This window comes from Actinoallomurus rhizosphaericola (assembly GCF_024055675.1).
Classification (GTDB): domain Bacteria; phylum Actinomycetota; class Actinomycetes; order Streptosporangiales; family Streptosporangiaceae; genus Actinoallomurus; species Actinoallomurus soli.
On sequence record NZ_JAMXMW010000031.1, the window covers coordinates 1 to 81707 of the forward strand.

Annotated in this window: 79 protein-coding genes, 2 tRNA genes and 1 riboswitch; of the genes, 30 read left to right on the forward strand and 51 right to left on the reverse strand. The window is 72.1% G+C overall.

Annotated elements, in window-relative coordinates; all coding sequences use genetic code 11:
• Positions 1-48 precede the first annotated feature (48 nt).
• Positions 49-1467, reverse strand: coding sequence for a trigger factor (tig, locus tag NE234_RS41330; protein ID WP_252786624.1), 1419 nt, complete (start codon positions 1465-1467; stop codon positions 49-51).
• A gap of 299 nt (positions 1468-1766) precedes the next feature.
• Here tig and NE234_RS41335 point away from each other — a divergent pair, with 299 nt between their 5' ends.
• Positions 1767-2138, forward strand: coding sequence for a hypothetical protein (locus NE234_RS41335; RefSeq protein ID WP_252786625.1), 372 nt, complete (start codon positions 1767-1769; stop codon positions 2136-2138).
• A 133-nt stretch (positions 2139-2271) separates the two neighbouring features.
• Positions 2272-2694: a pyridoxamine 5'-phosphate oxidase family protein gene (locus NE234_RS41340; RefSeq protein ID WP_252786626.1), complete on the forward strand. Its 423-nt coding sequence runs from the start codon at positions 2272-2274 to the stop codon at positions 2692-2694.
• A 14-nt stretch (positions 2695-2708) separates the two neighbouring features.
• Here NE234_RS41340 and NE234_RS41345 read toward each other — a convergent pair whose 3' ends face one another.
• A complete protein-coding gene (locus NE234_RS41345) occupies positions 2709-2939 on the reverse strand; it encodes a hypothetical protein (RefSeq protein WP_252786627.1) in 231 nt (76 codons plus the stop codon).
• Between the two features lie 155 nt (positions 2940-3094).
• Between NE234_RS41345 and NE234_RS41350 the strand changes: the two genes are divergently transcribed.
• Positions 3095-3538, forward strand: coding sequence for a YbhB/YbcL family Raf kinase inhibitor-like protein (locus NE234_RS41350; protein WP_252786628.1), 444 nt, complete (start codon positions 3095-3097; stop codon positions 3536-3538).
• A gap of 125 nt (positions 3539-3663) precedes the next feature.
• A complete protein-coding gene (locus NE234_RS41355) occupies positions 3664-4032 on the forward strand; it encodes a DUF3140 domain-containing protein (RefSeq protein ID WP_252786629.1) in 369 nt (122 codons plus the stop codon).
• Between the two features lie 78 nt (positions 4033-4110).
• Here the strand turns inward: NE234_RS41355 and NE234_RS41360 are convergent.
• Positions 4111-4184, reverse strand: a tRNA-Pro gene (locus NE234_RS41360).
• Positions 4185-5025: 841 nt separating this feature from the next.
• On the opposite strand from NE234_RS41360, the gene NE234_RS41365 reads away from it, so the two are divergent.
• Together NE234_RS41365 and NE234_RS41370 are read left to right on the forward strand one after the other, a co-directional pair.
• Positions 5026-5715 carry a hypothetical protein gene (locus NE234_RS41365; protein ID WP_252786630.1) on the forward strand — a complete coding sequence of 230 codons (690 nt, stop codon included), beginning with the start codon at positions 5026-5028 and terminating at the stop codon, positions 5713-5715.
• Positions 5716-5812: 97 nt separating this feature from the next.
• Positions 5813-5886: transfer RNA gene (locus tag NE234_RS41370), tRNA-Gly, on the forward strand.
• Positions 5887-6128: 242 nt separating this feature from the next.
• On the opposite strand, the gene NE234_RS41375 is transcribed toward NE234_RS41370, so the two are convergent.
• The 4 genes from NE234_RS41375 to NE234_RS41390 form a co-directional block, all read right to left on the reverse strand.
• Complete coding sequence (locus NE234_RS41375) at positions 6129-6410, reverse strand: hypothetical protein (RefSeq protein WP_252786631.1); 282 nt, start codon at positions 6408-6410, stop codon at positions 6129-6131.
• Positions 6411-6583: 173 nt separating this feature from the next.
• Positions 6584-7117 carry a DUF3995 domain-containing protein gene (locus NE234_RS41380; protein WP_252786632.1) on the reverse strand — a complete coding sequence of 178 codons (534 nt, stop codon included), beginning with the start codon at positions 7115-7117 and terminating at the stop codon, positions 6584-6586.
• A gap of 218 nt (positions 7118-7335) precedes the next feature.
• Complete coding sequence (locus NE234_RS41385; RefSeq protein ID WP_252786633.1) at positions 7336-8244, reverse strand: alpha/beta fold hydrolase; 909 nt, start codon at positions 8242-8244, stop codon at positions 7336-7338.
• Between the two features lie 75 nt (positions 8245-8319).
• Positions 8320-9189 carry an alpha/beta fold hydrolase gene (locus tag NE234_RS41390; RefSeq protein ID WP_252786634.1) on the reverse strand — a complete coding sequence of 290 codons (870 nt, stop codon included), beginning with the start codon at positions 9187-9189 and terminating at the stop codon, positions 8320-8322.
• Between the two features lie 320 nt (positions 9190-9509).
• Between NE234_RS41390 and NE234_RS41400 the strand changes: the two genes are divergently transcribed.
• Complete coding sequence (locus NE234_RS41400) at positions 9510-9893, forward strand: VOC family protein (RefSeq protein ID WP_252786635.1); 384 nt, start codon at positions 9510-9512, stop codon at positions 9891-9893.
• A 66-nt stretch (positions 9894-9959) separates the two neighbouring features.
• Positions 9960-10457: a hypothetical protein gene (locus NE234_RS41405; protein WP_252786636.1), complete on the forward strand. Its 498-nt coding sequence runs from the start codon at positions 9960-9962 to the stop codon at positions 10455-10457.
• A gap of 96 nt (positions 10458-10553) precedes the next feature.
• On the opposite strand, the gene NE234_RS41410 is transcribed toward NE234_RS41405, so the two are convergent.
• A complete protein-coding gene (locus NE234_RS41410) occupies positions 10554-11159 on the reverse strand; it encodes a hypothetical protein (RefSeq protein ID WP_252786637.1) in 606 nt (201 codons plus the stop codon).
• Between the two features lie 210 nt (positions 11160-11369).
• Between NE234_RS41410 and NE234_RS41415 the strand changes: the two genes are divergently transcribed.
• Together NE234_RS41415 and NE234_RS41420 are read left to right on the forward strand one after the other, a co-directional pair.
• The gene (locus NE234_RS41415) at positions 11370-12392 is read left to right on the forward strand and encodes an MDR family NADP-dependent oxidoreductase (protein ID WP_252786638.1); all 1023 of its coding nucleotides are present in this window, start codon (positions 11370-11372) and stop codon (positions 12390-12392) included.
• A gap of 13 nt (positions 12393-12405) precedes the next feature.
• Complete coding sequence (locus tag NE234_RS41420; RefSeq protein WP_252786639.1) at positions 12406-12846, forward strand: MerR family transcriptional regulator; 441 nt, start codon at positions 12406-12408, stop codon at positions 12844-12846.
• Between the two features lie 229 nt (positions 12847-13075).
• Here NE234_RS41420 and NE234_RS41425 read toward each other — a convergent pair whose 3' ends face one another.
• Positions 13076-13555 carry a GNAT family N-acetyltransferase gene (locus tag NE234_RS41425; protein WP_252786640.1) on the reverse strand — a complete coding sequence of 160 codons (480 nt, stop codon included), beginning with the start codon at positions 13553-13555 and terminating at the stop codon, positions 13076-13078.
• Between the two features lie 113 nt (positions 13556-13668).
• The gene (locus tag NE234_RS41430) at positions 13669-14787 is read right to left on the reverse strand and encodes a PP2C family protein-serine/threonine phosphatase (RefSeq protein WP_252786641.1); all 1119 of its coding nucleotides are present in this window, start codon (positions 14785-14787) and stop codon (positions 13669-13671) included.
• A gap of 206 nt (positions 14788-14993) precedes the next feature.
• On the opposite strand from NE234_RS41430, the gene NE234_RS41435 reads away from it, so the two are divergent.
• Positions 14994-15167 carry a hypothetical protein gene (locus NE234_RS41435; RefSeq protein ID WP_252786642.1) on the forward strand — a complete coding sequence of 58 codons (174 nt, stop codon included), beginning with the start codon at positions 14994-14996 and terminating at the stop codon, positions 15165-15167.
• Between the two features lie 274 nt (positions 15168-15441).
• Here NE234_RS41435 and NE234_RS41440 read toward each other — a convergent pair whose 3' ends face one another.
• The 3 genes from NE234_RS41440 to NE234_RS41450 all read right to left on the reverse strand — a co-directional run bounded on the left by NE234_RS41440 (position 15442) and on the right by NE234_RS41450 (position 18340).
• Positions 15442-15912, reverse strand: a complete 471-nt coding sequence (locus NE234_RS41440) for a ribose-5-phosphate isomerase (protein WP_252786643.1) — start codon at positions 15910-15912, stop codon at positions 15442-15444.
• Positions 15913-15994: 82 nt separating this feature from the next.
• Positions 15995-16891: a hypothetical protein gene (locus NE234_RS41445; RefSeq protein ID WP_252786644.1), complete on the reverse strand. Its 897-nt coding sequence runs from the start codon at positions 16889-16891 to the stop codon at positions 15995-15997.
• A 39-nt stretch (positions 16892-16930) separates the two neighbouring features.
• Positions 16931-18340: an aldehyde dehydrogenase family protein gene (locus NE234_RS41450; protein ID WP_252786645.1), complete on the reverse strand. Its 1410-nt coding sequence runs from the start codon at positions 18338-18340 to the stop codon at positions 16931-16933.
• Between the two features lie 196 nt (positions 18341-18536).
• Between NE234_RS41450 and NE234_RS41455 the strand changes: the two genes are divergently transcribed.
• Both NE234_RS41455 and NE234_RS41460 read left to right on the forward strand, forming a co-directional pair.
• Positions 18537-19640: a Nickel transporter NicT gene (locus NE234_RS41455; protein ID WP_252786646.1), complete on the forward strand. Its 1104-nt coding sequence runs from the start codon at positions 18537-18539 to the stop codon at positions 19638-19640.
• Positions 19641-19747: 107 nt separating this feature from the next.
• Positions 19748-20551, forward strand: a complete 804-nt coding sequence (locus tag NE234_RS41460; RefSeq protein WP_252786697.1) for a heavy metal-binding domain-containing protein — start codon at positions 19748-19750, stop codon at positions 20549-20551.
• 62 nt (positions 20552-20613) lie between these two features.
• On the opposite strand, the gene NE234_RS41465 is transcribed toward NE234_RS41460, so the two are convergent.
• Complete coding sequence (locus NE234_RS41465) at positions 20614-21228, reverse strand: DsbA family protein (RefSeq protein ID WP_308206998.1); 615 nt, start codon at positions 21226-21228, stop codon at positions 20614-20616.
• Between the two features lie 301 nt (positions 21229-21529).
• Between NE234_RS41465 and pepN the strand changes: the two genes are divergently transcribed.
• On the forward strand, positions 21530-24061 hold the full coding sequence (gene pepN, locus NE234_RS41470) for an aminopeptidase N (protein WP_252786647.1): 2532 nt from the start codon (positions 21530-21532) through the stop codon (positions 24059-24061).
• Positions 24062-24178: 117 nt separating this feature from the next.
• Here the strand turns inward: pepN and NE234_RS41475 are convergent, their stop codons facing one another.
• Positions 24179-24763, reverse strand: a complete 585-nt coding sequence (locus NE234_RS41475; RefSeq protein ID WP_252786648.1) for a GTP-binding protein — start codon at positions 24761-24763, stop codon at positions 24179-24181.
• 10 nt (positions 24764-24773) lie between these two features.
• Positions 24774-24908 (reverse strand): hypothetical protein, encoded by a 135-nt coding sequence (locus tag NE234_RS44895; protein ID WP_256514124.1) that lies wholly within the window; start codon positions 24906-24908, stop codon positions 24774-24776.
• A 289-nt stretch (positions 24909-25197) separates the two neighbouring features.
• On the opposite strand from NE234_RS44895, the gene NE234_RS41480 reads away from it, so the two are divergent.
• On the forward strand, positions 25198-26217 hold the full coding sequence (locus NE234_RS41480) for a hypothetical protein (protein WP_252786649.1): 1020 nt from the start codon (positions 25198-25200) through the stop codon (positions 26215-26217).
• 186 nt (positions 26218-26403) lie between these two features.
• Here the strand turns inward: NE234_RS41480 and malQ are convergent, their stop codons facing one another.
• Together malQ and NE234_RS41490 are read right to left on the reverse strand one after the other, a co-directional pair.
• A complete protein-coding gene (gene malQ, locus NE234_RS41485; protein ID WP_252786650.1) occupies positions 26404-28596 on the reverse strand; it encodes a 4-alpha-glucanotransferase in 2193 nt (730 codons plus the stop codon).
• Between the two features lie 22 nt (positions 28597-28618).
• Positions 28619-30028: an amidase gene (locus NE234_RS41490; protein WP_252786651.1), complete on the reverse strand. Its 1410-nt coding sequence runs from the start codon at positions 30026-30028 to the stop codon at positions 28619-28621.
• 206 nt (positions 30029-30234) lie between these two features.
• Between NE234_RS41490 and NE234_RS41495 the strand changes: the two genes are divergently transcribed.
• Positions 30235-31095 (forward strand): nuclease-related domain-containing protein, encoded by an 861-nt coding sequence (locus NE234_RS41495; protein ID WP_252786652.1) that lies wholly within the window; start codon positions 30235-30237, stop codon positions 31093-31095.
• A 127-nt stretch (positions 31096-31222) separates the two neighbouring features.
• On the forward strand, positions 31223-33067 hold the full coding sequence (gene ilvD, locus NE234_RS41500; RefSeq protein WP_252786653.1) for a dihydroxy-acid dehydratase: 1845 nt from the start codon (positions 31223-31225) through the stop codon (positions 33065-33067).
• Positions 33068-33149: 82 nt separating this feature from the next.
• On the opposite strand, the gene NE234_RS41505 is transcribed toward ilvD, so the two are convergent.
• Entirely contained in the window at positions 33150-33956 is an 807-nt protein-coding gene (locus NE234_RS41505; RefSeq protein WP_252786654.1) for a class I SAM-dependent methyltransferase, read from the reverse strand.
• Complete coding sequence (locus NE234_RS41510; RefSeq protein WP_252786655.1) at positions 33953-36058, reverse strand: prolyl oligopeptidase family serine peptidase; 2106 nt, start codon at positions 36056-36058, stop codon at positions 33953-33955. Before NE234_RS41510 ends, NE234_RS41505 begins: the two co-directional genes overlap by 4 nt.
• A gap of 115 nt (positions 36059-36173) precedes the next feature.
• Between NE234_RS41510 and NE234_RS41515 the strand changes: the two genes are divergently transcribed.
• The 3 genes from NE234_RS41515 (at position 36174) to NE234_RS41525 (ending at position 37868) form a co-directional block, all read left to right on the forward strand.
• On the forward strand, positions 36174-36863 hold the full coding sequence (locus tag NE234_RS41515) for a hypothetical protein (protein ID WP_252786656.1): 690 nt from the start codon (positions 36174-36176) through the stop codon (positions 36861-36863).
• 233 nt (positions 36864-37096) lie between these two features.
• A complete protein-coding gene (locus NE234_RS41520; RefSeq protein WP_252786657.1) occupies positions 37097-37606 on the forward strand; it encodes an HNH endonuclease in 510 nt (169 codons plus the stop codon).
• A 58-nt stretch (positions 37607-37664) separates the two neighbouring features.
• Positions 37665-37868: an FmdB family zinc ribbon protein gene (locus NE234_RS41525; RefSeq protein ID WP_252786658.1), complete on the forward strand. Its 204-nt coding sequence runs from the start codon at positions 37665-37667 to the stop codon at positions 37866-37868.
• A 76-nt stretch (positions 37869-37944) separates the two neighbouring features.
• Here NE234_RS41525 and NE234_RS45705 read toward each other — a convergent pair whose 3' ends face one another.
• The 3 genes from NE234_RS45705 to NE234_RS41540 all read right to left on the reverse strand — a co-directional run bounded on the left by NE234_RS45705 (position 37945) and on the right by NE234_RS41540 (position 40674).
• A complete protein-coding gene (locus NE234_RS45705; protein ID WP_252786659.1) occupies positions 37945-38277 on the reverse strand; it encodes an FtsX-like permease family protein in 333 nt (110 codons plus the stop codon).
• 360 nt (positions 38278-38637) lie between these two features.
• Positions 38638-39213 (reverse strand): GNAT family N-acetyltransferase, encoded by a 576-nt coding sequence (locus tag NE234_RS41535; protein WP_252786660.1) that lies wholly within the window; start codon positions 39211-39213, stop codon positions 38638-38640.
• 3 nt (positions 39214-39216) lie between these two features.
• Positions 39217-40674, reverse strand: a complete 1458-nt coding sequence (locus NE234_RS41540) for a tetratricopeptide repeat protein (protein WP_252786661.1) — start codon at positions 40672-40674, stop codon at positions 39217-39219.
• 513 nt (positions 40675-41187) lie between these two features.
• Here NE234_RS41540 and NE234_RS41545 point away from each other — a divergent pair.
• The 3 genes from NE234_RS41545 to NE234_RS41555 all read left to right on the forward strand — a co-directional run bounded on the left by NE234_RS41545 (position 41188) and on the right by NE234_RS41555 (position 43146).
• On the forward strand, positions 41188-41478 hold the full coding sequence (locus NE234_RS41545; protein WP_252786662.1) for a hypothetical protein: 291 nt from the start codon (positions 41188-41190) through the stop codon (positions 41476-41478).
• A gap of 231 nt (positions 41479-41709) precedes the next feature.
• A complete protein-coding gene (locus NE234_RS41550; RefSeq protein ID WP_252786663.1) occupies positions 41710-42750 on the forward strand; it encodes a mechanosensitive ion channel family protein in 1041 nt (346 codons plus the stop codon).
• A gap of 12 nt (positions 42751-42762) precedes the next feature.
• Positions 42763-43146: a globin gene (locus NE234_RS41555; RefSeq protein ID WP_252786664.1), complete on the forward strand. Its 384-nt coding sequence runs from the start codon at positions 42763-42765 to the stop codon at positions 43144-43146.
• A gap of 1 nt (position 43147) precedes the next feature.
• Here NE234_RS41555 and NE234_RS41560 read toward each other — a convergent pair whose 3' ends face one another.
• From NE234_RS41560 to NE234_RS41575, 4 genes are all read right to left on the reverse strand, one after another.
• The gene (locus tag NE234_RS41560) at positions 43148-44344 is read right to left on the reverse strand and encodes an MFS transporter (RefSeq protein WP_252786665.1); all 1197 of its coding nucleotides are present in this window, start codon (positions 44342-44344) and stop codon (positions 43148-43150) included.
• Between the two features lie 131 nt (positions 44345-44475).
• Positions 44476-45885 carry a S28 family serine protease gene (locus tag NE234_RS41565; RefSeq protein WP_252786666.1) on the reverse strand — a complete coding sequence of 470 codons (1410 nt, stop codon included), beginning with the start codon at positions 45883-45885 and terminating at the stop codon, positions 44476-44478.
• A 123-nt stretch (positions 45886-46008) separates the two neighbouring features.
• On the reverse strand, positions 46009-46659 hold the full coding sequence (locus NE234_RS41570; protein ID WP_252786667.1) for a response regulator: 651 nt from the start codon (positions 46657-46659) through the stop codon (positions 46009-46011).
• Positions 46656-47876: a sensor histidine kinase gene (locus NE234_RS41575; protein ID WP_252786668.1), complete on the reverse strand. Its 1221-nt coding sequence runs from the start codon at positions 47874-47876 to the stop codon at positions 46656-46658. Before NE234_RS41575 ends, NE234_RS41570 begins: the two co-directional genes overlap by 4 nt.
• A 190-nt stretch (positions 47877-48066) precedes the next feature.
• Between NE234_RS41575 and NE234_RS41580 the strand changes: the two genes are divergently transcribed.
• A complete protein-coding gene (locus tag NE234_RS41580) occupies positions 48067-48987 on the forward strand; it encodes an ABC transporter ATP-binding protein (protein ID WP_252786669.1) in 921 nt (306 codons plus the stop codon).
• Complete coding sequence (locus tag NE234_RS41585) at positions 48984-49796, forward strand: hypothetical protein (protein WP_252786670.1); 813 nt, start codon at positions 48984-48986, stop codon at positions 49794-49796. The genes NE234_RS41580 and NE234_RS41585 overlap by 4 nt, the downstream gene beginning before the upstream one ends.
• Positions 49797-49914: 118 nt before the next feature.
• Here NE234_RS41585 and NE234_RS41590 read toward each other — a convergent pair whose 3' ends face one another.
• From NE234_RS41590 to NE234_RS41695, 22 genes are all read right to left on the reverse strand, one after another.
• A complete protein-coding gene (locus tag NE234_RS41590; protein WP_252786671.1) occupies positions 49915-50358 on the reverse strand; it encodes an acyl-CoA thioesterase in 444 nt (147 codons plus the stop codon).
• A gap of 224 nt (positions 50359-50582) precedes the next feature.
• Complete coding sequence (ettA, locus tag NE234_RS41595) at positions 50583-52280, reverse strand: energy-dependent translational throttle protein EttA (protein ID WP_252786672.1); 1698 nt, start codon at positions 52278-52280, stop codon at positions 50583-50585.
• Between the two features lie 10 nt (positions 52281-52290).
• Positions 52291-53607 (reverse strand): sensor domain-containing diguanylate cyclase, encoded by a 1317-nt coding sequence (locus NE234_RS41600; RefSeq protein ID WP_252786673.1) that lies wholly within the window; start codon positions 53605-53607, stop codon positions 52291-52293.
• A gap of 917 nt (positions 53608-54524) precedes the next feature.
• On the reverse strand, positions 54525-55052 hold the full coding sequence (locus tag NE234_RS41605) for a single-stranded DNA-binding protein (protein ID WP_252786674.1): 528 nt from the start codon (positions 55050-55052) through the stop codon (positions 54525-54527).
• Positions 55053-55315: 263 nt separating this feature from the next.
• Positions 55316-57055 (reverse strand): P-loop NTPase family protein, encoded by a 1740-nt coding sequence (locus NE234_RS41610; RefSeq protein WP_252786675.1) that lies wholly within the window; start codon positions 57053-57055, stop codon positions 55316-55318.
• A gap of 19 nt (positions 57056-57074) precedes the next feature.
• Positions 57075-58796 (reverse strand): GTPase family protein, encoded by a 1722-nt coding sequence (locus tag NE234_RS41615; protein ID WP_252786676.1) that lies wholly within the window; start codon positions 58794-58796, stop codon positions 57075-57077.
• Positions 58793-60031 (reverse strand): uroporphyrinogen-III C-methyltransferase, encoded by a 1239-nt coding sequence (cobA, locus tag NE234_RS41620; RefSeq protein ID WP_252786677.1) that lies wholly within the window; start codon positions 60029-60031, stop codon positions 58793-58795. Before cobA ends, NE234_RS41615 begins: the two co-directional genes overlap by 4 nt.
• Before the next feature lie 60 nt (positions 60032-60091).
• Positions 60092-61354 (reverse strand): nicotinate-nucleotide--dimethylbenzimidazole phosphoribosyltransferase, encoded by a 1263-nt coding sequence (gene cobT / locus NE234_RS41625; RefSeq protein WP_406567140.1) that lies wholly within the window; start codon positions 61352-61354, stop codon positions 60092-60094.
• Positions 61355-61371: 17 nt separating this feature from the next.
• A complete protein-coding gene (locus tag NE234_RS41630) occupies positions 61372-62568 on the reverse strand; it encodes an aminotransferase class I/II-fold pyridoxal phosphate-dependent enzyme (protein WP_252786678.1) in 1197 nt (398 codons plus the stop codon).
• Complete coding sequence (locus tag NE234_RS41635; RefSeq protein ID WP_252786679.1) at positions 62558-63454, reverse strand: sirohydrochlorin chelatase; 897 nt, start codon at positions 63452-63454, stop codon at positions 62558-62560. Before NE234_RS41635 ends, NE234_RS41630 begins: the two co-directional genes overlap by 11 nt.
• Positions 63451-64065 (reverse strand): precorrin-8X methylmutase, encoded by a 615-nt coding sequence (locus NE234_RS41640; protein ID WP_252786680.1) that lies wholly within the window; start codon positions 64063-64065, stop codon positions 63451-63453. The genes NE234_RS41635 and NE234_RS41640 overlap by 4 nt, the downstream gene beginning before the upstream one ends.
• Positions 64062-65132 carry a HoxN/HupN/NixA family nickel/cobalt transporter gene (locus tag NE234_RS41645; protein ID WP_252786681.1) on the reverse strand — a complete coding sequence of 357 codons (1071 nt, stop codon included), beginning with the start codon at positions 65130-65132 and terminating at the stop codon, positions 64062-64064. The genes NE234_RS41640 and NE234_RS41645 overlap by 4 nt, the downstream gene beginning before the upstream one ends.
• Positions 65129-65401: an indolepyruvate ferredoxin oxidoreductase subunit alpha gene (locus NE234_RS41650; protein ID WP_252786682.1), complete on the reverse strand. Its 273-nt coding sequence runs from the start codon at positions 65399-65401 to the stop codon at positions 65129-65131. The genes NE234_RS41645 and NE234_RS41650 overlap by 4 nt, the downstream gene beginning before the upstream one ends.
• Positions 65398-67206, reverse strand: a complete 1809-nt coding sequence (cobJ, locus tag NE234_RS41655; protein WP_252786683.1) for a precorrin-3B C(17)-methyltransferase — start codon at positions 67204-67206, stop codon at positions 65398-65400. Before cobJ ends, NE234_RS41650 begins: the two co-directional genes overlap by 4 nt.
• Positions 67203-68381, reverse strand: a complete 1179-nt coding sequence (gene cbiE / locus NE234_RS45710) for a precorrin-6y C5,15-methyltransferase (decarboxylating) subunit CbiE (RefSeq protein ID WP_252786684.1) — start codon at positions 68379-68381, stop codon at positions 67203-67205. The genes cobJ and cbiE overlap by 4 nt, the downstream gene beginning before the upstream one ends.
• On the reverse strand, positions 68378-69535 hold the full coding sequence (locus tag NE234_RS41665) for a cobalt-precorrin-5B (C(1))-methyltransferase (protein WP_252786685.1): 1158 nt from the start codon (positions 69533-69535) through the stop codon (positions 68378-68380). The genes cbiE and NE234_RS41665 overlap by 4 nt, the downstream gene beginning before the upstream one ends.
• Positions 69536-69542: 7 nt before the next feature.
• Entirely contained in the window at positions 69543-70337 is a 795-nt protein-coding gene (cobM, locus tag NE234_RS41670; protein WP_252786686.1) for a precorrin-4 C(11)-methyltransferase, read from the reverse strand.
• A 64-nt stretch (positions 70338-70401) separates the two neighbouring features.
• Complete coding sequence (cobI, locus tag NE234_RS41675; RefSeq protein ID WP_252786687.1) at positions 70402-71151, reverse strand: precorrin-2 C(20)-methyltransferase; 750 nt, start codon at positions 71149-71151, stop codon at positions 70402-70404.
• Complete coding sequence (locus NE234_RS41680) at positions 71148-71684, reverse strand: GNAT family N-acetyltransferase (protein ID WP_252786688.1); 537 nt, start codon at positions 71682-71684, stop codon at positions 71148-71150. Before NE234_RS41680 ends, cobI begins: the two co-directional genes overlap by 4 nt.
• Positions 71681-73072: a cobyrinate a,c-diamide synthase gene (locus tag NE234_RS41685; RefSeq protein WP_252786699.1), complete on the reverse strand. Its 1392-nt coding sequence runs from the start codon at positions 73070-73072 to the stop codon at positions 71681-71683. Before NE234_RS41685 ends, NE234_RS41680 begins: the two co-directional genes overlap by 4 nt.
• A gap of 34 nt (positions 73073-73106) precedes the next feature.
• Positions 73107-73709: a cob(I)yrinic acid a,c-diamide adenosyltransferase gene (gene cobO, locus NE234_RS41690; RefSeq protein ID WP_252786689.1), complete on the reverse strand. Its 603-nt coding sequence runs from the start codon at positions 73707-73709 to the stop codon at positions 73107-73109.
• 84 nt (positions 73710-73793) lie between these two features.
• A complete protein-coding gene (locus NE234_RS41695; RefSeq protein ID WP_308206999.1) occupies positions 73794-75917 on the reverse strand; it encodes a putative cobaltochelatase in 2124 nt (707 codons plus the stop codon).
• Positions 75918-75955: 38 nt separating this feature from the next.
• A riboswitch (cobalamin riboswitch) is annotated at positions 75956-76126 on the reverse strand.
• Between the two features lie 213 nt (positions 76127-76339).
• Between NE234_RS41695 and NE234_RS41700 the strand changes: the two genes are divergently transcribed.
• Positions 76340-77368, forward strand: a complete 1029-nt coding sequence (locus tag NE234_RS41700) for an LLM class F420-dependent oxidoreductase (RefSeq protein ID WP_252786690.1) — start codon at positions 76340-76342, stop codon at positions 77366-77368.
• 79 nt (positions 77369-77447) lie between these two features.
• Here the strand turns inward: NE234_RS41700 and NE234_RS41705 are convergent, their stop codons facing one another.
• Positions 77448-77723, reverse strand: a complete 276-nt coding sequence (locus tag NE234_RS41705) for a DUF6504 family protein (protein ID WP_252786691.1) — start codon at positions 77721-77723, stop codon at positions 77448-77450.
• 335 nt (positions 77724-78058) lie between these two features.
• Positions 78059-78328, reverse strand: coding sequence for a hypothetical protein (locus NE234_RS41710; protein WP_252786692.1), 270 nt, complete (start codon positions 78326-78328; stop codon positions 78059-78061).
• A gap of 320 nt (positions 78329-78648) precedes the next feature.
• Here NE234_RS41710 and NE234_RS41715 point away from each other — a divergent pair, with 320 nt between their 5' ends.
• From NE234_RS41715 to NE234_RS41730, 4 genes are all read left to right on the forward strand, one after another.
• On the forward strand, positions 78649-79539 hold the full coding sequence (locus NE234_RS41715; protein ID WP_252786693.1) for a helix-turn-helix domain-containing protein: 891 nt from the start codon (positions 78649-78651) through the stop codon (positions 79537-79539).
• On the forward strand, positions 79536-79667 hold the full coding sequence (locus NE234_RS41720) for a DUF397 domain-containing protein (RefSeq protein ID WP_252786694.1): 132 nt from the start codon (positions 79536-79538) through the stop codon (positions 79665-79667). The genes NE234_RS41715 and NE234_RS41720 overlap by 4 nt, the downstream gene beginning before the upstream one ends.
• Positions 79668-79801: 134 nt before the next feature.
• Positions 79802-80836 carry an alpha/beta hydrolase gene (locus NE234_RS41725; RefSeq protein WP_252786695.1) on the forward strand — a complete coding sequence of 345 codons (1035 nt, stop codon included), beginning with the start codon at positions 79802-79804 and terminating at the stop codon, positions 80834-80836.
• Positions 80837-81045: 209 nt separating this feature from the next.
• Complete coding sequence (locus tag NE234_RS41730; RefSeq protein WP_252786696.1) at positions 81046-81618, forward strand: DUF6624 domain-containing protein; 573 nt, start codon at positions 81046-81048, stop codon at positions 81616-81618.
• The last annotated feature ends 89 nt before the right edge of the window (positions 81619-81707 follow it).

Sequence of the window (81707 nt, forward strand, 5' to 3'; positions counted from 1 at the left end):
GGCGGGGCCGGCACCAGTGGGGCCGCCCCGTCCGGAAATTCGGCCTGATCAGGCGTCCGTCTTCTCGTTCTCCGCCTCGGAGGTCTCGGCGGTCTCCGGCGCCTCGGCGGCCTCGGCGGCCGGGGCCTCGGCCTCGTCCTCACCGGCGAGCCGCCGCTGCAGCGCGGCCAGGTCGACCTCGTTGCCGTCCTCGTCCTTGGCCTTGACGTGCTCGACGACGAGGTTCAGGGCCTTGCTGCGCAGGACCTCGGACACGACGGCCGGGATCTGGTTGTTCTCGGTCAGGTGCCGCGCCAGGACGTCGGGCTGCACGCCCATCTGCAGGGCGTTGGAGACGACGTACTCGGTCAGCTCCTCGTTCTCGACGGTCAGCTCCTCCTGGAGGGCGAGCTGGTCGAGGATGAAGCCGCCCTTGACCGCCTCACGGGCGTCCTTCTGCAGCTCCTCGTCGTACTCCTCGGCGCTCTGCTCCTGCTGCTCGAGGTACTTCTCCCGGTCCAGGCCGTACATCTGCAGCTGCTGGTCGAGCTGCTCGTTGCGGCGCTGGACCTCGGCCTCGATCACGCTGTCCGGGAGCGGGATGTCGAGCTTGTCCATGAGCGCCTCGAGGGCCTTGTCGCGAGCCTGGCCGAGCTGCTGGGCGCGCTTCTGCTGCTCCAGCCGCTTGCGGACGTCCTCGCGCAGCTCCTCGATCGTGTCGAACTCGCTCGCGAGCTGGGCGAACTCGTCGTCGAGCTCGGGCAGCTCCTTGATCTTCACGCTCTGCACGGTGACCGTGACCTCGGCCTCCTCGCCGGCGTGCTCGCCGCCGACCAGGGTGGAGGTGAAGGTCTTGGACTCCTCGGCGTTCATGCCGGCGAGCTGCTCGTCGAGCCCGTCGATCGAGGAGTTGCTGCCGACCTCGTAGGAGTAGCCGGTGGTGCGGGCGTCCTCGACGTCCTCGCCGTCGATCTTGGCGGAGAGGTCGATGGAGACGAAGTCGCCCTCCTGCGCCGGCCGGTCCGCGTTGGTCAGCGTCGCGAAACGCTCGCGGAGGTTGGAGATCGTCTGCTCGATCTCCTCGTCGGTCACCTCGACGGAGTCGACGGTGATCTCCAGGCCGTCGTAGTCCGGCACCTCGAACTTCGGCCGGATGTCGACCTCGGCGGTGAACGCGAACTGCTCGTTGTCCTGCAGCTCGGTGATCTCTACGTCGGGCTGGCCGAGGGCGAAGACCTCGCTCTCCTGCACGGCGCGACCGTACAGGTCGGGCAGCGCGTCGTTGACCGCCTCCTGCAGGACCGCGCCCCGTCCGACGTACTGGTCGATCAGGCGGGCCGGCACCTTGCCCGGGCGGAAGCCCTTGATGCGGACCTGCTGCGAGATCTCCTTGTACGCCTTGTCGAGGTTGGGCTTCAGCTCGTCGAAAGGCACCTCGACGGTGAGCTTGACCCGGGTCGGGCTCAGCTCCTCAACATCGGTCTTCACTGGGGCGGTCTCCTTGATCCGGCCGCGGCACGGATTTCACGTTGGATGTCGTGGGCGGCGGCGTTGTCAGCCGGTCGCGGGCACGCCGAATGCGGGCACCGCGCGCCTTCGCGCGCCAAGTCTATGGTGTTCCGCCATGTCCGCGGACAGGCGGGGCGGCAATGTGCGCCCAAGTATTGCGAAAGGGCGCTCATTCCCGAGAGCCGCCCGGCCGTCGTCGGGTTCCTCAGCACGAGGATCTCCAAGGTGGGCCCCACGAAGCACCCACGGATCAGTAAAGGTCATGCCATGATGCTGCGATGTTCCTGAGCCGTGTCCTCAGCGTATGCCTGCTCGGCGCGCTGGCCCTGTCCACGACCGGTTGCGGTGGCGTGGACAAGAAGGCGTGCGGCCGGCTGGAGAGCACCCTGAACGGGATCCGGCGCCAGGCGATGACCCAGGTGGACGACCCCCTCCGCGTGGCGCAGACGTACTCCTCCGGCGCCACGACCCTTCGTGACCAGGCCAAAGGCACCGACGGCAGCCTGCGCAGGTCCGCCGAGAAGGCGGCGGGCGCCCTCGACCAGCTGGGCCGGCAGGTGAAGGCGGCCGCGGACGGGACCGGGTCGAGCGTCGACTCGTCCGCGCTGATCGCCGCCACCAACGAGCTGAAGCACACCTGCGGCTCCTGAATCCCCTGGGCGCCTGCCGTACGAGGGTCGGGCGGGCACAAGGGACCTTGGTCCCCCGATCCGGGGATCTTCGCCTCACCGCGTTCTCTCACGGCGTCGTTACCGTGTTACGCATGCACGCCGTGGACCCTGGGTGAGGAATCCCGTGTACGACTCCGGTGGCCTGGAGATCCTGACGGAAGAGGAATGCCGTCGGTTGATCGACGCGGCCCCGCTCGGCCGGATCGTCTTCACGGATCGCGCGCTCCCGGCGATCCAGCCGGTCAACTTCCTCGTGGCCAACGGCGAAGTGATCATCCGTACGTCGTCCGGGTCGAAGCTCGCGGCGGCGGCCCGTAACGCCGTGGTGGCGTTCGAGGTCGACGAGTTCGACCCGGCGATCCGTACCGGCTGGTCCGTGGTGATCGTCGGACACTCCCGCATCGTCTCGGAGGACGGCGAGCTGTCCGAGCTCCGCGAGCTGCCCCTGCGCACGTGGGCGCCGACCGCCCAGGACCACTTCATCGCCATCACACCGGAGCTGATCTCCGGTCGCCGGCTGCCCACGTCGTCCTGACGCCGCTCTTCGGCTCAGGCGCGTACCTTCTCGACGCCGACCGCGCGGGCGCACGCCGCACAGCAGAAGATCCGATCGCCGGCCTCCGCGCCGTGCCCGAGGACCCGGCAGCCGCAGTGCTCGCACACCGGAGCGATCGCGTGCGCGGCGCACTCGACGGAGTCGAAGACGCGCGACGCCCCGTCGGCGGTGATGACGGTGAACGCCTTGTCGTACTCATTGCCGCAGACATCACAGTGAGCCATGAGATTCCCCCCGAGTCTCGTCACACCGCTATGTCCTATGCGGTTCCCCGTCGGCCGGTGGTCGAAGCGGACGCGGAGGGAGTTCGCGCCGGTGGACGGCCTCGCCCGCGAGGTGCGCGACCGCTCCGAGCGGGCAGGACCCCCGCATGCAGGAGATGACGCTACGAAGTTCCGCGTTCGATGACCACGCGGAGATCCCGAAGGAGTACTCCCACGAGGCCGGCGACGTCTCCCCGCCGCTGCGGTGGTCCGGAGTACCGGACCGGGCGGTCGAGCTCGTCCTCAGGTGCGAGGACCCGGACGCTCCGGTCGGCACGTTCGTCCACTGGCTGCTGGCCGGGGTCCCGCCGGAGAGCGAGGGCGTGGCGGCGGGCGACCCGCCGACCGGATCCGTGCCGGGACGCAACGACTACGGCCGCCCCGGCTACGGCGGCCCGCATCCGCCTCCCGGCGACCGGCCGCACCGGTACGTCTTCCGGCTGCTGGCCCTGTCCGAGCCGTCGGGAATGACGACCGGCTTCTCCGCCGGCGACCTGGACGAGGCGGTGGAGGACCGGGTCCTGGCGGCCGGCACCCTCGTCGGCGTCTACGGCCGGTGATCCCTCGGTCGGCGTCTCCGGGAGAAGGGCCCCGGTCGGCGTCCATGGCAGATGAGGCGCATGTTCTCCGCCGGGCGGGTAGGGCGGAACGCGAGGTAGACGTCTACGACGGAGGAGGAGGAAGCGTGACTGACCGTACCGCTCCCGAGGTCGGGACGCTGTGGGAGGAGTTCCACCGTGTCGTCAACATGACGTCGGAGGAGCTGCGAACGTGGTTGCTGACCGTCACCTCGGGCGAGGAGGCATTCCCCGACGATCCCGACCGGTTGTGGTTCGGGCTCGGCACCGAGGTGGTGAAGATCCTCGGGAAGCGCAAGGTGGATCTGACGGACGACGATCTGCGGAACATGCGGCGAACGGTCGACGAGGTGACCCGGCGGCTGGAGTCGCCACCGGAGCGGGGCGCGGCGGATGACGCGTGGCGCCGGGCGTTGATGACCCTCGGGCACGACCCGCTCCGGCCGGACCCGCACGGGAGCGAGGATCTGCCGTGAGACAGCACCGGCCACGGTGACCCGATGAACGAAGAACCCCCGGGGCGACCGCCCGGGGGGTTCTTCGTTCGGAACGTGTCGGGCTGGGGAGATTCGAACTCCCGACCCCTGCGACCCAAACGCAGTGCGCTACCAAGCTGCGCTACAGCCCGTGAGTCACCGAGTGTACCGAAAAGCCGCCCTTCCGGGCGGCCACGCCGTTCTCACGTACGGTGACAGTCCCGTCGAGGACGGGCCGGGATCGGCGCGCCCGCCGGTCGGTCACCCCCGCCCCGGAGAACGCGCGGGGAATATCGGGCCAATTAGGAATTCGCACTCCAAATTGGGAAGGTATCGACACCCCCTCACCCCTCGCATCGAGTATGCGACTGGGGCGCTTCGCCCGATTTGTCACCAGGCGCTATTCACGGTCGGTAATCACGCCGACGCTAAAAGTGATCTTATTAATGGTGCGATCAATTAATGCGTCCACGGTGGCCGCAAAGCACGTCTGATCAGCTACTGTATTGCACACGTCACACGATCGGGAGGCCGGGAGCCCCGCGCGGGCCGTGGGTTCCGGCACTCTGATCGTCACTGCCGGTAATACGGAAGAGCGCACCAAGAGGCGTTACGAGATCGTTTTTAAGCGGCCGCTCCGCGCCGGGATCGAGCGCCGAGCCGACGGCGGCCGAAGAGTACGGCCGGCGCCGGATGGTGCCGTACAACAGAAAAGGGCATCAGGGCCGCCCCCATCTCCGACCGGGGACTGTTGGCGCAGCCGGCGGTAGACGCGGGCGGCCCCCTCCTCCATCGAACCTGCCGGTTTCGGGAAACAGACAAGGCTCGCGGGAGCTCATGAAATGGCTATTTCGCGCGTTATACCGCCGTTGAGCCGGTCTCACGGCGATCACGGGTTGCCATCGCGTCCTACCGTACGCCACCGGCGGTCCGCCGGTCGGCGGTTTCGCGCTTCCGACCGAGGCGGACCCCACGCGGCCATGGGAGGTCGCCATGGATGACATGACACCACGGTCCTCGACCGTCGTTGACGGGACACCAGCGGTGGCCGCCGCCACGGTCGGCCTCCCGCCGTCGCCGGTCGTGGCCGACGGCGGGACGCGACCGGGAACGGCCGTCATGGACGAGCGGACACCGTACGCCCGCAAGGGCGGTGCGGCCTCATCCACACGCCACCGACACGCCCGCCCTCGTCCCCGGCGGAACCGCAGCGTCCTGTACGTCGCCGGTGGGCTGTTCGGGGCGAGCGGGACCGGATGGTGCCTGTCGGAGGTCCGCCACGACGGCCTTCACATCACGGGCCTGCGCCTGCCACCGTCCGTCGCGCTGTGGGGCCTGGTCGGACTCGCCGGCTGGGGAATGGTCCTCCTGCTGGGCGAGCTGACGCTGTTCGTCCTCGCGATCGTCAACGTCGCGGACCCTGAGGTGCACGACCGCTGCCGCAACCTGATGATCCTCTGGGGCTACGTCCTGACGCTCGGCACGCCCCGGCTGTTCCGGCGGCTGCCCGCGCAGTTCGCCCAGCTGTTCGCCGACGAGGGAGGGGCCTCCCGGCCCACCCGCGACCGGTCCGACGGCGACCGCCAGGCCCGCGGCCGGCCGAGCCGTGACCGGCCCACCGGCCGCCGACCGCGCCGCGCACGACCGCCGCAGAACGGAGGGCCGGGACCGAGCCGTGCATAGGATCACCGTTCGCGCGTGCACAACCGGGGCTCGGGAACCGGTACGCTACGCGAGGGACGTTGTGAGATCGGCGGTCGTCCGTTGGTCTCCGGCGCACGCGGGCGTAGCTCAATGGTAGAGCCCCAGTCTTCCAAACTGGCTACGCGGGTTCGATTCCCGTCGCCCGCTCCAACCACGAAGGCCCAGGTCACCCGGCATCCGGCGACCTGGGCCTTCGATCTTAATCCGGCCTTCTCCCGCCTCCGTGCCAGATCCGTGCCCGATCCGTGCCCGATCGGATTCGCGTGCGGCGTGGGCACCGATCCCTCCGGTCGCGCCGGCCGGGCGGCCGATCGCCGGCGCGACCGACCTGCCGAAGACAAGGACCGGTTGGGTCGCCACGCGACCCGACCGGCCTCAAGGGTCGCGGCTGACTACCACTGAACGCCGAGCGCCCATTCAGTGCTTCCGGTGATGGGTACGCAGACGTAATCCCAAGCGCCGTAGCGCACGTCCTCGACACCCGCGTTCTCGCAATCCGTCTCCGACGGGAAGTCGCCCTGCCAGATGTATGCGCCCGGGCCGAAGGCGGTCGCGCCCGTCGATGACTTGCCTGCGTGAGTAGGAGCGGCCTCCGCAGCCGTCGCCGTGGCCATCACGCCGGCGGCGATCGCGCAAACGGCGATGAGCGCTGGAAGTCGTTGACGAGCTCGCATCTTTCTTCTTTCTCTTCGGCCCCGGGTAGGGGATGCACCTGACGAGATGCGACGGTCGAGTGGATCGTTCGCAGCACGTGCGCCCGGCGAACGAAGCCGCGATCAGATTAATCACGAGAGGAAGAATCGGTGAATTCCACTTAGGTGGACCTCTTGTAGATGGAGCGGCGATGTCATCGCTCGGTGGCCTCGCGTCCGTGCGAGGCGAGGGTGACGCGACGGTAGGCCCTGGCGGCGAGAACGAACGCCAGACCGCCGACGGTGAAGAGCACGTCGGTGGCGCCGCTCGCGAACAGGCACCAGAACGAGGGATGCGAGGTCCCCAAGGTCTGTGCCGTCGTCAGCCCGGTGAATCCCTTCGGCAGTATCCCGGTGACCCGGACCAGATCGTCTCCGACACCCGATACCCCGCGTGCCGCGAGGAGCACGGCCCCCGTCCATGCCGCGGAGAGGAGCATCCATCGAGGAATCCGCCGACCCCACGGCTGCGCCAGGGCCAACGGCAGCAGTGCTCCAACGATGACCATGAGAACGACGATCAACGAGAACACCTGGACCGCGGCCCGCTCGGCCCCATGCTGATCCGAAGCGGAGGGAAAACCGAGGCCGGTGACGTACCAGACGGCGTGCCAGGCCAGGAAGGCCATCACCCAGGCGAAGGCGAAATAGGCGGTCCTTCGATTAGCGCGCAGGGCATCGTCGCGCATGCGGCGATCCGCCGATACTCGATCGGCGCGCTGCGGTCGGGCATACGAGGTGAGCGAGCCTCCGAAGGGTCTCATATCGTCGATCATCTTGGAGCCGCCGTGTTGGCACGTCCCCCTCCCGGGGGATGACGCTCCCGTGGAAGGCGGAGACGGCCGCGTGAACGTCGCCATCTTCAAGGCGGGCCGCACGCGCCGCCGACCAGGCGCCCGCCGCCGGGTCAGCCCGCGCCGGCCGTCTGGACGAATTCGCGCAGGCGCTGCAGGAGTGTCGCCGGCTGCTCCTCAGCGATCCAGTGGCCCGAATCCTCGATCGGTCGGACACTGACGCTTTCAGCGACCTCCGAGAGCATCTCCTCGGCCACTGGCAGAAAGAAGCTCGCGGTCCCTCCGAGTCCGAGCACGGGCATCTTCAGCTTACCCTTTTCTGCCAGAATGCGCCGATTGTCATCTGCGTCCTTCTCGAAAGCCCGAAAGAGCTCAAGGCCCGCTCGCATGGCTCCGGGAGCCGTGTAGTCGGCGACATATCGCTCCGCGTCCGCTATGGAGATGGCATCAGGGTTCGCGCTCAGCTTGACATAGAAACTACGGAGGTATGGAAACTCGCTGCCGGCGATGAGGGTCTCAGCGATGTTGCCCGGTGCGCCGTGGAAGTGGAAGTGCCAAAGCTTGGCCTCACTGAACCTGGTCGTCGCCAGCACGCTCTCATATGCTTCGGTGCCCGGGATAGGAGCCTCCATGAGCACGAGACGCTCAACGTCATCTGGATAAAGGGAAGCGTACGCGTAGGCGACCAGCATCCCGAGGTCGTGACCGACAAGAGTGATCGGGCGCTGCACGCCGAGATGATCGAGCAGCGCTCTGACGTCGCCTGCCATCGTTTGCTTGTCATAGCCGCCCTCGGGCTTCGATGACCCGCCGGCACCTCGATAATCGGGAGCCACGACGAACCAGCCATCGGAACGGAGAGGCTCCATGACGAGACGCCATTCCCACCAGGTCTGGGGCCAGCCGTGCAACAACACGATCGTTCGACCATCGCCGCCACCGCTCGGCGGTGTTCCTGCGGTCACGTAGTGGATGCGCACGTCCGCGCGATCGAACATATTGTGGTGGAGCCCCTGCATCATGCACCTCCTGACGCGAACCGGCAGCTCAGATGAGCTTGATCTGCCGATCGGATCACACGCTCGGTTTTACCCCCACTAGGCCTCACGCACATGCTCCAAGATATGCGCGGCCCAGACGTCAGGCGCTTCCAGCGGACTGAAGTGCCCGACGTTCTCCATGAAATGCAGTGTGTAGTCACTGTAGAAGTCGGACAGGTTGTCGCTCCATTCCTGCGGAAAGAGCGGATCCTTGTCGGGCCAGAGGATGGTGATCGGCTTTGAGAACCTGTCAGCGGGATCCGGCTTCTTCTCGTTGGCGTAATAGGTGATGGGGTTCCCCTCCGGGAAGCGGAACCACATGACGCCGGCCACGAAAGCACCCGGGGCGGAATGGTTCTCGGTCAGATGGTCCAGCAGTTCGTCCACGACTTCGGAGCCTGGAGCCGACCAGTTCTGGAGGTTCTCCTTCAGCGCGGCGCGTACGGCATCCGGCTTGCCGTCGATGAGATCCTCGACCAACGTCGTCTTGTAGAAGATCGCGTGGAGGAATGCGTTGACCGCCTCCTCCTCCAGGATCCGTCGGCCGACCCCCATCGTCGGTGGCGCGATCACCAGGGATCTGGCGAGGTCCGGCCGCTTCACCGCGATCGTCTGGACGGTGAAGCTGCCGATGTCGTACCCGCACAAGACCGCGTTGCTGATGCCGAGTTCGTCGATCAGGGCGATGACGCCGTCCACCTGTCCGGACAGGGCGTAGGCGTTGCCCACGTCCTTCAGGTGCTTATCCGACTTGCCGTAGCCCCTCAGGTCGGGGACGATCACGTCGGCGGAGGGTGTCAGCAGGGGCAGCAGCTTGGAGTACTCCCTGTTGTCGCCCGGATTACCGTGTACGAGTACTACCGGCCGGCCTTCTCCCGATCGCAGGTAGTGCAGGCGGAAACCATTGGTCGGCTTTGAGAACGGCATGGTCTGACCTCCGAATTCCTGCAGCCGTTTCCCGTCGGCGGACGTTGTCCGCCGGCCGGCAAGCGGTCAACAGGCCTGCGCGAAGGTTCGGGCGCGCTGGTCGAACAAGCCATCGCCGCCGTCGAGTCCTGGCGGCTCCTCCGCGAACTCCCCTGCTCGACGACCTGGATCGCGGACATCGTCCACGTCGGACCTACCCGCGATCTGGCGGGCTCAGACTGAGGATGGAAGTGACGAAGGCCCAGGTCGGCCGGTATGCAGCGCCCTGGGCGTCGCGGGCGCGCGCCACTGTCGCCGCCCGCGCCCGTTACGCTTCGGCCATGGCGGCCATGGACGATGAGTTGCTTCCGATGCCCGTAGCGGCGCTGACCGTCGACTGCGCGGACCCGCCCGGCCTCGCCCGCTGGTGGCAGCGCCTGCTCGGGGGCGAGGTCGAGATCGACGACGAGGGGATCGCTTGCCTGCGCACCGTGGAGGGCCATGTGATCGATTTCGCGTACGTCCCGGAGAAGAAGTCAGGCGAGAAGAACCGTTTGCACCTCGACCTGCGCAGCGCGGACCTGGACGCGGCGACGGAGCAGGTGCTCGCGCTCGGCGCCACCCGCGCGGACGACATCTACGACGGAGACCGGTGGCGCACACTACGCGACCCCGAGGGCAACGAGTTCTGCATCCTGCGTCCGATCGACGACCCGGCACGGTGACCGCCTGCGCCCTGTCGTTAGGAATGATCCGGGAGAGAAGACCTGGTCGACGAGGACGTGGCCCGGATGGCCGACGAGTTGGCAGAAGACATCTCCGTGCTCACCCCGCAGGGGAGTGTGGAGTCGTGGTCCCTCACGGCGGTCGGTGACGACACTGGGGAGTGGCGTGTCGAAGCGAGCGACGGCCGCGGAGGAATCTGGGCTGGTGTCGGGGAGCATCTCTTCGAGGCCGTCTGCGATCTCCGTGCGGCCCCTGAGGCAGCGGGTTTCCGGTTTCTGATCGCCGGAGCGCGGGTCGACTCCTGGCCGACGTCGATGAGTATCCAGATGCACGGTGGGTGCCTGGTCGCCGCCAGGCACGGGCCGGCCGGGATGGTGCTCAAGAACCTGTTCTGCCTGTTGTCCAGGCGTTCTGCTCACCGGTACGTCTTCTCGGCTGCTCCCGCTTCCAAAGTCGGGACCGTGGCGCAGCAGGAGGCCTACCAGGAGGGGTGGACACGCCGCGCCGTAGGGCATGCGCGCGAGGGCCGTGATGCGGCTGGACGAGGCTTCGAGGAGGCGTGAACGCGCGGACAGACCGTGCTCGCCCTCCGGCCGCGGGCGGCCCCTGCACGAGAGGATGGCACCGGATGGTCGGACAGCCGACTCACTCGTTCCGCCTCAGTCACGCCGCAGCCTGCCGTTGACCCAGACCGGCGGCGACCGGTCACACGAACGCCCGTCTTCCTCACCGGCACCAAGGCGGGTCGGCTCCCCATCGCCGGGGCCGGCCTTCGGCAGGGAGTCGAAGTAGCCCTCGTAGAAGGGCTCGGGGTACTCGCGGCCGATCGACTCGGCCAGCCATTCGTTGAAGGTGACGTCCTGTGGGAAGAGAGCATGCTCCAGACAGCACAGGTTGGGGTCCCATCCCCACATCGCGCCTGCGGGGTCACGGCAGTCGAGCAGTGATGCGATGCAGCATCCCCAGTCCAGCAACTGGACCATACCCCGCCGCTGCCCGCTCGGCTCGCTCCTGAACGCTGCGGCCGATTCACCGATGTCCGCGAAGACGTCGCTTCGGCGGAAGTCGTAGCCTCGAACGCCGATGATGCCGCCCCTCGGTCCGAAGCATCCGTTCCCCACCTCGAGATAGAGCCTTCGCAGCAGCGGCGGGAGCGGGTACCCGATGACATTCTCGGTTTCGGTGACCGCCTCGGGTGACGCCACGGGCAACACGTCAGGCCCGGCGCTCGCACGTATGGCTTCGACGATCTCATCCTCGGTCATGACCCCGCCGGTCTTCGCTCCGTCCTTCACACCTGGAAGTGGCGCGAACCGCCGCCGCGGTACCAGGCGTCGAGATGTGCGCATCCCAGGATGGCAGGCGGCGGGTGACCGCTCGTCCGATGCCCTGAGGCGGGCTTGCCTCTGACGCGTGGGTCAGGGGTTAGCTTCGCGGCGCCCTGTCACCGCGGTCATTCGTTCGAGGAGCGTCCGATGTCTGAGCTGCCCCCTGTCTCCCGTGAAGTGCGTCTCGTGACCACCCCCTCCGGCTTGCCGCGTCCAGGGGACTTCGCCGTCGCCGAGACGCCGCTGCGGGCTCCCGGCGGCGGGGAGGTCGTGGTCCATAACCGGTTCTTCACCGTGTTCTCCGCACTTAGGACGCTGCTCGGAGGCGGCGTGGAAGGCGCTCCTTTCCCTCCGGTCCGTCCCGGGGACGCCCTGTTCGGGCCGGCGATCGGTGAGGTGGTCTCGGCACCGGACGCCGGTGGGCTCCACGTCGGTGACCTGGTCTCCCACTGGTGGGGATGGCGTGACTACGCGGTCGTGGACGCCGCCGACTGCTCACCCCTGGTCGGCACACTGCCTGATCCGGTGATGCACCTCTCTCAGGGGCCGACCGCGTACGGGGCCCTGACGCGCGGCGCCCGGCTGCAGCCGGGTGACACGGTGTTCGTCTCCGGCGGAGCCGGGTCCGTCGGCTCACTGGCCGGGCCGATCGCCCGGCTGCTCGGCGCCGGGCGGGTCATCGGGAGCACCGGGTCACCGGAGAAGGCGACGCGGATGGTCGCCGACCTCGGGTACGACGCGGCCGTCGTCCGTGGGGCCGGGCCCCTGCTCGAGCAGCTGGCCGCGGCCGCGCCCGACGGCATCGACGTCCTCTTCGACAACGTCGGCGGCGAAGATCTGCGCGCCGCGGTCGCCACCGCGCGGACCGGCGCGCGGTTCGTCCTGGTCGGCGCGCTGTCCGGGCAGCTGGCGGCGGACGGCACCGGGACCACGGCACCGGTCGAGCTCGACTCCTACCGGCTGGTCCTCAAGCAGATCACGATGCTCGGGTACAGCGCGGTGAACGATCCGGACGTCCGGGCGGAGTGGATCGAGCGGTTCGCCGGCTGGGCGCGCTCCGGTGCCATCGGTTTTCCGTACGTCCGCGTCGACGGCCTCGAGAACGCTCCGCGCGCGTTGCACGAGATGATGACCGGGCGGTACCTGGGCACGGTCGTGGTGGCTCTCTGACACCGGAGGAAGCATGCGGATCGGCGACGCGGCGGCAGCGGCCGGAACGACCCCCCGTGCGCTGCGCTTCTACGAGCAGCACGGCCTACTGCCGCCGCCTCGGCGGACCGCCGCAGGGCAGCGCGAGTACACCGACCGTGAGGTCGCCCGCGTCCGCATGATCCGTACGCTGCTGTCGCTGGGGTTGACCGTCGCCGACCTGCGCGAGTGCCGGGACCGCCTGGATCTGCTGGAGGGGAGCGCCCTTCCCCCGTACGGGGGGCCGGGGGCGTGCGCGCGGGCCGGCGGGGTGGCGGAGCGCCGGCTCGCCGCCCTCGACGACGAGATCGCCCGTCTGACGCGGCTCCGTGACCGCCTCGCGGCCCGGATGGACGCACCGGGATCCCGGGGCCCAGATGTGACGCGCGAGGAGCCGGCGCGGGCGAGGGATCGTACGGTGCCGACGCGGTCCTGAGTGCCGGACGGCGCCGGACTCCGGCCCCTGGACACGGACGCGTTCCTGTCCGCCGGCGGTCCCGGGACGGGCCCGTGAGGGATCAGGGGCGCGGTCGGCCGCCCCCGCGGAACCCGCCCATCAGGGGTCGAATACGCGGTCGCTCCCTCTCGTGGAACCCGCCCGTCAGAAGGCGGACGCGCGGTCGGTCGCCCTCGCGGGAACCGCCCGTGAAAGGACGGGTGCGCGGTCAGTCGCTCTCGCCGACGCGGAGGGTGGCGTGCGCGGACCCGGTGCCGGGGTCCTCCCACAGCATGGCGCCGAGGGAGCGGAGCATGCAGACGGCGGGCGTGTTGGAGACCTGTGTCTCGGCGACGATCGCGTGGGCTCCGTGGGCGCGGGCCTCATCGATCAGCAGGCAGAACGCGTGGGTGCTGTAGCCCTTCCCGCGGGCCGAGCGGGCGAGCCAGACGTACGCCTCGACCGCACGGGGCGCCTCGGCAGGGGTGATCCGCGCGCCCCCGACGAGCCGGTCGTCCGCGAGCACCGCGTAGGCGGCACCGCCCTCCGGCCGGTGGAGGTCTTCGAAGGCCGCGCGGCGCTCGGTGGTCCACCCGTGCGCCTCGGGTTCGCCGGGAATGACCTCGTGCGGGTCGGTGTCCTCGACCGCGAGCTCGAGCAACCTCGGCAACAGGTGCTCGTCGACCGGTTGCAGTGTGACAGTGCTCATAGTCGCAGACTGCCAGGTCGGCGCCATGGTGGCGTGGAGGCACGGCCCGTGAGGCGTGACTTGCGCCGGTGACCCGTCCGGAGGTCCCGCGCCGGTGGCCGGGAGACCCCGGGTCACTTCCGCCAGATGAGGACCAGCGCGCAGTCGTCGTCACGGGCGGCGGCCATCTCGGTGACGAGCTCCGTGGCGCCCTCGCGGAATCCGCTGGGGACGAGGCGCTCGACGGCCCCGAGCAGCCGGTCGATGCCGGCGTCGAGATCGCGGCCCGGCGCCTCCACCAGGCCGTCGGTGTAGAGGAGCAGCGCGTCGCCCGGGCGGAGCAGGCCCCGCTCGGGCTCGGCGCTCATCTCGGGGACGACGCCGAGCACGATGCCCTTGGCCGAGCTGACCCGCCAGGTGCCGCTGCCGGCGTCGAACTGCACGGCGGGCGGGTGGCCGGCCGACTCGACGACGTACTCACCGGTCCGCAGGTCGATGGTCAGGTGCACCGCCGTGACGAAGCCCTCGTCCCACCGCTGACGGTGCAGGTAGGCGTTGCAGGCCGAGAGGAACCGCTCGGGCTCGACGGATCCGAGCAGGCCGCCGAACGCGCCGGACAGCATGAGCGCGCGCGTGCCGGCGTCGACGCCTTTGCCGGAGACGTCCACGAGGGCGACCTCGAGCGTGTCGTCGCGGCAGACCGAGACGAAGAAGTCGCCGCCGAAGGACGAGCCGCCGGCCTGGAGGAGGACGACCTTGGAGTCCCAGCCGCTCGGCAGTGCCGGCATCTCACCCTGGCGGCGCAGCCGGTCGCGCAGTTCGAGGAGCATGAGCTCGCCGCGCAGCCCCTTCACGCCGATCTGCTCCCGGCTGCGGGCCAGCACCGTCGCGAGGACCGCCGTGACGATGATGGTGCCGACGACGCCGGGGCCGACGCGCGAGAATCCCATGGCGATCGCGTCGTACAGCAGCGCGGCGGCGACGAAGCCGAGGAGCACCCGGAGGCTGCGGACGCGCAGCAGGAGTCCTCCGGCCAGGACGGTCAGGACGACGGCGCTGGGCGAGAACCAGGTCTGCGACGCCGGCGCGGAGATCCCGATCGCGACGGTCACGGTGACGAGGGCCGCGAGGGCGTTGCGGTCCTGCGTGAGCTGGCCGCGCTGGAGCCATTGGTACAGCCGCACCAGGACGGGGATCCGGCGCAGGAACGCGCGGACCCTCGGCGGCAGGAGCTGGACCAGGCGGCTAAGCATGATGCGGGCACTGTATCGAGCATCGCATGATCCGTGTTGAGGCACCGTGGACGTGACGTGGGTCTCGGCCGTCCGAAACGCCGTCGGGCCGTAGGACCGGTGTCCTGCCCGGCTGCTGGAGACACGGGCGTGCCGCCGCGCGCGTGTTTTCGGGCGGCCCATTGAGGGGAGGTTTAACGGATCATCGGGTCTTTCGGAGGTGACGGATGGGACAGGCCATGCGTGTCACGGTCGACGCGGCGATGCGAGCCCGTGACGTCTCGCGCGATCGTTCGGAGGACGAGGCGCCGAGGCTCGCGGCCGCTCCGTCCCAGCCCGTCAAGCCCCGCCGGGGAGAGAAACGCCGGCTGGCGAAGCGCCGGGCCGCCGCGCGGCTCTGATCGTCGGTCCGGCTCCGGCGGCCGCACGCCCCGCCGGCCCGGACCCGTCGCTCGTACGCTCCGCCCCTGCGGCGCCGCCTGGACACCCCGTCCTCGCGGCGCCGCCCGTACACGGCCCTTACGGCACCGCCCGCGTCGCTCCGCCTTCACGGCGCGGCCCGGACACCGGCGCTCACGGCACCGCCCGCGTAGCTCCGCGCGTACGCCGGTCCGTACGGCGCCGGGCGGCCGGGTGCGCCGGGTCCGGTGGCCCTGGTCGCTGCCGTCGTGTGGATCAGTCCGGCAGGCGGGGCAGCTCGCCGGTCTTCTCATAGGCCGTCAGCATGGCGATGCGCCGTACGTGGCGCTCCTCGCCGGAGAACGGCGTGTCGAGGAAGATCTCCACGAACCGGGTGGCCTCGTCGGTGGTGTGCATGCGCGCGCCGACGCTGATGACGTTCGCGTCGTTGTGCTCGCGGCCGAGACGTGCGGTCTCCTCGTTCCAGGCCAGGGCGGCGCGTACGCCGGGGACCTTGTTCGCGGCGATGGCCTCGCCGTTGCCGGAGCCGCCGATGACGACGCCGAGCGATCCGGGCTCCGCCGCGGTGCGGGCGGCCGCGTCCATGACGAACGGCGGATAGTCGTCCTGGGGGTCGTACTCCTTCGGCCCGCAGTCGACCGGCTCGTGCCCCTGCTCGGTGAGCCATCCGATCAAATGCTGCTTGAGTTCGTAGCCCGCGTGGTCGGAACCGAGATAGACGCGCATGGGCCAAAGTCTGTCAGGTCGGTACGGCCCGCCCTGCGCCTGGGGCCTCGGCAGGGGCGGGCGTACGAGCGGACGGGGGCCGTCAGGAGGGGTCGGAGCCGGGTTCGCGCCGCCAGGGCTCCGGGTCGAGCGTCCGGTCCTCCGACCGGCCGCGCTCCGGCGGCCGGTGCGGCGCCTCCGCCGGATCCGGTTCGGGGTCCGGCGCGTACGAGGGTGGCGGAGCGGCCTGGGCGGCGGGTCCCGGTGGCAGCGGGCGCGCCGTGGGAGGCGGGGTGGCCGGGGCCTCACCGAACCCCGGGTGGGGCGGCGGAGCGCCCCAGCCCGGCTGCGGCGGGCCGTACGGAGCGGCCGGCGCGGGCGGGCCGGGCGGAGCGTACGGCGCGGCGGGTGCGGGGACGCCGGGCGGCGGGAAGGCGGGGTGCGCGCGTCGGCGGCCGAGGCCGATGAGGACGCCCAGACCGACGAGCCAGCCGAAGAAGAGACCGAAACCCGCGCCGGCGCCCAGGCTCGACCAGGTGAACCGCCAGCTCATGCCGGGCAGTGGCTCCAGCGCGTTCAGCACCACGCCGCGGACCAGGCCCGCCAGGGCGCCGGCGACGACGGTCGCCCACCAGCCACAGACGAGCGCGCCGAACGCCCCGCCCCGGGCCTCCCCGCCGCCGGCGCCCACGGGAAGGGGCGGCCGCCCCGGCCCGCCGGCGCGCGGGACGAGGGAGCGGACCGCCGGAACGATCAGCAGCGCGGTGAACACCAGGAGCGCCAGCGTGCCCACGTCGGCCGGCAACAGGATGGCGGCGCGCAGCGGGCTGACGCGCCAGCTCGGGAACGTCAGGTACTGCGTGAGGGGCCCGATCTTGTCGTTCGTGTAACCGTCGTGCCGCGTGATGGCGTCGACGGACCACTGGTTGCCCGCCAGGAGGGCGACCACGAGGATCGCGCCGACACCGCCGATGACCGCCCCGATCACCCGAGATCGCATGGCGGGACCCTAACCCGTCGTGGAACGCGCCGGAAGCCCTCAGAATTGCAGGGATTTGACCTCCAGGAACTCCTCCAGCCCGTAGCGGCCGAGCTCGCGCCCGAGGCCGGACCGCTTGTACCCGCCGAACGGCGCCGAGGGGTTGAACCGGCCGCCGTTGATCTCGACCTGACCGGCCTTGATCCGGCGTGCGACCGCGACGGCGTGGTCCCGGTCCGCCGACCATACGGCCGCCGCGAGGCCGTACGGGGTGTCGTTGGCGATGCGCACGGCCTCGTCCTCGGAGTCGTAGGCGAGGATCGACAGGACGGGCCCGAAGATCTCCTCGCGGGCGATCGTCATCGACGGTGTGACGTCCGCGAAGACGGTCGGCGGTACGTGGTAGCCGGGGCGCAGCGAGCTCTCCGTGCCGCCGGTCACCAGCCGCGCGCCCTCTTCCACGCCCTTCTCGATGTACTCGCGGACGCGGTCGAGCTGGGCGCGCGAGGCGAGCGGGCCCAGCCGGGTGCCCTCTTCGAACGGGTCGCCGGGGGTGTGGCGTTCCGCCGCCTTGGCCGCGAGCGCCACCGCCTCGTCGTACAGGGGCCGTGGCACCAGCATGCGGGTCAGGGCGTTGCACGTCTGCCCGGAGTTGACGAACGCCTTGGCCACCCCCACCTTGACGGCCAGGGACAGGTCCGCGTCCGGGAGGATGAGGTTCGGCGACTTGCCGCCGAGTTCGAGCGCGACGCGCTTGACGGACGCGGCGGCCAGTTCGGCGACGCGCCGTCCGGCCCGGGTGGAGCCGGTGAAGGACACCATGTCGACGTCCTCGTGGGTCGCGATCGCCTCACCGACGACCGGGCCGGTCCCCGAGACGAGGTTGAACACCCCCGGCGGCAGGCCGGCCTCGTCGATGATGTCGGCGAGCGCGTACGCGGCGAGCGGCGCGACCTCGCTGGGCTTGAGGACGACGGTGCAGCCGGCCGCGAGGGCGGGGGCGACCTTGGCGACGACCTGGTGCAGCGGGTAGTTCCACGGCGTGATCGCTCCGACGACGCCGACCGGCTCCCGGACGATCACCGAGTTGCCGCAGCGCTCCCCCGCGAAGTCGTAGCCCTCCAGAAGGTCGACGACGCCGGTCAGGACCGCGATCGGCGTGTCGACGTGCACCTTCTGCGCCAGCGCGTACGGGGCGCCCAGGTCGGTCGCGATGATCCTGGCGAGGTCGTCCCGGCGGGTCTCGATGCCCTCCAGGATGGCGCGGAGGTGCGCGGCGCGCTCCTCCGGCGTGGTCGCCTCCCAGTCCCCCTGCGCCCGGCGCGCCTGGGCCACCGCCCGGTCGACGTCCGCCGCGGTGCCCTCCGGTATCCGGTCGATGACCTGCTCGTTCGCCGGGTTGATGACGTCGATCGTCGCCGTGGCCGATGAGTCCGCCCACGCTCCGCCCACATAGATCACATCGCGCATGTCATCCATCCTTCCCCCGGTCGCCGAGCACCGACCAACCGTCCAGGTGAGGGATATGGGTCCCTCTCCGGCGGCGCTCCCGGGACCGCGGATGGCTCGATCGGCACACGATCGGCTGTTGCAAGTGTTTTGCAATAGGGATTGAATGGCGGAAGGGGAGCGCCTTCCAGCGCTCACGGCGGCACGAGGAGGATGGATGACGACGGTGCGGTCCGCGGCACGTACCCGGCTCGGCCGGGCGGAGTGGGGGCGCCTCGCCGGGATGGCCGGCTTCGTGGCGCTGTTGCACGTCGTCGGCTGGGGGATCCTGCTGCTCCTCGTCCTGCCCGGCCACTACCACCTGGGCAACGGGAAGCTGTTCGGCGTCGGGATCGCGCTGACGGCGTACGCGCTCGGCATGCGGCACGCGTTCGACGCGGACCACCTCGCGGCGATCGACAACACCACCCGGAAGCTGATGTCCGACGGCCAGCGCCCGGTGTCGGTGGGGTTCTGGTTCTCGCTGGGGCACTCGTCGGTGGTCTTCGTCGCCTGCCTGCTGCTCGGCTTCGGCGTCAAGGCGCTGTCCAACGGCGTCGCCGACGAGAACTCCGGGCTGCACCAGATCACCGGCACGATCGGCCCCACCGTGTCCGGAACCTTCCTCGCCATCATCGCGATCATCAACCTGGTGATCCTGCTGGGCATCGTGAAGGTGTTCCGCGAGATGCGCGCGGGCGTCTACGACGAGGCCGCGCTGGAGGCCCAGCTCGACAACCGCGGGTTCATGAACCGCTTCCTGGGCCGCTTCACGAAGGCGATCACCAAGCCGTGGCAGATGTACCCGCTGGGCTTCCTGTTCGGGCTGGGCTTCGACACCGCCACGGAGGTCGGCCTGCTGGCCCTCGCCGGCTCGGCCGCCGCCGCGAGCTCCCTCCCCTGGTACGCCGTGCTGTGCCTGCCGGTCATCTTCGCGGCCGGCATGTCGCTGTGGGACAGCATCGACGGCACGTTCATGAACTTCGCGTACGGCTGGGCGTTCTCGAACCCGGTCCGCAAGATCTTCTACAACATCGTCCTGACCGGGATCTCGGTGGCGTTCGCCTTCGTGATCGGCGGTACGGAGCTGCTGCAGGTCGCCCAGGACCGGTTCGGGCTGCACGGGGGCTTCTGGGACTGGATCGCCGGCCTGGACCTGAACACGGCCGGTTTCGTGGTCACCGGTCTGCTCGTGGTGGTCTGGGTCGGGGCGCTGGCGGTCTGGAAGCTCGGCCGGATCGAGCAGCGCTGGTCGGCCGCCCTCCAGGACTCCGACGCCTGAGCCGGCCTGACAGATCCTCGGCGGCGCCGTCAAGGTAAATGACTCTTTGCCCTCGAAGTCGGCTATGTACTGCCGGAGATTCCCGCCTCTACGCTCGGCGCGTGAGTATGCCGGAGTCACAACAGCCACAGCGGCTTCCCGACAGCGCCAGGTCCCGTCTCGCGGCCGCCTCACAGGGGCGGCCGTGCTTCACCTCCGACCTGTCGGTGAACGAGTTCGTGCTCACCACCCAGGCCGGATTCGAGCCGCTCGGCCTGGTGATGGGGACCTGCATCTACCACATCGGCACTCAGCCGACCCGGTGGAAGGTGAGCCAGGAGCTCTCCGTCCTGACCCAGGCCATGTACAACGCGCGCGAGCTGGCCATGGCCCGCATGGAGTCGGAGGCCGACGCGCTCGGCGCCGACGGAGTGATCGGCGTCGAGATCCGGGCGCGGGGGTACGCGCTGTCCGCCGACGTCATGGAGTTCGTGGCGGTGGGCACGGCCGTCCGGGGGAATCCGGGCCTGCGCACGCCCGCGGGCCGGCCCTTCACGTCCCATCTGTCCGGCCAGGACTTCTGGACGCTCATCCAGCACGGCTGGGCACCGCGCGCGATGGTGCTGGGCACGTGCGTCTACCACGTCGCCCACATGTCGTTCCGTCAGGTGCTCCAGGCGGCCGGCCAGAACACCGAGCTCGACACCTACACGCAGGCCGTCTACGACGCCCGTGAGATCGCCATGGCCCGGCTGCAGTACGAGTGCCAGCAGGTGGGCGCGGACGGCGTCGTCGGCGTCTCGGTGTCGGAGGACGACTGGATCTGGGGCGAGCACGCGGTGGAGTTCTTCTGCATGGGCACCGCCGTCAGCCGCCTCCAGCCCGACGCCCGCCCGGTGAACCCGACGATGACCATGCCGCTCACCGACTGAGCCCACCGGCGCCTGATCGTCCACTCCGGCCGGCCGGAGTGGACGATCAGACGCGGGTGCCGTCAGTCGAAGATCGGGTCGCGCGTGCGGCTGCGCTTGAGCTCGAAGAAGCCGTCCGTGCCCGCGACGAGGCGCACGCCGTCCCACAGCTTCGCCGCGGCCTCGCCGCGCGGGATCGGCGACACGACCGGGCCGAAGAACGACGCGCCCTCCACCGAGATCACCGGCGTGCCGACCTCGTAGCCGACCCGGTCCATGCCGTCGGCGTGCGAGGCGCGCAGCGCCTCGTCGTACTCGTCGGTGTCGGCGGCGGCCGCCAGCGCCCGGTCGAGGCCGGCCGCCTCGAGGGCGTCCTCGATGACCTGGCCGACGTCCTTCCGCTGCTCGTTGTGGAAGCGGGTGCCCAGCTCGGTGTAGAGGGAGCCCAGCACCTCGGCGCCGTACTTCTTCTCCGCCGCGATGCACACGCGGACCGGCCCCCACGCCGTCTTCATGAACTCGACGTACTGCTCCGGCAGGTCACGCCCCTCGTTGAGCACGGACAGGCTCATGACGTGCCACCGGACGTCGATCGGCCGCAGCCGCTCGACCTCGAGGATCCACCGCGAGGTCATCCAGGCCCACGGGCACCTCGGGTCGAACCAGAAGTCCACCGGTGTGCGCTCGGTGTCGGTCACCGCAACCTCCACACTCTTTCGGCGCGTCCTCCCGGACCGCCGTCGAACTCGCCGGCGGACCTCACACCGAGGTCGCCGGCCCGTCTCACGGGGGCCGGGCGTCGCTGCGACGCCGGACCCCCGTAACCGGCAACCGACGCGTTCCGGCCTGCATTCCGCCGGGAGATCCCCCAGATCCGGGGGCGTGATCACGAACTCGCGGTTAGATGGGCAGTGGGGCGGCCCTGCCGTTCGTGCCGCCACACCCTGAGCCGTACCGTTGATACCACCACGACGTCGTGAAACGAGGCGAGGAGTTCACTTGGCTGGCAATCTGACGCGCGATGAGGCGCGGGAGCGCGCCCGGCTGCTGACCGTCGAGTCGTACGAGGTCGATCTCGACCTCACGGCGGGAGCGGAGACGTTCGTCTCGGACACCACCATCAGGTTCGGCTGCGCCGAGCCCGGCGCGTCCAGTTTCGTCGACCTCCACGACGCGACGGTCCGCGAGATCACCCTCAACGGCAAGGCGCTCGACCCCGGATCGTACGACCCGGAGAAGGGCCGCATCCCGCTGCCCGGCCTCGCCGCCGAGAACGAGCTGCGGGTGATCTCCGACAACGCCTACTCCCGCACCGGCGAGGGACTCCACCGCTTCGTCGACCCGGTCGACCAGGAGGCGTACCTCTACACGCAGTTCGAGACCTGCGACGCGCACCGCATGTACGCCTGCTTCGACCAGCCGGATCTGAAGGCGCGGTTCGAGCTGAGCGTGACCGCCCCGGAGCACTGGCAGGTCATCACCAACAACGCGCCCGACCGCGCCGAGGGCGGCCGCTGGCACTTCCCCGCGACGCCCGGGATCTCCACCTACATCACCGCCCTGGTGGCCGGCCCGTACCACGTGGAGCGCGACGAGTACGTCGCCGACGGCCAGCGCATCCCGCTCGGCGCCTACTGCCGGGCCAGCCTCGCCGAGCACTTCGACGCCGACGCGATCTTCGAGGTCACCAAGCAGGGCTTCGACTTCTTCCGCCGCGCCTTCGCCCGGCCGTACCCCTTCGACAAGTACGACCAGCTGTTCGTGCCGGAGTTCAACGCGGGTGCCATGGAGAACGCCGGCTGCGTCACGTTCCTGGAGGACTACGTCTTCCGGTCGCGGGTCACCGACGCCGCCTACGAGCGCCGCGCCGAGACGATCCTGCACGAGATGGCGCACATGTGGTTCGGCGACCTGGTCACCATGCGCTGGTGGGACGACCTGTGGCTGAACGAGTCGTTCGCGACGTACATGAGCGTGCTCTGCCAGTCGGAGGCCACCCGGTGGACGGGCGCCTGGACGACCTTCGCGAACCTCTGGAAGACCTGGGCGTACCGCCAGGACCAGCTCCCGTCGACCCACCCGATCTCCGCCGACATCCCCGACATCCGGGCGGTCGAGGTCAACTTCGACGGCATCACGTACGCCAAGGGCGCCAGCGTCCTGAAGCAGCTCGTCGCCTACGTCGGGCGTGACAACTTCTTCAGCGGCGTCCGCGCCTACTTCGACCGGCACGCGTGGGGCAACACCTCGCTGTCCGACCTGCTCGACGCCCTCGAGGAGACCTCGGGCCGCGACCTGACCTCCTGGTCGAAGGAGTGGCTGGAGACGGCCGGCGTCAACACGCTGCGCCCGTCGTACGAGGTCGACGACGAGGGCCGCTTCACCTCGTTCGCGGTGCTGCAGGAGGCGCCGGAGAACCACCCGACGCTGCGCTCGCACCGCGTGGCGATCGGCCTGTACGACCGCACCGACAAGGGCATCGTGCGGCGCAGGCGCGTCGAGCTCGACGTCGTCGGCGCCCGTACGGAGGTCGCCGAGCTGGTCGGCGAGAGCCGCCCGGACCTGGTCCTGGTCAACGACGACGACCTGACCTACGCCAAGGTCCGCCTCGACGAGCACTCGCTGCGCACCCTCGTCGACGGCATCGGGGAGATCACCGAGGGCCTGCCGCGGGCGCTGTGCTGGTCGGCGGCCTGGGACATGTGCCGTGACGCCGAGCTGGCCGCGCGCGACTACGTCCGGCTGGTGCTGTCCGGCATCCGCGGCGTCACCGACGTGTCGGTGGCCCAGACGCTGCTGCGGCAGGCGCGGCTGGCCACCTCGCAGTACGCCGACCCCGCGTGGCGGGAGACCGGCTACCGCCTGCTCGCCGACGAGCTGCACACGCTGCTGTCCGAGGCCGAGCCCGGCTCGGACTGGCAGCTCGCCTACACCCAGGCGTTCGTGTCGGTGGCCACCTCCGACGAGCACGTCGCGTACGTCCGCGGCCTCCTCGACGGGTCCACCACGCTGGACGGCCTGGTCGTCGACACGGACCTGCGCTGGTCGCTGCTGCGCCGTCTCGTCGTCCGCGGCGCGGCCGGCGAGGAGGAGGTCGAGGCGGAGCTGCGCCGCGACGCGACCGCCGCGGGCGAGCGGCACGCCGTCGCCGGCCGCGCCGCGATCCCGACCGCCGAGGCCAAGGCCGCGGCGTGGGAGCGCATCATCGGCGGCGAGCTGCCGAACGCGCTGTACCGCGCCACGCTCGGCGGCTTCGTCGACACCGACGACATCTCGCTGCTGGAGCCGTACGTCGAGAAGTACTTCGCCGAGGTCGGCCGCGTCTGGTCCTCGTGGTCCAGCGACATGGCCAGCACGTTCGCCGAGACCGCCTACCCGTTCCTGGTGATCTCGCCGGCCACGATCGACCGCACCACGGCGTACCTCGAGGCGGAGAACCCGCCGTCGGCCCTGCGCCGCCTCCTCATCGAGGGGCGCGACGGCGTCGCCCGTGCCCTGCGGGCGCGGGAGAAGGACCGCCAGAGCGCGTAGGGAGTGCGTGGAGAAGGCCCGGCCGGTTCCCGGCCGGGCCTTTTCCACGCGATCAGACGTGATGGGCGGCGCGCCCCGTCAGGCGTGGTGGGCCGCGCGCCCGTCAGGCGGCCCCCGTCAGGCGTTGTAGGCGGCGGCCGACCGCTGGCGCTGCCGCTGCCGGGTGCCGAGGACGTGCTCGACCAGGGTGATGAGCACCTGCTTGACCGACTCCCGCTCCCGGGCGTCGCAGGTGATCACCGGCACGTGCGGGTCGAGGTCGAGCGCGCCCCGGACCGCGTCGATGTCGGGCTGGGCAGCGCCCTCGAAGCGGTTGAGCCCGACGATGAACGGCATGCCGCGGCGCTCGAAGAAGTCGATCGAGGAGAAGCAGTCCGCCAGCCGCCGGGTGTCGGCGAGGACGACCGCGCCGATCGCGCCGACGGCCAGTTCGTCCCACATGAACCAGAACCGCTTCTGCCCCGGCGTACCGAAGACGTAGAGGACGAGCCCGTCGCCGAGCGTGATACGGCCGAAGTCCATCGCCACGGTCGTGGTGGTCTTCTGCTCGACGCCGGAGGTGTCGTCGACGCCGACGCTCTGGGAGGTGAGCATCTCCTCGGTGCGCAGCGTCTGGATCTCACTGACCGTGTTGACCAGGGTGGTCTTGCCCGCCCCGAATCCACCGGCGACCAGCACCTTGACCGCGAGCTGGGTTCCCATCTGCATTTTCTCAGTACCCGCTTTCACTGGAACGGGCGCCGTGGTGGAGGCGCGAGGAGACGGCGTCCGCGTCCGGGGCCATGGCTGCGGCGAGCCAGGGCAGCCAGTCGGAAGTGCCGGTCGGTACGGCCCGCTGCGGCGTCACTAGCAAATCTCCTCTTCCTGCCTTTGTCCTGATATGTCGCCCGACGTACGCGGGCGGATCACCCGGCCCGTACAGGAGCGTCACCCGGCTCGTCACCCTGACCGCCGTCGCGGCCGGCCGGGCCACATGATCGCTGCGGCGGCACGGAAACCGGACGATCGCCGTGTCAGCCGACATGATCTCACTGAGAGCGAACCAAGATCCACCGATTGGAATACGGATTTGTAACTGCACCGGTCGGTTCGCCGCGGGCAGCGGCGATGTCCCCATGGCATGGCAAAGTGAACGGGTGGAGACGGCACGGGAAGTACTCACGACACTCGCCAGGCGCTACGCCTTCGGGGACCTCGCCGCATTGTGCGAGGCCGGGGCCGCGGGGCTACGACCGGACATCGCCGCCGAGGTCCGGCTGCTGTGCTCGTTCGGCCAGCGGCTGATCGACCTGGACGCCGAGGACTTCGGCGTACCGGAGGTCACCGGCGACCCGGTCGTCGACGCCCACAAGGTGCCCGACCACCTGCTCTCCCGCGCCCGGGCCAGCAGGATGCCCCAGTCGGCCAAGGAGCGCACGCGCGGCGCCCTGCGGACGCTGCGCCCGGCGTACGGCCTGCTGCTCGAGGTGATCGAGGCGCGGTGGCGGCGGCGGGAGATGGCGGCCCTGGTCGCCGCCCTGCACATCGCCTCGGAGTACCTCCCGCTGCTGGCCTGGGAGCCGGTCCTCGGCCACGCGGGCGACCCGGCGCTACTGCCGGCGGCGGTCGGCGGCGACGGCAGCAGGTTCGGCATCATGCCGCAGCCGGGCCGGCCCCGCGAGTGCGACCTGACGCGCCCCGAACAGTCCGCCGCCGAGCGCGCGCTGCGGGTGGCCGGTGAGCCCGGCCCCGGATGGCGGGCCTACCTCGACCGCCAGCACAGCACGCTCGCGTCCGCCCTCGGCCGCTGCGCGGGGTCCTGCCGCACCCCCTGCGACGTGATCGGGCGCCTGTCCCCCGACGTGCTGGAGGCCCTGACCGCCCGGTGCCGGCTGGCCCAGGAGTTCGCCGACGGCGCGCTCGTGCGGCTGCGCCACGCGGCGCCCGTCGGGCACGGCTTCGGGGTGCCCAGCCCCGAGGAGGTCGAGGAGGCGTGGGCGCGCACCCGCAGGTCGGTCGGCAACCAGCCGCTCGGCCGCGCGGTCACCGAGCCCAGCACCGTCTACTGCCTGCCCGGCCTGCCCGAACTGTTCTCCGCGGCAGCCGGGCGGCCGATCCTGCCGGACACCCTGCTGCACGACGTCGCGGCCCGCATCGTCGCGATCCTGGAGCGTTGACCGAGACCCGGCCGAGCGGCGCGGGTGACCCGTCAGCCCAGGACGGCATCGAGTGCCGCGCCGGCCGGAGACGGCCGGGCCGCCCGAGCGGGGCCGGCGGCCCGCGTCCCGCGTCGGCCCGGGACCGGACCACGCCGGCGACCCGTTTCAGCCCAGGACCGGGCCGAGCGGCGCCGGCGGCCCGTTTCAGCCCAGGACCGGGCCGAGGGCGGCCGGCAGGCGCGGGTGGCGGGGGAGGTCGTCGAGCAGCACCGGGTGGCCGGCGGCGTCGGCGAGGGGGATCCGCCAGTTCGGATACTCGTCCGTCGTCCCCGGCTGGTTCTGCGTGCGGCGCTCGCCGACCGCGTCCGCCAGCGAGACGCCGACCAGCCGCGCCGGCGTGCGCGCGAGGAACGCGTGCAGCGCCGCCGTCATGTCCGCGGTGTCGAGGCCGAGCGAGGTCAGCAGCTCCTTCCACTCGCCCAGGAAGCGGGCGAGCTCGCCGTACTCGTCGGCCGCCGGACGGGTGAGCAGGCCGAGGCGCTCCCGCAGGGCGATGTGGTCGCCGTTCAGGAACCCGTCGATGGGCGGCATGTCGTGGGTGCCCACGGTGGCCAGGCACAGCTCGCGCCACCGCTCCGGCGGCAGCGGGGCGCCCTTCTCGTCGCGCTCGAACCACGCCATCGACGTGCCGAACACCCCGCGCTCGGCGAACACGTCCCTCATGTACGCCGCGACGGTGCCGAGGTCCTCGCCGACGACGACCGCCCCGGACTCGTGCGCCTCGTACAGCAGCACGCCCAGCAGGTCGCCGTAGGGGTACGAGACGTACGTCCCCTCGGCCGGGGAGGCGCCCCGCGGCACCCACCACAGCCGGAAGACCTGCATCGCGTGGTCGAGCCGGAGCCCGCCCGCGTGCCGCAGGACGTGGCGCAGCATCTCGCGGTACGGCGCGTAGCCCGTCGCCGCGAGCCGCTGCGGGTGCCAGGGCGGCTGCCCCCAGTCCTGGCCGCGCTGGTTGAACTCGTCCGGCGGCGCCCCCACGCTCATCCCCGAGGCGAACAGGTCCTGGTACGCCCACGCGTCCGCCCCGCCGGGGTCGACCCCGACGGCCAGGTCGTGCACGATCCCCAGGGGCATGCCGGCCGCGCGCGCGGCGTCCTGGACGGCGGTGAGCTGCTCGTCGAGCCACCACTGCAGCCTGCGGTGGAACTCCACGCGGTCCGCGCGCCGTTCGCGTTCGGCCGCGACCGCCGCGGACCGGGGGTCGTGCAGCTCGGCCGGCCAGGACGGCCAGTACGACCCGTGCTCCTCCGCCAGCGCGGACCAGGTCGCGAACGCGGTCAGCGCCTCGCCCTCGCGTTCGCGGAACGCGGCGTACGCCACCGCGCGGTCCGGCGTGAGCGGCACGGCGGCCAGGAGTTCCAGCGCCGCCCGCTTGGCCGTCCAGGCCGCGTCCCGGTCGATCTCGTCGGTCCCCTCCGACCGGGCCCGCTGCGGCCCGGCGAGCTCGTCGATCCGGCGCCGCGCCTCCGGGTCCGCCGCGGCGTACTCGGGGATCTCCTCCGGCCGCAGGTAGAGCGGGCTGGTGTAGCGGCGGCTCATCGGCAGGTACGGCGACGGCCGGACCGGCGGCGCCGGCTCCCCCGCGTGCAGCGGGTTGACGAGGACGAAGCCCGCGCCCAGCTCGCCGCCGCTCCAGGCGGCCAGCTCCCGCAGGTCGGCGAGGTCGCCCATGCCCCAGGACCGGCTCGACCGGACGGAGTAGAGCTGGGCCATCAGGCCCCACTCGCGCCCGCCCGGGTCCGGAGCCCGCGACGGAGCGACGAGCAGCGGCGCGACCTCCTCACGCTCGCCGCGCCGGGCCCGTACGCGATGCCAGCCGAGCGGTGTCCCGGACGGCAGCCGGTACGCCGTGCGGAATCCCAGGGCCTCCGCCGCCGAGGCGGGCGGCCGCCCCGCCACGGCGGCGGGGGCCGGCTCCCCAGGGACGGAGGCCGCCTCGCCCGGGGCGGTGGCCGCTTCGCCGGGAGGCGAGGCCGGCTCCCCTGGGCCGAGAGGCAGCTCCTCGCCGGTCGCGAGTTCGATCCGGATCTCGGCGTCGTCCGCCGCGAGGAGGGCCTCCCCGGCGAAGACGACGGCGGTGGGCGGGAGCAGCCGGGAACGGCGCTCCCGGTCGATCCGCTCCCGCTCCCGGCGTACGGCCTCCGGCGAGGACACGTCCGCGCCCAGCGCGGTGAGCACCGCCCTGATCGTCGTTTCCGGCACGTCGGCCGGCCGGCCCCGCCAGTCCGTGTAGGAGGTCTCGACGCCGTACGCGGCGGCCAGCGCGTTCAGGTCCTCGGTGCCCTCTGCCACGATGTCCTCTCCCACGCCGCCCCCGTCCTCGCCGGTTCTCACGATGGGTACGATGCCCCGTCGTTCAGTCCCAAATCGGGGGATGGCGATGCGCCCACGGACGGGCCTCCTCCAGCTGCGCCGACAGGGCGATCAGCGTGGCCTCGTCGCCCATCCGGCCGGCGAGCATGACGCCGATCGGCAGGCCGCCGTCGGTCCAGTGCAGGGGGACGTTGACCGCGGGCTGGCCGGTGACGTTGTAGACCGAGGTGAACGGCGTGAACAGCGTCTGCCGCACGAAGTTCTCCTCGGGCCCGACCTCGTCGAAGTGGCCGACGGGGACGGGCGGCAGCGCGAGGGTCGGCTGCAGGATGACGTCGTAGCGGTCGAGGGCCGGCAGCCCGGCCCGTACGGCCAGCTGCAGGGCCGCCTGGGCGCGGAGCAGCTGCGTCGCGCGGATCGCGTTGCCGCGCTCGCGGAGCCACCGGGTGAGCGGGCGCAGCAGCTCCTCCTTCTCGGGCGAAACCGGGGTCATCGTGGCCATGGACGCCCAGAGGACTTCGAAGTGGGGCATCAGCTCCTGCTTCCACGGCGGGTCGATGTCCTCCACCTCATGGCCCAGCTCCGCGAGCAGCTCGCTCGCCTCCTCGTACGCGGCCAGGCAGTCGGGGTGCACCCGGGCGTCGGGGACCGGCGGGACGGCGCTGCGCCCGATCCGCAGGCGGCCCGGCGCCCGGTCGGCGGCCTCGAGGAAGGTGCCCTCCGGGGGCGCGGCGTGGTACATGTCGCCTGGAGCGTTCCCGGCCATGACGTCCAGGAGCAGGGCGGCGTCCCGTACGTTCCGGGCGATCGGGCCGCTGGTCGCCAGGCCGACGAGGTCGGGGACGATCGGGCCCGGGCTGATGCGGCCGCGCGTCGGCTTGATCCCGAAGAGGCCGCACACGCTGGCCGGGATCCGGATGGACCCGCCCCCGTCGCTGCCGTGCGCGGCGGGCGCGAGGCCGGCGGCGACCGCCGCGGCGGCGCCCCCGCTGGACCCTCCGGCGGAGCGCTCGAGGTCCCACGGCGTACGCGCGGGAGGCGCCACGTCGTTTTCGGTGTAACAGGGCAGTCCGAATTCTGGCGTATTGGTCTTCCCTAGGAGAATCGTCCCTGCTCGGCGCAGAAAAGCGACGACGTTGTCGTCGGTGAATGCGGTGAAGTCGGCAAAGGCCGCCGAACCGAGCGTCGTGCGTACGTCCTTGACCATGTTGAGGTCCTTGACCGGGATCGGCACGCCGAGCAGCGGAGCCTCCTCGCCGGCCATGACCGCCCGCTCCGCCGCCTTGGCCTGGTCACGCGCGAGGTCGTCGGTCACGGTGACGTAGGCGCCGACGCGGTCGGAGAGACGGTCGATGCGGTCGAGGTAGTGCTCGGCGATGTCGACGGGCGAGAGCTCCCCGCCGCGGATCGCGGCGGCCTGCTCCCGAACGCTGAGGTGATGAATATGCGTCACAAGTGAAAACGGTACGCCCACCGAAAGTTGCAGCAGAGCAGTAGGGGATGGGATTTATCTACCCGGGTAACATGCCACTGAACCGCGCGTGCGCGGAGACAAAAGTATCAACCGGACACGACTATGCACTCGGCTCAAGCTCTGGTTACGCTTCGCAGCAAGGAAGATCATGTGTGCTGCAGTCCATCGAGCACGGAGTGTCGACAATGGCCAGTGTGGAGCGAGGCGAGTCCACTCAGACGTCCACACGCGAGCACCCCGACGACGAACGTCCGATCGAGCTGCCCGGCGAGGAAGGCTCGGCCGAACGTCCTGACGAGGGACGCCCGCCCAGGCGGCGGAGGGAGCAGGCGGCGATCGGAGGCCGGATCAGCGATCCACAGATCCAACGCTGGATGATCCGGGCGGGCGCGGCCGCCGTGCTGGGCCTGCTGTTCGCGATCATCTTCGAGATCCGGATCGGCCTGGCCGTGGCGGTGCTCACCGTGATCGTCGACGTGGTCCGGCGGTCCCGTCAGCATTCCAGCGTCGAGGCGTGGCGCAAGCCGTCGGTCGCGGAGCGCCGGACCGAACGGCAGTTGCGGGGCATGGAGAAGGCCGGCTACCGCACCCTGCACGCCCGCGCGGTCCCCCGCGACGAGGAGGGCGTCAGCGACGGGCAGATCGACCATCTCGTCATCGGGCCGACCGGCGTGTACGCCGTCGACTCGGAGAAGTGGGACAAGCGGCTGCCCGTGCGCGCGCTGTCGCACCGCAAGCTGTTCCTCGGACCGTTCAACAAGAAGGAGCGCCTCGACGAGGCCCGCTGGGAGGCCGACCAGGCGAGCAAGCTGATCAGCGCGGAGCTCGGCTACGAGGTGCCGGTGCAGCCGTCGCTGGCCATCTACGGCCCGGCGATCTCCTGGAAGGTCCTGATGGTGCGCAACGTCGACGTCTACTCCGGCGGGCGGGCCCGCAACTATCTGCGCCGCAGGCCCAAGATCCTCACCGCGGTGGACATCGAGCGGATCTACAACGCCGCCGAGCGCGTCCTGCCCCCGAAGTACCCCGACGCCGACCCGGACTGATCTCCCGTCCCCTGTGCCAGGGGACCCGATCGGGCGACCCGGATGTCTCGGAAACTGAGACCACCGTCTCATCCGGGCCGCCGACCCCATACGATCGAACCCTGAGCACAAACGATGGGAGAGGCAGATGCCCCCGCTGAGGTCACGAACGGTCACGCACGGCAGGAACATGGCGGGCGCCCGGGCCCTCCTCCGGGCCACCGGCGTAGCGCGCGAGGACTTCGGCAAACCCATCATCGCGGTCGCCAACAGCTTCACCGAGTTCGTCCCCGGCCACGTCCATCTGCGCGAGGTCGGCCAGGTCGTCGCCGCCGCGGTGAAGGAGGCGGGCGGCGTCCCGCGCGAGTTCAACACGATCGCGGTCGACGACGGCATCGCGATGGGCCACGGCGGCATGCTCTACTCGCTGCCGTCCCGGGAGCTGATCGCCGACGCGGTCGAGTACATGGTCAACGCGCACTGCGCCGACGCGCTGATCTGCGTCTCGAACTGCGACAAGATCACGCCGGGCATGCTGATCGCCGCCATGCGGCTCAACATCCCGACCGTGTTCGTCTCCGGCGGGCCGATGGAGGCGGGCAAGCCGGTCGACGGCACGACCAAGCTCGACCTGATCGACCCGATGATCGCCTCCGCGGACGAGTCGGTCTCCGACGAGACGCTCGCCCAGATGGAGGAGAACGCCTGCCCGACCTGCGGGTCCTGCTCGGGCATGTTCACCGCCAACTCGATGAACTGCCTGACCGAGGCGATCGGCCTGTCCCTCCCCGGCAACGGCACGGTCCTGGCGACGCACGCGGACCGCAAGAAGCTCTTCCAGGACGCCGGGCGCCGCGTCGTGGAGATCGCCAACCGCTACTACGCCGAGGACGACGAGTCCGTCCTCCCGCTGAACATCGCGACCCGCGACGCGTTCGAGAACGCCATGGCCCTCGACGTGGCGATGGGCGGCTCGACCAACACGATCCTGCACCTGCTCGCCGCGGCCCGCGAGGCCGGTGTCGACTTCGGCCTGAAGGAGATCGACGAGCTCTCCCGCCGGGTGCCCTGCATCTGCAAGGTCGCCCCGGCCACCGCGAAGTACCACATCGAGGACGTCCACCGGGCGGGCGGCATCCCCGCCATCCTCGGCGAGCTCGACCGGGCCGGGCTGCTCAACCGCACGGTCCACACGATCCACAGCGGGTCGCTGGGCGAGTTCCTCGAGGCGCACGACGTCCGCTCCCCCAAGGTCCGGCCCGAGGCCGTGGAGCTGTTCCACGCCGCGCCGGGCGGGGTCCGCACGACGAAGCCGTACAGCCAGAACAACCGCTGGCAGGAGCTCGACCTCGACCGCGAGCAGGGCTGCATCCGCGACGTCGAACACGCCTACACCAAGGACGGCGGCCTGGCCGTGCTCTACGGCAACCTCGCCGTCGAGGGTGCGGTCGTCAAGACCGCCGGCGTCGAGGAGGCCCTGTGGACCTTCGAGGGCCCGGCGGTCGTCTTCGAGAGCCAGGAGGACGCGGTCGAGGGCATCCTCGGCAACCGGGTCAAGCCCGGTGACGTCGTCGTCATCCGCTACGAGGGCCCCAAGGGCGGTCCGGGCATGCAGGAGATGCTGTACCCGACGTCGTTCCTCAAGGGCCGCGGGCTCGGCAAGGCCTGCGCGCTGATCACCGACGGGCGCTTCTCCGGCGGCACCAGCGGTCTGTCCATCGGCCACGCCTCCCCGGAGGCCGCGGCCGGCGGTGACATCGCCCTGGTGGAGGACGGCGACCGGATCGTCATCGACATCCCGCGCCGCGAGCTCCGCCTCGACGTGCCGGCCGACGAGCTGCAGGCGCGCCGCGAGCGCCTGCTGAAGGAGCTGGGCTCCTTCCGGCCCCGCGACCGGCACCGCCCGGTCAGCGCCGCGCTGCAGGCGTACGCCGCGATGGCCACGTCCGCCTCCACCGGCGCCGCCCGCGACATCTCCCAGCTCGGCGGCTGACCTCCGCGGAAGACAACACCACGAACGAGACCGCCCCGCCCGGATCATCCGGGCGGGGCGTCGTCGTTCTCGGGGACCGGGCTCAGCCGCGGGTGGCGCCGACGAACTGCATCAGGCCGTACGACCGCTGGCGAAGGCCGGCGAAGCCGCGGCCTCGCAGGGCGTAGCAGAGGTCGTCGGCGCCGAACATCCGGATCCCGGCCAGCCGCCCGAGCACGGAACTGCCCATGCCGATCACGGGCACGTCCGGTCTCCGGGTCGTGAGGAACACGGCCCGCCCGCCGGGCCTGAGCACGCGGGTGATGCCGTCGACCGCCGCCCACGGGTCGTCGAAGAGGTAGAGGCCGCCGAAGCAGCACACCGCGTCGAACGTCCCGTCGCCGAACGGCAGGTCCGCCGCGTCGCCGCGGACGTACGCGACGTCGGCGGCGCCGTTCTCACCGCGGGGGCTCGGCCGCGCCGTGTCGGCCACGGCGCGGTCGAGCATGGTCGCGGCGGCGTCGATGCCCACGACGAGCCCGTGGCCCGTCATCCCGGCCGCCAGCGCGCGGGTGATGTTGCCCGGGCCGCAGGCCACGTCCAGCACGGTGCCGTCCGGGATCGCGGCCAGGTCGAGCCAGTCGCGCGCGAGGGCGTACTCCTCCTCGATGTCCGGGCCGAGCGGGCCCTTGAACACCCCGAACATCACCGGCCGCCACAGGTCCTCGTAGATCTTCGGCAGGAAACCGGAGCGCATCAGGCGCTGCGCGAACGTGTCGTGCGGCCGTGCCCCCTCGCCGAGAAGGTCGAGGTAGCCGCGCGACACGTCCGGCTCCGCCGGAGGCCGGTCCAGCAGCGGCAGGACGCGGTCGACGGCGTTCGACCGGACTCCCCCGCTCGCCTCGCTCATGGCCGCGGAGCCTCCTCCTGGATCGTGAGCCCGGTGTGGGCGGCCATGAAGGACAGCGTGTCCACGCTGAGCTCGATCGAACGGCTGACGGCGCGGGCGCCGTGCCCGACCTCGGCCTCGTTGCGCAGGAGGATCGGCCCGCCGTCCTCCGCGCAGGCGTGCTGGAGCGCCGCGCACATCTTGCGGGCGTGCAGGGGGTCGACGCGGGTGTCGCTCTCGAACACGGTGAACAGGGTCGCCGGGTAGGCGACGCCCTCCCGCACGTGGTGGTACGGGGAGTAGGCGTACAGCCAGCCGAACTGCTCGGGGTCCTCGGCGGAGCCGTACTCGACGTTCCAGGTCTGGCCGAGGCCGAACCGCTCGTACCGCACCATGTCGAGCAGCGGCGCCGAGCAGACGGCCGCGGCGTACAGGTCGGGCCGCTGAGTGATCGCGGCGCCGACGAGCAGCCCGCCGTTGGAGCCACCGGAGATCGCCAGCCGGTCCGCCGTGGTCCACCCGTCGGCGATCAGCTTCTCGGCGGCGGCGTGGAAGTCGTCGAAGACGTTCTGCTTCTCGCCCAGCATCCCGGCGCGGTGCCACTCCTCGCCCTCTTCGGATCCGCCGCGCAGGTTGGCGACGACGTACACGCCGCCGGCCTCGACCCAGGCGAGCGTCCCGGCGGAGTAGGCGGGGGTCAGCGGGACGTTGAAGCCGCCATAGCCGTACAGAATCGTCGGCCGGGGCTCGCCCGGCGCCGCGTCGGCGCGGGCGACGATCAGCATGCGGACCTCGGTGCCGTCCTTGGAGGTGTACGTCACCTGGCGCGCCTCGACGTCGGGCACGTCGACGGTGCCGGGCGGGGCCGCCCACAGCGTCGTCTCGCCCGTGACGGCGTCGAAGTGGTACACCGACGACGGCGCCGTGTGGTCGACGTAGGTGAACCACGCCTCATGGCCGCCCTCGGGGCGTTCGACGATCCCGCCGATCGAGCCGAGACCGGGCACCGGAACCTCGCCGATCCGCTCCCCGGTCGCCAGGTCGTGGATGGTGATCTCGCTGATCGCGTGGCGCGTCCATCCCGCGAGGAGGAGCGGCCGGTCGAGTTCGTCGAGGATCGCGAAGTCGGAGAGGACCGCCTCGGCGTCCTCGGGGATCAGGTCGCGCCAGGTGCCGGGCGACACGTCGGCCGGGTCGGCGACGCAGAGCCGTCCGCGCGGGGCGTCCAGGTCGGTGAAGGTGTACGCGCGGCCGTCGCGCCCGACGTGCACGCCGGTCTCGGCGTCGATCCCCTCCTGGACCACCCGCAGCTCCGGGGCCTCCGCCGCGGAGGCGCCCAGGTCGGCGATCCACAGGTCGTTGCGCGGCGCGGTCCCCTGGGAGGAGGACAGGGTCAGCCAGCGGCCGTCGCGGCTGACGCTGACGCCGTAGTAATTGGTCTTCTCCCGCCCCTCGCCGAAGATCATCACATCGTCGGTCTCGGGGTCGGTCCCGACCCGGTGCAGGTACACGCGACGGTGGTACTGGTCCTCCCCCGCCGGGACCTGGTCGGCGGGGAGCCGGCGGACGTAGTAGTACGCCTCGCCGCCCGGCAGCCACGCGACGGGCGTGTAGCGGCACCGCTCGATCGGCCCCTCGACCGTCTCGCCGGTGGCGACGTCCATCACGTACAGCTTGGACTCCTCGTCACCGCCGTGGGACAGCTGGTAGGCCAGCAGGCGGCCCTCCTTGTCCGGCTGCCAGGAGTCCAGCGTCGTCGTGTGCGTCGGGTCGAGCGCCATCGGGTCGATCAGTGCCCGCTCCTCGCCGCCGGGGTCGACGGTGTACAGGACGGCGTGCTCCTGCTCCGCGGTGCGGCGCATGAAGAACCGGCGCTCGCCCCGCCACACCGGCGCGCCGACGCTGCCGGCGCCGAGCAGCTCGCGCGTCCGGGTCCGCAGCCGGTCCCGGCCGGGCAGGTCGTCGACCTCGCGGTGGAACAGTTCGTCCTGGGCCGTCAGCCACTTCTTGGTGTCGTCGGCGTTCGGATCCTCCAGCCACCGGTAGGGATCGGCGACGCGATGACCGTGGATCTCCTCCACGATGTCCTGACGATGCGCGGACGGGTACGGCGGTCGGCTCATGAGTCGCACTTTACGAGGTCGCCGGAGCGGCCCGTGCGTGGCGTGGCGCTTTCCCCCCGGTCGCCGCACCGAGAAAGATGTGGGGCGCGTCTTTCCACGTCGATCGGGGGGAACAATGGAAGACACGCACGACCCGTCCAGGCCGGCCGCACGAAGAGGCGGCCGCCGCCGTACGGCGCTGGTCGCGGTCCCGGGGCTGGCCGTGGCCGGCCTCGCCGCCACGGTCCTGGCCGGTGGGCCCGCGCACGCGCGCACACCGCAGCCGCCGCGCCCGGCGCCGCAGCAGCACGGGGGCCCGGCGCACCCGGGACACACGGCGCAGCCGTCACCGTCGCCGTCCCAGTCGCCGTCGCGTTCGGCGCAGCCGACGCGCTCGCCCTCCCAGACGGCCCGGCCGTCGCAGGAGGGATCACGGCACTCTCGGGAGGCGGGGAACGAGCACCGGGCGAAGGGGGCGGAGCTGCACCTCGTGTTCGACCGGCCCGAGGCCGCCGGGGACTCCGGCGTCCTCTGGCGCTGGACGCTCGTGAACGAGGGGGCCGGCGCCGCCGACGACGTCGTCGCGACCCAGAAGGTCACCTCCGGCCACAAGATCCTCGGGCTCTCGAAGCCCTGCGCGCCGGACCACGAGACGGTCGTGTGCCGGTACGACACGATCGGCGCCGGTGACAGGCGCGCCGGCTGGATCAAGACCTCGGGCAGCCTCAAGGGCGGCCCGCTGCGCGTCGACGCGAAGATGACGTGGCGCGACCGGCCGACCGCCGCGGACACCGGAACCGAGGGGAACCACCACCCGGGCCACTGAGCCGACCGCTTTACCACGTGAGCCGCCTCCCAGGCGCGCTTCCAGCGAATACCCCGATTTATGGGGTAGCGAAATCGGCATCTCAACAGCCACACTGATTGCAACTCGGGTATCACCCGTGAGGAGGTCCTCGTGGCGGGTGCGCTGGTGAGAACGATCGACGAGCCTCATACCGAGGCGCGCTGGAGCGCGGCCCGGGAGGCGGCCGGCACCTGCGACACAGGGGCCGTCTGATGAGACAGGTCCTCCTGCTCAACGCGACGTACGAGCCCCTGACCACCCTCCCGATGCGGCGTGCCGTCTGCCTGGTCCTGCGGGAGAAGGCGGAGATCGTCCACCACGACGCCTCCGGGGCCCGGCTGCACTCGGCCTCCGTCGTCGTCGAGATGCCGTCGGTGATACGGCTGCTGCGCTACGTCCGGATCCCGTACCGACAACGCGTGCCGCTCACCCGGGCGGCGCTCATGCGACGCGACAACTTCCGGTGCGCCTACTGCGGCCTTCGCGCGGAGACGATCGACCACGTCATCCCGCGCAGTCGCGGCGGCTTGCACATCTGGGAGAACTGCGTCGCCTCCTGCATGCCTTGCAACCATCGCAAGGCCGACAAGCTCCTTGAAGAAATCGGCTGGAAGCTGCGTTTCGTCCCGTCCGTTCCGCGCGGGGCGCACTGGCGGCTGATCGGCCTGATCAACGACGGCGACCCCCAGTGGGCGCCCTACGTCTCCGAACCCGCGGCCTGATCGCTCCGAGCGGCGGACGGGGCATGACGGACGGGCGGTGACGTCGTACGCTGTGGCCGTGCCACGTTACGACTACCGCTGCCGCGCCTGTGGCGCGACGTTCGAGGTGTCCCGCCCGATGGCCGAGGCGTCCGCCCCGGCCGCGTGCCCCGACGGCCACGACGACACGGTGAAGCTGCTGTCCACGGTGGCGGTCACCGGCGGTGCCGCGGCCCCGCCCAGTGGCGGCGGTGGCTGCTGCGGAGGCGGCTGCTGCGGCTGACCCCGAGCGCGGCGGGTCCTGCGGATCCTCCTCGGCGCCGAGCCGACGGCCCGGGTCGGTCGCTCTACGGCCCTCGTCACTCTCGGGCGGCGGCGAGCGCCACCGGTGAGGTGCGGGTCGCCGACAGCGTGCTCCAGGCGCTCGCCGCGCCGGTCACGATGAACGCGCCGGGCACCAGCAGGCCCAGCAGTTCCCACGGCACCGCGACGAACGGACGGCCGGCGGCCTGTGCGGACGCGGTGCCGAGCCCGGCCAGCGCGCCCGCCGCCACGAGCAGCCCGAGGAAGACGCCGATCGCGGTCACCGCCGCCGCCTCGATCAGCGCCATTCGCACGACCTGCGGCCGGCTCATCCCGGTGAGTCGCACGACGGCGAACTCCTCCGCGCGCTCGGCACCGGCGATCACCACCGCGTTGACGACCGGGTCCTCGCCTACCTGCGGAGCGGCGCCGGCGGATGAGGCAGGGCGCCCCGGTCTTGACGTGAGCGGCGGCGGGGTGGCACCGCCGCCTCTCACGGCCCCCTTCTCCGAGCCGGACGTCCGCCGCGCGGACACGGGCTCGAAGTCGTCAACACCGCACGGCCTCAGCACGGCCGGCGGCCCCGGAGTCGCCTGAGCGACCCGTGTCGCGGCCGACGACCCTCGATCACCTGGACGGTCCCAGATCATCCGGGCGGCCCGGGATCACTCGGGCGGCCTCGTGTCGTGGCCGACGGACACCGCGTACGGGCGGCTTCCCCCCGCCAGGGCACCGCCCGTACGCGGCGCTCACCCCTCCGGGCCGGCGCGTCCGCGCGGAGTGTCGCCGTCCAGGTGCTTCTCGAGGTAGACGGTGACGGTGCCGCCGGTGACCTTGCGGTCGACCTCCCGCCAGGCGAACGCGCGGTACAGCGCGAGCGCCGCCCGCTGGCGCACCGTCGTGTCGGCCCGGAGCACGCGGTAGCCGAGCTCGGCCGCGCGCTGCTGCAGCACGGTGACGAGCACCGTGCCGTAGCCCCGGCCCTGCAGGTCCGGCCGGACCCGCAGGCGCACCATCTCGGCGGTGACATCGTCGACGCGCCGCAGCCCGCCGAGCGCCGCCACCTCGCCCCGCACCTCTCCGACGAGGAACTCCCCTCGGTCCCGGAGGTAGATCTCCTCGATGCGCGCGAAGTCGTCGTCGTAGTACACGCCGTCGCCCGGACGCACCCCCACCCGGAACAGGCACTCCTGGTGGAGGGCGAACACCGCCTGGTGGTCACGGGCGGTGTAGCGCCGCAGGCGGAGGCCGGCGAACTCCCACTCGGGGGGTTCGTACGACAGCCGCTGCACGCTCGCCGAGATGCCTCCCGGCAGGCGGGCCACCCGTCAGGCCTGCTTTCGGGTGATGCCCGCCGTGGCCGGGGGGCCGGCGAGCGCGTCACGGAACTCCTGGGCTGCCCGGATGTCTCCGTACTGGGAGACGACCGCGCTGGCGAGCTGACGGGCCCGGTGGATGACGATGTCGGTCCGGTGCGCGGCGGACACCGCGAGGATGGTCTCCTTTGCGGTGCGCAGCGCCTCTTCGGGCTCTCCTTCCTGGAGCCGGCACGACGCTCGGTCGAGCCAGATCAGCGTGCGGTCGAGCTCCTCGGTCGCGGGATAGAGCGTCAGCGCCTTGCGGAGCGTCTCGTCGGCGTTCCCGTGGTCGCCGAGGTTGGTGTAGGTGTCGCCCATGTGGAAGGCCAGTTGGCGCTCGGTGTAGCCGAAGGCGGTGTCCTTCACCTGGTCCTTCCCGAGCTGGGAGAAGACCGTCTGGCCGCGGGCGAGCGCGCGCTTGGCGCTGGGGACCGCCTCGTTACGGCCCCGCTTGACGAGCATGCCGAGGGCACGGGCCTCGACGATCGGCGCCATGGCGCCGGCGACGCTGGGCGCGCGGCCGGCCAGGTCCTGCGCCCGGCGTGCCAGGTGCAGGGCCTCGCGGGGGTCGCCGTAGTACATCGGCACCAGCGACTCGCGCACGCTCACCCAGGCCCGGAGCGCCCGGTCGCCGGTCTCGTCGGCGGCGGTCCGCGCCGTGCGGAAGAACGAGCGGGAGAGCCGGTGGTCGCCGAGATCGATCATGATGACGCCGGACAGGCCGGACAGCTGGGCCGCGATGCGGCACAGGCGCTCCTGCAGCTCGATCGGCTGCCGCTGCTCGCACATGCGGCGGACCTCGCTGAAGTCCAGCAGGACGTCGCAGAGCAGCCGCAGCGGCGGGGTGGACATGTACTGCTGTCCATACCCCTGGACGGTCTCCTCCCACTGGTCGAGCATGGTCGGCGACACCGAGGCGTTGACCAGGGTGTCGTCCATGCGGCGGCGGATGCCGTCCACCGCCCCCAGGATCTGGCCGTCGAGCACCACGCCTGCTCCGGCCAGGAGTTGCAGGAGAGTTCGCCGAAGCACTATGTCCTCCTCGTCTCCGTCCGTGCCGTTCGCCGGGTCTTCGGCGCGGTAGTGGACCCGGGAGAGGTGTGGACCGGAGGTTCGGTCGAATGTGGTCGCCCATTCGCTGCCGCCCGTGACGACGGCCCGCGGCCCGATCACGCTGTCGGGCTCGCGAGCGCCGGTCTCCTGGGCGCCGGCGGGTGGGCGCTCGTGTCGATGTCCGCAGACGCACGGCCCTTGGAAGCCGAGGTCCGGGGGCTCTACGCGGTAGACGCTGCAGAGGTAGTGCAGGTATTCGGGGCCCGGGCGCTTGTAACCGCTCTCGTACGCCGACAGCAGCGTCTCACCGAGCTTGGGGAGTGGTTTTCCCTCCAGCTCGTACAGCGCCCTGACTTGGGCGACGACATCGGACAACGCGATGCCGTGCGCGAGTCGCTGGGCTTTGATCGGACTGGTTCCGAAGATCGGTCCGCATTGATCGTGAATTTCCCGCGCGATGTCCGGTGGCGCGAGGCCCTGGGCCAGCCCTCGGGCGCGGATACGACGTGCCGTATCAGCCTCTTTGCGCGGTGGATCCTTTTTACGGGGATCTGTTACTTCTGTTCTCGGGGGATCTGTCATTCCCGGCCTCCTCGGGGGGAAGAGCCGACCGGATAACTCATGGCCACGAAGATGAAATCTCGCGTACGCAGCGTAACTCTGGCATCGCGATACGCCAACCAGATCAGTCAGAAAGGCGCCCGATACGACCGCACTCCCCATACCGGAGCAGAAAAAGCTTCATCGCCAGTTGAAGAATCTCTACCCGAGTGGACAGATCTTGGTCCCCGGCCGCCGCGAAGGTCCCTTGACCGCTCCTGCAGGGCTTGCGATCCTCGCACCGCGTAACGAGGTGAGTTCATCGTGTGAGCGAGGGAGGCGCGCTCCGTGTTCGACGAACGTCGACTTGGATATCTCGAAGGACTGGTGCGGGAGTTAGGCGAACGCGGCCTGGTGGCCCGCGTGGTCCGCAGCCGTTCCGGCCCGGCGTTCTGCCGGGTCGTCAACCCGGACGCCGCGAGCATGTCGGAGAACGTCACGTGTGCGCCGGCGCCGGACACCCCCGACCAGCGCTCCTGGTACTTCTGGTGGTCCTGGGGCGAGCCGATGCACGAGGTCGACGACCCCTGCGGCGCCGCCGTCAAGGTGGCCCGCGTCCTGGAGGCGCACGGCGCCTAGGGCCCCTCTCGACGTCTCACCGCTACGGACGGTGACCCGAGACGAGGCCCTGTAGATCACCCCGCGGAGCCTGTTGCCAGTGGCGCGGACCGACCGGCTCCGCGGGGCCCGCTCCCGGCGCGCGCCCGCCGGATGGCACCGGGGACGTCCCGGCGTCGCCTACGATCCATCCCGTAGGTTCGCCGGTCCAACGCGGTCGCCCAGCACGGGGACCACCCGGGAGGAAGTCTCGTGTTCGCGCGTCTTGCGATGTCGGTCCTGCCGTCCGTGAGCGGGAAAACGTCGCTCAAAGACGCCTGCAAGACCGACCCGAACTCGATCTCCGAGCACATCACCAAGGGTTGCCAGCTCACCTGGAACCTCACGCACAACGGCGATCTGACCTACTGGTACCACGTCTGGCTCGACGGCAGCAGCCCGATCACCTGGACCGTGAAGCTGATCCTCACGATCGTGATCGCGTACGTCCTGCGCCGCCTCACGCACAAGCTGATCACCAAGATCACGGTGCGGATGGCCGAGGGCACGATGCCCGAGCGGCTCCGCGAGAAGACCCGCACGATCTTCGACGGCAGCCCCGTGCTGGTCAGCGAACGGCGCAGGCAGCGGGCCGAGACGATGGGGTCGGTGCTGCGCAGCATCGCCTCGGTGATCATCCTGGGCGCGGCGACGCTCACCGTGCTGGGGTACCTCGGGCTCAACCTCACGCCGTTCCTGGCCAGCGCCAGCATCATCGGCGTCGCCGTGGCCTTCGGCGCGCAGAACCTCGTCAAGGACTTCCTCACCGGCATGTTCATGCTGCTGGAGGACCAGTACGGCGTCGGCGACGTGATCGACGTCGGCACCGCCAAGGGCACGGTCGAGGCGGTCACCCTGCGCACGACCCGCCTGCGCGACGTCAACGGCGTCGTCTGGTACGTGCCGAACGGGGAGATCAAGCGGGTGGGCAACGAGTCCCAGAACTGGTCCCGCGTCGTCCTGGACATCCCGGTCGAGTACGACGCCGACCTGGACAAGGTCCGTACGCTCTTGAGCGAGACCGCCTCGGCCCTGGCGGCCGAGCCGCCGTGGGACGAGATCATCCTGGAGGACCCGACCGTCTGGGGCGTTCAGGCGCTGTCCGGCGAGGCGGTCGTCGTCCGCGTCGTGTGCAAGACGGCCCCGGGCCAGCAGGGCGACACCGCGCGGGAGCTGCGCGAACGCGTCAAGAAGGCGTTCGATTCGGCCGGCGTCCCGATCGCGCCGTTCAAGGAGGACAGTCCGGCCGCGTAGGCTGGGGCGGTCATGACACAAGAGGTCACTTTCTACGAAGCGGTCGGCGGCGAGGAGACCTTCCGCCGCCTGGTACACCGGTTCTACCAAGGGGTGGCCGCGGACCCCCTTCTGCGCCCGCTGTATCCCGAGGAGGATCTCGGGCCGGCCGAGGAGCGGCTCCGGCTCTTCCTGATGCAGTACTGGGGCGGCCCGCGGACGTACGGCGAGCGGCGCGGCCATCCCCGGCTGCGCATGCGGCACGTGCCCTTCCGCATCGGCGAGGCCGAGCGCGACGCCTGGCTCGGCCACATGCGCGACGCCATCGACGAGCTGGAGCTCCCCGAGCCCCTGGAGACGATGCTCTGGGACTACCTCGTGATGGCCGCGAACAGCCTGATCAACGCGCCCGGCTGACTCACGGCCGCGCGCCGGTCGCCGCCGAGGCGGCCGTACGGGCCTGTGCCCGCTCGGCCCGTACGGGGAGCAGCAGGCCGGCGACGACGGGGAACGCCACCGCGATCGCGAAGGCCGTCCCGTAATCCGAGCCGCTGATGAGGGAGCCGAGCACCGGCGGGGTCGCCGCGGCGAGGAGGTTCTGGCCGGTGTTCTGGAAGCCGAGCGCCCGCCCGGCCCAGGCCCGTCCCGCGTACTCCGCGACCGCGGTGAAGGCCAGGCCGTTCGGGGTCACGGTGATCACCGACGCGACGACGAGGATCACGGTGGCGGCGCCCCAGCCCGCCAGCGCGCCGATGGCCAGGGCCAGCATCACGACGCCGATGCCCAGCGCCAGGAGGCGCATCGGGCGCAGCCTGCTGCCCGCGCGATCGGACCAGTGGCCGACGATCAGGCGGGCCGTGGCTCCGCCGATCTGCGCGGCCGCCAGCAGCCGGCCGGCGGTCCCGGCGTTCCAGCCCTGCGCGTCGACGAGGTAGACGAGCGCGAACGCGGACACCGTGAACTGCGGGACGACGAGCAGCGCGCTCGCCGCGTGGATCCGCCACAGGACGGACGTGCGGTACGGCGAGCGGCCGCCGTGGGGTTCGTCGCCCTCCGTACGGGCCGGGTCGCGGACGAGCACGGCCACCAGCAGCGCGGCGGCGAGGCAGCAGCAGGCCAGGAAGACCAGGCCGCCCGCGAGGCCCGCGCCGGCGGCGAGAGGCGGCAGGACGACGGCCGCCAGCCCGACGCCGAGCGGCTGCCCGGTCTGGCGTACGCCCATGGCCAGGCCGCGCTCGTGGGCGGCGAACCAGCCGAGGATGAGCCGCCCGCTGGCCGCGTGGATGGACGCCCCGCCCGCTCCGGCGAGGAGGAAACAGGCGCCGAGCGCCACCGGGTCGTGCACGGTGGCGGCGGCCAGCAGCGCCGCGCCGGCGATCGTCAGGCCGGTGGCGAGGATGATCCGCTCACCCCAGCGGTCGGCGGCCACGCCCCACAGCGCGAGCGAGACGAGGAGGCCGGCGACCGGGCAGGAGATCAGCGTCGCGGCCTGGCCGAGGGAGAGACCGGCGTCGGCGCGCAGGGCCGGGATGAGGTACGGAAGGCCGTACTGGTACGCGCACCCGGCGATCATGGCGAACAACCCGATCCCGAGAATCGACCACCGTCTGTTCATATGTTGATATTAGCGTACCAAAATATGAGACGATCTTTGCCGGAGAGGCCGCGGAACGCGACGCGCCACCGGCCTCTCGGGGAGGACCGGTGGCGCGTCAGGGGAACCCGCGTACGGGGGGCGGTGGCTCCTTACAGGGGCGGGCGCTGGGCGAGGATCGGGTCCTCGGCGACCTGCGCCGGAACCGAGAGGGTCCGCGCCTGCTGCGCCGGGGAGACGCCTGCCCAGCGGAGCAGGTCCGCGGTGGCCCGCGCGCGCTGTGCGTCGGGCAGCTTGGAGATCAGCCGGCCGCTGTGGTTCTGGCCCGGCGCGACGTACACGGCCGAGTCGCGGCTGCCCGGGCCGACGCGGAACGGCTCGGCGCCCCACGGGTCGTTCTGGCCGTAGACGAACATCATGTGGGTCGCGTGGGTGCGCACCCAGTGGTCGATGTCCTTCATCGCCGACGGGTCGAACCGCATCGGGATGTCACTCGGCACGTACGTCCGCGGCTGGTAGGTGCTCTCGTAGCGGAGCAGCGGGCGCAGGTGCTTGAACTGCGGCGACGGCCAGCCGAGCTGGGTGCCCGCCTGGTAGTAGTACGGGATGAACGGCTCCAGGCTCTGGTCCGTGTAGGTGAGCGCGCCGGAGATCGTGTCGAAGAAGGAGTAGATCTCGTCGGTCGAGGCGGTGGTCGCCGGGACGTCCTTGCACTCCGACTGCAGGTGGTACTGCCAGAAGCCCCACTCGAAGTCCATCACCGAGTTCTCGAAGGCGCGGTCGACGGTCTTGATGATCTTCCAGGTGGCGCCGGCCTTCTCGGCGTCGGCGCTCATCCGCGCGAGGATCTCCGGACGCCGCTTGAGCAGTTCGCGCTGCAGGTTCTCCAGGTTCGCGCGGCACGCCGGGTCCGTGCCGACGTTCTTGAAGAACCGGTCGTACGCGCTGTCGTCCTTGTTGTTCACGTCGTTGGGGGCGACGTACGCGACCGTGCCGTCCACGTCCGACGGGTAGAAGCGCTTGTGGTAGGTGGCGGTCATGCCGCCCTTGCTGGCGCCGGTCGAGATCCACTTGCCGTGGTAGATCGTCTTGAGGGCCTTGATCAGCCGGTGCTCGTCGGTGGCGGCCTGCCAGATCGTGTCCTTGGTCCACACCGCCGGCTCGGGTCGCGACGGGGTGAAGTAGCGGTACTCCACTGAGATCTGGTTGCCGTCCACCAGCGCCGTGGGCTCCGACAGGAACATCGTCTCCGGCGTGTTGTAGCCGCTGGTGTAGAGGACCATCGGCCGGTCGTCGGACTTGTGCTCCAGCAGCACACGCTGCTCGAACCAGCCGCGCTCCGGGTGGTGATGGTCGACCGGCTGCCGGTAGTTCAGCCAGAACCAGCGGTAACCCGACAGCGTGGAGGTCTTCTCCTGTACCGTCATGCCGGGTATCGCCTTGAGCCTGGCCAGGACGTCGTCGTCCGCGGCCCGGACCGGCGCGGCGTGCGCGGTGCCACCGAGACCGCCCAGCCCGGCGGCCAGCAGCAGCGCCAGCACTCCTCGAGAGAGGTTGCGCATTCTTACCCCTTTTGTGTCGGATCGCGAGAATGCAACCGCGACATTACGGGGCAAAGAACAGGCAAACTTCGATCTACCCTGCCTTGTTACGGAACTGTCGCCACGCGCGGCACCGACCGGGGTTCACGGCGTCATGAGCCCGGCCTCGTACGCGGCGATCACGAGTTGCGCCCGGTCCCGCGCGTCCAGCTTCATGAGCAGCCTGCTGACATGCGACTTCGCGGTCGCGATCGACAGGTGCAGGTGCTCGGCGATCTCCGCGTTGGAGAGCCCGCGGCCGACGAGCCGCAGAACCTCGCGTTCCCGCTCGGTCACGCCCTCCAGGTTCCGATGCGCGGTGACGACGGGTCTCCGGGTGAACTCCTCGATCAGCCGCCGTGTCACGCTCGGCGCCAGCAGCGCCTCTCCGGCGGCGATCACCCGGATCGCGTTCAGCAGATCCGCCGGCGGAGTGTCCTTCAGGAGGAATCCGCTGGCCCCCGCCCGCAGTGCCCCGTAGACGTACCGGTCCAGGTCGAAGGTCGTGAGCATCAGAATCCTGACGGGGACGGGATCGGGACCCGCGAGAACGCGCCGGGTCGCCTCGATCCCGTCCAGCTCCGGCATCTGGATGTCCATGAGCGCCACATCCGGGCGTACCCGGCGGATGACCTCCACCGCCTCCGTTCCGGTCCCGGCCTCCCCCACCACCGACAGGTCCGCGGCGGTCTCCACCAGCACCCGGAAGCCCGCCCGTACCAGCGCCTGATCGTCGGCGACGACCACCCTGGTCATCGGGCGTCCGTCGGGATGCGTACGGCGACGCGGAAGCCCCGCAGGGGCAACGGGCCCGCGCTGAAGTCACCGCCGTAGAGGGCGACCCGCTCGCGCACGCCGACCAGGCCGTGGCCGCCGGCGAAGCCGATCGGATCGTCGGCGCCGCCGTATCCATCGGCTCCGAGGCCGTCGTCCGTCACCTCGATCTCCAGGTCTCCTTCGCCGTACGTGACGAGCACGCGACCGTGGTCGGTCTCCGCATGCCTGACCACGTTCGTCAGGGCCTCCTGGACGATGCGGTACGCGGCCAGGTCGACGCCGGGCGGCAGCGCGCGGGGAACCCCGCGGACCTGAAGGCTCACCCGCACCCCCGCGTTCGTCGTCTGCTCGGCGAGCGCGGGCAGGTCGGCGACGCCTCGTACGGGCGGCAGGACCTCCCGGCCCTCTTCTCCGGGCGTCTCATCGCGGAGCACGCCGAGCAGCCCGCGCATCTCCTGGAGCACGGCACGACTCGTCGTCTCGATCGCGGCGAGCGCCTTGGCGGCCTCCTCCGGCCGAGTGGCGATCACGTAGTGCCCGACTCCGGCCTGCACCGCGATGACGCTCATGCTGTGCGCCACGGCGTCGTGGAGTTCGCGCGCGATGCGCAGTCGCTCCTCACTGATCGCACGCCGGGCCTGCTCGACCCTGACCTGAGCCTGACGCTCGGCCTGTTCGCGCAGGCCCTGGGAGTAGGCGCGGGCCTGGCGCGTCGCGACGCCCACCGTCCACGCCGCGAGCTGGACGACTCCCGTTCCCACGACCTCGCCCGTCATGTCCCACGGGTGATCCGACGACAGAACGGCCGGAGACGCGAAGCAGGCACCCAGGACGATCGCGACCTCCACGACCGCCAGCGCGACGATCGCCACTCGTGGTGGCCTGGCCACCGCGACCATGTACATCACCAGCGCGAGAGCGACCATCGGGTCCTTGGTGAAGCCGAAGAACGCCGACACCAGACTCGCGGCCAGCGCGACGACCAGGGCGACCAGGGGCCGCCACCGCCGGATCGCCACCGTCGCGGCGATGCCCAGGGCCAGGCCCCCTCCGGCCGCGGCCGGCATCCCCAGGTGAGGCCGGGGCACCTGGGCGCTCGAGAACAACGCAGCCGCGAGCAGAAGCGCGACGAGCGCGTCGATGGCGACCCAGTGCGCGAAGGTGAGCCGGCGGTGGAGCGGAGGCCGTAAGTCCACGTGCCGACGGTAACGCCTCGACGGCCGCCTGGTCGTCCGTCTCCAGGCGGAGCCGTGGGCATCCGTCCCGAGGCGGAGCCGCTCCCGCTGCCGCCGCCCCCGGGCGAGGAACCGAAAGGGCTCCACGGCCCGACGCGGCGGGACGACCGCCTGCCGCACCGTGGAGGCCACCACGAACATAGGGGAAGGCATGATCAGAATCTCGAACCTCACCAAGCGGTACGGCGGGACGACCGCCGTCGACGGGCTCACCGTCGAGGTGCTGCCGGGCCGGGTCACCGGATTCCTCGGGCCGAACGGCGCCGGCAAGTCGACGACGCTCCGGCTGATCCTCGGCCTCGACACGCCGACGAGCGGTTCGGCCACCATCGACGGGCGGCCCTTCCGTGGGCTCCGCCGCCCGCTGCTCCGGGTCGGCGCCCTCCTGGACGCCGGCGCGGTCCCGGCCGGGCGCAGCGCGGACCGGCACCTCACCGCGCTCGCCCGCAGCAACGGCATCCCGGTGCGCCGGGTGGCCGACGTCCTCGACGAGGTCGGGTTGACCGCCGTGGCGCGAAAACGCGTGGGCGGGTTCTCACTCGGAATGAGACAACGGCTCGGCATCGCGGCCGCGCTCCTCGGCGACCCGGACGTCCTCATCTTCGACGAGCCGGTGAACGGACTCGACCCGGAGGGCATCCACTGGGTCCGTTCGTTCTTCAGGCGGCTCGCCGGCGAGGGCCGTACGGTGCTCGTCTCCAGTCACCTCATGAGCGAGATGGAGCACACCGCCGACCAGCTCATCGTCATCGGCCGGGGACGGCTGATCGCCGACATGAGTGTCACGGAGTTCGTCGAGCGCGGGGCCCGCCGGCACGTCGCGGTACGGACCCCCGACGGCGGCGAGTTCGCCCGTCTCCTCACCGGAGAAGGGGCCTCCGTGGCCGATGGCGGCGACGGGGTGCTGGAGGTCGCCGGGCTCACCGCCGCGCGGATCGGCGACCTCGCACTCGCGCACCGCATCGCGGTGCACGAACTCACCCCGCGGAACGCCACGCTCGAGGAGGCGTTCATGGAGATCACAGCCGACAGCGTCGACCATCACGCCGAACCGGAGGAGACCGCCCGATGACGACCATCGACCTTCCGGCCGGCGAGGGCACCCGCCCGGGCCGCGCCCGCGACCTCATCGGCTCCGAATGGACCAAGTTGTGGTCCGTGCGGTCCACCTACTGGGTGCTGCTGTGCGCCGCCGTCACCGCGATCGGCATCGGTGCCGTCGTCGCCGACGCCGACGTCGGCGATTGGCCGAGGATGTCACCGGCGCAGCGCGCGGCATTCGACCCGCTGTCCGATCCGTACGTCGGGTTCATGATCGCTCAATTGATCTTCGGGACCCTCGGCGTCCTCTCGATCACCGGCGAGTACTCCAGCGGCCTGATCCGTACGACGTTCGCCGCCGTACCCGCCCGGCGCGCGGTGCTGGCGGCGAAGGCCGCCGTGGTCACGGCGGTGACCGTTCCGGTCGGGGCGGCCATCGCGGCGGCGACGTTCGCCACCGGCCAGGCCGTGCTGTCCCGGCGGCACGTCGGTCTGTCGATCGGTGACCCGGGAGCGCTGCGCTCGATCGGCGCGGCGACGTTCTATCTCCTGGCGGTCGCTCTGGTGGGACTCGGCCTCGGAGTCCTTCTCCGGCACGCCGCGGCCGCGATCGGGGCCCTGGTCACCCTGCTCTTCCTCGCACCGCAACTGATCCACGGGACCGCCCGATGGGTGGTCGACATCGCCGACGCGCTGCCGGGCGACGCGATCCGGCGTCTGGTGTCACTGCACGCGCAGCACGGTGCGCTCTCGGTCCCCCAGGCGTTCGTCGTCATCTCCGTCTACCCGGTCGTGCTGATCGGCGCGGCGACGCTCGTCATTCACCGCCGCGACGCCTGAGGTCCGTCATGGCCACCCGGCGCGCCGCGCCCCACGTCCATGGCCGCCGGGCGCGCCGCGACGCCGCCCATCTCCGTGGTCGCCTGACGCCGGCGTCGGCCGGACGTGCGTCAGGCGGTCACGCCGCGTACTGCCGCAGGAAGGCGGACTCCTCTTCGTCGAACCGCCGGGTCCGGCTCTGCTTCAGGTCGTAGCCGACCATCACCGAGACCGCCCGCGCGTAGACGTGCTCGTCGTCGCGCACCTCGTACGCCAGGCGAAAGGACGCCGCGCGGATCTCCGTGACCCGCGTCTCCACCCGCACCGGCTCGGGCCGCAGCAGCAGGGGCCGCTTGTAGTCGATCTCATGGCGGGCCACCACCAGGCCGTGCAGGGGTCGTCGGCGCCCCTCGCGGTCCGGGTCGGTGTAGAACATCGCCACCCGGGCGTCCTCCAGGTACGTCAAGTACCGGCAGTTGTTCACGTGGCCCAGCGAGTCGATGTCGCCGAACCGCACGTGGAACTCGTGCACGTGCTTGCGCGGCACGCGGACGTCGCCGGGGTCGAGGGCAGGCTGGGTCATCACTGGTCCATCTCGTGTCATCGGTCGCGCGGTCGGCGTCCAGTCTCCCCGTTCCCATCCCGCCGGACCGCACCGGGTGCGCTCATCGACACCGGGCGACCGAGGGACCGGCGTGGCACGTCGCCCGGTCTCTGAGCCGAGCGTGGCACGTCGCCGCGCTCTGAGCCGGGGAAGGGAACGGGCCGCGGGACCTGGAGGTCTCGCGGCCCGTTCTCGCCGATGTCTCAGCGGGTCAGCTTGCGGTGGGTGACGCGGTGCGGGCGGGCGGCCTCGGCGCCGAGCCGCTCGATCTTGTTCTTCTCGTAGTCGGCGAAGTTGCCCTCGAACCAGAACCAGTTCGAGCCCTCTTCCCACGCCAGGATGTGCGTGGCGATGCGGTCGAGGAACCACCGGTCGTGCGACGTGATCACGGCGCAGCCGGGGAACTCCAGCAGGGCGTTCTCCAGCGAGCCGAGCGTCTCGACGTCCAGGTCGTTGGTGGGCTCGTCCAGCAGCAGGACGTTGCCGCCCTGCTTGAGGGTGAGCGCGAGGTTGAGGCGGTTGCGCTCACCGCCGGACAGCACGCCGGACGGCTTCTGCTGGTCCGGGCCCTTGAAGCCGAACGCCGCGACGTATGCCCGGCTGGGCATCTCGACCTGGCCGACCTTGATGTGGTCGAGCCCGTCGGAGACGACCTGCCAGACGTTCTTCTTCGGGTCGATGCCGCCCCGGCTCTGGTCGACGTAGGAGATCTTTACGGTGTCGCCGACCTTCAGGCTGCCCTCGTCCGGCTTCTCGTCCGCGGTCACGCCGTCGGGCGCGCCCGCGCCGGCCGCGTTGACGATCATGCGGAACAGCGTGGTCTTACCGACGCCGTTCGGGCCGATGACGCCGACGATGCCGTTCGGCGGCAGGTTGAAGGACAGGTCCTCCATCAGGAGACGGTCGCCGAAGCCCTTCGTCAGATGCTCCGCGACGATCACCGTGGTGCCCAGGCGCGGGCCCGGCGGGATCTGGATCTCCTCGAAGTCGAGCCTGCGGGTCTTGGCCGCCTCGGCCGCCATCTCCTCGTACCGCTGGAGACGGGCCTTGCTCTTGGTCTGACGGGCCTTCGGGTTCGAGCGGACCCACTCCAGCTCCTGCTCCAGGCGCTTCTTGCGCTTGGCGTCCTTCTGGCCCTCGACCTTGAGGCGCTCGGCCTTCTTCTCCAGGTAGGTGGAGTAGTTGCCCTCGTAGCCGACCAGCCGGCCGCGGTCGACCTCGCAGATCCAGCCGGCGACCCTGTCGAGGAAGTAGCGGTCGTGGGTGACCGCCAGCACGGTGCCGGCGTACTTCTCGAGGTACTGCTCCAGCCACTGCACGCTCTCGGCGTCGAGGTGGTTGGTGGGCTCGTCGAGCAGCAGGAGGTCCGGCGCCTCCAGCAGCAGCTTGCACAGGGCCACGCGGCGCCGCTCACCACCGGACAGCTTGGTGACGTCCGCGTCGGCCGGCGGGCACCGCAGCGCGTCCATCGCCTGCTCGAGCTGGCTGTCGAGGTCCCAGGCGTTGCGGTGGTCCAGCTGCTCCTGGAGCTTGCCCATCTCCTCGAGCAGCTCGTCGGAGTAGTCGGTCGCCATCTGCTCGGCGATCTCGTTGAACCGGTCGAGCATCGCCTTGGTCTCGGCGACGCCCTCCTCGACGTTGCCGAGGACGGTCTTCTCCTCGTTCAGCGGCGGCTCCTGCTGCAGGATGCCGACGGTGAACCCGGGCATCAGCCGGGCCTCACCGTTGGAGGGCTGCTCGAGGCCGGCCATCATCCGCAGCAGCGTGGACTTACCGGCGCCGTTGGGGCCGACGACACCGATCTTGGCTCCGGGGAGGAAGCTCAGGGTGACGTCGTCCAGGACCACCTTGTCGCCGTGCGCCTTGCGCACGCGCTGCATCGTGTAGATGTACTCCGGCATGGTGTCAAGACTAGAGCCTCCGAGGGGATGGCCTTGCCGTGATTCGGCGCGGCTCGCCCGCCTTCTTCGTCGCCGGGAGGCAGATCCGGTTGCGGCCGGACTCCTTGGCGCGGTATAGCGCCAGATCCGCGGAGGCGAGCAGCTCGATCAGGTCGTGTCCGTGGGTGCGGAACAGGGCCACGCCGATCGAGATCGTCACCGTGATCGTGGCGTCGTCGGCGGGAACGCACATCCGGCCGACCCGGCTGCGGAGCCGCTCGGCAACCCGGCAGGCCTCCAGCATGTCGGCGTTCGGCAGCAGCACCGCGAACTCCTCACCGCCGAACCGGCCCACCACGTCGTACTCCCGCAGCTGCTGGACCAGGGTGCCGGCCACTCCGGCCAGCACCTGATCGCCGGTCAGGTGCCCGTACGCGTCGTTGACCCGCTTGAAATGGTCGATGTCGATCAGGAGCAGGGCGAGCGACTCGTCGGTGCGCACCGCGCGGGTGATCTCGGTGTCGGCCTCCAGCTGCCAGGTGGCGGCGTTGAGCAGGCCGGTCTTGGAATCGAGCCGGGCGGCCGCCCGCAACTGGGTGTGCATCAGGCTGCGCTGCAGCAGCATCACGGGAGGCAGCGCGATCACGAGCAACAGCGGGGTCAGCGCACAGGAGATGGTGATCAGAATCCCCACGCAGACCTCGACGAGGTCGAGGAGGAGGACCTCGCGGTTGGCCAGCAGCTTCCGCCAGGAGCACTCGCCCTTCGCCATCCGTGCGGCCACCATGACGATCGCCGTGTTGACCACGGTGAAGAGCACGGCGCAGAGGACGACCATCGGGATCATGGCGTCCAGGTTCGACAGCCACGAGGCGGAATCCCGGAGCGGGTGCGGAACGACCGCGTGGAACGTCGCCGAGGCGGCGACCCCGGCCAGGCCGTTCGCCGACGTGACGATCAACCGCCGGTGCAGCAGCGTGCGGCGCACCCGCAGCTGCAAAAGGACCTGCAGGGGCACGGGCATCAGCAGCGCGTAGATCGGCGGCAGCAGCAGGGCCGCGGGCAGCCACCACGCCGACAGCAGGTCGCGCGCGACACCGGCCGGCATGCCCAGCCGCCGTGACGCCTCGATGCTGATGGCTCCGCAGGCCAGCAGCGCGACGAACACGAGCATCGCCTGCGGCCGCCAGGTCGTGTGCGTGACCGCGAACCCGATCAGGACGGCGTGCAGCGTGACGACCACGAAGACGTACGGGGCGAGCAGGGGCGGCTGCTCCAGCAACGGCCATCGCCGCGGGGCGGCGGCGACGTCACCGGGTCCGTCGCCGGAGGTGTGCAGTGCCGTCATTCATCCCCCTACGGGTCAGACCGTGACCGCCCGTCCGGGCGGCCGCCGCGACGCAGGACGGCGGCTCATGCTCGCTCTTGATCGAATCACGTTCAGTAATAGGATAGTTGCAATGTGTGCGGAGTGGGCAAGAAATTCGGTACCTTCTTAGGACGGCCCGGTGGCCGGCCGCGGCCGCCCGGGCGATGGGCGCCGCATCGGCACCCATCTGACGTGCTCGCGAGCGCCGGCTCCCCACGCCGGCGACGCGCCATCCCGGAAGGAAGGCACAGTGCGCGGCATCTCCTGGATCTGACGACGATCCACCACCCCTTCCCCCACCCACGCGGCCACGCCACGAGGGTGTGTCCGCTTGCGGCCACCTCGCCACCGACCGGCAAGGGCGTCCGGGCACTCTTCCATGCGGCCACCCGCCGCTTCAGTGGACCGAGCGCCGCGAAAGCCTCGGTGAACGCCGCAAGATCCGCGCTGTGAACGGGTAGATCGGGCAAGCCGGGGCCCGCACCGCCATTCACCGAGACTTCTGCCCGCACTCTCCAGCCGAACGCCGGTGACCGGTACCAGAAGCCGGTCACCGAACGCCGGTGACCGGCGGTCGAAGACCGGTGACCGAAGGCCAGCGGCCGGTGGCCGGTGGCCGCGGAGCAGTAGCCGGTGGCCGGTGACCGAAGGCCAGTGGCCGGTGACCGGCGGCCGAGACCACGACCACGACCGGTGAGGAGAGAACGCCGACCGAGACCGAGACCGTGACCGATTTCCGGTGACCGGTGACCGGTGACTGACCGGTCACCGGTGACCAGTGAGAAGAGACCGGAGGCGGGGTGCCGGGGTGCCCCGCCTCCGGTGGGCGTTCAGGGGTTACCGTCTCGGGGTCGGCCGAGCGCTCCCGAGCGCCCAGGAGACGCCGGAGGGGCGCATCAGGCGACCGCCCGGATCTCGGTCGGCTCGGCGGCCTCGTCGGCGTCGCCGGACCCCTCGGTGACCTGGCTCGTGAGCTCCTCGGCATCGTCCGTGCCGGCCCCGAGCCAGCGGTCGGCGAGATCGTCGGCCTGCCGGCGGTCCTCCGAGAGGTTGATCGAGGAGCGCTGCGAACGCTGCAGGCGGGCGACGCCTCGGCTGAGGTCGTGGCCGACGGTGGTCGCCTCGATCTGGGCGGAGAAGCGCATCTGCCCGTCCTTGGCGTACTCCCGGATGCGGAGGCGGCCCGTGACGATGACCGGGTCGCCCCGCTTGAGGTCGCTCTCCTGGAGGTTGGTCGCGAGGGAGCGCCAGCAGGTCACGGTCAGGAACATCGGATCCTCGTCGCGCCACTGGCCGAGGTCGCGGTCGAAGCGGCGCGGGGTGCTGCCGATACGGAGGGACATCAGGGACGTGCCGCTGGACAGGACCTCGAAGTGGGGCTCGGCGGCCACGAAACCGATGACGGTGATCAGCGCGTCGTTCACGAAGGCTCCTCGGGTGCGTGCGCGGCGGCCCTGCGCCGCCGCCGTCACCCCCACCGTCGAGGATGCGGAACCCCGCCCACCAGCCCCTTCCGTGAACTGTGGATAACTCCCCGTGCTCAGAGCCGACATGGAAGGGGCCGGGCGCTGATCGACGCCGTCGTGAAGGAGACCGGCGTGAGCGGGCAGCGCACCCGCGGCCCTCCCCGCCCGGCTCACCGTCTATGGAACCGATCCGGCGACTGCCCCGGCTCTTACGGCGGCGCTCAGGGTGCGACGTCGCGGATGGCGTGCCCGGCCTCGTCGCGGAACCGCGCGTACACGGCCAGTTCCTGCTCGACGGGCGCGATGACGAGCTCGCGCGCCGCCGCCGCGACGCCCTCGCGCATCTGCTGCTCCATCCGGTCGCTGTGCTTCACCGAGGTCAGCGCGATCATGTTGCGCGCGGCCAGGGCGGTGAGCAGGCCGAGTCCGAGGACGCAGACCAGCACGAGCGCGACGTACGGCGCGAGCCCGCCCTCGCCGAGGAGGCGGACCGGCGCGTGGCCGAGCCTGAGCCCGGCGAAGGCGGCGATGGCGACGAGCCAGACGACGCTGAGGGCGGCGACGACCAGCAGGAGGTACTGCCAGATCCGCACCGCCCACCACGAGCCGGGGACCTGGTTGAAGGACGGCACGACGGTGCGCAGGGAGGCGCCGAGCGTCTCGGGGAGCGCGTCGGCGTTGGAACGACCGGCCTCGCGGACCGATCGCCGCCAGGTGGGCGGCAGGTCGCGGACGACGTCCTCGGTGACGTCCTGGAGGGCGTTGTCGACGTGGGCCTGCTGGGCGTTGACGGGCGTGGTGAACGCGGCGCGCAGTTCGTCGCGGAGCTCGACGAGGCGCATACGGCGCAGCGGGTCGCTGCGGAGCCGGGCGGCGAGACGGGTGAGCGGCCAGCCGACGTAGTCGAGCGCGCGAAGTTGGTAGGCGCTCTCCATCGCCTCGGCCACGGCGGGGATCCCGGCGGCGTCCACCAGGGCCTCGACGAGCGCCGCCGCCCGTTTGTCGTCGATGGTGGAGGGCGGCTCGACTGCGCCGAAGGCGCCCTCGAACCGCTGGATGAGCCGGTCCATGTCGGCGATGAGCCGCTGGGTGCGGGCCCGGCGGGCGGCCACGGTGTCCGCGATGACGTCGCGGAAGTCCTCGACGCCGGCCCCCGACTTGGCCGACGTGGTCAGGATGCGCGGGTTGCGCAGCCCTTCGGCCTCCAGCAGCCGCCGCAGGTCCTTGACGCACTCGTCGATCTCTTCGGGCGCGAGGCGGTCGATCTGGTTGAGCACGATCAGGCTGACGCCGTCGTGGCCGGCCAGCGGCTCCAGGTAGCGCCGGTGCACGGCGAAGTCGGCGTACTTCTGCGGGTCGAGCACCCAGATGAGCAGGTCGGCGACGCCGACGTACCGGTCGACCTCGGCGACCTGCTCGGACCGGATCGAGTCGTGGTCGGGCAGGTCGAGCAGGATCAGGCCCTGCAGCGATCCGGCGCGCTCCTCGCCGTTCGTCTGGTCGAGCGCGCTGGCCCGGGCGTACCGGTGACGCTTGTCGATCTCCAGCCAGTCCAGCAGCGGGCCGGCGCCGTCGAGGCCCCAGACGCAGGCGTGCGCGGACGAGGTCATCGGGCGGCGCAGGCCCGTCGGGGACAGTTCGAGGCCGCAGACGGCGTTGAACAGCGACGACTTGCCGCTTCCGGTGCCGCCGGCCAGCGCGACGATCGTGTGGTCGCCGGACAGGCGCAGCCGGTCGCCGGCCCGGCCGAGGAGCGCGGCGGCGTCGTCCATGAGCTCCTGGTCGACGCGGCCCTCGCCGAGCTCGACGAGCCGGTCGAGGGTGGCGAGGCGGCGGGTCAGCCCTGACACGTCGGACGGTGCCGCCGCCGGGTCCGGTGCCGGGCCGTGCCCCGGCGCGGCCGTCTGCTGCGACGGGGTCTTCTCGGACGTGCCGGAGACGCCGGGGGTGGTCGTCGTCATCGGTCGCGATCCTCCTCGGTCACCGGGCGACCTCGAGGTTGTAAGTGGCCTGGTAGAGCTGGACGGGGGTGGTCTCGTCGGGCACCCCGGCGCCGTCGAGCACCTGCCCGAACCGGATGGCCTCCTCGTCGAACAGCATGCCGATACGGCCGCGCAGGTCCGCCCGCGCCTTGGCGCTCATGCTGCGCAGCGACTCGGCGCCGAACAGCGCCTTGAGCAGCCGCTGCGGCACGGCGCTGGTGCCGCCCTCGACCGCGATGTCGCTGGTGCCGAAGCCGAACAGGCCGACCATCAGCACCAGTGCCAGCGCCTCGTCATCATAGGAGACGAATTTGGCCACCGAACGTTTCGTGACCCCTTCGGTACGGATCAGGTCGGCGATGTGGTCCTGCCAGGCGCTGACGGCGCGGGTGACCCGCCGGGGCAGCTCCGCGGAGGCGCGGTTGAGCGTCTCGTCGCGCCCTTCCAGCAGCATGGCGCCGGCCGGGCGGCCCCGCCAGCGGCTCACGACCTCCTCGGCGGAGCGCTCCGCGCCGGCCACGATGAGGGACTCCAGGGCACTGCGCAGCGCGGCCTTGAGGGCGCGGACCCGCGCGGGGGCGCGCTTGCGGCGGCTGCTGCGGTGGCCCGTCTGGCCGCGGCCCGCGTGCAGGGCGCGCTCGAGGTCGCCGGTGCCGGCGAAGTCCTGCCAGCGGGCGAGGACCTCGCCGCGCAGCAGGGAGCCGTTGCGGGTGGCCTCGTCGAGCTCGGCGAGGCCGGTGGCGTAGGCGCCCTCGACGTCCTCGCGGAGCAGCGTGCGCAGCGCGACCTGCTCCTCGACCTTCGCGGCCAGCTCGGGAACGCGAGTGCGGAAGGTGTCGAGCACGCCACCCAGAGTAGACCTGATGACCTCGGCCCGGCCATCCTCGTCCTCACTGATGCCGCTCAGCCACACCTGCACCTCGTCGGCCGCCTCGGACGGCAGCATCCCGCCCGAGACCGTGGTCTCGTGGATCACGAACTGGGCGGCCTGCTCCAGGCCGTTGTCCTTAAGCATCTCGGTGAAGTGGCCGACGACCTCCTCGCCGCCCTCGGGCACGCGTGACAGGACGACGCCGAGGGTGGCACCGTGATCGCGGGCGCGGTGCAGCAGGCGCCAGACGAGGGCGTCGGCGTAGCGGGCGGCGGTGGTCACGCAGATCCACACGTCGGCCGCGGCCAGGAACTGCGCCGCGAACTCGTGGTGGTCCTCGAACACCGAGTCGACGTCCGGGCTGTCGAGGAGGGCCAGGCCCTTGGGCAGCACGTCGCTCTTCATGATGACCAGCTGGTCGCCGACCACGGCGTCCGGCGCGGGGCCGGGGACCCGCCCGAAGCCGGGCAGGACGTACCGCTCGTCGAGCCACCAGTCGGCGTCGTCGGGATGGCAGACCAGGATCGGGCTGCTCGTCGTGGGCCGCAGGACGCCGGTCGCGCTGACCCGCTCGCCGACGAGCGTGTTGACCAGCGTGGACTTGCCCGCACCGGTCGACCCGCTGAGCACCACCAGCAGCGGGGCGTCCTTGCGGCGCACCCGGGGCAGGAGGTAGTCGTCGAGCTGGTTCAGCAGGTCCTGCTGGATGGCGCGTGCCTCGTCGACGCCTGGGGCGTCGAGCACGAACCGGAAGGAGGCGATCTGGTCCCGTAGATCGACCAGGGCCTCGTCGAGGGGAAGGGGTGTCGCCGCGCGTTTGATCGCGCTCTGGTCAGCCGGGGGTGTCACGGAGTCCGCCCCATATCCGCGTTCAGCATGTCGATCTGTCGCGCCACCTGCACGACGTCGCCCACGACGACGATCGCCGGAGGCCGCACGCCGGTGGCCGTCATGTCGTCCACAACCGTCGCGAGCGTCGCCGTGAGGGCGCGCTGGGACTGCAGCGTACCGTTCTGGACGACGGCGACGGGAGTGTCAGGCGATCGACCATAGCGCATCAGCGTGTCGGCGATGACCCTCATGCGCTCCACCGCCATCAGCAGGATGAGCGTGCCCTGAGCGCGGCCGAGCCCCTCCCAGTCGACGGTCGAGGCGGGGTCCCCGGGGGCGACGTGCGCGGACACCACGTGGAACTCCTGCGACACGCCGCGGTGGGTGACGGGCACGCCGACCGCGGCGGGCACGGCGATCGCGCTGGTGATGCCGGGAACGACGGTGACCGGGATCCCCTCCTGCAGGCAGTGCAGGACCTCCTCCCCTCCCCGGCCGAAGACGAACGGGTCGCCGCCCTTCAGGCGCACGACGAAGCGTCCCGCCTTGGCGTGCTCGACGAGCAGCGCGTTGATGCGCTCCTGCGTGACCGAGCGGCCGTACGGGATCTTGGACGCGTCGATGATCTCGACGTCGGCCGGCAGCTCGTCGAGGAGCTCTCGAGGTGCGAGCCGGTCCGTGACGACGACGTCCGCCTGGGCCAGCAGCTGCCGGCCGCGTACGGTGATGAGCCCCGGATCGCCGGGGCCGCCGCCGACGAGCGCCACGCCCACGGGCCGCCGCCGCGAGTGCCGTGCCTCGATCGTGCCGTCGCGCAGCCCGGCGACGATGACGTCGCGCAGCCCGGCCGCGTGGCGCGGGTCGCCGCCGGCGAGCACGCCGACGGTCGTCTCGCCGACCCGGCCGCTCGCCGGGGTCCAGGCCGGGGACAGCTCCGCGTCGTCGGCGCGTACGCACCAGGTGCCCTGGCCCTCCGCCTCGGCGGCGACGGCCGCGTTCACCTCGCCGTCGTCGGTGGCGGCCTGCACCAGCCAGGCGCCGGCGCAGTCGCCCGGCCGGTACGGCCGGCGCTCCCAGGTGATCTCGCCGCGCGCGGCCAGATCGTCCAGCATCGGCGTGGCCTCGGGCGCGATCAGCAGCACGTCGGCGCCGGCGGCCAGCAGGGTGGGAACGCGGCGCTGGGCGACGCGCCCGCCACCGATCACGACGACGCGGCGGCCGTCGAAGCGCAGACCGAGAAGGTAGGGCGGCAAGGAAGATCTCCTGGTGAGAACGTGGACGGTCTGGTCCGGCACCAAAGGTACCCGCGCCCGTCAGGCGCGATCCTGCGCGGCGGCGCCCTCATCGGCCCCGCCGGCCGGATCCGCGGCGGCGCCACCGACGCCGCCATCCGCCGGATCCGTGACGGCGCCACCGGCGGCCCCGTCCACCGGGTCGGTGGCGGCGCCCTCGCCGGTGCCGCCGGCCGGGTCCGCGGCGGCGACGCCCGCGGCGTCCTTGTCCGCGACGCCCGCCGAGTCGAACGTGGCGACCTCGTGCAGCACCCGCACGGCGCCGGCCACGAGGGGCAGGGCGAGGAGGGCGCCGGTCCCCTCCCCCAGGCGGAGCTCCAGGTCGACGAGCGGCCGCAGTTCCAGGGACGCGAGGGCGGCGGCGTGACCCGGTTCGGCGGAACGGTGCCCGGCGACGCAGAAGTCGCGGGCGGCCGGGGCGAGCGCGACGGCCACGAGCGCGGCGGCGCCGGCGATCACGCCGTCGAGCACGACGGGGACGCGGTGGGCCGCGGCGCCGAGGACGAATCCGGCGATCGCCGCGTGCTCCAGACCGCCGACCTGCGCGAGGAGCGCCAGCGGGCCGGCCGGACCCGCTGCGCCGTCCGGTGCGGACGATTCGGTAAGGGCGCGGGCGAGGGCGGCCCGGACGACCTCGACCTTCCGCGCGTGCGTGGCGTCGTCGATGCCCGTGCCGTATCCGGTGACGTCCTCGGCCGCGCGGCCGGTGAAGGCCGCGATGAGGGCTGCCGAGGCGGTGGTGTTGGCGATGCCCATGTCCCCGGTCAGCAGGCAGCGGTGGCCCTGCTCGATGAGGTCGCGGGCGACCTGGATGCCGACCTCGACCGCACGCCGGGCCTCATCGGCGGTCATCGCGGGCCCCCGGGTCATGTCGGCGGTGCCGTTCGCGACCTTCCGGGCGAGCAGGCCGGGCGCCTCGGGCAGCTCTCCCTTGACGCCCACGTCGACGACGGTGACCTCGGCTCCGACCTGCCGGGCGAAGGCGTTGACGACGGCGCCGCCCGCGAGGAAGTTGTGCACCATCTGGCCGGTCACCTCCTGCGGCCAGGGGGTGACGCCCTGGGCGTGCACGCCGTGGTCCGCGGCGAACACCGCGACGGCGGCGGGCGCGGGCAGCGGGGGCGGGCACACGCCGGCGACCCCGGCGAGGCGGATCCCCAGCTCCTCCAGCGTGCCGAGCGAGCCGCGCGGCTTGGTCAACCGGTCGTGCCGTTCGCGGGCCGCCCGCATGGCCGCCTCGTCCAGCGGCCGGATCGCGGCGATCGTCTCGGCGATGAGCTCCATCTGCTTCTCCCAGGAGGTCAGGTCAGCACCGTCTTGAGGGCGCCGGTGAAGGCGTCGTTGGTGGACGCGTCGCGGACCGCGACGCGCAGCCAGTCGGGTCCCAGGCCCGGGAACGTGTCGCCGCGCCGTACCGCGTAGCCGCGGTCGCGCAGCGCCGCGCGTACGGCCAGGCCGCCCGGCGGCCCGGGAACCCGCACGCAGAGGAACGAGGCCCGCGCGCCCGGGACGACGTGCGGCCCCAGGGCGCGGATCGCCGCCGCCAGCCGGTCGCGCTCGACCGCCAGGTCACGGGCCCACGCGTCGGCCTCGGCGAGGGCGCGGTGGCTCGTGCAGGCCTCGGCCGCGACGAGGGCGGGCGTGGAGACCGACCACAGCGGCTGCGCATCGGCCAGGCGGGCGATCAGGGACGGCTCGGCGAGGACGTAGCCGACGCGCAGCCCCGCCAGGCCCCAGGTCTTGGTGAGGCTGCGGATGACGACCAGCCCCGGGACGTCCGTACGGGAGGCGAGGCTCTCGGTCTCGCCGGGGACGCAGTCCATGAACGCCTCGTCCACCACGAGCGTCCGGCCCGGCCGGGCCAGCGCGGCGATGGCCGCCGCCGGGTGCAGCACGGACGTCGGGTTGGTCGGGTTGCCGAGCATCACCAGGTCGGCGTCCTCGGGCACCGGCCCGTGCTCCGCCGCCCCGGCCTCCCCGGACACCGGCCCCTGCTCCGCCGCCCCGGACACCGATCCGTGCTCCCGCGCCCCGGCCTCCCCGGACACCGGCCCGTGCTCCCGCGCCACGGTGTCCTCGGGCACCGGGCCCTGCTCCCGCGCCGTGGTATCGCCGGGGACCGCGCGCAGGCGGAAGTCGCCGGTCAGGATCGCCCGGTCCGGGACGTGGCCGGCGGCACGCAGCGCGGCCTCCGGCTCGGTGAACTGCGGATGCACGACGACCGGCCGCCGGGGCGTGAGGACGCGGGCGAGCAGGACGAACGCCTCCGCCGCGCCCGCGGTCAGCAGCACCTCCTCCGGGGAGCGGCCGTGCCGGCGGGCCACCGCCGCGCGGGCGCGGGCGGCGTCGGGGTAGGCCGCGAGCCCGGCCACGCTGTCGCGCAGCAGCGCGGCGAGCCAGGCGGGCGGCGTTCCCGGGCGCACGTTGACGGCGAGGTCCACCAGGCCGGGCCCGACCTCCGTGTCGCCGTGGTGGCGCAGGTCGACGTCAGCGGGCACGCGCGTCGCCCGGACGAACGTGGACGTGCCCGTGGCCGTGGCCGTGGCCGTGCGCGGGGTCGTCGGGATGGTGGTGCGGGAGCTGCGGCGCGCCGACGCGGTCCTCGAAGCCCGGCATCGCGATGCGGTACACGCAGGTGTCGCAGTTCATCCGGATGTCGCCGGCCAGGGCCTCCTCGTAACGTTCGAGGACCAGGTCGGCGAGGCCGTCGCAGTCGCCGATCACGTCGGCGCACCGGACCTCGACGTCCTCGTACGCGCGGGCCTGGGCCGCCACGCGGTCCGGCAGTACGCCCGGGAACAGGAAGTACGGCAGCACGACGACGCGGCGCGCGCCGAGCCGGCGGCAGCGTTCGAGCCCCTCGGGCACACTGGGCCGGGCCAGCGACACGAACGCCGGCTCGACCATGCCCAGGCCCCGGCCCTCCCACAGCAGGCGGGCGACCTTGTGGACCTCGGCGTTGGCGTCCGGGTCGGTCGAGCCCCGGCCGACGAGCAGCACGGCGGTGTCGGCCCGCTCGTCCGGCTCCAGGACCGCGGACAGTCGCTCGTCGAGCAGGTCCAGCAGTTTGGGGTGCGGGCCGAGGGGACGGCCGTAGACGTACGACAGCCCGGGGCGGCGGGCGCGTTCGCGGGCCAGCGCGCCGGGGATGTCGCCCTTGCCGTGCCCGGCGGCGACCAGCACCATCGGCACGGCGGCGAAGTGCCGGTGCCCCGCGTCGTACAGCTCGGCGACGGCGTCGGTCAGCGGCGGGGGCGACAGCTCGATGAACCCGCCGGACACGTCGACCGGCAGCCGGCCCCGCAACCGCTCGACGAACCGGCCGAACTCCTCGGCTCCGCTCGTGTCGCGTGTTCCGTGCCCGACCAGCAGCAGCGGCGTCATTCGTTTCCTTCTTCTTCCTCGACCGGGCCCTCGTAGTACAGGAGGGCGTTGAGGGCGGCGGCGGCCACGGCGGAGCCGCCCTTCTCGGAGACGTTGCTGACGGCGGGCAGTCCGCTCTTCCGCAGCGCCTCCTTGGACTCGGCGGCGCCGACGAACCCGACCGGCAGCCCGATCACGAGCGCCGGGTCGACGTCGCGGGCGATGATCTCCTCCAGGGCGGTCGGCGCGCAGCCGACGACCCAGATCGCGCCCCGGCCGACCTCGGCGTACGACAGGCGGATCGCCGCGGCCGAGCGGGTGATGCCCGCGGCCCGCGCCATGCGGGCGGCCGCCGGGTCGCCGACCGAGCAGATCGTCTCCCGTCCGGTGATCCCGGCGGCGACCATGGCGACGTCGGTGACGATGGGCGCGCCGGCGCGCAGGGCGCGCAGCCCGCGCCGCAGGTGGGCCTCTTCGGTGACGAGGTCGACGGCGTACTCCAGGTCGGCGCTGGCGTGGATGACGCGCTCGGCGACGGCCCGCCACAGGGGCGGCATCGGGCTGAGGTCGATGCGCGACCGCAGGATCTCGTACGACCGTTCCTCGATGGGGTGGATGGTCCTGGTCTTCATTCGGTGCTCCCGTACCGCTGCTCGAATCGGCCCGCTCTCCAGAGGACGGCCGCGGCGAGCCAGGAGATGACGAACACGGCGACGATTCCGTAGCCGAGGTACTCGAAGTGGTCGGCGAGGGCGGCGTAGGAGTCGAGGACGGCCGCGCCGGCGTACTTGGCGAGCAGGTCGGCGAGGTAGACGCTGCCGATGAAGCCGGCGATCAGCACCGTCATCGCGGTGGTCGCCATGTTGTAGTAGAGCTTGCGCGCGGGGCTGCGGAACGCCCAGGAGTACGCGCGGGTCATCAGCAGGCTGTCGCAGGTGTCCAGCGCGCTCATCCCGGCGGCGAACAGCAGCGGCAGCGTCAGCGTCGCCAGCAGCGGCAGCGCGCCCTGACCGGCGCTCTGCGCGGCCAGTCCGAGGAGGGTGACCTCCGAGGCGGTCTCCAGGCCCAGGCCGAACAGCAGGCCGACCGGGTACATGTGCCACGACGACCTGATCAGCGCGCGGGCCCGGCCGCCGAGCATGCGGTTCATCAGGCCGCGGTTGAGGAGCTGGATCTCCAGCTCGCGCTCGTCGAGTTCGCCGCGGGTCATCCGCCGCCAGAGGGCGGCGACGCCGCGCAGCACCATCGCGTTCAGGGCCGCGACGAGCAGCAGGAACGCCATCGCGACGACGACCGAGATGGCGCCGCCGACCTCGCGGAAGGAGTCGATCTGCGCGGTGGTCGCCGCGCCCGCCGCGAGCGCGATGACCGTGGAGAGCACGAGCACGACCGTCGAGTGGCCCATCGCGAAGAAGAAGCCGACGCCGACGGACCGCCGGCCGCGCTGCAGCATCAGCCGGGTCGTGTCGTCGATCGCGGCGATGTGGTCGGCGTCGAACGCGTGCCGCATGCCGAGGACGTACGCGGTCACGCCCGCGGCGGTGAAGGATCCGGCCGCGGCGAGGTTGCGGGAGTAGTAGAAGTACAGCGACCAGCCGGTGATGTGCAGCAGCGCGATGATGCCCAGGATTCCGGACAGGCGCGCGCGTTCGGCGCGCGTCCAGGTTCCTGCCGTCAGGGGTACGGGGGGTGTCGTCACGGGGCCTCCTTCGACGGGCCGCCGACCCGGCCGGGGTGCCGGGTCACGGGAACGTCCTCGATGGCGTCGACCGGGCAGATCTCGGCGCATTCGCCGCATCCGGTGCACCGGTCGGGCAGGACCCGCAGCGGGTCGCCGCCGCGGCCGGCCCACCCGGCGTGCGGGCGGATGGCGTGTTCGGGACAGGTGAGCAGGCAGGCTCCGCAGCCCTGGCACCGCGCGGTGACGCGCACCGTCAGGGCTGCGCCGCGCCCCGGCGGCTCGCTCACGCCCATCGGTACCCGCGGGGGGTGACGAACCGGCCGGCGACGGCGCGGCTGCGGCTGGAGCCGACGAGGACGACGGTGAACATGTCGATCCGCGCCGGGTCGAAGTCGGCGAGGGTCGTCAGCGTCACCGTCTGGTCGGGACGGGTGGCGTTGCGGACGTACCCGACCGGGGTCTCCGGCGGGCGGTGCTCGGCGAGGATGGCCAGGGCCTTCGGCAGCTGCCAGTCACGGGCCCGGCTGCGCGGGTTGTAGAGGCAGACGGTGAAGTCGCCCTCGGCGGCGGCGGTGACGCGGCGTTCGATGACCTCCCAGGGGGTGTGCAGGTCGGACAGGGAGATGTAGGCGTGGTCGTGGCCGAGCGGCGCGCCGAGCAGGTTCGAGGCGGCCACGGCGGCGGTGATGCCGGGGACGCCCTCGACGTCGATGTCCGCGTCGGCGAACTCCAGCGCCGGGCTGGCCATGGCGTACACCCCGGCGTCGCCGGAGCCGACGAGCGCGACGGCGCGCCCGGCCGACGCCTCGGCGACGGCGGTACGGGCGCGCTCCTCCTCCTTGCCGAGGCCCGAGGCGAGGACGCGCGTGCCGGGGCGGATCAGGTCGCGGACCTGGTCGAGGTACTGGTCGAGGCCGACGACGACGGACGCCCGCTGCAGCGCGGCGACCGCCCGCGGCGTGAGCAGGTCGCGAGCGCCGGGCCCGAGGCCGATGATCGAGAGCCGGCCGCGCGGCGCGAGCCGGGCGACGGCGGCCGTGGCGTTCGCGGACTTGCGCTTCTCGGCGACGAGTTCGGCGTCCCGGCCGTGCGCCCGCGCGCCGTGCAGCGCGGCCGCCTCGGCGACGCTGGGCGTGCCGACCTCGGCGCGGACCACCTCGGAGGGGTTGGGGACGGCGACGGCGGCCAGGGTCTCGGCCGGGTAGGTGACGACCTCCCAGCCGCGCGCGGCGGCCGCCTGGAGGATGCCCTCCTCGTCGGCCTTGAGGTCGACGGTCGCCAGGAACCGTACGGCGGCGGGGTCGACCCTGGCGGCGGCCAGCGTCTGGTCGACGAGCGCCCCGACCTCCTCGGCGGACACGCCGCGCGCCGAGCCGACCCCGACGACCAGGGATTTGGGCCGGTAGACGAGCGCGCCGCCGAACCACCCCTCGTGGCACATGCAGTCCAGCTCGGCGTGGTCGGTGACGAGGATGCGGTGCGCGGCGTCCTCGGCGCCGGGTGAGACGTTCGGGGGCAGCGGGGGCAGCGGCCAGCCCTCGGCGCCCTCGACGCGCACCGGTTCGCCGGACAGCACGGCCGCGCCGACGTGAGCGAGCAGGTCCGGGTTGTGGACGGTGAAGCCCAGGTCGGCGCCGTAGGAGTCGAGCGGCGTGACGTTGCCGCGGTCGCTGGCGGTCGTCACGACCGGCGTGCAGCCGAGCACGCCCGTCAGCCGGTGGGCGAGCAGGTTCCCGCCGTGGTGGCCGCCGAGGACGGCGACCGCGAAGGCCATCGACTCGTCCACGCAGACGACGGCGGGGTCGGTGGTCTTGTGGCCGAGCAGCGGCGCCAGCACCCGTACGGTCGCGCCGACGGCGAGGAAGCTGACGATGGCGTCGCAGGTCCGCCACGCCTCGCGGAGCGCGTCGGCGGCCTTGTCCGCCGTGAGCACGCGGACCTCGTCCGGCCACGCCGCGCGCAGCGTCTCGGCCGCCGTACGGCCGCTCGCGGTCGCCGCGACGACGCCGATCCGCATCGTCGTCTCCGTCCCCGCGCTCGTACGTCCCTGCTCCTCCGAGCCCGCAGCGGTCCGTCCCGTCGTCTCCGTCACCGTGACCTCCCCGTCAGCACGAACACCGGATTCTGCGCCTCCAGCCGGAACGACCCGCCGGGCAGGTCGGCGAACCGCGACGCCGCCACCTGCACGCCCTCGACCGAGTAGCCCGCGTCGGCCAGCAGCCGCCGCGCGGCCACGGCACGGTCGACCGCCGCGAAGGTCGCCACGACCGTCTCGGGACGGCGCGCGAGGGCCCCGCCGAGCGCGTCGAGGCCACCGCCGCCGACGAACACCGCGTCGGGGTCGGGCAGCGCGTCGTACGCCTCGGGCGCGGCGCCCTCGACCACGCGCACGCCGCCGGAGCGGGCGTTGCGGCGGATCAGCGCGCAGGCCGCCGGGTCGCGCTCGATGGCGATGACGGCCGCGTGGTGCTCGGCGCACTCGATCCCGACCGAGCCGCTGCCCGCGCCGACGTCCCAGATCAGCCGGCCGAGCGTCGGCCGCAGGCGGGACAGCGCGACCGCGCGCACCTCCCACTTGGTGATCATTCCGGCGCGGTGGTCGTACGCGTCGTCCGCGCGCGCCCAGCCGTCCGGCGGCGCGGCGGCCTGATCGTGCACGCGGGCCCCGCCGGCGAGCCGGTCCTCGTCGAGGACGACCACGACGTTCGGGTCCGCCCAGTCGCGGGCGGCGGCCTCGGCCGGCGCGCACCGGAGGACCCGCTCATCGGGGCCGCCGAGGCACTCGGCCACCCAGAGCGTGCGGTCCCAGCCGGCGAGCCCGGCGGCGATGACGTCCGGACCGCAGGACGGCGCCGTGAGGACGGCGACCTTCGGCAGCGCCCGGCAGGCGTTCACGGCGGTGCGCGGGTCACGGCCGTGCGCGCTCACGACGACCGCGTCGTCCCAGGGCAGGCCGATCCGCGCGAACGCGGTCGCCACCGACGACACGGCGGGCAGGACCTCAGGGGCGTGGCCGCGCCCGCGCAGCGCCCGCAGGATGCCGAAGAACGCCGGGTCGCCGCTGGCCAGCACGACGACATCGCCGTCCGCCGCGTCGACCTGGTCGAGCGCCGCCGTCACGTCGCCGAGCACGATCCGGCGCGCGTGCTCCGGCGGGCGTACGGCCTCCAGGTGCCGGCGGGCGCCGACGAGCAGGGAGGCGGCCCGGATCCGGTCCATCGCCTGCGGGGACGGCGGAGAGCCGTCGCAGCCCACCACCGTGATCACCGGGCCAGCCGCCCGTACATCGCGATCATCCGCTTGCCGGTGAAGTCGACGAGGACGACCTGCGCCGCGACGCCGCTCGCGCCGGGCACCTGGGCCGCCTGGTCCTCGGCGAAGCGCTCCAGCACCCCGGCGACGCGGCGGCACAGCTCGCGACCGGCGCGGCCGAGCAGGCCGGCCTCCTCCCACAGCTCGTACGCGTGGCGGGCGGTGTTCGCCTCCGCGACCCGCGCGGCCAGGTCCGCCGGGCCGCCGACGTCGGTGGTGATCTCGCCGAGCAGCGCGGTGTCGACCTTGGAGCGCGTGTAGTGCGTCATCAGGATGCCGGACGCGAGCTTGGTCAGCTTGCCGGCCATCCCGACGAACACGACCTGCGCGACGCCGTGCTCCACCGCCCGGCGCAGCGCGGCGCCGGTGAAGTCGCCGACCTCGACGAAGCACACGTCCGGCAGCTTGGGCAGCATCGCCATCGCGCCCTGCTCGGTACGGCCGCCGGTGCACAGGACCAGCGTCCGCTGGCCCTGCGCGGCGAGCACCGAGACGGCCTGCTCGACGCTGGCCCGCCACGACGCGGTCGAGAACGGCCGCACGATCCCCGTCGTGCCCAGGATCGAGATGCCGCCCAGGATGCCGAGCCGCCGGTTCGTGGTCTTGCGCGCCATCTTCTCGCCCTCGGGCACCGAGATGACGACGCGGACGCCTCGGGCGGTCAGGTCCACCGACTCCCCCACCGCCTGCTCGATCATCCGCCGGGGCACCGGGTTGATCGCCGGCCCGCCGACCTCCAGGCCGAGGCCGGGCTTGGTGACCACACCGACGCCGACGCCGCCGTCCAGCTCGATGCCCGGCTCGTCCCGCCAGGAGACGGTGGCGGTCAGGCGGGCGCCGTGCGTGACGTCCGGGTCGTCCCCGGCGTCCTTGACGACGACGGCCTCGGCCCGGCCCTCCCCGGACACGCAGGAGTCCACCGCGAACGTCACCCGACGGCCCGAGGGCAGCGCCACCTCGACGACCTCCGGCGCGGCGCCCGTGACCAGTGCCTCCGCCGCGGCCTTGGCCGCCGCGGAGGCGCAGGTGCCGGTCGTCCAGCCGGTGCGCAGCGCCGTGCCGCGGGCCTTCATGGTCCGCGGCATGTCGGGTTCGTAGGGTGTCGTCATCGCCGGCTCAGCCGCCCCGCAGCGCCCTGCGGGCCGCCCGGTCCGCGCGCCGGTGGCCGTGGAAGTGGCCCGGGTGGTACAGGTGCGAGCGGGTACCGCCGGCCTCCAGCGCCGCGCCGACCAGCACGAGCGTGTGCTTCCACAGCTTGTGCTCCTTGACGGTCTCCTCCAGCGCATCGAGGCGGCAGCGCACGATCAGCTCGTCGGGCCAGGTGCACTGGTAGGCGATCACGCAGGGGGTGTCCGGCGGGTACCCGCCCTCCAGGAGCTCCTCCTGCAGCTGCCTGGACCGCGCCGCCGAGAGGAACAGCGCCATCGTCGTGCCGTGCCGGGCGAACTCCCGGACCTCCTCCCCCGGCGGCATCGGCGTCTTGCCCCCGCCGAGGCGCGTGAGGATCACCGACTGGGCGACCTCGGGGATGGTCAGCTCCCGCTCCACGGCGGCGGCGACCGCCGAGAAGCTGGACACGCCCGGAACGACCTCGGTCTCCAGGCCCAGCGCGCGGCAGCGGTCGAGCTGCTCCTGCAGCGCGCCCCACAGCGCCGGGTCGCCGGAGTGGATCCGCGCCACGGTCAGGCCCTCGGCGACAGCGCGCTCGTAGTACGGCAGGACGCCCTCCATGGGCAGCCGCGCCGAGTCGACGATCTCCGCGTCCGGGCGGGCGTGCTGGAGCACGTCCTCGTGGACCAGGCTGGCCGCCCAGATCACCACGTCGGCCTCGGCGATCGCCTTCGCCGCCCGGAACGTCAGCAGGTCCGCCGCGCCCGGCCCCGCCCCGACGAACACCACGCGTCCACTCATGAGGCCTCCTTCGTCGGCCTCATGAGCGAAACCGCTGTGCTCATTGATGCCTCGCTTCGCTCGGTCATCGGTTCCCCCCGTTCAGCTTTCCGCCGGTGACGGTCCGGCGGCCGGGCACGATCAGCGTCGACAGGTACGGGACCGGCCCCACCAGTTCCTTCGCCGCGCGTACGTCCTCGTCGGGCAGGCCGAGCCGCGCGCCGTACACCGCGTCGTCGAGCCGGCCCGCGTCCCGTACGGCCGCCAGGGTCTCCTCCGCGACGCGGCCGAACTTGTACGCGACGACCGTGTCCCGTGTCTCCAGGGCGGTACGGAGCCGCGCGGAGCCGCCCGTCAGCGGCAGCAGGCACAGCGACTCGTCGCCCTCGGTCAGCACGGTCCCCGACCGCGCGGCGAGGTCCTGCATCGCGGTGACGCCCGGCACGGTCTCGACCTCCACACCCGGCTCCCGTTCGCGTACGGTGCGGGCGAGGTAGGTGAAGGTGGAGTAGACGTTCGGGTCGCCGATCGTGGCGAACGCCACCGTCCGCGCCCCGCCGGCGAACGCCTCGACCACCCGGCGCGCGGCCGCGTCCCAGGCGCTCACCCGCCGCTCGCTCAGCCCGCCCCGGTCGTTGAGGGCGAAGACGACGCGCTCGGCCCGGTCGGTGTACGCGCGGACGACGGACTCGGCGCGGCCCGGCTCGTCCAGCGCCATCACCGGGACGAGGACGACGTCGGCCTCGCGCAGGATCCGGACCGCCCGGACCGTGACGAGCTCGGGATCGCCCGGCCCGACGCCCACGCCGATCAACCGTGGTCTGTCAGGGTTCATGAGAATTCACTCTCCAGCAGGCTGAACAGCACGGCGTCGACCCGTCCGGCCGGGATCAGCATGGCCTCGCGGAGCACGCCCTCCCGGGTGAAGCCGGCCTTCGCCGCGACGCCCTGCGACGCCAGGTTGCCGACGGCGGCCAGCAGCTCGACCCGGTGCAGGCCCTTCTCGAAGGCGTACGCGGCGGCGGCGCGCGTCGCCTCGACGGCGTAGCCCTTGCGCCGCGCCCACGGCGCGATCCAGTAGCCGACCTCGACGCGGCCGTCGGCCCAGTCCGTACGGCCCAGTCCGACGGTGCCGGCGAACCGGTCCCCGGCGACGATGGCGAAGTTGACCCCCAGCGTCGGATCGACGTGCGCGTGCGACACGCACCAGGCCAGCGCGGTCTCGGCGGTCTGGGCGGGCGCCCAGGGCATCCAGCGGAGGATCTCCGGGTCACGGCTCGCCGCCAGGACGTCCGCCGTGTCGCCCTCCTCGAACGGGCGCAGCAGCAGCCGCTGGGTCTCCAGCAGCACTCCCATGTCGAAGGTCATCGGCATGCTCCCACGAAACGACTCGCCATCTCCGGACTACCAGCCCAGTGGAGATGAAGGTAGGAGGCGAGGCGGAGAGGGCCGGCGAATCCCTCGGGCCCGGCCCCGGGCCAGCGCCAGGCGGCCGCGGTGTCCGGCCCGCGCCGCACCGCCGTGCGGTGGAACTCGTGGCCGCGGAAGCGCTCGCCGGTCCGCGCGACCGGCGAGTCGGTCACCGCGACCGCCTCGCGGTAGCCGAGGGTGAGGCGGGACGTCATGGACGCCTCGGCGTCGACGACCCCGCACATCGGCGCGCCGTCGAGCGTACGGGCGAGGTAGAGCAGGCCGGCGCACTCGGCGTAGATCGGGCCGCCGAACGCGGCGACCTGCCGGCGCAGCGGCTCGTTGGCCGCCAGCTCCGCCGCGTACATCTCGGGGAAGCCGCCGCCGATCACGATGCCGCGCGTGCCGTCCGGCAGCGCCTCGTCGCGCAGCGGGTCGAACGGCACGACGTCCGCACCGGCCGCGGCGAGCAGCTCGTCGTTCTCGGCGTACCCGAACGTGAACGCCGGGCCGCCCGCCACCGCCACCACGGGACGCGCGGCGCCCTCGGCGGGGCCCGCCGGCCGTACGGCGTCCTCTCCCGGAGCCGCCGGAGGGCCCGCCGCCGCGGCGGGAAGGTCCGCCGCGGCCGGGTCCCAGGGGCGGGCGCCGATCGGCGGGGCGGCGTGCGCGAGGGCGAGCAGGCCCTGCAGGTCGCAGGACTCCGCGACGAGCGCGCCGAGCCGCTCCACCGTCCGTACGGCGTCGGCGCGGCGTTCGGCCGCGGGGATGAGGCCGAGGTGGCGCGACGGGGTGTCGACGTCCGCGTTGCGCCGCAGCACCCCGAGCACCGGCAGGCCCGTCTCCTCGATCGCCGCCCGGCAGATCCGCTCGTGCCGGTCCGAGCCGACCCGGTTGAGGATCACGCCACCGATCCGCACGGTGGAGTCGTAGGTGACGAACCCGTGGACGAGCGCGGCGATCGAGCGGCCCGCCGAGGAGGCGTCCACGACCAGCACGACCGGCGCGTCCAGCAGCCGCGCGACGTGCGCCGTGGAGGCGAACCCGCCCCCGGCGGCCTCCGCGCCGTCGAACAGCCCCATGACGCCCTCGACCACGGCGACGTCCGCGTCCCGCGCGCCGTGCAGGAACAGCGGCGCGACGAGGTCCTCCGACGTCAGCCAGGGGTCGAGGTTGCGGCCCGGCCGCCCGGCGGCGAGCGCGTGGTAGCCCGGGTCGATGTAGTCCGGCCCGACCTTGTGCGGGGAGACGTCGAGCCCGCGCGCGGTCAGCGCGGCCATCAGGCCGGTGGCCACCGTCGTCTTGCCGCTCCCGGAGGCGGGGGCGGCGACGACGATCCGCGGCATCCTCACCGGACCGCCCGCCTCGGCAGGGAACGCGTCACCACTCGATGCCCTTCTGGCCCTTCTGGCCCGCGTCCATGGGGTGCTTGACCTTGCCCATCTCGGTGACGAGGTCGGCGAACTCCACCAGCCGCGGATCGGCGTCGCGGCCGGTGATGACGACGTGCTGGTACCCCGGGCGGTCCCGCAGTGTCGCGATCACGTCCTCGACGTCCACCCAGCCCCACTTCATCGGATAGGTGAACTCGTCCAGCACGTACAGCGTGTAGGTCTCGGCGGCGAGGTCGCGCTTGATCTGCTCCCAGCCCTCGCGGGCGTCCGCCGCGTGGTCCTCCTCCGTGCCGGGCCGCTGGATCCACGACCAGCCCTCGCCCATCTTGTGCCAGGCGACCGGGCCGCCCTCGCCGGACTCGCCGAGCACCCGCAGCGCCCGCTCCTCGCCGATGCGCCATTTGGCGGACTTGACGAACTGGAACACGCCGATCGGCCAGCCCTGGTTCCAGCCGCGCAGGGCCAGGCCGAAGGCGGCGGTCGACTTGCCCTTGCCCGGACCCGTGTGGACGACCACGAGAGGGCGGTTGCGGCGCTGCCGGGTGGTCAGCCCGTCGTCGGGCACCTGGGACGGCTTTCCCTGCGGCATGTCAGTCCTTCCGGCGGCGGTGGCGGGGCGGGGTCACGGGAACGGCGGCGGGGCCGGTCAGGGGGATGGCGGCGGCGCGGCGGGTCACGCCGCGGCCCGGCGGTCGTGGACGACGCCGGTGAGGGCGTCGGCGGCCAACTCCTCAAGGCGCACGGCCTCGGCGCCGAGGCGGGCGGCGATCCCGCCCGCGAGCCCGAGGCGCACCGGGCCGCGTTCGCAGTCGACGACGACGGAGGTGACGCCGCGCAGCAGGTCGGCGGCGCGCAGCGCGTCGGCCGGGGAGCCGTGGGTGGCCCGCCCGTCGGTCACCAGGACGAGCAGGGCGCGGCGGGCGGGGTCGCGCAGGCGTTCGGCGCGCAGCACGTCGGCGGCGCGGAGCAGGCCGGCGGCGAGGGGGGTGCGGCCGCCGGTCGGCAGCGTCTCGAGGCGCCGCGCGCCGGCCTCGACGGAGGAGGTCGGCGGCAGCGCCAGCTCGGCGGACGTCCCCCGGAAGGTGATCAGTCCGACCTTGTCGCGGCGCTGGTAGGCGTCCATGAGGAGGCTGAGCACGGCGCCCTTGACGGCGCGCATCCGCTGCCGCGCGGCCATGGAGCCGCTGGCGTCGACGACGAACAGCACCAGGTTGCCCTCGCGGCCCTCCCGGACCCGTTCGCGCAGGTCGCCGGAGCGGATGACGAGGCCGGGACCGGAGCGGCCGCGGGCGCGCTGGTGCGGGGCCGCGGCGAGCAGCGTCGCGGTCAGGTGTACCGACCGCGTGCCCGGCCGCGCGCCGGTCGTCCGGCCGTACGGGGTGCGGGCCCGCGAGCGGCGGCCCGGCGCGCCCTCGCCGAGACCGGGCACGGTGAAGACCCGCGGCCGGTACAGCGCGTCGGCGGGCGCGGGCTCCGGGGACGCCTCCCGCTCGCGACCGCCGCGGCCCTCGCCGGACAGGGCCTGCTCGATGTCGACGAGCGCCCCCTCCTGCGGGCCGGAGGGCTCGTCGCCGGGAGCGTCCGGTCCACCGCCGCCGGGGCCGTCGTCCGGACCGGGGTCGTCGGGGTCCGGGTCGGGGTCCTCAGGGTCCGTGTCCTCGTCCGTGTCCGGGGACGGGTCCCGCTCCGGCCGCGGGTCCGGGCCGGTGCCCTGCTCGGGGACGAGGTCGGTCACCGTGTCCTCGCCGAACCCGGGATCCGGCGCGGGCGGCTGTTCGTCCTCGTATCCGCCGGTGTCCTCCAGGACCTCCTCGAGCTTTTCCTCGTCGAGGCCCGGCGCGTCGAAGGGGTCGCGGCGGCGCCGGTGCGGGAGGGCGAGACGGGCGGCGACGCGCACGTCGGCCGCAGTGACGACCGTACGGTCGTGCCAGGCGGCGAGGGCCATCGCGGCGCGTGCCATGACGATGTCGGCGCGCAGCCCGTCCACCTCGAACGCCGCGCACACCGCCGTGATCTGCCGCAGCGCGCCGTCGGGCAGGACGACCTCGGGCAGCCGGGCGCGGGCCTGTTCGATCCGCCAGGCCAGCTCCGTCTCGGCGCGCGCCCACCCGGACGCGAAGGCCGCCGGATCGGCCTCGTACGCCAGCCTGCGGCGCACGACCTCCGCCCGCTCCTCCGGGTCGCGGGTGGCCGCCACCTCGACCGTCAGGCCGAAGCGGTCCAGGAGCTGCGGCCGGAGTTCGCCCTCTTCGGGGTTCATCGTGCCGACGAGCAGGAACCGGGAGGCGTGCCGGACGGAGACGCCCTCGCGCTCGACATAGGAGTGGCCCATCGCGGCCGCGTCGAGGAGCAGGTCGACGAGGTGGTCGTGCAGCAGGTTGACCTCGTCGACGTACAGCACGCCGCGGTGGGCGGCGGCCAGCAGACCGGGCTGGTAGGCCTGGACGCCCTCGGTGAGCGCGCGTTCGAGGTCGAGCGAGCCGGTCAGGCGGTCCTCTGCCGCGCCGATCGGCAGCTCCACGAGCCGGGCGGGCCGCACCCGCCGCGCGTCGTCCGCACCGTGCGGCCCGTCGGGGCACCGGGGGTCGGGCGCCTCCGGGTCGCAGGAGAACCGGCAGTCCGTCACCACCGTGACCTCCGGCAGCAGTCCGGCCAGTGCCCGCACGATGGTGGATTTCGCGGTGCCCTTCTCGCCGCGGACCAGCACCCCGCCGACGGACGGGGAGACCGCGTTGATCAGGAGGGCGAGCTTGAGGTCCTCCATCCCGGTGATGGCGGAGAACGGATAGGTGTTCACCCGGTGGTCGTCCTTTCCTCGGGTTAACGCGCCCGTAGGTGGCCTGGCATTCGGCGGCCGGAGTCTCCTGGCTCCCGGATCACCACCCGTCCCCGGCCTTCCGGCTCACGCCGTGGCCTGCTTCTGGGGAAGGACTTCCCGGTCACAGTTGCGCGACAGCCCCGGATTCGCACCGGGTTCCTCCGCGTACCGCCGGAGGACAGCATGACATATCCGGCCTGACGCGCGACACCGCAGGTACGGCCCCCGTCCGTGCTCCGGCGCGCGGGCGGCGGGGTCTCCCGCCGGGTGCACGGCGGGTGCCCGCCGTCGCGGAGCGGCCGGGAACACGGCGGGAGCACGTTATCGCGGAGCGGCCGGCCGCTGCCCGGAGAGAAGTGATCTGCTTGAATAGAACCTGTTCTATTTTGGGAGGCGCGCGGATGAGGCTCGGCATCAACGTCGGCTACTGGCAGCGGGATCCGGAGGACGCGACCGAGACGGTGCTGGCCGCCGAACGGCTCGGCTATGAGTACGTCTACACCGCCGAGGCGTACGGCTCGGACGCCTTCACCACGCTCACCTGGTACGCCGCGCGGACCTCGCGCATCAGGCTGGGCACGGCGGTGGCCCAGATGTCCGCCCGCACGCCCGCCGCGACCGCCATGCACGCCCTGACCCTCGACGCGCTGTCCGGCGGCCGGCTCACCCTCGGCATCGGCGCGTCCGGCCCCCAGGTCGTGGAGGGCTGGTACGGCGTGCCGTTCGCCCGCCCGCTGGAGCGCACCCGCGAGTACGTCCGGATCCTGCGGGACGTGTGGCGGCGCGCGGAGCCGGTGACCTCCGCCGGCCCGCACTACCCGCTGCCGTTGCCGGCCTCCGCGTACGCGCCGGGCCGCGTGACCGGCCTCGGCAAGCCGCTCAAGTCGATCGTCCACCCGGTGCGCCCGGACATCCCGGTGTACCTCGGCGCGGAGGGACCGAAGAACATCGCCCTGGCCGCCGAGATCGCCGACGGCTGGCTGCCCCTCTTCGTCGACCCGACGCGGATCGAGACGGTCTTCGGCGCCTCGCTGGCCGGCCGCCCCGAGGGGTTCGACATCGCCGCGACCGTGACGACGATCGTCACCGACGACCTGGCGACCGCGCTGGAGTTCGCCAAGGTCCCGCTCGCCTTCTACATCGGCGGCATGGGGGCGCGGGACCACAACTTCCACCTGGACCTGATCGGGCGGCTCGGATACGCCGAGGAGGCCGCGCGGGTACAGGAGCTGTTCCTGGCGGACCGGCGCGACGAGGCGATCCGTGCGGTGCCGGACGACCTGGCCGACTCGATCTCCCTGCTCGGCCCGATCGGCCGCGTCAGGGAGCGGCTCCAGCTGTGGTGGGACTCCCCGGTGACCACGCTCCTCATCGCCGGGGTCAAGGACGAACCGACCCTGAAGGCGATCCGCGACCTCGTACCGGCCTGACCAGGCGCCTCAGTCCCGGGCGCGGGACGGCATCCACCGGACCGTCAGTCCCGGGCGCGGGGCGACATCCACCGGTCCGTCAGTTCCAGGCGCGGGACAGCATCCACGTGCCGGTCGCCCGGTCGTGGCGCAGCTCGTACACGCCGGCCGTCCGGTCCGGGGTCGCCTCGACGCGCCAGAACTCCCGCTCGCCGCCCTCCGGGGCCTCCGGGTGGCGTTCGTGCCACCAGTCGCGGGTGGTGACCCAGCGGTCCAGCACCCGCAGCACCGTGTAGAGCCGGCCACGCCAGACGAACCGGGACGGCCTGCCGTCGGCGAGCCAGACCTCGACGGGATCGCCGTACACACGGCTCATCGCCCACGGCCCGGCGCGTCCGCACGCCTCGCACGTCCATCGCTCGCTCCGCCCACGCGGGCCGCCCGCCTCTCGGATCGGTGACAGGGAGTGAGCCTGGGGGAAGGCAGGCGACAAGTTCGAACATACGTTCGACTAAGGTGTTCGTCAAGCCCTTGACGTGACCCCGGGCCCGAGAGCGGCGGATCCGGAACCCGCGGGCCCCGGCCGCGGACGCGGACTCAGCGGGCGAGCGGGCGAGCGCCCGAGGTCCAGCGGCGAGCGCCCCCGAGGCACAGGCCCAGTGGGCCGAGCACCCGAGGCCCGACCCCAGGGGCGAGCACCCCGAGTCAGGCTCAGCGGGTGAGCGTTCGCACGATCAGCTCGGCGGCGCGGGCGGGGTCGTCGGCGTCGGCCTGCCCGCCGCCGGCCCACAGGTAGGACCATCGGATCCGGGACATCGGCATGGCGACCACCAGGACGCCGTGCCCGCTGGGCGGGTCCACCACGCGCAGCATCAGGTCCTCGGTCAGGACCGCCTGAAGACCGCGCGCCTCGACTTCGCGGGCGAGCGCCTCCAGGTGGCGTCGCCGCGGCCCGAGCGCGTATCCCGAAGTGGCGGCCATGAGATGCCACCCCTCTCACGCTTTGGACGTTACGGCAGGAAGGGGTACGCCCTAGGGCGTTCAACAGGTAAGGTGCCTATCCGATGGTGGCAAAAGGTGCCCAGATGGCAACGGTGAGTGACCTCCCCTGTCAGGATGTCCCGCCCCCGTTTTACGTGCAAGTATTTTCGGACCAATAGATCAGACGGATTCGGCATCACCCGTGCACAGTTCAACGGCCCCGACGCGGCCCGGCCGCAGGTTTCGGCCGCACCGACCGCTCACCATCGGTCCCCATTCTCCTCGCATTACGCGCAGGACGCTCGCCATGGAGGTGCCCCATGTCCGATGGCCGTAGTCCCACCGTCCGCCGCCGCCGGCTGGGAATGGAACTGCGCAGGCTCCGGGAGGCCGCCGGCCTCATGATCGAGGACGTCGCGAAACACCTCGAGTGCTCCATGTCCCGCGTCAGCCGCATCGAGACCGGCAAGTCCGTGGCGCGCATCCGCGACGTCCGCGACATGCTCGACCTGTACGGCCTGCCCGAGGGCTCGCAGCGCGACCAGCTCCTCGGCCTCGCCAAGGACGCCCAGCAGCGCGGCTGGTGGACCGAGTACGAGGCGGTGCTGTCCGCGTCGGCGGGCCTGGACACCTACATCGGCCTGGAGGCGTCGGCCGCGTCGATCCGGACGTTCCAGACCCACCTCGTGCCCGGCCTGCTGCAGACCGAGGAGTACGCCCGCGCGTTGATCAAGGCCGGGCGGCCCGGCGAGACGCCCGAGAACGTCGACCGGCGCATCGCCCTGCGCACGCGCCGCCAGGCCATGCTCCACGAGTCCGGCTCGCTCGAGCTGTGGGCCGTGCTCGACGAGGCGGTGCTGCGCCGGCCGATCGGCGGGGTGACCGTGATGCGGTCCCAGCTCATGCGGCTGCTCGAGGTCGGCGAGCTGCCGGGCGTCACGATCCAGGTGCTGCCGTTCGCCCGCGGCGCCCACCCCGGCGTCGACGGCGCCTTCACGATCATCGGCTTTCCGGACCCCACGGACCTGGACGTCGTCTACATCGACTGCCCCGCCGGGAACATCTTCCTCGAGAAGGAGAAGGACGTCCGGCGCCACACGACCTGGTTCGACCATCTGCGGGCCGCCGCGCTGCCGCCCGACGAGTCGGCCGAGTTCATCACGGCGGCGGCGGACGAGTTCAAGGACGCCTCCCCGTACCCACGGAGATGATCCACGTGAGTGGCCACCCCGATCTCGTCGACGTCGGCTGGCGGAAGAGCAGCCGTAGCTCCAACAACGCCGACTGCGTCGAGGTCGCCGTCGTCGGCGACACGTCCGGCGACCGAGCCGGCGACTGAGCCGGCGCCGCCCCGGGCACGGCCGCGGAGTCCCGCTTCCGCGGCCTCACGGCCGGCGGCGGCCGTGAGGCGGCCAGAGCACCGTGGGACGGGTTAGGGTCGGCGGCATCAGCAGTCGCGCAGAAGGAGACCGCATGCTGCCCTGGTCGGCCGACCTCGCCGGACGTATCGACGAACACGAGTTCAGCAGCGAACTGCTGCGCGGCAACCCCCTCGGGGATCCGCACCGCCGGCCGTTGTGGGTGTACGTCCCGCCGGGGTACGACGACGAGCCGGACCGCCGCTACCCCACCGTGTACGTCATCCAGGGGTACACCGGGCACCTGCCGATGTGGCGCAACCGCAGCCCCTGGCGGCAGCCCTTCCCCGAACTGGCCGACGGGGTGTTCGCCCGCGGCGAGGCCCCGCCCGTGATCGTCGTGTACGTCGACGCCTGGACGGCGCTCGGCGGCAGCCAGTACCTCGACTCCCCCGCCACCGGGCGCTACCACTCCTACCTGTGCGACGAGCTCGTACCGTGGGTGGACGCGCACTACCGGACGCTGCCCGACCGCGACCACCGCGGCATCAGCGGCAAGTCCAGCGGCGGCTACGGCGCGATGATCACCCCGTTGCTGCGGCCCGACCTGTTCGGCGCGCTCGCCACCCACGCCGGCGACGCCCTCTTCGACGTCTGCTACCGCCCCGGATTCCCGAGGCTGGCCCGCATGCTGCGCGACTCCTTCGACGGCTCGATCGACAAGTTCCTCGCCGACTTCCGCGGCCACATCGCCGGCACCCGGGAGAGCGACTTCCCGCTCATCGAGATCTACGGCTACTCCGCGGCGTACTCCGCCGACGAGGACGGCACCGTGCACCTGCCCTTCGACGACACCGGCGCGGTCGTCCCCGAGGTCTGGGAGCGCTGGCTGCGGTGGGACCCGGTGCTGATGCCGCAGCGCCCGGAGTACGCCGAGGCGCTGCGCTCGATGCGGGCCGTCTGGATCGACGCGGGCAACCGGGACGAGTACCACCTCGACCTGGGCGCCCAGGCCTTCCGCCGCGCGGTCGAGGCCGCCGGCGTCAAGGACGATGCCGTGCACTTCGAGCTGTTCGAGGCCGGCCACGGCGCGATCGAGTACCGCTACCCGCTTTCACTGGCCTGGCTCGCCGAACGCCTCAGCCCCTGAGCCCGTCACCCGACCGCTCCGGCGAATGGCTCTTCGCACTTCGCGACGGTCATCCGAAGATCGGGTGACCGTGGAGATGCGCCGGACCGTTCGGAATCCATTCTCGCGGCCGCGGACCCCGCCGGTCACCGGTCCTGAGGATGATCTTCGCGGGGGTCGGCCGGTCGTAGCGTTTCATGCGACATCCGCTTTCGAACGGAAGGGTGAGCATGCGAGACGGTGACACGGCCACCGAAGAGCGGGAGCCCAGGGTCACGCCGGCGGACCCGGCGCTCGCGGCGGAACTCATCGCGATGACCGATGAGGATCGGCGGCTTCAGGGGGACGCGAGCGCCGGTGGTGCGGCGTACGAGGAATGGGCCAAGGACGTCACCGCGCAACTGGCGTACCGCCGGGTCACCACACGGAACGCCGACCGCCTCGACGAGATCATGGACGAGCACGGGTGGCCGACGACCGAGCTGGTCGGTGCGGAGGCGGCACGCCGCGCGTGGCTCATCGCCCAGCACGCGGATCGGCGTCTGGACGTACAGCGCCGCGCCGTCCGCCTGATGACGGACGCGGTGGCGATCGGTGCGGCGGACGCGGGGATGCTCGCCATGCTCCGCGACCGCGTGCTCGTCAACGAGGGACGCGAACAGCTCTACGGCACCCAGGTCGCCGGAGTCGAGGACGGCGTTCCGATCCTGTGGCCCTGCGCGGACCCCGACCGCGTGAACGAGCGACGGGCCGAAGTCGGCCTGGGTCCGCTCCCGGGCGACGGCGAGGGCCGGCGCCGCTGAAACCAGCAGATCCCTGGTGACCGCTGCTGACAGGGCGCAGCGATCACCAGGGATCATCGGCCGGAGTGTGGGGGGGGGGGGGGGGGCCC

Coding starts and splice junctions, on each gene's coding strand:
- NE234_RS41335 (WP_252786625.1), top strand. CDS start 1,767: ATGTTCCTGAGCCGTGTCCTCAGCGTATGCCTGCTCGGCGCGCTGGCC.
- NE234_RS41345 (WP_252786627.1), bottom strand. CDS start 2,939: ATGGCTCACTGTGATGTCTGCGGCAATGAGTACGACAAGGCGTTCACC.
- NE234_RS41350 (WP_252786628.1), top strand. CDS start 3,095: ATGACGCTACGAAGTTCCGCGTTCGATGACCACGCGGAGATCCCGAAG.
- NE234_RS41365 (WP_252786630.1), top strand. CDS start 5,026: ATGGATGACATGACACCACGGTCCTCGACCGTCGTTGACGGGACACCA.
- NE234_RS41375 (WP_252786631.1), bottom strand. CDS start 6,410: ATGCGAGCTCGTCAACGACTTCCAGCGCTCATCGCCGTTTGCGCGATC.
- NE234_RS41380 (WP_252786632.1), bottom strand. CDS start 7,117: ATGCGCGACGATGCCCTGCGCGCTAATCGAAGGACCGCCTATTTCGCC.
- NE234_RS41385 (WP_252786633.1), bottom strand. CDS start 8,244: ATGATGCAGGGGCTCCACCACAATATGTTCGATCGCGCGGACGTGCGC.
- NE234_RS41390 (WP_252786634.1), bottom strand. CDS start 9,189: ATGCCGTTCTCAAAGCCGACCAATGGTTTCCGCCTGCACTACCTGCGA.
- NE234_RS41400 (WP_252786635.1), top strand. CDS start 9,510: ATGGCGGCCATGGACGATGAGTTGCTTCCGATGCCCGTAGCGGCGCTG.
- NE234_RS41405 (WP_252786636.1), top strand. CDS start 9,960: ATGGCCGACGAGTTGGCAGAAGACATCTCCGTGCTCACCCCGCAGGGG.
- NE234_RS41410 (WP_252786637.1), bottom strand. CDS start 11,159: ATGACCGAGGATGAGATCGTCGAAGCCATACGTGCGAGCGCCGGGCCT.
- NE234_RS41415 (WP_252786638.1), top strand. CDS start 11,370: ATGTCTGAGCTGCCCCCTGTCTCCCGTGAAGTGCGTCTCGTGACCACC.
- NE234_RS41420 (WP_252786639.1), top strand. CDS start 12,406: ATGCGGATCGGCGACGCGGCGGCAGCGGCCGGAACGACCCCCCGTGCG.
- NE234_RS41425 (WP_252786640.1), bottom strand. CDS start 13,555: ATGAGCACTGTCACACTGCAACCGGTCGACGAGCACCTGTTGCCGAGG.
- NE234_RS41430 (WP_252786641.1), bottom strand. CDS start 14,787: ATGCTTAGCCGCCTGGTCCAGCTCCTGCCGCCGAGGGTCCGCGCGTTC.
- NE234_RS41435 (WP_252786642.1), top strand. CDS start 14,994: ATGGGACAGGCCATGCGTGTCACGGTCGACGCGGCGATGCGAGCCCGT.
- NE234_RS41440 (WP_252786643.1), bottom strand. CDS start 15,912: ATGCGCGTCTATCTCGGTTCCGACCACGCGGGCTACGAACTCAAGCAG.
- NE234_RS41445 (WP_252786644.1), bottom strand. CDS start 16,891: ATGCGATCTCGGGTGATCGGGGCGGTCATCGGCGGTGTCGGCGCGATC.
- NE234_RS41450 (WP_252786645.1), bottom strand. CDS start 18,340: ATGCGCGATGTGATCTATGTGGGCGGAGCGTGGGCGGACTCATCGGCC.
- NE234_RS41455 (WP_252786646.1), top strand. CDS start 18,537: ATGACGACGGTGCGGTCCGCGGCACGTACCCGGCTCGGCCGGGCGGAG.
- NE234_RS41460 (WP_252786697.1), top strand. CDS start 19,748: ATGCCGGAGTCACAACAGCCACAGCGGCTTCCCGACAGCGCCAGGTCC.
- NE234_RS41475 (WP_252786648.1), bottom strand. CDS start 24,763: ATGGGAACCCAGCTCGCGGTCAAGGTGCTGGTCGCCGGTGGATTCGGG.
- NE234_RS41495 (WP_252786652.1), top strand. CDS start 30,235: ATGGCCAGTGTGGAGCGAGGCGAGTCCACTCAGACGTCCACACGCGAG.
- ilvD (WP_252786653.1), top strand. CDS start 31,223: ATGCCCCCGCTGAGGTCACGAACGGTCACGCACGGCAGGAACATGGCG.
- NE234_RS41505 (WP_252786654.1), bottom strand. CDS start 33,956: ATGAGCGAGGCGAGCGGGGGAGTCCGGTCGAACGCCGTCGACCGCGTC.
- NE234_RS41510 (WP_252786655.1), bottom strand. CDS start 36,058: ATGAGCCGACCGCCGTACCCGTCCGCGCATCGTCAGGACATCGTGGAG.
- NE234_RS41515 (WP_252786656.1), top strand. CDS start 36,174: ATGGAAGACACGCACGACCCGTCCAGGCCGGCCGCACGAAGAGGCGGC.
- NE234_RS41520 (WP_252786657.1), top strand. CDS start 37,097: ATGAGACAGGTCCTCCTGCTCAACGCGACGTACGAGCCCCTGACCACC.
- NE234_RS41555 (WP_252786664.1), top strand. CDS start 42,763: ATGACACAAGAGGTCACTTTCTACGAAGCGGTCGGCGGCGAGGAGACC.
- NE234_RS41560 (WP_252786665.1), bottom strand. CDS start 44,344: ATGAACAGACGGTGGTCGATTCTCGGGATCGGGTTGTTCGCCATGATC.
- NE234_RS41565 (WP_252786666.1), bottom strand. CDS start 45,885: ATGCGCAACCTCTCTCGAGGAGTGCTGGCGCTGCTGCTGGCCGCCGGG.
- NE234_RS41570 (WP_252786667.1), bottom strand. CDS start 46,659: ATGACCAGGGTGGTCGTCGCCGACGATCAGGCGCTGGTACGGGCGGGC.
- NE234_RS41580 (WP_252786669.1), top strand. CDS start 48,067: ATGATCAGAATCTCGAACCTCACCAAGCGGTACGGCGGGACGACCGCC.
- NE234_RS41585 (WP_252786670.1), top strand. CDS start 48,984: ATGACGACCATCGACCTTCCGGCCGGCGAGGGCACCCGCCCGGGCCGC.
- NE234_RS41590 (WP_252786671.1), bottom strand. CDS start 50,358: ATGACCCAGCCTGCCCTCGACCCCGGCGACGTCCGCGTGCCGCGCAAG.
- ettA (WP_252786672.1), bottom strand. CDS start 52,280: ATGCCGGAGTACATCTACACGATGCAGCGCGTGCGCAAGGCGCACGGC.
- NE234_RS41600 (WP_252786673.1), bottom strand. CDS start 53,607: ATGACGGCACTGCACACCTCCGGCGACGGACCCGGTGACGTCGCCGCC.
- NE234_RS41610 (WP_252786675.1), bottom strand. CDS start 57,055: ATGACGACGACCACCCCCGGCGTCTCCGGCACGTCCGAGAAGACCCCG.
- cobT (WP_406567140.1), bottom strand. CDS start 61,354: ATGGAGCTCATCGCCGAGACGATCGCCGCGATCCGGCCGCTGGACGAG.
- NE234_RS41635 (WP_252786679.1), bottom strand. CDS start 63,454: ATGACGCCGCTGCTGCTGGTCGGGCACGGAACACGCGACACGAGCGGA.
- NE234_RS41640 (WP_252786680.1), bottom strand. CDS start 64,065: ATGAAGACCAGGACCATCCACCCCATCGAGGAACGGTCGTACGAGATC.
- NE234_RS41665 (WP_252786685.1), bottom strand. CDS start 69,535: ATGACGACACCCTACGAACCCGACATGCCGCGGACCATGAAGGCCCGC.
- cobM (WP_252786686.1), bottom strand. CDS start 70,337: ATGAGTGGACGCGTGGTGTTCGTCGGGGCGGGGCCGGGCGCGGCGGAC.
- cobI (WP_252786687.1), bottom strand. CDS start 71,151: ATGAACCCTGACAGACCACGGTTGATCGGCGTGGGCGTCGGGCCGGGC.
- NE234_RS41680 (WP_252786688.1), bottom strand. CDS start 71,684: ATGACCTTCGACATGGGAGTGCTGCTGGAGACCCAGCGGCTGCTGCTG.
- NE234_RS41685 (WP_252786699.1), bottom strand. CDS start 73,072: ATGCCGCGGATCGTCGTCGCCGCCCCCGCCTCCGGGAGCGGCAAGACG.
- cobO (WP_252786689.1), bottom strand. CDS start 73,709: ATGCCGCAGGGAAAGCCGTCCCAGGTGCCCGACGACGGGCTGACCACC.
- NE234_RS41700 (WP_252786690.1), top strand. CDS start 76,340: ATGAGGCTCGGCATCAACGTCGGCTACTGGCAGCGGGATCCGGAGGAC.
- NE234_RS41705 (WP_252786691.1), bottom strand. CDS start 77,723: ATGAGCCGTGTGTACGGCGATCCCGTCGAGGTCTGGCTCGCCGACGGC.
- NE234_RS41710 (WP_252786692.1), bottom strand. CDS start 78,328: ATGGCCGCCACTTCGGGATACGCGCTCGGGCCGCGGCGACGCCACCTG.
- NE234_RS41715 (WP_252786693.1), top strand. CDS start 78,649: ATGTCCGATGGCCGTAGTCCCACCGTCCGCCGCCGCCGGCTGGGAATG.
- NE234_RS41720 (WP_252786694.1), top strand. CDS start 79,536: ATGATCCACGTGAGTGGCCACCCCGATCTCGTCGACGTCGGCTGGCGG.
- NE234_RS41725 (WP_252786695.1), top strand. CDS start 79,802: ATGCTGCCCTGGTCGGCCGACCTCGCCGGACGTATCGACGAACACGAG.
- NE234_RS41730 (WP_252786696.1), top strand. CDS start 81,046: ATGCGAGACGGTGACACGGCCACCGAAGAGCGGGAGCCCAGGGTCACG.